This window comes from Arthrobacter castelli DSM 16402 (assembly GCF_000430705.1).
GTDB classification, from domain to species: domain Bacteria; phylum Actinomycetota; class Actinomycetes; order Actinomycetales; family Micrococcaceae; genus Arthrobacter_C; species Arthrobacter_C castelli.
Genome location: NZ_AUMN01000015.1, coordinates 1 through 114016 on the forward strand (window position 1 = coordinate 1; position 114016 = coordinate 114016).

The 114016-nt window shown below is 61.1% G+C and carries 112 protein-coding genes, 1 other RNA gene and 2 pseudogenes; 43 read left to right on the top strand and 72 right to left on the bottom strand.

Features of this window, described 5'->3' with window-relative positions; translation table 11 throughout:
• Positions 1–300 (bottom strand): helix-turn-helix domain-containing protein (locus H535_RS25900; RefSeq protein ID WP_155838722.1); only part of this gene is annotated, 300 nt, incomplete at its 3' end.
• Between the two features lie 59 nt (positions 301–359).
• Between H535_RS25900 and H535_RS0115515 the strand changes: the two genes are divergently transcribed.
• Positions 360–974, top strand: coding sequence for a hypothetical protein (locus H535_RS0115515; RefSeq protein ID WP_155838723.1), 615 nt, complete (start codon positions 360–362; stop codon positions 972–974).
• A gap of 352 nt (positions 975–1326) precedes the next feature.
• Positions 1327–1536, top strand: coding sequence for a hypothetical protein (locus H535_RS0115520; protein ID WP_026820273.1), 210 nt, complete (start codon positions 1327–1329; stop codon positions 1534–1536).
• A 1078-nt stretch (positions 1537–2614) separates the two neighbouring features.
• Here the strand turns inward: H535_RS0115520 and H535_RS0115530 are convergent.
• The 5 genes from H535_RS0115530 to H535_RS25910 form a co-directional block, all read right to left on the bottom strand.
• Complete coding sequence (locus tag H535_RS0115530; protein WP_155838724.1) at positions 2615–2923, bottom strand: hypothetical protein; 309 nt, start codon at positions 2921–2923, stop codon at positions 2615–2617.
• A 320-nt stretch (positions 2924–3243) separates the two neighbouring features.
• A complete protein-coding gene (locus tag H535_RS0115535) occupies positions 3244–3855 on the bottom strand; it encodes a TetR/AcrR family transcriptional regulator (RefSeq protein WP_026820275.1) in 612 nt (203 codons plus the stop codon).
• Positions 3852–4061 (bottom strand): hypothetical protein, encoded by a 210-nt coding sequence (locus H535_RS30030; RefSeq protein WP_245580345.1) that lies wholly within the window; start codon positions 4059–4061, stop codon positions 3852–3854. Before H535_RS30030 ends, H535_RS0115535 begins: the two co-directional genes overlap by 4 nt.
• 75 nt (positions 4062–4136) lie before the next feature.
• Complete coding sequence (locus H535_RS25905; RefSeq protein WP_245580346.1) at positions 4137–5909, bottom strand: CocE/NonD family hydrolase; 1773 nt, start codon at positions 5907–5909, stop codon at positions 4137–4139.
• On the bottom strand, positions 5906–7468 hold the full coding sequence (locus H535_RS25910; RefSeq protein WP_051299409.1) for a BCCT family transporter: 1563 nt from the start codon (positions 7466–7468) through the stop codon (positions 5906–5908). The genes H535_RS25905 and H535_RS25910 overlap by 4 nt, the downstream gene beginning before the upstream one ends.
• 172 nt (positions 7469–7640) lie before the next feature.
• Between H535_RS25910 and H535_RS27920 the strand changes: the two genes are divergently transcribed.
• Positions 7641–8339 (top strand): AMIN-like domain-containing (lipo)protein, encoded by a 699-nt coding sequence (locus tag H535_RS27920; RefSeq protein ID WP_051299410.1) that lies wholly within the window; start codon positions 7641–7643, stop codon positions 8337–8339.
• A gap of 66 nt (positions 8340–8405) precedes the next feature.
• On the opposite strand, the gene H535_RS25920 is transcribed toward H535_RS27920, so the two are convergent.
• Genes H535_RS25920 through H535_RS0115565 form a run of 3 tightly spaced genes read right to left on the bottom strand, consistent with a single transcriptional unit; the run spans position 8406 to position 9884 of the window.
• Complete coding sequence (locus tag H535_RS25920) at positions 8406–8915, bottom strand: nucleoside deaminase (RefSeq protein ID WP_051299411.1); 510 nt, start codon at positions 8913–8915, stop codon at positions 8406–8408.
• Between the two features lie 43 nt (positions 8916–8958).
• Positions 8959–9453, bottom strand: a complete 495-nt coding sequence (locus H535_RS0115560) for a DinB family protein (protein ID WP_026820276.1) — start codon at positions 9451–9453, stop codon at positions 8959–8961.
• A 2-nt stretch (positions 9454–9455) separates the two neighbouring features.
• Positions 9456–9884 carry an HIT family protein gene (locus tag H535_RS0115565; RefSeq protein WP_026820277.1) on the bottom strand — a complete coding sequence of 143 codons (429 nt, stop codon included), beginning with the start codon at positions 9882–9884 and terminating at the stop codon, positions 9456–9458.
• A 114-nt stretch (positions 9885–9998) separates the two neighbouring features.
• Between H535_RS0115565 and cds1 the strand changes: the two genes are divergently transcribed.
• Positions 9999–11090, top strand: a complete 1092-nt coding sequence (gene cds1 / locus H535_RS0115570) for an L-cysteine desulfhydrase Cds1 (protein WP_026820278.1) — start codon at positions 9999–10001, stop codon at positions 11088–11090.
• Positions 11091–11144: 54 nt separating this feature from the next.
• Here the strand turns inward: cds1 and H535_RS0115575 are convergent, their stop codons facing one another.
• Positions 11145–11807: an MBL fold metallo-hydrolase gene (locus tag H535_RS0115575; RefSeq protein WP_026820279.1), complete on the bottom strand. Its 663-nt coding sequence runs from the start codon at positions 11805–11807 to the stop codon at positions 11145–11147.
• An 86-nt stretch (positions 11808–11893) separates the two neighbouring features.
• Here H535_RS0115575 and H535_RS0115580 point away from each other — a divergent pair, with 86 nt between their 5' ends.
• Positions 11894–12331, top strand: a complete 438-nt coding sequence (locus H535_RS0115580) for a Fur family transcriptional regulator (RefSeq protein WP_026820280.1) — start codon at positions 11894–11896, stop codon at positions 12329–12331.
• 45 nt (positions 12332–12376) lie between these two features.
• Here the strand turns inward: H535_RS0115580 and H535_RS0115585 are convergent, their stop codons facing one another.
• From H535_RS0115585 to H535_RS0115605, 5 genes are all read right to left on the bottom strand, one after another.
• Positions 12377–13273 carry a metal ABC transporter permease gene (locus H535_RS0115585; protein ID WP_026820281.1) on the bottom strand — a complete coding sequence of 299 codons (897 nt, stop codon included), beginning with the start codon at positions 13271–13273 and terminating at the stop codon, positions 12377–12379.
• 2 nt (positions 13274–13275) lie between these two features.
• Positions 13276–14142, bottom strand: coding sequence for a metal ABC transporter ATP-binding protein (locus H535_RS0115590; RefSeq protein WP_081416734.1), 867 nt, complete (start codon positions 14140–14142; stop codon positions 13276–13278).
• The gene (locus H535_RS0115595; RefSeq protein WP_245580347.1) at positions 14123–15199 is read right to left on the bottom strand and encodes a metal ABC transporter solute-binding protein, Zn/Mn family; all 1077 of its coding nucleotides are present in this window, start codon (positions 15197–15199) and stop codon (positions 14123–14125) included. The genes H535_RS0115590 and H535_RS0115595 overlap by 20 nt, the downstream gene beginning before the upstream one ends.
• A 199-nt stretch (positions 15200–15398) precedes the next feature.
• The gene (locus tag H535_RS0115600) at positions 15399–16469 is read right to left on the bottom strand and encodes a hemolysin family protein (RefSeq protein WP_026820284.1); all 1071 of its coding nucleotides are present in this window, start codon (positions 16467–16469) and stop codon (positions 15399–15401) included.
• Positions 16469–17815: a hemolysin family protein gene (locus H535_RS0115605; protein ID WP_026820285.1), complete on the bottom strand. Its 1347-nt coding sequence runs from the start codon at positions 17813–17815 to the stop codon at positions 16469–16471. Before H535_RS0115605 ends, H535_RS0115600 begins: the two co-directional genes overlap by 1 nt.
• 54 nt (positions 17816–17869) lie before the next feature.
• Between H535_RS0115605 and H535_RS29080 the strand changes: the two genes are divergently transcribed.
• Complete coding sequence (locus tag H535_RS29080; protein ID WP_155838725.1) at positions 17870–18019, top strand: hypothetical protein; 150 nt, start codon at positions 17870–17872, stop codon at positions 18017–18019.
• 98 nt (positions 18020–18117) lie between these two features.
• On the opposite strand, the gene guaB1 is transcribed toward H535_RS29080, so the two are convergent.
• Positions 18118–19569 carry a GMP reductase gene (guaB1, locus tag H535_RS0115615; protein ID WP_026820286.1) on the bottom strand — a complete coding sequence of 484 codons (1452 nt, stop codon included), beginning with the start codon at positions 19567–19569 and terminating at the stop codon, positions 18118–18120.
• A 283-nt stretch (positions 19570–19852) separates the two neighbouring features.
• Here guaB1 and H535_RS0115620 point away from each other — a divergent pair, with 283 nt between their 5' ends.
• Complete coding sequence (locus H535_RS0115620; protein WP_026820287.1) at positions 19853–23722, top strand: multifunctional oxoglutarate decarboxylase/oxoglutarate dehydrogenase thiamine pyrophosphate-binding subunit/dihydrolipoyllysine-residue succinyltransferase subunit; 3870 nt, start codon at positions 19853–19855, stop codon at positions 23720–23722.
• A 78-nt stretch (positions 23723–23800) separates the two neighbouring features.
• On the top strand, positions 23801–24400 hold the full coding sequence (locus H535_RS0115625; protein ID WP_026820288.1) for a GDSL-type esterase/lipase family protein: 600 nt from the start codon (positions 23801–23803) through the stop codon (positions 24398–24400).
• Here H535_RS0115625 and H535_RS0115630 read toward each other — a convergent pair.
• Positions 24369–26624, bottom strand: coding sequence for an ATP-binding cassette domain-containing protein (locus H535_RS0115630; RefSeq protein WP_026820289.1), 2256 nt, complete (start codon positions 26622–26624; stop codon positions 24369–24371). The two genes, H535_RS0115625 and H535_RS0115630, sit on opposite strands and share 32 nt — an antisense overlap.
• 157 nt (positions 26625–26781) lie before the next feature.
• Here H535_RS0115630 and H535_RS0115635 point away from each other — a divergent pair, with 157 nt between their 5' ends.
• Positions 26782–27630, top strand: a complete 849-nt coding sequence (locus H535_RS0115635; protein ID WP_026820290.1) for a DUF4097 family beta strand repeat-containing protein — start codon at positions 26782–26784, stop codon at positions 27628–27630.
• Entirely contained in the window at positions 27630–28250 is a 621-nt protein-coding gene (locus H535_RS0115640) for a PadR family transcriptional regulator (RefSeq protein ID WP_026820291.1), read from the top strand. Before H535_RS0115635 ends, H535_RS0115640 begins: the two co-directional genes overlap by 1 nt.
• On the opposite strand, the gene H535_RS0115645 is transcribed toward H535_RS0115640, so the two are convergent.
• The gene (locus H535_RS0115645; protein ID WP_026820292.1) at positions 28239–29219 is read right to left on the bottom strand and encodes a zinc-binding dehydrogenase; all 981 of its coding nucleotides are present in this window, start codon (positions 29217–29219) and stop codon (positions 28239–28241) included. The genes H535_RS0115640 and H535_RS0115645 overlap by 12 nt on opposite strands.
• 161 nt (positions 29220–29380) lie before the next feature.
• Here H535_RS0115645 and H535_RS30405 point away from each other — a divergent pair, with 161 nt between their 5' ends.
• Positions 29381–29455: a 50S ribosomal protein bL37 gene (locus H535_RS30405; protein WP_425387291.1), complete on the top strand. Its 75-nt coding sequence runs from the start codon at positions 29381–29383 to the stop codon at positions 29453–29455.
• Between the two features lie 105 nt (positions 29456–29560).
• Here H535_RS30405 and rsrA read toward each other — a convergent pair whose 3' ends face one another.
• Together rsrA and H535_RS25925 are read right to left on the bottom strand one after the other, a co-directional pair.
• Positions 29561–29839, bottom strand: coding sequence for a mycothiol system anti-sigma-R factor (gene rsrA, locus H535_RS0115650; RefSeq protein ID WP_026820293.1), 279 nt, complete (start codon positions 29837–29839; stop codon positions 29561–29563).
• The gene (locus H535_RS25925; protein ID WP_051299434.1) at positions 29836–30498 is read right to left on the bottom strand and encodes a sigma-70 family RNA polymerase sigma factor; all 663 of its coding nucleotides are present in this window, start codon (positions 30496–30498) and stop codon (positions 29836–29838) included. Before H535_RS25925 ends, rsrA begins: the two co-directional genes overlap by 4 nt.
• 345 nt (positions 30499–30843) lie before the next feature.
• Between H535_RS25925 and H535_RS0115660 the strand changes: the two genes are divergently transcribed.
• From H535_RS0115660 to H535_RS0115700, 9 genes are all read left to right on the top strand, one after another.
• Entirely contained in the window at positions 30844–31392 is a 549-nt protein-coding gene (locus H535_RS0115660) for a DoxX family protein (RefSeq protein WP_026820294.1), read from the top strand.
• A gap of 6 nt (positions 31393–31398) precedes the next feature.
• Positions 31399–32742 (top strand): 3-phosphoshikimate 1-carboxyvinyltransferase, encoded by a 1344-nt coding sequence (gene aroA / locus H535_RS0115665; protein WP_026820295.1) that lies wholly within the window; start codon positions 31399–31401, stop codon positions 32740–32742.
• On the top strand, positions 32732–33871 hold the full coding sequence (gene rsgA / locus H535_RS25930; protein WP_035769915.1) for a ribosome small subunit-dependent GTPase A: 1140 nt from the start codon (positions 32732–32734) through the stop codon (positions 33869–33871). The genes aroA and rsgA overlap by 11 nt, the downstream gene beginning before the upstream one ends.
• A 117-nt stretch (positions 33872–33988) precedes the next feature.
• Positions 33989–34801, top strand: coding sequence for a histidinol-phosphatase (hisN, locus tag H535_RS0115675; protein WP_026820296.1), 813 nt, complete (start codon positions 33989–33991; stop codon positions 34799–34801).
• Positions 34802–35088: 287 nt separating this feature from the next.
• On the top strand, positions 35089–36000 hold the full coding sequence (locus H535_RS0115680) for a metal ABC transporter substrate-binding protein (protein ID WP_026820297.1): 912 nt from the start codon (positions 35089–35091) through the stop codon (positions 35998–36000).
• On the top strand, positions 35993–36781 hold the full coding sequence (locus tag H535_RS0115685; RefSeq protein WP_051299413.1) for a metal ABC transporter ATP-binding protein: 789 nt from the start codon (positions 35993–35995) through the stop codon (positions 36779–36781). Before H535_RS0115680 ends, H535_RS0115685 begins: the two co-directional genes overlap by 8 nt.
• Positions 36768–37646, top strand: a complete 879-nt coding sequence (locus H535_RS0115690; RefSeq protein ID WP_026820299.1) for a metal ABC transporter permease — start codon at positions 36768–36770, stop codon at positions 37644–37646. The genes H535_RS0115685 and H535_RS0115690 overlap by 14 nt, the downstream gene beginning before the upstream one ends.
• Positions 37643–38398 carry a metal-dependent transcriptional regulator gene (locus tag H535_RS0115695; protein ID WP_051299414.1) on the top strand — a complete coding sequence of 252 codons (756 nt, stop codon included), beginning with the start codon at positions 37643–37645 and terminating at the stop codon, positions 38396–38398. Before H535_RS0115690 ends, H535_RS0115695 begins: the two co-directional genes overlap by 4 nt.
• A gap of 58 nt (positions 38399–38456) precedes the next feature.
• Positions 38457–39554 carry a carboxylate-amine ligase gene (locus H535_RS0115700; RefSeq protein WP_026820301.1) on the top strand — a complete coding sequence of 366 codons (1098 nt, stop codon included), beginning with the start codon at positions 38457–38459 and terminating at the stop codon, positions 39552–39554.
• 53 nt (positions 39555–39607) lie between these two features.
• Here H535_RS0115700 and H535_RS29085 read toward each other — a convergent pair whose 3' ends face one another.
• The 15 genes and pseudogenes from H535_RS29085 to H535_RS25935 form a co-directional block, all read right to left on the bottom strand.
• Positions 39608–39817: a hypothetical protein gene (locus H535_RS29085; protein WP_026820302.1), complete on the bottom strand. Its 210-nt coding sequence runs from the start codon at positions 39815–39817 to the stop codon at positions 39608–39610.
• Positions 39818–39938: 121 nt separating this feature from the next.
• Positions 39939–40309, bottom strand: a transfer-messenger RNA (tmRNA) gene (ssrA, locus tag H535_RS28540).
• Positions 40310–40402: 93 nt separating this feature from the next.
• Positions 40403–40765 carry a hypothetical protein gene (locus tag H535_RS0115710; RefSeq protein ID WP_026820303.1) on the bottom strand — a complete coding sequence of 121 codons (363 nt, stop codon included), beginning with the start codon at positions 40763–40765 and terminating at the stop codon, positions 40403–40405.
• Positions 40766–40774: 9 nt separating this feature from the next.
• Positions 40775–41245, bottom strand: coding sequence for an SsrA-binding protein SmpB (smpB, locus tag H535_RS0115715; RefSeq protein ID WP_026820304.1), 471 nt, complete (start codon positions 41243–41245; stop codon positions 40775–40777).
• A gap of 173 nt (positions 41246–41418) precedes the next feature.
• Positions 41419–42852, bottom strand: a complete 1434-nt coding sequence (locus tag H535_RS0115720; protein ID WP_051299415.1) for a M23 family metallopeptidase — start codon at positions 42850–42852, stop codon at positions 41419–41421.
• 4 nt (positions 42853–42856) lie between these two features.
• A complete protein-coding gene (gene ftsX / locus H535_RS0115725; protein ID WP_026820306.1) occupies positions 42857–43774 on the bottom strand; it encodes a permease-like cell division protein FtsX in 918 nt (305 codons plus the stop codon).
• Positions 43771–44472 (bottom strand): cell division ATP-binding protein FtsE, encoded by a 702-nt coding sequence (ftsE, locus tag H535_RS0115730; protein ID WP_026820307.1) that lies wholly within the window; start codon positions 44470–44472, stop codon positions 43771–43773. Before ftsE ends, ftsX begins: the two co-directional genes overlap by 4 nt.
• Before the next feature lie 194 nt (positions 44473–44666).
• Positions 44667–45782, bottom strand: coding sequence for a peptide chain release factor 2 (prfB, locus tag H535_RS0115735; protein ID WP_026820308.1), 1116 nt, complete (start codon positions 45780–45782; stop codon positions 44667–44669).
• A gap of 78 nt (positions 45783–45860) precedes the next feature.
• Positions 45861–46346 (bottom strand): pilus assembly protein TadG-related protein, encoded by a 486-nt coding sequence (locus H535_RS0115740; RefSeq protein WP_245580348.1) that lies wholly within the window; start codon positions 46344–46346, stop codon positions 45861–45863.
• Entirely contained in the window at positions 46343–46837 is a 495-nt protein-coding gene (locus tag H535_RS0115745) for a hypothetical protein (RefSeq protein ID WP_245580349.1), read from the bottom strand. The genes H535_RS0115740 and H535_RS0115745 overlap by 4 nt, the downstream gene beginning before the upstream one ends.
• Complete coding sequence (locus H535_RS0115750) at positions 46818–47195, bottom strand: TadE/TadG family type IV pilus assembly protein (RefSeq protein WP_026820311.1); 378 nt, start codon at positions 47193–47195, stop codon at positions 46818–46820. The genes H535_RS0115745 and H535_RS0115750 overlap by 20 nt, the downstream gene beginning before the upstream one ends.
• Before the next feature lie 60 nt (positions 47196–47255).
• Positions 47256–47444 (bottom strand): hypothetical protein, encoded by a 189-nt coding sequence (locus H535_RS0115755; RefSeq protein ID WP_026820312.1) that lies wholly within the window; start codon positions 47442–47444, stop codon positions 47256–47258.
• Between the two features lie 88 nt (positions 47445–47532).
• Positions 47533–48474, bottom strand: coding sequence for a type II secretion system F family protein (locus tag H535_RS0115760; RefSeq protein ID WP_026820313.1), 942 nt, complete (start codon positions 48472–48474; stop codon positions 47533–47535).
• Complete coding sequence (locus H535_RS0115765; RefSeq protein WP_026820314.1) at positions 48471–49325, bottom strand: type II secretion system F family protein; 855 nt, start codon at positions 49323–49325, stop codon at positions 48471–48473. The genes H535_RS0115760 and H535_RS0115765 overlap by 4 nt, the downstream gene beginning before the upstream one ends.
• Positions 49325–50317: pseudogene (locus H535_RS25935) on the bottom strand (TadA family conjugal transfer-associated ATPase); the annotation flags it as partial. The pseudogene H535_RS25935 and the gene H535_RS0115765, both read right to left, overlap by 1 nt.
• Before the next feature lie 5 nt (positions 50318–50322).
• Between H535_RS25935 and H535_RS27925 the strand changes: the two are divergent.
• The gene (locus tag H535_RS27925; protein ID WP_081416737.1) at positions 50323–51840 is read left to right on the top strand and encodes a recombinase family protein; all 1518 of its coding nucleotides are present in this window, start codon (positions 50323–50325) and stop codon (positions 51838–51840) included.
• 792 nt (positions 51841–52632) lie between these two features.
• On the opposite strand, the gene H535_RS25945 is transcribed toward H535_RS27925, so the two are convergent.
• A complete protein-coding gene (locus H535_RS25945; protein WP_035769917.1) occupies positions 52633–52815 on the bottom strand; it encodes a hypothetical protein in 183 nt (60 codons plus the stop codon).
• A 16-nt stretch (positions 52816–52831) separates the two neighbouring features.
• Positions 52832–53008 carry a transposase gene (locus H535_RS28545; protein ID WP_211236612.1) on the bottom strand — a complete coding sequence of 59 codons (177 nt, stop codon included), beginning with the start codon at positions 53006–53008 and terminating at the stop codon, positions 52832–52834.
• A gap of 69 nt (positions 53009–53077) precedes the next feature.
• Here H535_RS28545 and H535_RS0115790 point away from each other — a divergent pair, with 69 nt between their 5' ends.
• On the top strand, positions 53078–53359 hold the full coding sequence (locus H535_RS0115790; protein WP_026820315.1) for a hypothetical protein: 282 nt from the start codon (positions 53078–53080) through the stop codon (positions 53357–53359).
• Between the two features lie 3 nt (positions 53360–53362).
• Here the strand turns inward: H535_RS0115790 and H535_RS30410 are convergent, their stop codons facing one another.
• From H535_RS30410 to H535_RS29095, 4 genes are all read right to left on the bottom strand, one after another.
• Positions 53363–53533 (bottom strand): type II toxin-antitoxin system ParD family antitoxin, encoded by a 171-nt coding sequence (locus H535_RS30410; RefSeq protein WP_155838726.1) that lies wholly within the window; start codon positions 53531–53533, stop codon positions 53363–53365.
• Positions 53524–54348, bottom strand: a complete 825-nt coding sequence (locus H535_RS0115795; protein ID WP_026820316.1) for a hypothetical protein — start codon at positions 54346–54348, stop codon at positions 53524–53526. Before H535_RS0115795 ends, H535_RS30410 begins: the two co-directional genes overlap by 10 nt.
• 115 nt (positions 54349–54463) lie before the next feature.
• Positions 54464–54739, bottom strand: a complete 276-nt coding sequence (locus H535_RS25950; RefSeq protein ID WP_162144895.1) for a hypothetical protein — start codon at positions 54737–54739, stop codon at positions 54464–54466.
• Between the two features lie 41 nt (positions 54740–54780).
• Entirely contained in the window at positions 54781–55020 is a 240-nt protein-coding gene (locus H535_RS29095; RefSeq protein WP_035769921.1) for an addiction module protein, read from the bottom strand.
• Between the two features lie 363 nt (positions 55021–55383).
• Between H535_RS29095 and H535_RS0115810 the strand changes: the two genes are divergently transcribed.
• Entirely contained in the window at positions 55384–55584 is a 201-nt protein-coding gene (locus tag H535_RS0115810) for a hypothetical protein (protein WP_026820318.1), read from the top strand.
• A gap of 252 nt (positions 55585–55836) precedes the next feature.
• Here the strand turns inward: H535_RS0115810 and H535_RS0115815 are convergent, their stop codons facing one another.
• From H535_RS0115815 to H535_RS0115840, 6 genes are all read right to left on the bottom strand, one after another.
• Entirely contained in the window at positions 55837–56649 is an 813-nt protein-coding gene (locus H535_RS0115815; RefSeq protein ID WP_026820319.1) for a GIY-YIG nuclease family protein, read from the bottom strand.
• Between the two features lie 94 nt (positions 56650–56743).
• Complete coding sequence (locus tag H535_RS25955; RefSeq protein WP_155838727.1) at positions 56744–57439, bottom strand: hypothetical protein; 696 nt, start codon at positions 57437–57439, stop codon at positions 56744–56746.
• 103 nt (positions 57440–57542) lie between these two features.
• The gene (locus tag H535_RS0115825; protein ID WP_026820320.1) at positions 57543–60614 is read right to left on the bottom strand and encodes a type I restriction endonuclease subunit R; all 3072 of its coding nucleotides are present in this window, start codon (positions 60612–60614) and stop codon (positions 57543–57545) included.
• A gap of 1 nt (position 60615) precedes the next feature.
• Complete coding sequence (locus H535_RS0115830; RefSeq protein ID WP_162144897.1) at positions 60616–61821, bottom strand: restriction endonuclease subunit S; 1206 nt, start codon at positions 61819–61821, stop codon at positions 60616–60618.
• Positions 61814–63328: a type I restriction-modification system subunit M gene (locus tag H535_RS0115835; protein WP_026820322.1), complete on the bottom strand. Its 1515-nt coding sequence runs from the start codon at positions 63326–63328 to the stop codon at positions 61814–61816. The genes H535_RS0115830 and H535_RS0115835 overlap by 8 nt, the downstream gene beginning before the upstream one ends.
• A gap of 229 nt (positions 63329–63557) precedes the next feature.
• Positions 63558–65375: an ATP-dependent nuclease gene (locus H535_RS0115840; protein WP_026820323.1), complete on the bottom strand. Its 1818-nt coding sequence runs from the start codon at positions 65373–65375 to the stop codon at positions 63558–63560.
• 237 nt (positions 65376–65612) lie between these two features.
• Between H535_RS0115840 and H535_RS25960 the strand changes: the two genes are divergently transcribed.
• The gene (locus H535_RS25960; protein ID WP_035769924.1) at positions 65613–66401 is read left to right on the top strand and encodes a helicase associated domain-containing protein; all 789 of its coding nucleotides are present in this window, start codon (positions 65613–65615) and stop codon (positions 66399–66401) included.
• 141 nt (positions 66402–66542) lie between these two features.
• Here the strand turns inward: H535_RS25960 and H535_RS25965 are convergent, their stop codons facing one another.
• From H535_RS25965 to H535_RS0115890, 10 genes and pseudogenes are all read right to left on the bottom strand, one after another.
• Positions 66543–66962 (bottom strand): transposase, encoded by a 420-nt coding sequence (locus H535_RS25965; protein WP_081416740.1) that lies wholly within the window; start codon positions 66960–66962, stop codon positions 66543–66545.
• An 88-nt stretch (positions 66963–67050) separates the two neighbouring features.
• Positions 67051–68328, bottom strand: a complete 1278-nt coding sequence (locus H535_RS0115855) for an MFS transporter (protein WP_026820324.1) — start codon at positions 68326–68328, stop codon at positions 67051–67053.
• Positions 68329–68687: 359 nt separating this feature from the next.
• Positions 68688–70100, bottom strand: a complete 1413-nt coding sequence (locus H535_RS28555; RefSeq protein ID WP_081416742.1) for a sulfatase family protein — start codon at positions 70098–70100, stop codon at positions 68688–68690.
• Positions 70101–71026: 926 nt separating this feature from the next.
• A complete protein-coding gene (locus tag H535_RS25970) occupies positions 71027–72502 on the bottom strand; it encodes an MFS transporter (protein ID WP_081416743.1) in 1476 nt (491 codons plus the stop codon).
• A gap of 166 nt (positions 72503–72668) precedes the next feature.
• The gene (locus H535_RS25975) at positions 72669–74099 is read right to left on the bottom strand and encodes an aldehyde dehydrogenase family protein (protein ID WP_051299419.1); all 1431 of its coding nucleotides are present in this window, start codon (positions 74097–74099) and stop codon (positions 72669–72671) included.
• Entirely contained in the window at positions 74077–75300 is a 1224-nt protein-coding gene (locus tag H535_RS0115870) for a mandelate racemase/muconate lactonizing enzyme family protein (RefSeq protein ID WP_245580355.1), read from the bottom strand. Before H535_RS0115870 ends, H535_RS25975 begins: the two co-directional genes overlap by 23 nt.
• Positions 75300–76178, bottom strand: coding sequence for an NAD(P)-dependent oxidoreductase (locus tag H535_RS0115875; RefSeq protein ID WP_026820326.1), 879 nt, complete (start codon positions 76176–76178; stop codon positions 75300–75302). The genes H535_RS0115870 and H535_RS0115875 overlap by 1 nt, the downstream gene beginning before the upstream one ends.
• A complete protein-coding gene (locus H535_RS25980) occupies positions 76175–76876 on the bottom strand; it encodes a GntR family transcriptional regulator (protein ID WP_051299420.1) in 702 nt (233 codons plus the stop codon). Before H535_RS25980 ends, H535_RS0115875 begins: the two co-directional genes overlap by 4 nt.
• Before the next feature lie 125 nt (positions 76877–77001).
• A pseudogene (locus tag H535_RS30415) lies at positions 77002–77505 on the bottom strand (DDE-type integrase/transposase/recombinase); the annotation flags it as partial.
• Between the two features lie 286 nt (positions 77506–77791).
• Positions 77792–80038, bottom strand: a complete 2247-nt coding sequence (locus H535_RS0115890) for an alpha-L-rhamnosidase (protein ID WP_035769926.1) — start codon at positions 80036–80038, stop codon at positions 77792–77794.
• Between the two features lie 336 nt (positions 80039–80374).
• On the opposite strand from H535_RS0115890, the gene H535_RS0115900 reads away from it, so the two are divergent.
• Positions 80375–81379, top strand: coding sequence for a LacI family DNA-binding transcriptional regulator (locus H535_RS0115900; RefSeq protein WP_026820329.1), 1005 nt, complete (start codon positions 80375–80377; stop codon positions 81377–81379).
• A 167-nt stretch (positions 81380–81546) separates the two neighbouring features.
• Positions 81547–83004, top strand: coding sequence for a sulfatase family protein (locus H535_RS25990; RefSeq protein WP_051299422.1), 1458 nt, complete (start codon positions 81547–81549; stop codon positions 83002–83004).
• Between the two features lie 24 nt (positions 83005–83028).
• Here H535_RS25990 and H535_RS25995 read toward each other — a convergent pair whose 3' ends face one another.
• From H535_RS25995 to H535_RS26005, 4 genes are read right to left on the bottom strand one after another with little or no spacing between them, the layout of a single operon-like run.
• The gene (locus H535_RS25995) at positions 83029–83886 is read right to left on the bottom strand and encodes an ATP-binding cassette domain-containing protein (protein WP_051299423.1); all 858 of its coding nucleotides are present in this window, start codon (positions 83884–83886) and stop codon (positions 83029–83031) included.
• Positions 83883–85667 carry a dipeptide/oligopeptide/nickel ABC transporter permease/ATP-binding protein gene (locus H535_RS26000; protein ID WP_051299424.1) on the bottom strand — a complete coding sequence of 595 codons (1785 nt, stop codon included), beginning with the start codon at positions 85665–85667 and terminating at the stop codon, positions 83883–83885. The genes H535_RS25995 and H535_RS26000 overlap by 4 nt, the downstream gene beginning before the upstream one ends.
• The gene (locus H535_RS0115920) at positions 85664–86608 is read right to left on the bottom strand and encodes an ABC transporter permease (protein ID WP_026820330.1); all 945 of its coding nucleotides are present in this window, start codon (positions 86606–86608) and stop codon (positions 85664–85666) included. Before H535_RS0115920 ends, H535_RS26000 begins: the two co-directional genes overlap by 4 nt.
• Positions 86609–86652: 44 nt before the next feature.
• The gene (locus H535_RS26005; RefSeq protein WP_081416746.1) at positions 86653–88206 is read right to left on the bottom strand and encodes an ABC transporter substrate-binding protein; all 1554 of its coding nucleotides are present in this window, start codon (positions 88204–88206) and stop codon (positions 86653–86655) included.
• Positions 88207–88636: 430 nt separating this feature from the next.
• Between H535_RS26005 and H535_RS0115930 the strand changes: the two genes are divergently transcribed.
• Positions 88637–89851, top strand: a complete 1215-nt coding sequence (locus H535_RS0115930; protein ID WP_026820331.1) for a Gfo/Idh/MocA family protein — start codon at positions 88637–88639, stop codon at positions 89849–89851.
• A 73-nt stretch (positions 89852–89924) separates the two neighbouring features.
• Positions 89925–90983 carry a LacI family DNA-binding transcriptional regulator gene (locus H535_RS26010; RefSeq protein WP_051299426.1) on the top strand — a complete coding sequence of 353 codons (1059 nt, stop codon included), beginning with the start codon at positions 89925–89927 and terminating at the stop codon, positions 90981–90983.
• A 280-nt stretch (positions 90984–91263) separates the two neighbouring features.
• Here the strand turns inward: H535_RS26010 and H535_RS0115940 are convergent, their stop codons facing one another.
• From H535_RS0115940 to H535_RS29100, 5 genes are all read right to left on the bottom strand, one after another.
• Positions 91264–92556 carry an FAD-dependent oxidoreductase gene (locus tag H535_RS0115940; RefSeq protein WP_026820332.1) on the bottom strand — a complete coding sequence of 431 codons (1293 nt, stop codon included), beginning with the start codon at positions 92554–92556 and terminating at the stop codon, positions 91264–91266.
• 139 nt (positions 92557–92695) lie between these two features.
• Positions 92696–93541, bottom strand: coding sequence for an SGNH/GDSL hydrolase family protein (locus H535_RS28560; RefSeq protein ID WP_245580350.1), 846 nt, complete (start codon positions 93539–93541; stop codon positions 92696–92698).
• 220 nt (positions 93542–93761) lie between these two features.
• A complete protein-coding gene (locus tag H535_RS0115950; protein WP_026820334.1) occupies positions 93762–94049 on the bottom strand; it encodes a hypothetical protein in 288 nt (95 codons plus the stop codon).
• Complete coding sequence (locus tag H535_RS0115955; protein WP_026820335.1) at positions 94046–94291, bottom strand: addiction module protein; 246 nt, start codon at positions 94289–94291, stop codon at positions 94046–94048. The genes H535_RS0115950 and H535_RS0115955 overlap by 4 nt, the downstream gene beginning before the upstream one ends.
• A gap of 97 nt (positions 94292–94388) precedes the next feature.
• Entirely contained in the window at positions 94389–94556 is a 168-nt protein-coding gene (locus tag H535_RS29100; RefSeq protein ID WP_155838730.1) for a hypothetical protein, read from the bottom strand.
• A gap of 570 nt (positions 94557–95126) precedes the next feature.
• Between H535_RS29100 and H535_RS26015 the strand changes: the two genes are divergently transcribed.
• The 7 genes from H535_RS26015 to H535_RS29105 all read left to right on the top strand — a co-directional run bounded on the left by H535_RS26015 (position 95127) and on the right by H535_RS29105 (position 99468).
• A complete protein-coding gene (locus H535_RS26015; RefSeq protein ID WP_051299427.1) occupies positions 95127–95861 on the top strand; it encodes an IclR family transcriptional regulator in 735 nt (244 codons plus the stop codon).
• Positions 95858–96805 (top strand): formimidoylglutamase, encoded by a 948-nt coding sequence (gene hutG, locus H535_RS0115975; protein ID WP_026820337.1) that lies wholly within the window; start codon positions 95858–95860, stop codon positions 96803–96805. Before H535_RS26015 ends, hutG begins: the two co-directional genes overlap by 4 nt.
• Positions 96802–98046 (top strand): sodium/glutamate symporter, encoded by a 1245-nt coding sequence (gltS, locus tag H535_RS0115980; RefSeq protein ID WP_035769931.1) that lies wholly within the window; start codon positions 96802–96804, stop codon positions 98044–98046. Before hutG ends, gltS begins: the two co-directional genes overlap by 4 nt.
• A gap of 482 nt (positions 98047–98528) precedes the next feature.
• Positions 98529–98750 (top strand): hypothetical protein, encoded by a 222-nt coding sequence (locus H535_RS29665; RefSeq protein ID WP_026820339.1) that lies wholly within the window; start codon positions 98529–98531, stop codon positions 98748–98750.
• A gap of 15 nt (positions 98751–98765) precedes the next feature.
• Complete coding sequence (locus H535_RS29670) at positions 98766–98996, top strand: hypothetical protein (RefSeq protein ID WP_026820340.1); 231 nt, start codon at positions 98766–98768, stop codon at positions 98994–98996.
• A gap of 79 nt (positions 98997–99075) precedes the next feature.
• The gene (locus H535_RS0115995) at positions 99076–99303 is read left to right on the top strand and encodes a cupin domain-containing protein (protein WP_026820341.1); all 228 of its coding nucleotides are present in this window, start codon (positions 99076–99078) and stop codon (positions 99301–99303) included.
• Between the two features lie 3 nt (positions 99304–99306).
• The gene (locus H535_RS29105; protein ID WP_155838731.1) at positions 99307–99468 is read left to right on the top strand and encodes a cupin domain-containing protein; all 162 of its coding nucleotides are present in this window, start codon (positions 99307–99309) and stop codon (positions 99466–99468) included.
• A gap of 110 nt (positions 99469–99578) precedes the next feature.
• Here H535_RS29105 and H535_RS0116005 read toward each other — a convergent pair whose 3' ends face one another.
• Positions 99579–100172 (bottom strand): class I SAM-dependent methyltransferase, encoded by a 594-nt coding sequence (locus tag H535_RS0116005; RefSeq protein ID WP_035769933.1) that lies wholly within the window; start codon positions 100170–100172, stop codon positions 99579–99581.
• A 275-nt stretch (positions 100173–100447) separates the two neighbouring features.
• Between H535_RS0116005 and H535_RS30420 the strand changes: the two genes are divergently transcribed.
• Positions 100448–100681: a nuclear transport factor 2 family protein gene (locus H535_RS30420; protein WP_483771129.1), complete on the top strand. Its 234-nt coding sequence runs from the start codon at positions 100448–100450 to the stop codon at positions 100679–100681.
• A gap of 507 nt (positions 100682–101188) precedes the next feature.
• The gene (locus H535_RS0116015; protein WP_155838732.1) at positions 101189–101422 is read left to right on the top strand and encodes a hypothetical protein; all 234 of its coding nucleotides are present in this window, start codon (positions 101189–101191) and stop codon (positions 101420–101422) included.
• Between the two features lie 739 nt (positions 101423–102161).
• On the opposite strand, the gene H535_RS0116020 is transcribed toward H535_RS0116015, so the two are convergent.
• The gene (locus tag H535_RS0116020) at positions 102162–103232 is read right to left on the bottom strand and encodes a phospholipase D-like domain-containing protein (RefSeq protein ID WP_342667737.1); all 1071 of its coding nucleotides are present in this window, start codon (positions 103230–103232) and stop codon (positions 102162–102164) included.
• A 505-nt stretch (positions 103233–103737) separates the two neighbouring features.
• Here H535_RS0116020 and H535_RS27930 point away from each other — a divergent pair.
• The 4 genes from H535_RS27930 to H535_RS29395 all read left to right on the top strand — a co-directional run bounded on the left by H535_RS27930 (position 103738) and on the right by H535_RS29395 (position 108080).
• Positions 103738–104043 (top strand): hypothetical protein, encoded by a 306-nt coding sequence (locus tag H535_RS27930; protein WP_155838733.1) that lies wholly within the window; start codon positions 103738–103740, stop codon positions 104041–104043.
• A 1542-nt stretch (positions 104044–105585) separates the two neighbouring features.
• Positions 105586–106629, top strand: a complete 1044-nt coding sequence (locus H535_RS0116030) for an aldo/keto reductase (protein ID WP_026820346.1) — start codon at positions 105586–105588, stop codon at positions 106627–106629.
• Between the two features lie 386 nt (positions 106630–107015).
• Positions 107016–107294: a hypothetical protein gene (locus H535_RS0116035; RefSeq protein WP_026820347.1), complete on the top strand. Its 279-nt coding sequence runs from the start codon at positions 107016–107018 to the stop codon at positions 107292–107294.
• 366 nt (positions 107295–107660) lie between these two features.
• Entirely contained in the window at positions 107661–108080 is a 420-nt protein-coding gene (locus H535_RS29395; protein WP_162144900.1) for a GNAT family N-acetyltransferase, read from the top strand.
• 81 nt (positions 108081–108161) lie between these two features.
• Here H535_RS29395 and thpD read toward each other — a convergent pair whose 3' ends face one another.
• The 3 genes from thpD to H535_RS0116055 form a co-directional block, all read right to left on the bottom strand.
• Complete coding sequence (thpD, locus tag H535_RS0116045; RefSeq protein WP_026820348.1) at positions 108162–109076, bottom strand: ectoine hydroxylase; 915 nt, start codon at positions 109074–109076, stop codon at positions 108162–108164.
• A 421-nt stretch (positions 109077–109497) separates the two neighbouring features.
• Complete coding sequence (locus H535_RS26035; RefSeq protein ID WP_051299430.1) at positions 109498–110535, bottom strand: RNA polymerase sigma factor; 1038 nt, start codon at positions 110533–110535, stop codon at positions 109498–109500.
• A gap of 134 nt (positions 110536–110669) precedes the next feature.
• On the bottom strand, positions 110670–111134 hold the full coding sequence (locus H535_RS0116055) for an SRPBCC family protein (protein ID WP_026820349.1): 465 nt from the start codon (positions 111132–111134) through the stop codon (positions 110670–110672).
• 753 nt (positions 111135–111887) lie between these two features.
• On the opposite strand from H535_RS0116055, the gene H535_RS0116060 reads away from it, so the two are divergent.
• Both H535_RS0116060 and H535_RS28570 read left to right on the top strand, forming a co-directional pair.
• The gene (locus tag H535_RS0116060; protein ID WP_026820350.1) at positions 111888–112676 is read left to right on the top strand and encodes a hypothetical protein; all 789 of its coding nucleotides are present in this window, start codon (positions 111888–111890) and stop codon (positions 112674–112676) included.
• Positions 112677–112762: 86 nt separating this feature from the next.
• The gene (locus H535_RS28570) at positions 112763–112993 is read left to right on the top strand and encodes a cold-shock protein (protein WP_035769938.1); all 231 of its coding nucleotides are present in this window, start codon (positions 112763–112765) and stop codon (positions 112991–112993) included.
• 69 nt (positions 112994–113062) lie between these two features.
• Here the strand turns inward: H535_RS28570 and H535_RS26045 are convergent, their stop codons facing one another.
• Complete coding sequence (locus H535_RS26045) at positions 113063–113815, bottom strand: GAF and ANTAR domain-containing protein (RefSeq protein ID WP_245580351.1); 753 nt, start codon at positions 113813–113815, stop codon at positions 113063–113065.
• Positions 113816–114016 lie beyond the last annotated feature (201 nt).

The following is a 114016-nucleotide window of genomic DNA, read 5'->3' on the forward strand; positions in this document are numbered from 1 at the left end:
CACCCGCACGATCTCCGCGACCGTCTCGTCCGGGATGGACGGCTTACGGCCCCGCCCTTTCTTGACCTTGCCCCAGTGCTTGAGCCCATCTGCGTCGAACGCGTCCCGCCAGGCACGCACCGTCATCGCGGAGACACCGTGTTCACGGGCGATGGTGCGGTTACCGACACCCTCGGCGGCCGCAAGGAGGACTCCGGCGCGGACCACCTCGCGGTGCGCGGCCGTGCTCGATCGGGCGACCCGCGTGAGGACTTCGCGGTCGGCCGGGGACATCATCAGAGGGGTTGCTGGAGCGGACATACTCCATTCTATCAACTCACGCTCTAACTATTTGCGTGACACACCACTAGGTTTCGTACATGACGACTATGGACATCGAGTCATTCTATGTCGAGGGTAATAAGACTGGCGCGCTGATCCGCCGGCTTTCGAAGGATTCCATCCAGACAACTCTCGTCTTCAAAATTGAAGACGGTTCAATCATCCATCTGTTCCAAGAGACCTGGTTCTCAACCGGGATTCTGGATTGGACCGAGTATAAGTATGTCGATCGTCTGGAAGGCACCAATGTCGAAGTCCGAGCTTCTACTGAACCCTCGTTGCGAGATCGAACTGTGAAGCCAATACCGAGCTATGCCGCCCATTTGGTGCTGAAGGACTTCCTCACCACCACTGAACGCCAGTGGGAATTCAGCCAGTTCGACGAAGATGTTCCGCTGGTGCCACGCCCTGCTGCCTTTGTTAGTCATGGGACCGAAAATGTTGAAACACCATGGGGAACAAGGGAGGCTTCGAAGGTAGTCCTGGAGGTCGATGGCCGCGAGGGAAACACCTTTTGGTGTATCGCCGGAGCAGTCGTGAAATCCGATTGGCAAGGGGCGACATCCTACGCCACCGACGATGTCGGGTTTGTCGTAAAGGGTCTGGATACGGCAGTGCAGTCGCTCCTGAAAACGGTCCTGGCTGAACCTTAAGAGAAGCGATAAACCCAGATGACCTCGCCCCATCACATCAATGCGCCTTGTTCGGTGAAGGATCCGCTTACGGCATGGTCCTCACCGACGATTCGCGCAGGCGACTTTGGATAATACGGCTTGTTGTACAGAGGACTACAGACCAATGTCCACACTCGGCTGCACTCGAGCCGTCTTCCTGCGCGACGGTATGCGTTTCGGAAAATGACATACTCGTCGGCGCCACGGAAATCCATCAGTTTCGAGCCGCTTTGGATTCCAGCAAGAGCCGGTAAGCGTCGACGCACGGTTCAGGACCCGACTGCCGGTCAATCGGACATACATCTCGGGGTCTCCTGGATACAATGTAGTTATGACCGTTTGGAGCCGCTACCTTTTCGGGGCCTCGATAATCATGGGCATAGCCGGGATCGTATTGGCGGTGCGGCTGCCCGAATGGTGGGGGCCCGTGTCGATTCTTATCATGGTCATGGCTGCTTCCGCGTTCCTGATCTGCTCCGTCCTCGATTACCGACGCAGGCGCACAGCGATCGAATCCGGAGAGCGGCAGCTCTCCCTATAGCCCACCGAGGGCAATCGACCGCCAATCGGGCAACCGCTCCTGGCCATCTGAATCAGCCGACCGACGGCCCGAAACTCTGCGCCGAAACCAACCTCCCGTATGCCGAGTTTCGAAACGGCACGCGTTTACGGCGACCCTCCCGGCAGCGCGGTCCGCGATCCCGAAACCGATCCTCTATCGATCACTGCCTTCACTGTTGAGGCGGAACGTGACCGGGGAAGTCTTGTTCTCCGATCCCTCCAGGCTGGTAGAAGGCCTCAACGAAACCGCGCGCCTCCTCAACGAGCTGCTCGCGAGACATTCGAGCGATCGCATCGGAACCGGTGGCATGTCCCGGCAACGGTGAGACCGACCGTGAATCCATAGGTTCCGTCATTAGGGCCGTTGAGCCAAGCGAAATCGTAACTCAACATCCCGTTGGGTTGCCGTCTCTCGCTGACCCTGAACAGTTCGTTGTCAACAGAGAGCTCGAGGTCTTCCATGCGGAAAGTATAGTTTCCGATCGTTCAAATGATTTCCAACCTGGCCGTGACCTTCGTCTTCGAATGAAGAGCAACCGATCCGGCTGCCCGCTGAGGGATCGGTTTGGGGGATTCAGGATTATGAAGCCGAGCTCATGCAGGCGGGGGTTTCAAGTTTTGTGGCGTCCATTTCGCCTGCTCATGAAATGACCGGTGGCGATGACCACTGCTGCGCAGAGGCACCCGACGAAGGAAACCCAACTCGCGTTGGCTTCACCCGGTGTGATGTCAAGCAGCAGAAAACGAGGAGCATCAGCCGACCGACGGCCCGAATGAGCCGTCCGAGCATGTTCGAGGTCATAGAAAACAGATACCTCCAGGACAGATCGGGTTGCAGTATGGGGACTGTTTAGCGCTGTTGTTGTCCCGGTTCCGGGACGGGAAGCTCGAAGATTGTGCCATAGTCCTCTTCGTAGCCGTAATCGACGCTCTTGACGCGGAGTCGCTCAGGGCTGACCTCAACGATCTGGACATTGATGGGCTTCCTCGCGGTCCTCCAGCGGTCTCCCTCGGGTACGAGATAGCAGAGAAGTTCACCATCGTCCGGGTAAGGCTGGTCAGGAACCGCCGGCCAGTGTCTGGACCTGGCGGTTGTGCCGGATGTTGAGGGCCACGGCGGGGATGGCCCCGATAAAGATCAGTCCGATCGCCCAATACCCCAGAACGTCGGACCAGGCGTAAAAGGAGAGCATGAGCAGGACAAGCGCCACCGCCCGATAGAGGAAGATCTTTCCGGGGTGGCGAGTGGGATGGCCTAAAAGCAGAGGGATCCTCTCGTCACGGTTGGCCTTGCGCAACTGCTGGAACGTCACAGTGAACATCACGGTGCCGGCAAGCCACGCCAGTGATCCTGGAAGTAGCGCCATACGATTCAGTTCAGCACAGGCCGCCGGGCCCATCAAAACTCATGCCCTGTCCGTCGCTGCTCCAACCACAGGCTGACCCGCCAAGCCGGAGGATGCGGCGGGTTGCTTTACAACAGCTGACCGCAGCTGGCCTGTGAGTGATCCGCTTACGGCGACTGTGCCATTGGAACCAAGCCGGTGGCCCATGTGGACGAGCTATTCCTGATGATCCATCCACTGGTGCTCGGCTCGGGGCACCGGCCGTTTGGTCCGGATGAGGAAGCGCTCCGACTGCAGTTGATTGACTGCACGCCCACCGCGAGTGGAGTGCTGATGGCGACTCAGCCGCTGAAGTCGGTGCCAAGTTCCGCAGTGAGCAACTGGCGCATCCACTGCTTGGCAGTGACGTGGCTCAGGCCGGCGGGATTCATACTGATCTGGGTGGCGATCCCGTCGGAGAAGGCTGCCACTTTGAGGGCAACTTCGGCCGGATCCACGCCCGCGGCGAATTCGCCGTCGGCGATTCCGCGTTTGATGGTTTCCTCGAAGCAGGTCTGCCAGATCCTGAGCCTGCCATAGTCCTCCTCGGCCAGTCCCGGCCGGGTGGAACTGGCGTTCCAGTATTCCAGCCACAAACGCCAGTGCGCAGCGGTTTCCTCGGCGCCGTCAAAAAGCGGATCGATCAGCGCCAGCAATGCGGCTTTCGGGTCCGGCTCGTCCCGCACCGCTTCCACCAGCGGTGTGTAGAACAGTTCCGCCTCCTGCAGCGCCGCCGCACCAATGATCTCGTAGACACTCTTGAAGTGATAAGTCACCGTCCCGAGGGACACTTCGGCCTGGGCGGCAATGTCGCGGAGGCTGGTGTGGCGCATCCCTTCACGCATGATGGCCTTGCGGGCCGCCTCGATAATCAGTTGCCGACGGACCACCGGCGAGTGCCGCTGCTTGCTCACGCCGAGGTTCGGGGTATCACGTCGTGCCAATCTGTTGTCGCCACCAGTTCCTCCTCCGCATCCGGCCGCCGGGCGTACGCCGTGACTGTATTGGTCAGCACGAACTTCTCCGCTTCGGCCGACAAATGCGAGCGCGTCTCCACCCGCGCCGTCCATCCGTCCTTCTCCAAGGCGATCGACCAGGCCGAGGCCGCCGACGCACTCAATGGGTTGCCTTGCTGTATCCGGTAAGTCTCCCGGCTGTATTCGGTGAACAACAAACCGTCCGGATACCTGCGTGATCAACCGTATCCGGGATCGACGTCGAGCACCCACTCGCCGGTGGCCGCGTCGTTCCATGTGCTCCGCTGCGCCGGAGCGATAAAGGCCGAGCTGACCTCGCCGTTGGTTTTGGCAAGCGCGTCGATGGGCAAGGGCCGGCTCTGCTCCGGCTCACCCATCTCCACGTCAGGGGTGTCGTCAGTGGGCCGATAGGCCGGAAGCTCCATCCTGCATTCAGCGACATCCAGCGTCAGCGCCGCCTCCTCGGCGTGCGGCCAAACCCATGGCCAGTAAGCCGAGGAGGTGGCAAGGCGGAGGGTGTGTCCGGCCGGAACCGCATATCCGACCGACACCATATCGAAGATGACGTCGACGGACTCCCCCGCAGGCATCGGATCGGCACGGTGGCGGCCGTTGCGCTTGTTCAGGTTGAGCACGCCGCGGGTGACCAACGTCGAAGAACCATCGGGGGCGACATCGCACAGCCGGGCGACGACGTTGGCCTGCCGCTGGTCGGAAGCGAGCTTCAGCCGCAGTTTCACCTTGCCGAGGAGCTCGACCGGCTCGGTCAGTGGCGCGAAATCGAAACTGGCCGAACGGCCATCCTCGGAACGCTGATCTGGCGGAAGATCCGTTTCATTGCCGTACGGGAAATACCGGCCGGCGTCCATACCCGTGTGCTGCGGTGATTTCACCACCGCCTGCCCCTGATGGACTGGCACATTGCAGCCGGCATCGGCCAGCCTCAGCGTCTGCGAAGTCACCGCATCGCTGGGCCAGCCGTCGAGACCGACCCACCGGCCGGGCCGCTCTTCGTAGTAGGTCGCCGGCCGGACGGCATCGGGCATGTAGGCACGCAACTGCGGTCCGGCGTCGGCCCCGTTCCGCACCCCCTTGAGCCACCGATCCCACCAGCGGACGGTTTCCTGCAGGAAACCCATCCCCGGTCCCGGCGCCAGGCCACGGTCCGGATACTGATGCGACCAGGGTCCGATGATCCCTCGCGCCGGGGATTCGAGGTTTTCCAGCAGCCGCAGCACGGTGTCGCGGTAGGGATCATGCCAGCCACCGACCGCCAGCACCGGTGCCTTAATGCTGGAATAGTCCTCGCACACGCTGCCTTGGCGCCAGTAGTCGTCACGTTCCTGATGGGACAACCAGGTGGCGCCCATCGGCCTGGTGGACTGCAGCCGGTCCCGCCACTGCTCCACCCACCGGTCGCCAACGACATCCGGCCGGGGCGGACGGGAGTTGAACGCAAACATGGTCCCGGCCCAGGACGCCATATCGATGCCCAGCATGGCCCCGCCCATATAATGGACATCGTTGTCGTAGCGGTCATCGCTGGAACACACTGTCACTATCGCTTTGAGCGCCTCTGGTGCGTGGGACGCCAGCTGCAACGAGTTAAAGCCGCCCCAGGAGATACCGAACATCCCCAGCGATCCGTCGCACCACGGCTGGGCGGCGATCCACTCGATGACAGCCAGCCCGTCCCGCTGCTCCTGCTGCGAGTATTCGTCGTCGAAATGCCCGTCCGAACTGCCGGTGCCGCGGATATCCACCCGGATCGACGCGTAGCCGTGGCCGGCGTAGTACGGGTGGCGCTCGCTGTCACGCGGCGCCGTCCAGTCATCCAGCCGGTATGGCAGGTATTCCAGCAGTCCCGGAACCGGTGCAGCCGTTGAGTCTTCGGGCCGCCAGATCCGGGCGTGCAGGCGGACACCGTTCGGCATCGGGATCCACGCATCCTCGGTGACAATTGTCCGTGGCAGAGGGTCCAAGTACTTCATCGGGCGGCCGCCTTTTCTGGTTCTTCGAGTCCGGGCAGCTTCTGCCCGACGTACACATGCATATGGTCATTTCGTTTGATCCACTTGATCAGCGAGGCAGCCATCAGCACATACATCGCCAGCACCGGTACGGATACCAGCACGGCCGAGGTCTGCACCACGTCCAGGCCGCCCACCACCATCAGCGAGATCGCGAGGGCGGAGAGCACCAGTCCCCACAGCAGGCTGTGCCACCGCGCCGGCTCCACGCCGTCGCGCAGTCCCTTGGTGGCGACGCTGGCGATGACGTAACTGGCCGAATCGAGTGAGGTGGCCAGGAAGATGAATCCCAGCAGCACAAAGAAGATCATCACCACGGTGGACAGCGGCAGCGAGTTGAGGACCGCGACGATGACGGCGGGTCCCCCTTGGTTATTCAGGATCCCCACCAGGTTCTCATTGCCGGTCAGCTGCAGATCCATGGCGTAGCCGCCGAAGACGGCGAAATACAGCCAGCTTCCGGCCGTGCCCCAGCCCAGCACGTTGACTATCAGCTCCCGGATGCTGCGGCCCTTGGAAATCCTGGCCACGAATATCCCGATAAATGGTGCGGTGGCGGCAAACCAGGCCCAATAGAACACTGTCCACGTCTGCGGGAAACCGCCGCCGTCGATAGGGTCGGTGTTCAGGCTCATGGCCATGAAGTTATCCAGCATCAGGCCCAGGCTGTCGGTGAAATAGGAGAGGATGAACATCGTCGGGCCCACCACAATCACGAAGAGGGCCAGGCCCAACGCCATGTAGACATTCCAGTCACTGAGGCGCCGAATGCCCTTGTACAGGCCGAGGTAGGCGCTGGCCGAGTAGATTACGGTCCAGATCAGCACGATGGCGATATTCAGGAAAATGCCCTGCTGGATTCCTGTCAGGTCGCCGATGACTGCAGCAACCATTGGTACACCCAGCCCAAGGGAAGTGCCCAAGCCGCCGATCATGCTCCAGATGACCAGCACGTCGATGGCCTTGCCCAGCAGGCCGTCGGCATGCCGGCCCAGGGCGCCGGCGCAGGCTGCGCTGATGCGCAGCGACCGGTTCCGCCGCACGAAGAAGCTGTAGGCCATCACCACGGCAGGGAGAGCATAGAGCGCCCATGCCGAGATTCCCCAATGGAACAGCCCATAAGCCACCGCCTGCTCGGCCGCAGCCGTGGTTTCCGGTTCGATACCGAACGGCGGGCCGACGTAGTAGTACAGCGGTTCGACGATGGACCAGAACATGATGCTGGTGCCCATCCCGGCACAAAAGAGCATGCCGCCATAGCTGAACCTGGAGAACTCGGGTTCATCGCCGGTCCGGCCGAGTTTCACCTTCCCGTAACGGCTGAAAACCAGCCACAGCAGCATGGCGAACAGTCCAATGGTCAGGAACTCGAAGGCCCAGTCCAGTTGGAACGTCACGGCCGTCATGACATCCTGCAGTACCGGACCAGCTGTGTCCCGGAACATCACCAATAAGCCTGTGGCCACCACCACCAAGGTGATCGAAGGCCAGAAGATTGCCTTGTCAATTGTCGTCTTCATGCAGAATTGAACTCCGTTGACGTCGAGTGCTGCCGGACCGGGTGGAAGGGCTTATCGGTCAGTTGAACGGTACAGAAATGACGGAGCCATGGCCAGTTCGGGTCCATCCGGCCGTCCCCTGCCGGCCTTGGACGGACTAGATTGGAAAGGGAGGCGCCGAGAGGGGGAAGCAATGTTTCTGAACGCAGCGCGGCACATGGGTATTGCAGTTACCTTGATGCTCGCGGCGCCCCTGATGACCGGCTGCGACGCCGCCGAAGACGCCGGCACAAAAGCCGGCTCGCAGGCATCCGGCCAACCGGCCACGGAAACGGCCGGCACGCCCACGGTCACCACCCCGGATCAGCCCGCCACGGGTCCGGATCCGGCACCGTCGGTGGCCGAACTCGAAGATCCTGCTGTGCCGGAAGAAAGCACACCACAAAGCGGATCAGGAAACGCGACGGCGGCCAATCCTGCCGTCGTCGCCGATATCCGGGCCGGCCGGCATGCAACGTTCGACCGGGTGGTCATCGATTTCGAACCAGGAGCGCTGCCCTCCTACGAGGTGGCATGGGTGGATCCGGAAGACTCGTTTCACCGGCCTGGATCGGGCAAACCGGTCCGGCTGGAGGGTAACCGGGTGCTGGCAGTGACGCTCCGGCCCGCGGTCAACCGCGATCCCGCCGTCGTCACTGCCGATCTGCCGGCGGTCCGTGAAGTTAAAACCTTCGGAAGCTTCGAAGATGTTGCCTCACTGGCCATCGGGGTTTCCACCACCCATGGCACGGCTCAGGAGGTTGGCTTCCGGGTGACGACTATCGAACAGGGGCCGCCGCGGCTGGTGATCGATGTCGCGCATGCTGACGCCTATTCGACGCAACTCGAATGAACGACGTCGGCGGCGCTGAAGGGCGGGCCGCCGGCCTGTTCGATGGACGTGGTCGACTAAGTACTGTCAGGTCGTTGTGCCCGGCCCGCCGATGGGCAGGCCGCGCCGGCGCCACATCTCCATCTGCAGTTTCCGTACTTCCTCCGCCAGCTCCGGTTCCGGGCCTTCCACCGCCACCCGCGGGGCCACCTCCTGGACGGGCAACGGCCGGACCGGCGACGGCGGTGCGCCCCATTCGGCCAGCCACCCGCTCAGTTGCCGCGAGGAACTGGCATAGACAATGCGGCCCAGACCCACCCATCCGTGGGCGGCTGAACACATCGGGCAATGTTCGCCGGAGGTGTAAACGGTGGCCAGTGCCCGCGCGTCGCCGGACATGTTGTTGGCAGCCCACTGGGCCAGTGCCAGCTCCGGGTGCCGGGTATTATCCCCCGCGGCGACACGGTTCCGGTCCTGCCGCAACACCTCGTCATCGCCAGTGACCAGCACCGAGCCAAACGGCTCGTCACCCGCTTCGAGCCCTTCCCGGGCCAACTCCACGGCGGCGGCAAGATGTTTCAGGTCCTGCTCGTCCACGTTCCTCACCTCTCACGTTCCACGCAACCGTCGGCTCCGGCTGCTATTCCCCAGTCACGCCATCGAGCAATTCGCGGAGGATGTCGATATGGCCACAGTGCCGGCCGGTCTCTTCGACCATGTGCACCAGCACCCAGCGCACGTTGTGGCCATTGTCCACCGTGCATGGATCATCCAGCCAGTAACGGGCCGTGACCTCCTTGGACTCGGCACACGCAGCTTCGTAGTCGGCAATGATTTCCTGCAGGCTGTCGGCTTCACTCACCCGGAATTCGCCGTCGTGGTCTTCATCCGACCAGCGGTAGGTCACATCGTCCTGGCCGTCGACGTCTTCGCGGAACCAGCTGCGTTCGACGTCGGCAAGATGCCGGATCAGCCCGGAAACACTGGAGTCGGAGGGCAGCAGGCGGCGGGCGGCGTCGGCGTCGCTGAGCCCTGTCGCCTTGTAGACAACGGTTGCCCGCAGGAAATCGAGGAACCCCTCCAGGGTCTCTCGCTCCCCCGCCGCGTCCGGCGGTTCCGGGCGGTTGTTTCCCATCCTCAGGCTTCCGGCACAACGGCGCTATGGCCGGCGTCGCGCAGTGCTGTCCGCAACGTCTGTGCATTGGCATCGAGCCGCTGCGGATCCGGGTTATGGTCCACCTGGCTGAAGTCGAAATCTGCCATCGAATTGGTGGGCCAGACATGCATGTGCAGATGAGGAATCTCGAACCCGACAATTGTCATGCCAATCCGCTCGCACGCGAACACGCCGCGCTGTGCCTGGCCGATTGCCTGAGCCACTGACGTCATCTTCAACAACAGGTCGGTTGGCGCATCAGTCCACTGGTCGACTTCCTGGCGCGGCACCACGAGGGTGTGTCCGTCGGTGAGCGGACCGATTGTCAAAAATGCCACGAGATCGTCGTCCTTCCAGACGAAACGTCCCGGAATCCCACCTTCGATTATCTTGGTGAACAGCGTGCTCATCGCCTGTAGCCTCCCATTGCCATAGCCTTTGCTCCTCGCAGGCCACTATTCCATCCAACAGTGAATTGTCCAGCACGAACGCCGCCGCAGCGCCGACTGGCTTATGGTGGCATGGTGAGATCGGAACTGAACCACCCCATTGCCGCCCGCCAGTGGACGGACGAAGCCATCCGCCGCATAGAGGCCGATAACAACCGTTCGGCCGACACGCATCTGCACGCCGTCGAGTTGCCGGAACATTGGGGCGTGGAGCTGTACCTGAAAGATGAATCGACGCACCGCTCAGGCAGCCTCAAGCACAGACTGGCCCGGTCGTTGTTCCTTTTCGGCCTGGTGAACGGCTGGATCACAGCCGGAACCACGATCGTGGAGGCCAGCAGCGGCAGCACCGCGGTGTCCGAGGCGTACTTCGCCCACCTGTTGGGCCTGGATTTCATCGCCGTGATGACGGACAGCACCAGCAGCGAAAAGATCGCGCTGATCGAACAGTACGGCGGAACCTGCCATTACGTACGAAGTCCCACTGAGGTCTATGCCGCCGCCCAGCAGCTGGCAGCCAGCACCGGCGGACATTATTTGGATCAGTTCACCTATGCCGAGCGCGCCACGGACTGGCGCGGCAATAACAACATTGCCGAGTCCATCTTTGAGCAGCTTCGGCTGGAACCGCATCCGGTACCGGCATGGATCGTCGTCGGTGCCGGCACCGGCGGCACCAGCGCCACCATCGGCCGCTACATCCGGTACAACCGGCACCAGTCCCGTCTCGCTGTCGTCGACCCGGAGAACTCCGCCTTCTATCCCGCCTGGCGGCGCGGCGACACCACCTACGAAACCGGTCTGGCCTCACGGATCGAGGGGATCGGACGCCCGCGGGTGGAGCCAAGCTTCATCCCGTCGGTGATCGACGAAATGCTCCAGGTGCCCGACGCCGCTTCGATCGCGGCCATGCGGCACCTGAACCGGTTCGCAGGGCTGCATGCGGGCCCGTCGACCGGAACAAATCTCTGGGGTGTGTGGCAGTTAGTCAGCCGGATGGTCGCCAATGGTGAACGCGGCAGCATTGTGTCCCTGTTGTGCGATGGCGGGGAACGCTACGCGGGCAGCTATTACGACGACGGGTGGCTGGCCGAGCGGGGACTCGACCCGCCACCCTATGAAGCGGCGATTGAAGACTTCTTCGCCACCGGGCGGTTCAGCGGCTGAGGTTGGCCGGCACCCCGCTGCCCGTCCGGCGGGCACGAGCGGCGGCGAAACCAACTACAGCTCGACCGACTCCCCCGTCTCGAGATGCTCGAACCCGGTGCCGTAGTAGGAACCGATGCGCTTGACATGCTTTTCCACCGTGTTGACCCCGTCCTGGTTCAGCAGCGCGTCGTGAATCTGGTACGCCCTTGGGGCCCGGCCCGCGATGACGAAATCGATCACCTCGGCCGTCTTCGACCACGGGGCGTGCACCGGCACCAGCAGGGTCCTGGGCTGCACTCCGTGCGGGATCACGAATGAATCGCCCGGGTGGTAGACGTCGTCGTTAATCAAGTAGCCGATATTGGCGACCAAGGGTATCAGCGGATGAATCAGCGCGTGTTGACCGCCAAAGGTCTTCACGTTGAAACCGGGCAGATCCAGCGTGGTCTCAGGCATCACGTCGATGATCCGGGACTCGGCCGGTGACCCGCTGGCCCTACCGCGCAGGTCCGTGGCAACCGGCTGCGGGGCGAACACCTCCAGTGAGGTGTTGCCGTGCAGCGCCTCCAGCAACGCGTCGGCGTCCACGTGGTCGGGATGTTCGTGGGTAATAAGCACCTGGTGGGCGCCCTCGAGCGCCGCTGCGCTCTCGGAGTAAATCCCCGGGTCGATGACGAGGATGTGCGAATCCTGTTCCAGCCGGATACATGAGTGAGTGTACTTCGTCAGCAACATAGCCCCAGCGTACCCTCAAGCTGCGGCTGATAAGCTGGAATTGGCCAGTCGGCCGGCACCCGCACCATTGTTCGAAAGGCGTATCGATGCCACGCGCAGCTTCATCCGGTACGGATGCGCCCCGCCGCCCGCCTGAAACGCGGGTGACCAAGCAGCGGATCGCCGTCGGAAGCGCCCTGGACGAGCTGGACGACTTTGTCAGCACCCAGGAGCTGTACCGCTTGCTGCACAAGCGTGGCGATTCCGTCTCGCTGGCCACCGCTTACCGCATCCTGCAGTCCATGGCCGACGAAGGCGCCGTCGACGTATTGCGGAACAGCGACGGCGAGGCCGTGTACCGGCGTTGCGAGGCTTCGGCCCACCACCATCATTTGATGTGCCGCAATTGCGGGCGCGCAGTGGAGATTGAAGCGCCGACCGTGGAGAAATGGGCGGCACAAACCGCAGCCGACCATGGCTTTACCGAAGTCACCCATACGGTGGAAATCTTTGGTCTCTGCCCTGAGTGCACCGACGGGCAGTAGGCGCGCCGCAGGCAGGAGCTGCAACCAAGCGGCGAAACCCTGGAGTCAGACCACCGGGCCGCTGCGCGTCAGCGCCGGCGAACCGCGTCTTTGGTGGCCATGGTGCCTCCGCCGGGTGCCGATGAACCGGCAGAGTAGGTAAATCAGGAACGAAATAGTTGTGACATAGGGGCTGATGGGAATCCGTCCGCCTACTGCCACCAGTATCCCGCCGACGACGGCCGTCACCGCGAAGATCACGCTGAGCAGCACCACCAGCCGCGGCGACGACGTCACCCGCAGGGCCGCGGCCGCGGGCGTGATCACCAGGGCCAGCACCAGCAACGCGCCCACCACCTGGATGGACAAGGCCACGGAGACTCCGAGCAGGAACATAAAGACAATCGACAGGGCGTTGACCGGCAGGCCCCGCGCCTCGGCCATGTCAGGATCGGCACTGGCAAAGGTCAGCGGCCGCCAGATCAGCAGCAAAGCGGCGATGACGACGACGGCGCATCCGGCCAGCAGGTTCAGTTGCACCGAATCCACCGAGACAATCTGGCCGGTGAGCAACCCGAACTTGTTCGCCGAACGACCCTGGTACAGCGAAATGAACAGGATTCCCAGACCCAGCCCAAACGGCATCAGGACACCAATGATCGAATTCCGGTCCCGCGCCCTGAAGCCGAGCACCCCCAGCAGCATGGCTGCCACCACCGAGCCAACCAGGGACCCGAAGACCACGTTGGCACCGATCAGCAGGGCGAAGGCGGCTCCGGCAAAGGACAGCTCCGCAATGCCGTGAACGGCGAAGGCCATGTCACGCATCATCACGAAGGTGCCGATCAATCCGCCCACCACGCCCAGCACCGCGCCGGCGATGATGGAGTTACGCACCAGCGGCAGCAGCTCGGCATAGTTGTTGAAATTGAACGTCGCTTCGAGGAAGTCGTTGAAGTCCATGCTCAGGCCTCCCCATGCTCATGATGGTGCGTGGTGGCGTCCGGCTGGCCGACGACGACGATCCGCCCGTTGCTGCGCAGCACTTCCACGTGCGTGCCATACATCTCGGAGAGCACGTCGGTCCTCATGACCTCCTCGGGCGTGCCCACCCGGAATTGGCCGCCCGCCAGGTACAGCACCCGGTCGACATACTCGATCACGGGATTGATCTCATGGGTGACAAAGACGACGGCACTGTCGGCCGTGCGGCATTGCTCGTTGACCAGCCGGCTCACCGCCTGCTGGTGATGCAGGTCCAGGGACAACAGCGCCTCGTCACACAGCAGCACCGCCGGATCGGTGGCCAGCGCCTGGGCCACCCGGAGGCGCTGTTGTTCGCCGCCGGACAACAACCCGACCGGAACGTCCGCATACCCGGAAGCGCCCACCAGCTCCAGCAGCTCATCGACCCGCCGGGCGTACTTCCGTCCGTCCAGGCGCAGGCCCCAGCGGTGACCATCGACGCCCAGGCCCACCAGGTCCCGGGCACGCAGCGGCGTGTCGGGGGCAAATTGCTTCTGCTGCGGGATGTAGCCGATATCCCTGCTCCCCCGCCGCACCGGTTTGCCCTGCAGCTGCACGCTCCCGGAGGTGAGCCGCTGCAATCCGAGCAGCACCTTGAGGAAACTCGTCTTGCCGGAACCGTTGGGGCCGAGCACGGCCAGGAATTCGCCCGGCTGGATGTCGAGGTCCAGGTCCTTCCACAGCGTGCGGTCGCCGAAGGCGAGCGAAGCGGAATCCAGCCCTACCGCGGGGGCGGGTATCTTCGTGTCCCCGCTTCCAGCAGGCTCTTGAGCTGTATGGCCGGGATCAGGAGTCGGTCGATGCATTCAACGCCTGCTCGATGTTGTCCACGTTGGTGCCCATCCATTCAAGGTAATCGCTGGACTCCGGCAGCGTCTCGGTAAAGCTGACAACCGGTATGCCCGCTTGGACTGCGACCCGCTTGACCGTTTCTGTCTGGGCGCCGGCCGTTTGGGGGTTGTAGGCGAGGAACTGCACCTTCTCCTCCGACAGCAAGTCCCGCACCTGGCGCAGCACCGCAGGGGCGACTCCATGGCCCTCTTCAATCGCCTGGCTGAACTCCGGCGGCGTCTTATTCTCCAGTCCGGCATCGTCCAGCAGGTGAACCGGCACGGGCTCCGTAATCGCCACTGGTGCACCGTGATGGGACTGCCTGATCTGGCCCAACTGGTCCTGCAACTGACCGGCCCCGGCGGCAAAGCGGCCGGCATTGGTGTGGTACTCATCGCGGTTTGCCGGATCCAGCTCGCCCAGCTTCGCGGCAATCTGCTGACTCAGCGCGGACATGGCAGCCAGGTCATACCAGACATGCTCGTTGCCCGAACCGTGATCATGTCCGTGGCCGCCGTCGTGCGCGCCACTGTGTTCCTGATGTCCGCTGTGCGCGCCACCGTGTTCCTGATGCCCGCCGTGCGCGCCTTCGCCGGCGTCCCCGCCCGGACCGCCTTCACCAGGACCGGCGGCCTCCACTGCAGTCAGCACGTGTTCGGACGCCACTCCGGTGTCTTCGGCCAACCGGTGCAGGAAGGTGTCATAGCCGCCGCCGTTTTCCACCACCAGATCCGCCTTGGACACCTTCAACTTGTCCCGGACCGTTGCCTCGTAGGAATGCGGATCCTGGCTGACGCTGTCGATGATGGATGTCACCTCGACATTGCCGCCCGCTACGGCCTCGACAATACTGCCGTAGGCACTGGTGGAAGCGACCACGGAGATGGAGCCGTCGTCCTCTGCCTCCGGCTGCTCCGAGTCGGAACCACACCCGGCCAGCGAGACGGCGGTGGCCACGGCCAGCACCAGCCAGAGGGAGGTCAGGCTTTTCCTACGGTTGCTGGTGCCCCGCATGTGTAACCCCGGTTCCACTCACGAATGAGAATAAGAGATATGTACCGATCGGAGAGTCTACCGCAAACGCGAATCATTCGCATCAAGTGCAACCGGCGGGCCAACAGGGCGGGCGCCGGGGCCAACAGGGCGGGCGCCGTAGTCACGCCGGTGCCCGGTCATGCTGTCGGCGGCTATGCCTCGCACGCCGGCGCGGCGTTGTCTGTCCCCCGGGCGGCTACGCCTGGCGCGGGCCTCCCAGCCGCCGCAGCCCCTGGGCCTGCGTGGCGTCGCGGATCTCACCGACCAACTGCTCGATCACGTCCTCCAGGAACAGCACTCCGGTGGTGGTGCCGTCTGCGGCCATCACACGGGCCAGATGCGAGCCGGTGCGTTGCATAATCGTCAGCGCATCCTCGATTTCCTCATCGACACTGAGGTTGGCCATTGTGCGTACACGGTTCTCCTCCACCCGCGTCTTGTAGAGGGACTCATCCATGGACAACACGTCCTTCAGATGCAGATACCCGGTCATGCCCCCACTCGAATCCACCAGCACGAACCGCGAGAATCCGGTCCGTGCCACGGCGCGTTCAAACTCCGCGGGAGTGGTGCCCACGTCCAAGGTGACGATGTCCCGGACAGGGACCATGATCCGTCCCGCGGTGTACGCGGAGAATTCCAGGGCCCCGTTGAGCAGTCCGGTGTCGTCGTCGAGCAGGCCTTCGCGGGTGGATTCCTCCACGGCCACGCGGACTTCTTCCAGGGTGAAGGTGGAGGAGACTTCGTCCTTCGGCTCGATCCGCAGCAACCGCAGCACATGGTTGGCTGACCAGTTCAACGTGGCAATCACCGGGCGCACCACCTTGGACACCATGACCAGCGGCGGGGCAAGGAACAAGGCCGCCTTGTCGGCGACGGACACGGAGAGGTTCTTCGGAACCATCTCCCCGAACGTCACGTGCAGGAACGTCACCAGCAACAGGGCAATGCCGAAAGCGGTGCCATCGGCGATCCCCGCGGGCAGCCCCGCAGCTTCCATCGGCACCACCAGCAGATGGTGGATCGCAGGCTCGGAAATATTGAGCAGCAGCAGCGAACACACGGTGATGCCCAGCTGTGCACAGGCGAGCATCAGGGACACGTTTTCCATCGCCCACAGAGTGGTTTTGGCGCGTTTGTTGCCTTCCTCTGCCAGCGGCTCGATCTGGCTCCGTCGTGCCGACATCACCGCGAACTCGGATCCGACAAAGAAGGCGTTGCCCAGCAGCAGGATCACCAGCCAGAACAAACCGGCCCAGTCACTCATCAGGCACCATCCGTTGCGTCGGCTTCGTTATCGTCCTGCGTCTCTGCCGTCTCCGGACGGTATTCGAAACGCACCCGGTCGATGCGTCGCTCGTCCATCCGATCAACCTCGAGGACGCCGCCGGGAAGTTCCACCATGTCGCCGACTTCCGGGATCCGGCCCAACTCGGCCAGGATGAACCCGCCCACAGTTTCGTATCCGGATTCGTCCGGCACGGACAGCTCCGGAATCTGGTCGCTGACTTCATCCGGGCGCATGATGCCCGGGAAATACCAGTCGCCCGCGGGGCTCTGCAGCACACCGGGTTTCACCTTGTCGTGCTCGTCAGATACCTCGCCGACAATTTCCTCCACCAGGTCTTCCAGGGTGGCGACGCCGGCCGTGCCGCCGTACTCGTCGAGCACGACGGCGAGCTGCAGATTCGCCTCCCGCAGTTCCTGGATGAGGTCGTCCAGGTGCACTGTTTCAGGCACCCGGAGCACATCGGTCATCAGGGCCGCCGCTGCCAGCCCGCTGCGGCGGTCGGCCGGCACGGCCACTGCCTTCTTCACGTGTACGACGCCGCGGATGTCATCGGGAGATTCGCCCAGCACGGGAAACCGGGAGTATCCGGTGCGCCGGGCGGCATCGATAATGTCGGTCACCGGCTGGTCCGACTCCAGAGTCTCCAGCCGGGTGCGCGGCGTCATCACGTCGTTGGCGGTCCGGTCGGTGAACCTGAGCGTCTTGGCCACGAAGTTCGCGGTGCCTTCGTCAAGGGTGCCCATCTGCGCAGAGCGCCTGACCATCGAGGACAGTTCGGCCGGTGTCCGTGCTCCCGAAATCTCTTCCTGGGCCTCAATGCCGAAAATGTTCAAAACCTTGTTGGAGAAACCGTTCAACAGCACGACGCCCGGCTTGAACACGGCGGTGAACGCCAATTGGGGACGTGCCAGCGCCTTGCCCACCGCCAACGGCAAGGCAATGGACATGTTCTTCGGCACCAGTTCGCCCAGCAGCATCGAGAACAAGGTGGCCAGCGTCATCCCCACCACTGCGCCAATAGGCGTCACCGCACTGCCGGGAAGGCCGAGCGCTGTCAGGGGTTCGCGGAGCAACGCACTGATGGCCGGTTCCAGCACGAAACCGGTCAGCAAGGTTGTCAGGGTAATACCCAACTGGCAGCTCGACAGCTGGGTGGAGAGCGATTTGAGGCACTTCAGCAGCGGCTCCGCGCGCCGGTCTCCATCGGAAACAGCACGGCGGACTGTGTTCTGGTCCAAGGCGACCAGGGAAAACTCAACGGCGACGAAAAAACCGGTTCCGAGTATGAGCAGCAAGCCTGCTGCGACTTGGATCCATTCCACTAACGCCGCACCGCCTTACCTGCGGCCCGGTGGAAAGGCTCGGGAGCCTGCGCCGTGCATCCGGTATCAGCCGGACTGGAAGGCTCCAATCGTGATGGTCGGGAGCGGCGGGCACGAGCGCTGGGTCGGCCGGCGCTGCGGGACGACGGCGTGCTGCCCGCCGACCCGCACCGGCACCTGGATGAGCTTTCCATAGAGATTTAAGAATACAGGACGAGCGCGGCATCAAAAGCAGCCGTGCACAAGACCGGACAAGATCGGCAATGACCGGCAAAGACCGGAACTGCACCGCCCGTCGGGCACTACCAGCTTTCCTGCAGGGGCCGGCCTTCCTCGTAGCCGGCTGCGGACTGCACACCCACCAGGGCACGTTCCCGGAATGCAGCCAAGTCGGCCGCTCCGGCGTACGTCATCGAGCTGCGCAGCCCGGCGGTAATCATATCGAGCAGGTCCTCCACACCGGGCCGGGCCGGGTCCAAATACATCCGCGAAGAGGAGATACCCTCCTCGAACAGTCCCTTCCGCGCCCGGTCGAATGATCCTTCACGCTGGGTACGGTTCTGCACCGCACGGGCCGAGGCCATGCCGAAACTTTCCTTGTACTGCCGACCGCTGCTGTCGGTCTGCAAATCCCCCGGGCTCTCGTAGGTTCCGGCGAACCACGATCCGACCATCACCTGGCTGGCTCCGGCCGCCAATGCCAAAGCGACGTCGCGGGGATAACGCACCCCGCCGTCGGCCCATACGGAGGCGCCGAGCTCAGCGGCTGCCTCGGAGCATTCCAGCACGGCCGAAAACTGCGGCCGCCCAACAGCTGTCATCATCCGCGTCGTACACATCGCTCCCGGGCCGACACCGACCTTGACAATGCTGGCTCCGGCCGAGACAAGGTCTTTCACCCCGTCGGCGCTGACCACGTTCCCGGCCACCACCGGCACCTCGGGATCCAGCGACCGCACCGCTTCGAGCGCGTCGAACATCTTCCGCTGATGCCCATGGGCGGTGTCCACCACCAGCACGTCCACCCCGCCATCGAGCAGGGTTTTGGCCTTGGTCTTCACGTCCCCGTTAATGCCGACGGCGGCGGCGACCTTCAACGCCCCGCGGGAGTCGACAGCGGGCCGGTAGATCGTGGAACGGAGCGCACCGGTGCGGGTCAGCGCTCCTGCCAGCCTGCCATTGCGGGTCACGGGAGCGAAGCTGGTCCCGGCCGAGTCCATAGTGTTAAAGGCTTCCTTGAGCGCCTCGTCCCGGTCGCCGTCGAACAGCGCCGCGTCAATGACCGGCGCGTTGGTGCGCATGACCGACTCAAGGGACGAAAACCGGTCCACGGATTCACAGTCCGAAGGCCGGACCACGCCCGCCACCTGCATGTCCGGGCCGACGATCACGACGGCACCATGCGAACGCTTATGCATCAGGTGCAACGCGTCAATCACCGTGTCGGAAGGCTTCAGGTGAAGGGCGGTTTCGAATGTGTCGTGCCGGCCTTTGATCCAGCCGGTGACTTCAGTGAGCACATCCAAAGGAATATCCTGCGGCAACACCGCAAGACCTCCGCGCCGGGCCACCGTTTCGACCATCCGGCGTCCGGTCACCGCCGTCATATTGGAGACCACCAGCGGGATGGATGTACCGGTGCCGTCGTCGCTGGCCAGATCCACGTCGAGCCGGGAGACAACCTCGGACCGGGACGGAACAAGGAAGGCATCCGAATATGTCAGGTCGGTCGATGGGGTGTTGATGAAACGCACGAGGCACTCCTGTCTTGGTTGCCCAACTAGTCTAATAGCCCCCGGTGACAGTTTTGTCACGCCTTTTGGCGCCCACTTTCCACCCCGCCTCCAGCCCGTGACGACTCGCCCGCGGGAATTCCTGCACTAATTGGCTTGCATGCTGAAAACATCACTAGACTGGCATCAGGCCAAGACTGTTGTTTAACCGCTGGCACGGAAGCCACAGAAGCCACATCGGCAAGGTTGACAACTGCTTGACATCAGGGCAGGGCAAGCAACCCACGGAAGAGGCGTATTAGAAGTGCCAGATCAACCCAACCACCGTATACCTGAAGAGTTCAGTGGGAACGAGTGGCTCGTTGACGAACTGTATGAGGAATACAAGAAGGACAAGAATTCCGTCGATAAGAAATGGTGGGAAATCTTCGAGTCCTTCGAGGCCAGCGATTCGTCCAATGGCCGGCACGCCAGCGCAACATCCGATGGCGGCAAGCGGGATTCAGGGCAGCAGCGCGCCGAATCCGGTGGCGGTTCCTCGCCTTCCACCAGGGAGATGCCCGCCGTTAATGCCGACGCCAAGCCCGCCGGGGACAAGTCCGCCGCCGGGAACAAGCCGGAGACCGGGGGCAAAGACACGTCCGCCACCGCCTCCGGCGCAAGGCCCGCGTCCCAAGAAGCATCCCGGGACACCTCCGGGGACAAGAAGCGTGCCGCCAAAGACGGCAGCACGGGTGATGCGCCGATCCCGGCCCAACTGCCCCGCTCGGCACCGGACCAGGGGGAAGCCGAAGAGGACAAGAAGACAACTCTGCGCGGGCCCGCCAAAGCTATCGCCACCAATATGGACGCCAGCCTCAGCGTCCCGACGGCGACCAGCGTCCGTGCGGTGCCGGCAAAATTGCTGATCGACAACAGGGTTGTGATCAACAGCAACCTGGCCCGTGCCCGGGGCGGCAAGGTTTCCTACACGCACCTGATCGGCTACGCGATCATCCGTGCGCTGGCCCAGTTCCCGTCGCAGAACGTCCATTATGAGGAGATCGACGGCAAGCCGACGGCGGTTCAGCCTGCACATGTGAACTTCGGACTGGCCATCGACATGCCCAAGCCGGACGGCACCCGGTCGCTGGTGGTGCCGAACATCAAGAAGGCCGAGGCAATGAACTTCTCGGAATTCTGGAATGCGTACGAAGCCCTGGTCAAAAAGGCACGCGACAACAAGCTCACCGCCGACGATTACGCCGGCACCACTATCTCGCTGACCAATCCGGGCGGTATCGGAACAGTTCATTCCGTCCCCCGCCTCAGCAAGGGCCAGGCGTGCATCATTGGCGTCGGAGCCCTCGAATACCCGGCTGAATTCCAGGGTTCGAGCGAAAAGAAGCTGGCAGACCAGGCCATCAGCAAGACCATCACGCTGACCTCCACCTACGACCACCGGGTCATCCAAGGGGCCGGCTCCGGCGAGTTCCTCCGGATCGTCCACCAGCTGCTGCTGGGGGAACAAGGCTTCTATGACGAGATCTTCGAGGCACTGAGGATCCCGTATGAGCCGGTGCGCTGGAGCGCCGACATCCAGGTCGAGCCGATGGACGAAATCAACAAGGTCGCACGGATCCAGCAGCTGATTCACGCCTACCGGGTCCGCGGCCATCTGATGGCCGACACCAATCCGCTGGAATATGTTCAGCGCCGGCACGCTGACCTGGATATCCGCACCCATGGGCTGACGCTGTGGGATCTCGACCGGGAATGGCCCACCGGCGGATTCGGCGGCAAGCCGTCGTTGAAGTTCCGCAATATCCTCGGCGTGCTGCGCGACGCGTACTGCCGCACCACCGGCATCGAGTACATGCACATCCAGGATCCGGAGGAACGTCAGTGGTTCCAGGACGAGCTGGAACATCCCTACTCGAAGCCCAGCCGTGAAGAACAGCTGCGCGTCCTCAGCAAGCTCAACGCTGCCGAAGCCTTCGAAACCTTCCTGCAGACCAAGTTCGTCGGCCAGAAGCGCTTCAGCCTCGAAGGCGGGGAATCGCTGATTCCGATGCTCGACTGGATTATCTCCAATGCCGCCGATGAAGGCATGGACGAGGTCGCCATCGGCATGGCCCACCGCGGACGCTTGAACGTGTTGACCAACATTGCCGGCAAGACCTATTCCCAGATCTTCCGCGAGTTCGAAGGGACGCAGGATCCGCGCAGCGTGCAGGGGTCCGGCGACGTGAAGTACCACTTGGGCACCGAAGGCACATTCACCTCGGACAACGGCAATGAGACGAAGGTCTACCTGGCCGCCAACCCGTCCCACCTCGAGGCGGTCGACCCGGTGATGGAAGGTATTGTCCGCGCCAAGCAGGACCGGCTCAACCAGGGCAGCGACAACTTCCCGGTGCTGCCGATCATGGTTCACGGCGATGCCGCGTTCGCAGGACAGGGGGTGGTTGCCGAAACCCTCAACCTCTCCCAGCTGCGCGGATACCGTACCGGCGGCACCGTGCACGTCATCGTGAACAACCAGGTCGGCTTCACCACCGCCCCGACGGCTTCCCGGTCAACTGTCTACTCCACCGACGTGGCCAAGATGGTCCAAGCACCGATCTTCCACGTCAACGGCGATGATCCCGAGGCCGTGGTCCGGGTGGCCCAGCTGGCCTTCGAGTTCCGGCAGAAATTCCGCAAGGACGTCGTCATCGACCTGATCTGCTACCGTCGCCGCGGGCACAATGAGGGCGACGACCCGTCGATGACCCAGCCGATGATGTACAACCTGATCGAGGCCAAGCGCTCGGTGCGCAAGCTGTACACCGAGGCGCTGATCGGCCGCGGGGACATCAGCCAGGAAGAAGCCGAGCAGGCGTTGAAGGACTACCAGGAACGGCTGGAGCGCGTCTTCGCCGAAACGCACGCCGCCCAGACTTCCCCGGTGCCCGTGGTCACCAGCGACGACGACGCGATCGCCGGCATCGAACGTCCCATCGCGCAGCAGGCGGACAACAAGGTGGCATTTCCGTCCAGCACGGCCGTGTCGGCCGACGTCGTCAAGGCCATCGGCGCGGCACACACCAATGTCCCCGAGGGCTTCACGGTCCACCCCAAGCTCAAGGCACTGCTGGAGAAGCGCGAGCAGATGTCCCGCGAGGGCGCCATCGACTGGGGCTTCGGCGAAATGCTGGCATTCGGCTCGCTGCTGACCGAAGGCATTCCCGTCCGGCTCGCCGGCCAGGATTCCCGCCGCGGCACCTTCGTGCAGCGCCACGCGGTGTTCCATGACCGGTCCACCGGCAAGGAATGGATGCCGTTGAGCCACCTGGACGAGGAACAGGCCAAGTTCTGGATCTACGACTCGCTGCTGTCCGAATACGCCGCCATGGGCTTCGAGTATGGCTACTCGGTCGAGCGGCCGGATGCCATGGTGATGTGGGAAGCGCAGTTCGGCGACTTCGTCAACGGCGCACAGCTGGTCATTGATGAGTTCATCTCCTCGGCCGAACAGAAGTGGGGACAGCGTTCCTCGCTGGTGCTGCTGCTCCCCCATGGTTACGAAGGACAGGGCCCGGACCACTCGTCGGCACGCATTGAACGCTTCCTGCAGATGTGCGCCGAAGACAACATGGTGGTGGCCAATCCGACCACACCGGCGTCGTACTTCCACCTGTTGCGCCGCCAGGCCTACAGCCACCCGCGCCGGCCGATGATTGTCTTCACGCCGAAGCAGCTGCTGCGGCTCAAGGCCGCAGCCTCCTCGGTGGAGGACTTCACGCAGGGCACCTTCGAGCCTGTCATTGACGACGTCGAGGCGCGCGATCCGCAGCAAGTGGACCGGGTGCTGTTCGTCTCCGGCCGACTCTATTACGACCTGCTGGCCCAACGGCAGAAGTCGGACGACGAGAAGACGGCCATCGTCCGGGTCGAGCGGCTGTACCCGCTGCCTGTGGAAGAGCTCAAGGACGCGGTGACGAAGTATCCCAACGCCGAGCTGGTCTGGGCCCAGGACGAACCGGCCAACCAGGGACCATGGCCGTTCATCGGCCTGAATCTGCCGCCGGCGCTGGACCGCGACCTGCGCCTCGTCTCCCGGCCGGCCTCGGCCGCCACGGCCAGCGGTTCGGCAAAGCGGCACGCAGCGGAGCAGGAAATTCTGGTCAAACAGGCTTTCGATCGGGAGTAGGATGTACCGGTTGGCTGATCCGCCTGAGCCGGGCAGCCAATCCGTGCCGCCGTCCGCCCCAACTGAAGAAGGTGCCTTTTGGAGCAACGTAGAATCCGCATCGCCGCCGTTGGCGACGAACTGCTGGCCGGAGTCGGCGACCCGCGCGCTATGGGTTGGTTCGGCCGGGTCATTTCCCAGACGTCGAATCAGGCCGCATTCCTGGAGTCCTTCCCCATGGCGGCACCGGATGAAGGAACCGAGGCGCTGGCGTCCCGGTGGCAGCAGGAAGCCGACCGCCGGTTCGGCGAGTCCCGCGAAAACCGCTTGGTCATCGGGCTGTCGGACCGTGACCTGGATCTGGAAATCTCCCCTGCCCGCAGCAGGCTCAACCTGGCGAACATCCTCGACGGGGCCGCCCAACTCGGCGTCAAGGCCTTCGTAGTGGGGCCACCCCCGGGACTGGACGCGGCGCGGAACAAGAGAGTCGGAGAACTCTCCGCCGCCTATGGCGACGTGACAAGCCGGCGGAAGCATACCTACGTGGACACCTTCACCCCGCTGCTCAACCACGAGCAGTGGCGGACCGACCTGGCCTCAAACGAGGGCATGCCCGGACAGGCCGGACATGGCCTGATCGCCTGGCTGGTGCTGCACCGCGGCTGGTTCAACTGGCTGGATCTGCCCGAGCCTGCCTGAGGGCGCGGGATGTGGGCGTCGCGTGCCGGAGATAATGGGCGGCGTGCCCTTCAAAGAGGATCATACCGCCGTGCCGCCCCGGCCCGGGTCCAAGGTCGATCAGCCAGTCGGCCTGGCGAATGACATCAATGTTGTGCTCGATCACCACCACCGTATGGCCCTGTTCGACCAGGGTGTCGAGCACCTGCAGCAGGGTTCCAATATCGTTCATATGCAGGCCGGTCGTCGGCTCGTCGAGTACGTATATGGCGGGCCGCTGTTCCTGACGTAGCTCTCTTGCGATTTTGACCCGCTGGCATTCGCCGCCTGACAAGGTGCTCAAGGACTGTCCGAGGCTCAGGTACCCTAGACCGACCGCGGAGAGCTGGCCCAGTGCACGGGCGATACGTTGGTCGGGCAGCCGGGCGATGGCCTGATCGATGGGAAGACCGCCGACGTCGGCTATCGACAGTCCGTTGACGGTGTGCGCCAGCACCTCCGGAGCGAATCGGCGGCCGTGGCAGGTTTCGCAGACCACTTCCTGCCCGTCCATGAAGGCAAGATCTGTATAGATCACACCGAGCCCTTTGCAGCCGGGGCATGCCCCTTCCGAATTGGGGCTGAACCAGCTGGCCGGAACCCCGTTGTTCCTGGCGAACAGCTGGCGGATCGCCGGTGCGATTCCGGTGTACGTGACAGGGGTGGAGCGCCGGTTCGCGCTGACCGGCTTCTGGTCAATCACGGTCGCCTGATGCCGGGTCACCATCTCGGCGGCAAGGCTCGATTTGCCGGAACCGGCGACCCCGGTCAGCACCGTCATCACACCGGCGGGAATCCGCACCGAGACATCCTGCAGGTTGTTACGCGTCGCGCCGGCTACGGTGAGGGTGCCAACGGCCGGACGCGGCGTGGACTTGAACGCCCGGTTCCGCCCAAGCGCCCGCCCCGTGGGAGTTTCGGCGCGGCGAAGCTGGGACCACGTGCCTTGAAAGACGACCTTTCCGCCGCTGCCTCCACCGCCGGGACCAACCTCGATAATGTGGTCGGCGTGAGCCATCACAGCGGGGTCATGTTCGACGACGAGCACGTTGTTTCCGGTGTCACGAAGCCGCTCCAGGAGCGTGATCATGGAGTCCACATCGGCCGAATGCAGCCCCACGGTCGGCTCATCCACCACATACGTCATTGCGGTGAGGCTGGAGCCCAGGTGCTTGACCGTCTTGATGCGTTGCGATTCCCCGCCCGAGAGGGTCGTGGTGGCCCGGGAGAGAGCCAGGTAACCGAGTCCGATCGTCACCATTGCCTCGAGTCGCGCCGTTAGCGCCGAGGCCACGGGAGCGACCCGGGCCGAATCGACTGTACGAATCAGGTTCAGCAGTTCAGTCGTTTCCAGCCGCGACATCGCGCCGATCGTGTAATCGCACACTGTCGCAGACCGGGCGGCTTCGTTGAGCCGGTCGCCGTTGCAGTCCGGGCAGGCCTGCGACCGGGTGAACCGGCGGATGGTGTCCTGCTTGCGCTCTGAGAGGTTGTCCGAGGTACGCAGGTGGATCCGCTCAAACCGCTCGACGATTCCCTCATAATCCTTGGGCAGTCTGCGGCCCAGCCTGGCCGCTGCTTCGCCGCCATACAACAACGCATTACGTTCGGCCGGGCTCCACTGCCGCAGCGGGGTTTCAGGGTCGAAGGACCCGATGTCGGCGTACTGGGCGTACCAGTAGCCGCCGTTCCCGAATCCCGGTAGCCGGATACCGCCGCCGGCCAGGGACTTGTCCAAGTCCAAAAACTGCTCGACGGCGCTGACCACCACTTCCCCCAGGCCGGAGCAGGTCCGGCACATACCGGCCGGATCGTTGAAGGAGAAGTGGTTGGATTCGCCCACGTACGGTTCGCTGAGCCGGGAGAACAAGAGTCTCAGGTACGTCCACGTGTCGGTGATCGTACCGACCGTCGAACGGGCGTTGCCTGAGATCCGCCGCTGATCGATGACTATCACCGGGGTGAGACCGGCGACGTGTTCCACATCGGGACGAGTCCATGTGGGCAGCCTGTTCCGGGCGAACGGAGGAAACGTCTCGTTGAGTTGGTAGCCGGCTTCGGCGGCGATCGTGTCGAACACCAGGGAGGACTTCCCCGAACCCGATACTCCGGCAAAGACGACGAGTTGATGGTGCGGCACATCGAGATCCACGTCGGCCAAATTGTTCGTTCGGGCACCGCGAAGGGTGATGTTTTGCTGCATCATCTTCTTCACGCTATAAGCTATTGCGGTCGGATGATGGCCGCAATGACCCTGCGCAAAGCCGGAAACGAAGAAATGTCCCCCCTGCATCTATTGCCTTTCGGCAACTCGCGATATATCGTAATTTCATACAACGCGATATAACGCATTTGGAGGGATCATGAAAACGTCAGAGTGGACGATCAGTGAACCGGAGACGTTCGACGTCGACGAGGTGACCGAGCTGAAGGCAGGCATCGTCGACGGGCGCATCGATATCCTGGTCCACGACTCGCCTCAGACCCGGGTCGAAGTATCAGAAGTGAGCGGCGAGCCGATCGAGGTCAGTTTCGAGGGCGGCACGCTGAAGCTCAAGCACCGCCCTCCGCTATCCAAGGGACTCGGCCGGCTCGGCATAAAAGGAATCCGGACCGGTTCGGCGGATGAGTACGCCGTCGTCAGTATTGCCGTGCCGGAGGGAACAGCTGTCTCGATGGATACGGTGAACGGCGACGGACTGGTCTGCGGCACCTCCCGCACCTCACTGGACACCGTCACCGGCTCAATCATGGCGGACGACACGTCGGGACACCTCACCGTCAATACGGTCAGCGGCGAGGCAATCGTGAGGCATCATACCGGGACCTTGGCCTCGAAGAGCGTCTCCGGTGAGGTCACCGCTTCCGGGTTCCTGGACAATATCCGCATCAACACCGTCAGCGGAGACATCAGTCTGGACGTGCTCGGCACCGCCCGCGACCTGGGCGCGAAGAGCGTATCGGGCGACCTCACTGTCCGGCTTCCCGAAGAGCTCGGAATCGATCTGTCCGCCGCCACCGCCTCCGGCACGGCGATGGTCGATGACCTTAAATTCTCCAGCCTGGGCAAGATCACCCATACCGAACCCGGCACCGGTCCGCACACCTTTACCGTGCGCACCAACTCAGTTTCCGGCAACATCGCTCTCTTCCACGCTCCCGGCGCCGGCCACCGACAGCCGGGGGAAGGGCACCGCGGAGGCGCACGCTAATGGCTGCGGTATTTGCCCATGGTGCCCTGCGCCTCTACCTGCTGGCGCTGCTCAAGGACGGCCCGCGGCACGGTTATGAGATCATCAAGGCACTCAGCGACCGCTTCGGCGGCACCTACTCCCCCAGCGCGGGTACGGTGTATCCGCGGTTGGCCAAGCTGGAGGCCGAGGGCCTGGTCGCCACCGGCACTGAGGGCAGGCGCACGGTGTACCGGCTGACCGAAGCGGGCCTGGCGGAGCTGACCGGACGTCAGGCGGAATTGGCCGGCATCGAGCAGGACATTTCCGCCTCGGTGAAGCGTCTCGCCGACGATCTGCGCGCCGACATCCGCCGCAATATGCAAGGGGTGCGCGCCGACCTCGCCGCTTCCGCCGAAAACGTCCGGCACACGGCAGGGCCGCGCCACGGCGACGTACTCGGAGACCGTGCGCTGAAGGAGCTGGAACACCAGATCAACCAGTTCCGCACTGAACTGAGGGCCGACCTGCGCCGCCATGCGGCCGGGCAGGACGGAAACGGCGGCATCAGCGAAATCACCGCCGAGACCATCCGGACCGTTCTCGATCAGGCCAAGGCCTCCATCCGGGCCACGCTGGGCGAGAGCAACCTAAAGCGCTGACCGCCCGTTGTGGAATACGATCTTGCCAAACACGTCGCCGTCCAGCATCCGGGCGAATCCTTGTTCCGCCTCGGACATGTGCAGCTCGGAATCGATGTGGGGGCGCACGCCGGTGACCGCCAGGAATTGCGTCAACCGCTCGAGCTCCTGCCGCGTCCCCATGGTCGAACCAAGCACCCGCAGCTGACGGAAAAAGACCCGGTTCAGGTCCGACGGCGGCTGCGGCCCGCTGGTTGCGCCGCACGTGACTATGGCGCCGCCGGGCTTGAGGGACTTCAGCGAGTGGCTCCAGGTGGCCTCCCCGACTGAATCGAAGACCACATCGACACGTTCGGGCAGCCGCGCGCCGGCGTCGAACGCCTCCGTTGCCCCCACCTCGATGGCCCGGCGCCGCTTATCCTCGCTCCGGCTGGTCGCCCACACCCGCAACCCGGCTGCATTGCCCAGGGCGATCAGCGCCGTCGCGACCCCGCCCCCGGCCCCTTGAACCAGCACCGTCGACCCTGGCGAAGCATCCGAGACGGTGAACAGCATCCGGTAGGCAGTCAACCACGACGTCGGCAGGCAGGCCGCCTGCTGAAAATTCAGTTCGGGCGGTTTGGGAACCAGATTCCGCTCGGGCACCCACACTGTATCGGCCATGGTGCCGGGGTACTTTTCCGACAGCAACGTCCGGTGCGGGTCCAATGTCTCGTCGCCGCGCCACTGGGGCGAGGAGATCACCGAATGGACCAGCACCTCGTTACCCGCCTCATCAATGCCCGCAGCGTCACACCCAAGGACCATCGGCAGGTGTTCGGCCGCCAGGCCGACTCCCCGCAACGACCACAGGTCATGGTGGTTCAGCGCTGCTGCCTTGACCACCACCTTCTTGAAGCCAGGCGGAGGTTCGGTATCTGCCAGTTCCCCCACCTTCAACCCGGCCAGCGGGTCCCGGGCAGAGAGAGAATCTACGTAGACCGCGTGCATGGAAACAGCTCCTTCATTCGGCTCTGCTTCCATCCTAAACACCCGCCGGGACAAGGGGGTGCACGACGGCGGTTTCACCGCGCCTCAGGCGCACATTTTTCGGGTGCGGGGCACGATGTGTCAGACTATGTGCGGATCGTTGCCAAACAAAGGAGGCAATTATGAGCAAGCGTGCACGTAAGAAGCGCGACCGTAAGCGTAATAACGCCAACCACGGTAAGCGCCCCCTGAGCTAAAAGTGCTGAACTGCACTCAACCGAAGTAACCAGTAAAAACGGAACAGTCCCCGTCCGATGATCCGGACGGGGACTGTTACGTGCGCGGGCGGCTTTTTACCGATTCTATGTCGATGCCGAACTGGTCTGCCCGCCGGTCTTAATCTCATTGATCCGCGACAGGATTCCGGCCTTGAGATTTTCCGGAGCGGCTTCCGCGCACGAACGCTTCACCACCGACCTGATCAGCCGTTCCAGGTCGTACTCCTCGGTACAGACGGTGCAATTGTCCATGTGGACTTTAATGTCCTCGATGTCCTGGTGCGACAGCGCCCCGTCCAGGTATTCGTACAGTTTCTCGACCCTGGCGTCCGGGCAGTTGCCCAGGTCCTCGCAGTCGCTCATTTTCCACTCCCCTGATATTCGCTACCCTGCTGGCTGCCCTTCGCCGCGGCAGACAGACCGCGTTCGTGGGCATAGTCGGTCAGCATTTCCCGCAACAACTTGCGGCCACGGTGCAGACGCGACATCACTGTGCCAATCGGGGTGTCCATAATTTCCGATATTTCCTTGTATGCGAAGCCTTCAACGTCCGAGAAGTAGACGGCCAGCCGGAACTCCTCCGGAATCGCCTGCAGCGCACGCTTGACGTCCGAATCCGGAAGCCGGTCCAGCGCCTCCACCTCGGCGGAACGAAGACCGGAGGAGGTGTGCCGCTCGGCCCGGGCCAGCTGCCAGTCCTCCACCTGGTCCGAATTCGACTGCTGTGGCTCCCGCTGGCGCTTCCGGTACAGATTGATGTACGTATTGGTCAGGATCCGGTACAACCATGCCTTCAGATTCGTCCCCGGCTTGTACTGGTGGAAAGCCGAAAACGCCTTGGTATAGGCCTCCTGCACGAGATCTTCGGCGTCACTGGGATTACGCGCCATCCGCATGGCCGCCGAATACAACTGGTCAACGTACTGCATCGCGTCGCGTTCGAAGCGTGCCTTGCGCTCAGCAGTGGTCTCGCTCTCGCGATCCTCTGGGATCTCGGCGCTGTCCGGGGATTGATTACTCATCACCGTCCACTTTACGTGCTCCCCACGCTCCGGGGCGGCGACCTGCAGTTGCTGGCACGTCTGAGAATCGGACACGCCGCTCCGCTCGGGTCGTTCGGCCATCTTTAGCGCTGCCGACATCGCTGCCTTTCTGCTCGCCGATCCATCTGCGTACCGGACGGCACCAGCCATCGGACTGTCCGGCCAGCCCCTTCGGGCTGTACTAGTAGACAGAACGTGACCAACGGCGTCGTTATTCCGCCACAATAAGCGTGCTGCGGGCTGAAGGTGTGCGAAGCGGCAAAAAAGTGCCAAACTATGATGGAGTTCGTACAGGGACATGAACCCACCGACCGGGAGGCATATATGACCATCGTCCGTTTCGTTGCCCGACCAATGCTGGCCAGCAGCCTCATCGCATCCGGCGTGGCCCGGCTGAAGAACTCGGCCAATACAGCAGAACAGCTTCGCCCGGTGCTCGACCGTGCCGGCAAGACCGTTCCGTCAGTTAAGCCGGCAACGAGCAACGCCCCGATGGTCGCCAAAGTTGTCTCCGGCACGCAGATCGGAGCCGCTTCACTGCTGGCCATTGGCAAACTCTCCCGGGTTGCCGCCGCACTGCTGGTTGGCACATCGGCGCTGAACGCCATCGTTGAATACCGCTCCGCAGCCCACAGCACCAAGGAAGAGAAGGCCCAGCGGCGGGACCAGTTGTTGAAGAATATTTCGCTCATCGGTGCCGTGCTCCTCGCCTCCGTCGACACCAACGGCCGTCCGGGCCTGGCCTGGCGGGCCGAGCACTTCGCCCAGGACACCCGGAAGAACGCCAAGTCATTGAGCAAGGACGCACGCAAGCAGTTGGAGAAGGCGGATAAGGGCGTTCGCAGCACCGCTTCCGACGTCTTCAGCTCCTGAACGAGGATGGGTCCCTCCGCTGGGTCAGGCCGGTTGTGGCAGGCGCCCGTGGCCGCAGAGCCGGTTTCGGCCACCGTGGCAGTGCCCGGCTCAAAGTCCCTGACCAACCGGTACCTGTTGCTGGGCGCCTTGGCCGAAGCCCCCTCGCGCTTGCGCGCACCGCTTCACTCACGCGACTCATCGCTGATGATGTCCGCCTTGCAACAGTTGGGCGCCGGGTTCGAGGAGGAACCCGGGGGCGGCCCGTTCGGGCCTGACCTGACGGTAATTCCGATCCCATTCGGGCCTGCCGCCGGCAGCCGGCGGCACCTGCAGGTCGATTGCGGTCTGGCCGGGACAGTGATGCGTTTTGTCCCGCCGGTGGCCGCCCTGGTCGCCGCGGACGTCACATTCGACGGCGACCCGCATGCCCGCAAACGCCCCATGGGCCCCACCATCGATGGCCTGCGGGGACTGGGAATCGACGTCGACGACGACGGCTCGTCCAGCCTGCCCTTCACCGTCCACGGCGCTGGAAACGTCGACGGCGGTGAGCTGACGGTGGATGCCAGCGCCTCCTCGCAGTTCGTCTCGGCGCTGCTGCTGGCCGCCGCCCGGTTCGGCAAGGGACTCATGCTGCACCACGACGGCCCCCCGGTGCCCAGCCTTCCGCACGTGGAAATGACACTGTCGGTGCTGCGCGAGGCGGGCGTCGACGCCTCGATGCCGGCAAAGGACTCATGGCTGGTCCAACCCGGCCCTATCCGCGGATTCGATGTCCCCGTTGAACCTGACCTGTCCAATGCCGGGCCCTTCCTGGCTGCCGCCGTCGTCACCGGAGGATCCATCACCGTCCCCGGATGGCCGGAAACCACCACTCAGGGCGGCAATCAGTGGCGGGAAATCCTGTCCGCCTTCGGCGCGCAGGTGGAGTACGACGACGGCCGGCTGCGGGTGTCCGGTCCCGGCACTATCTCAGGCGTGGACCTCGACATGTCCGCCGCCGGTGAACTGGCACCAACTGCAGCCGCGCTGGCTTCGCTGGCCTCCGCCCCGTCCCGGCTGCGCGGCATCGGACACCTCCGCGGGCACGAGACCGACCGGCTGGCCGCACTCGTGACGGAAATCAACCGACTCGGTGGCGACGCTGCCGAAACCGGTGATGGAATCACGATAACCCCGGCGAGGCTGCACGGAGGCGTCTTCCATACCTACGACGACCACCGAATGGCAACCGCCGGCGCCATCATTGGGCTGGCCGTCGACGGGGTCGAAGTGGAAAACATCGCCACCACCGCCAAAACCATGCCGGACTTTCCCGGCATGTGGCAGCGGATGCTCGATCCCGAGGGTTCGACAGGTGGCGCGTAGCAGCCGGAGCTGGGACGAGTCCGACGTCCGCATCCGCCCCAACAAGAAGGGCTCGCGGCCGCGGACCAAGGACCGCCCCGCCCACGCCGACGCAATTACCGGCCGGGTGGTGACCGTAGACCGGGGACGCTACACCACCGTGGTTGCCGAAAACACCGCCGATGAACGGGTGGTCATCGCCGCCCGCGCCCGCGAGCTGCGGCGCACCGCGGTGGTCGCGGGCGACATGGTCTCGCTGGTGGGAGACGTTTCCGGAAAAGCCGACACCTTGGCCCGGCTCGTCCGGATTGAGGAGCGGGCCACGGTGTTGCGGCGCAGTGCCGACGACACCGATCCGGTGGAGCGGGTGGTCGTCGCCAATGCCGAGCAGCTGGTGATAGTGGTGGCCGCGGCCGACCCCGAGCCCAGGACCGGCTTCATCGACCGCGCCCTGGTGGCCGCCTACGACGCCGGTATCGACCCGTTACTGTGCGTCACCAAGACCGATCTCAAAGAGCCGGCCGGATTACTTGCCAACTACGACCATCTGGACCTGAAAATCATTACCAGCGGCACCGTCGCAGAGACGCCGGCGGCCGGCGGCCCGGAGCGCCCTGCCGACGCTGGAGCCGAATCTGCCGACGCTGGAGCGGAACCGGCTGCACCGCAACTGGATGCGGCCGCCGTCGAACGCCTCCGCACTGAACTCGCCGGCAAGGTCAGTGTGCTGCTGGGCCAATCCGGAGTCGGTAAATCAAGGATGGTCAATGCCTTGACCGGTGCGGACCGCGCCACCGGCGGGGTCAATGCCGTCACCGGCAGGGGCCGGCACACCTCCTCGTCGGCGCTGGCACTGCAGCTGGAGCGGGCGCCGGCCGGCAGCTGGATCATCGACACCCCGGGGATCCGTTCCTTTGGGCTGGCCCATGTCGATCCCGACCGCATCCTGCAGGCCTTCCCGGATCTTGAGCCCGGTACCGCCGAGTGCAACCGTGGCTGCCGGCACACCGGCGATGCCGTCGACTGCGGGCTGGACTCCTGGGTGGCTGCCGGCAAGGCCGGACAGGCCGGTGAAGCCCGGCTGACGTCGCTGCGAAGGCTGCTGGGGACCGGGTTCACGACCACGGCGAAGGAACTGGGCGAATATTAGCCGGTGCTGGTCCCATACCAGCCAATACCCGGCACGGCCCCGACGGCGAGCGCGCCACTGACGCGGCCCGAACAGCACGTCCCATCAGCAGAGGGGAACTAACGGTAGCGTGAAAACATGAACCACGCCCCCCAAACGTACAATGACGATCTGCGGCTCGCCCATGTGATGGCCGATTCCGTCGATGCCCAAACGATGGACCGCTTCAAGGCCCAGGATCTGAAGGTGGAGTCGAAGGCCGACCTGACTCCCGTCACGGACGCTGATCGGACCGCCGAAGAAGTCATCCGCGGCCAGCTGTCCAGGACCCGCCCCCGCGACGCCGTGCTGGGAGAAGAGTTCGGCAGCAGCGGAGCGGGATCCCGCCGGTGGATCATCGATCCCATTGACGGCACTAAGAACTTCATGCGGGGCGTTCCGGTCTGGGCATCGTTGATCGCGCTGGTCGATGAAGGGCAACCGGTGGTCGGCCTGGTCAGTGCCCCCGCCCTGGGCAAACGCTGGTGGGCCGCCAAAGGAACCGGCGCGTTCACCGGCAAGTCGCTGGCCGCAGCCAGCAAACTGCGGGTTTCCAATATCGGCAGTCTCTCGGACGCTTCCATGTCCTACTCCAGCCTCAGCGGCTGGAAACAGCGCGGCAACTTTGACGAATTCATCTCGCTGACCGACGACGTATGGCGCACCCGCGCATTCGGCGATTTCTGGTCGTACTGCCTGGTGGCCGAGGGCGTCGTCGACATCGCCTGCGAACCGGAACTAAACCTCTACGATATGGCCGCGCTGGTGCCCATCGTCACCGAAGCCGGCGGCCGCTTCACCTCGCTGGACGGGGCAGACGGCCCCTTTGGCGGAAATGCCCTGGCCACCAACTCGATTCTGCACACCGAGGTGTTGCACCGGCTCAACCCCGAGGTCGATGACCTGTTTTAGCCGGTCCGGCCCGCCCGGGCGGCACAGGGCAAAATTCCCAGTTCGTCCCAAGGTTCTATCAGGTTCGTTTTCACCTTCGCCTCTTAGAGTAGTTAATACCTCATAAAGGTGCGAGTGATTAGGCCGGTCTTCCCCCGGATCGGCCTAAGGTGCCGGTGAGCGATGAGTGGGCCCCCAACCGCTCTTCGCCACCGGCACCATTCATTTAACGGGCGCCTTTCGCTGAGGTCCCGGGCCTTCCAGGGGCCGCTCTGTAAATTAAGCATCCCTATGTTATAGATTTAGGTATGCCGAAATTTCGCAGCGCCGTGGCCTTGGTGGCTGCACTGTGCCTTGCAGCCACCGGTTGTTCGGCTGCCCCGGGCGTCACCGGCGGGCCGGCTGAGAACCGGGAGAAGCCACTGGTGCTGACCACGTTCACCGTGCTGGCCGATATAGCCCGCCAGGTCGGCGGCCAGCACATCCGCGTGGACTCCATTACCAAGATCGGCCAGGAAATCCACGGCTACGAGCCCACTCCTTCCGACTTGAAGAGCGCTGCAGACGCCGACCTCATTCTGGACAATGGGCTGGGGCTGGAGCGATGGTTCAAGCGGTTCGTCGCAGCCGTGGATGCGCCGCACGCGGTATTGTCCAAGGGCATCGATCCGATTCCGATCACCGTGGGCGAATACGCCGGCGAGGCCAATCCGCACGCCTGGATGTCACCGAAGGCGGGCCAAGTATACGTGGACAACATCGTCGAAGCGCTGAGCAAACTGCTCCCAGACCATGCCGAGGACTTCGAGGCCAACGGCCGGCGTTACAAAGCCAAATTGCAGCGGCTGATGGACGACCTGGCAGGCTCATTCCAAACACCGGCGGTGCTGGTCACCTGTGAGGGCGCCTTCTCCTATCTGGCCCGCGACGCCGGACTCAAGGAGGGGTACTTGTGGCCGGTCAATTCCGACACCCAGGGAACACCGGGCCAGATCGTGGATTTGATCGGCCTCATCGAAGAGCAGGACGTACCCACCGTATTCTGTGAAACCACGGTCAGCGCCGACGCACAGCAGCAGGTGGCGGAGGAAACCGGCGCCGAGCTGATCCCCGGGCTGTATGTGGATTCGTTGTCGACACCCCGGGGACCGGTGTCCAGCTATCTGGAACTGCTGCGTTATGACATCAACCTGATCAAGAAAGGCCTCGCAGATGCGTAAACCCGCCCCCGCACAGCACCGGCGGCCGGCCCGGGAAGCGGGCGCGGCCGCGCCGGCGTTGAATATCGCTTCGCTGACCGTGAGATACGCCGACATCCTTGCCCTCGACAGGGTCAGCCTGGGGCTGGAACAAGGCAACATTTGCGCACTGGTCGGGGTCAACGGGTCGGGGAAATCGACACTCTTCAAGGCCATTATGGGCCTGGTGTCCGCCGGAACCGGAACGGTGCGGATCTTCGGTGCCGGTTCCAAGGCAGCCCGGAAGAATAATCTGCTGACATACGTGCCACAGTCCGAGGACGTCGACTGGACCTTCCCCGTCTCGGTGCACGACGTCGTCATGATGGGCCGCTATGGCCGCCTCGGACCAACCCGGCGCCCGCACTCCGCCGACCGTGAGGCGGTTGACCACGCGCTGGAACAGGTCGGATTGACCTCGTTGGCCTCGCGGCAGATCGGCGAGCTGTCCGGCGGTCAGCGCAAGCGCGCCTTCGTCGCCCGCGGAATCGCCCAGCAGGCCCGGCTGATGCTGCTCGACGAGCCGTTTGCCGGCGTCGACAAGGGATCGGAAGCGACCTTGACTTCACTGCTGCAACGCTTGCGGGCCGATGGCAAAACCATTCTCATCTCCACCCATGATCTGGCAGGCATTCCACGGTTCTGCGATGAGGCCGTGCTGCTCCATCGAAGCGTGCTGGCCCACGGGGACCCGGCAGAGGTGCTGACCACGGAGAACCTGGCCCGCGCGTTCGGGGAAGGAGCCACCAGTGGAGCTGCTTAATTGGCTGGCCGAGCCCATGTTGTACGGATTCATGACGCGGGCATTGATCGTCACCATCGCCGCTGCCCTGGTCTGCTCTGTGCTGTCCTGCTGGCTGATCCTGATGGGGTGGTCGCTGATGGGCGACGCCGTCTCCCATGCCGTGCTGCCCGGCGTCGCACTGGCTTACATCGCCGGCGTCCCCTTCTCCTTCGGCGCCTTTGTTTTCGGAGCAGGCGCCGTCGCCCTGATCGGCGTCATCCGCTCCACCACCAATCTCAAGTCCGACACGGTGATTGGGGTCGTCTTCACCACGTTGTTCGCTGTCGGACTGGCGATCATTTCCAAGACTCCCAGCCAGACCGACCTGTCCCACATCCTCTTCGGCAACGTTCTGGGGGTCACTGACGGCGAGTTCGTCCAGGTACTGGTACTGGGTGTGATCACTCTGGCCGCCGTGCTGTTCAAACGCCGGGACCTGACTCTCTTCGCATTTGACCGGACCCACGCCCATGCGCTCGGGCTGAACACGCACTGGCTGTCCACTCTGCTGCTCGGGCTGCTGGCGCTGACCGTTGTCGTCGCTCTGCAGGCAGTGGGTATCATTCTGGTGGTGGCTATGTTGATAACTCCCGGCGCGACGGCATTCCTGCTCACCCGCCGGTTCCCAGTGATGCTGACCGCAGCAGCGGGTATCTCGGTGCTGACCGCCGTCGTCGGTATTTACGCCAGCTACTACTGGGATGCCTCCACCGGCGCATCGGTGGTGCTGGCGCAGTCCGCGGTGTTCACTCTGGCCTACGTATTCGCTCCCCGACGGGGCATAATCGCCCGGGCTCGTGTCCGCCACGCCCACCGGCCGGCTGCTGCAGGAGCAGTCCAATGAGCCCGACGAGCCAACCCAGTGGTCCCGGCGCCCCCGGCAGTCCCGGCAGTCCCGGCAGCGACTCCACCACCGTGCAGGACTATGTGAAAGTCATCTACTCGGCCACCGAGTGGCAGGATAAACCCGTCACCATGTCTGCCCTGGCCGCGCGGTTGCAGGTTGCCAACTCCTCTGTCACGGAGATGGTGCGGAAACTCGTTGGCCTCGGGTTGGCGCGTCATGAACCGTACAGCCCCGTGGAACTGACGCCGTCAGGGTTGCGCCTGGCCTTGTCGATGGTCCGGCGCCACCGGCTGCTGGAGACCTATCTGGTGTGGGAGCTCGGGTACGGCTGGGACGAAGTCCACGACGAGGCCGAACTGCTCGAACACACAGTCTCCGATATGCTGATCGAGCGGATGTCACAGCGGCTCGGCCACCCGGTGCGGGACCCCCACGGCGACCCGATTCCTGCCGCGGACGGGACCGTCCAGCAACCCGACGCGCATCTCATTGGATTACTCGACGACGGCCACCGCGGCACGGTCGCACGCATCAGTGATGCCAATCCGGACCTGCTGCGATATCTGGACTCCGAACAGCTGAAGCTCGACACTGCAGTTGAAGTGGTGGGGCACAAGCCGTTTGGCGGCGCGCTGACGGTGCGGGTCGGGTCGGATCCGGGGCGGGAAATCGACCTGGGCGACGAATCGGCCGCTGCCGTGTGGGTCAGCACCGTGGGCAGCCACCCGGGGTGCAATCTGGAACAGTAAGGACGACGGCGGCACCGCACGGTGACCGCGAACGGCCTCGGTCAGGAACGGAGATACGATGGCGACCATCGGTATTGAGGAAGAGTACCTGTTGCTCGACCCGGCATCCCTCAATCCGGCCATGGTCAGTGCCGACGTCTCGGGCTTTCTCCATGGCACAGACCAGGTGCGCGACGAAGACGTGCAACGCGAAATGCTCAGTTGCCAGCTCGAAACTTCGACGCCGGTGTGCAACACGCTGGATGAGGCCGAAGAAGCCCTGCGCCGCTTCCGCAAGGAACTGTCTGCGGCCGCTATCAAGGCCGGGGCACGCGCATCGAGTTCTTCGACCGCCCCGCGTACCGAACGCGGCAATCCGGAACTCACCGACAAGCAGCGGTATTACGACCTGAAGGAAGACGCGCAGGAGATCGTCACCGACCAGTATGTCAACGGGCTGCATGTGCATGTCAGCATCCCGGACCGCGAAACGGGCGTACTGGCGATGAACCGGATCCGGCCCTGGCTGCCGGTCCTCATCGCGATGAGCGCCAACTCACCGTTATGGCATGACCACGATACCGGTTTCGCCAGCTGGCGCAGCATCCATTTCCGCCGCTGGCCGCTGCAGGGTTGTCCCCCGGAGTTCGCTGATGCAGCGGACTATGACCGCAGGGTCCGGCGCATGGTGGGCATCGGGTCAATCATCGATACCGGTCTGGTGACCTGGCTGGCGCGGCTGTCGGAGACTTACCCCACCATTGAAGTGCGGGCCGCTGATTCGCAATTGGAAGTCCGGGACACCATGGTGCTTGCGGGAGTTATCCGTGCGTTGATTGTCACGGCAGTCGACGAAGTCCAGACGCACCAGCCCTGCGGGAGCGTGGAACCCGAGCTGCTGGAAGGGGCAGTGTGGCACTCGGCACGTTACGGCCTGAGCGGCAACCTCGTGCTGGTCCGCGAGGGCACCCTGCAGCCGGCCCGGATGGTGGTCGAGTCCCTGCTCGAGCACATCGGTCCGGCCCTGGACGAATCCGGAGACGCGCATACTGTTAAGTCCGGCGTCGAGCGGCTCTTCGCCTCGGGAACGGGATCAGTGCGCCAGCTTGAGGCGATGAACCGGGGAGGTTTGCCGGCGCTGCTGGACCTCTATACGACGTCGCTCACCGTTGATTAACTCCAAGCACTCCCCCGACAACAGGAACCAACGAACGGCAGCCAGACGATGGGTCAATCAGGGCTTCGTTTAGCCAGCCCGACCATGAGCAGGGGCAGTCCGATGAGCAGCGGAACCAGAGGCAAAAGCGTGAGGGTGCCACCGATCACGGCCACCCACATCATAAAGCCGAACGTTCCGACCACAAGCACCAGCCCGGTCAGCGCCATCCCGTTGCCCTTACGGGGCGGCTTATGCGTCCACGCACCCATCCGGCGGCCCATGAGCCCAGCTTAGTCCCCGCGCGGGGCTCAGCGCCCTTCTGGCGGCGGGCCTGACACGGCAAACGCCCCGGTCCGAAAACCGGGGCGTCGTCTGCGCAGTGACTTGATTGCCACCGCGAATCTGTGGAGATGGGGGGAATTGAACCCCCGTCCGATGTCGTGTTGTCAGGCCTTCTCCGGGCGCAGTTTGCTTCGGATTTTCTCGGCCCCAGCCATCTTGCAAACGAGTGGCTGATCCGGGCCCAGCCGTCTGAATGTCCCGGCAACCTCAACGGCGAAGGGTTGCCGGCAGTGGCTCTCTAATCGACGCCAGACACCGGGGCGAGAGCGAACCCGGGCTGACGGACTACTCCGGCTGCTTAGGCAGCGAGAGCGAAGTCAGTGCGCTTAGAATTGGCACTTATTATTTTGCAGAGAGCGTTTACGAGATAACTCTGCGTCCTCGGCCCGCTTCTCCTGTCGCGACTACCATCGTCGAAACCTGTCATCCCCATATTGAATTACCAAACCGCCGGCCCCGAGGGCTTGCCGTCATCGACCGGACATCCAGCATAACGCATTAGCGCCGGGAATGATTCCAGCGGCTTAGAAACCGATTCCGAGAATCACGACCTGTGCCTGCCATGCCAGCACAATGAGGAACGAGGCTGCGGTGATGAATATTCCAACGATGGCCAGGGTCACTGTCCCCGCCTGCCTGCGCCGCAGCCCCCATATGAACATCAGCGCGTTGATGACCACCAGCACCGGTGAAACAAACACGAGCCACCCGGCCAGCATCACGTAGAAGAGGAAGAAGAACGGAAACAGCACCATCAACGCCGCCGGCAGCACGGCCAGCAGGATGATCCAGTCGATGACCGCCGTCGCAATGACCCACCAGGGGCGGCGGTACCGGACCTCTTCCTCCTCGGGTTCGGACTGCTCGTCCCAGAAAATATCCGTCACGAAAGCCGGTCAGCCCAGGTTCCTCTGGCGCATGGCGCGCTGTGCCTCGCGCTTGTCCTGGGCCTCTTTGAGCGCGTGCCGCTTATCGTAATCCCTCTTGCCCTTGGCAACCGCGACCTCAACTTTGGCCCGTCCGTCCGAAAAGTAGAGCTGCAGCGGCACGATGGTGAACCCTGATTCGCGGGTCTTCACCGCGATCTTCTCGATTTCGCTGCGGTGCAGCAGCAGCTTGCGACGCCGGCGGGCACTGTGGTTGGTCCAGGACCCGTTGAGGTACTCGGGAATGTAGACCCGTTCGAGCCACAACTCGTCGTCCGTCAGGGTGGCAAACCCTTCGGCCAATGAGGCACGGCCTTCACGCAACGACTTCACCTCAGTACCCATCAGGACGATGCCTGCCTCATACGTGTCGAGGATGTTGTAGTTATGCCGGGCCTTTCGGTTGGTGGCCACCACCTTCCGGCCACTTTCTTTGGGCACGGCGAATCTCCTTAGAAACGATGACTGTGTATCCAGTCTACGGCACCGAACCCGGCCATCGTCGGCCTTGGCCGGCGGGCGGCTGCAACACCGCCTGCGCTACAACACTGGGCGGACCGCTGCACCATCGACCCCGCTGCGACACTGTGCTGGCTACAGCACCGACTGCCCCGCTACAGCACCGACAGCGGGTTCACCGCGTCACCGTTGAGGACCGTCTCAAAATGCAGGTGGCATCCGGTGGAATTGCCGGTGTTGCCGGCGTAGGCGATGAGTTCACCCTTCGACACCCGCTGGCCGGGCGAAACCACTGAACGCTGCAGATGATAGTAGATGGTGCTTAATGCGTCCCCGTTGACGACGCCGTGAGTGAGCACCACCCTGTTGCCGCCGGAGGGAATCGCCGAATCGGCGTACCAGACCTTGCCATCGGCAGGCGCATACACCGGGACGCCACAAGGAGTGCCGAAATCCAGGCCCGTGTGCATGTAACCGCCCCGGCCCATGAAGTCGATTGTCCCTGCCGGCGTCTTCCGCCAGCCAAAGCCTGAGGTCATCGAGATACCGGAACCCACCGGCAGCCGCAGCCCAAAACCGGAGTCCGACGACGACGGCGGCGCCTGCGCCGGTGCCGGGCGGCTCTGGGCCTCGGCCTGGGCCTGCCGGCGGGCTTCGGCCTGCTTGCGCAACCGCTCCTGCTTGCGCTCCCAAGCCAGCCGCTGCTGGCGCTGCTTCTCGGCGATATCATCCTGCACCTGCTGGCGCTCTTTCTCGATCCGGCTCAGCTTCGCCTTGACCTTGGGCTTCTTCGCCTTTAGTTGCTCAGACAGCTCACTGGTCTGGGCAATCAGTTTGTCGACTTTTTCCTTCTCGGCGGCGGCCTTGTCCCGGGCATCCTTTTCGCGGACCAACGCCGCTTCGGCCTTCTTCTTCAGACTCTTGATTTCCGCTTCGACGTCGGCCAGCCGCGCCCGCGTGTTTACTCTGGTGGCGTGTTGTTGGGACAACCGGTCCAGCACAGCGTTCTGGCTGCGCAGTGCCTGGCCTGCCATTCCAATAGAGTCGGCAAGGTTTCCGCCTTCAGAGCTGAAGAACAGGCTCAGGTTCGATGGCATGCCTCCGTTTTTGTACGCCGCCGTCGCGATCTGGCCAATCAGTTGTTCGGTCTTGGCCATTTCGGCCTTGTCCAGTTTCAGCTTCTCGTTGATTTTCGCCTTGGTCTGCTCGGCCAGTTCCACCCGCGCAGTCAGCTCTTCGACTTCGCGGGCCGCTTCTGCCACGCTCGCCTGCGCCTTGGCCAACCGCTTCTTCGCTCCCGGAAGCTTCTCCTTGTGTTCCTTCAGCTGCGCCAGCGTCTCCACGATGTCGGCGTCCAAATGCGCCAGGTTTTCCTGCACCTGGTCGATGCGCTGTTCCAGCTGCGCCTTGTGGTCCTTCATATCGTCGAGCTGGTCCGCCCCTGCGGGCAGGCCATTGAGCAGCCCGAGGGCCAGCACGGCTGCCGCGGCCGTGCTGACTGCAGCGGTGCCGTACAGCCGCACCCTGCCGGAGGGCAGATGCAGCCGGCCGGTTGGTCCGTGCTCAGAAGGATCTTTCTGGTTGAACATCGCCTCAGACTTTCAAGTAACGGCGCAGGGTCAGCAGGGAGGAAACGCCGGCCAGCACCACGCCGAGCAATACCAAGCCGGGCGCGAGCAGCACGGCTTGTGTGGAAGAGATAAAGGCCGTATTCGGATACTCGGTCGCCAGCCACTCACCAATGAAGAAATGGGACACTGCCCACAGGGTGCCGGAAGCCAGCACCGCCCCGATGACGGCGGCAATCACCCCTTCGAGCACAAAGGGCAGCTGGATCACAGTTTTCGAGGCCCCGACCAAACGCATAATTCCGGTCTCCCGCCGTCGGCTGAAGGCCGACAGCCGGATGGTGGTGGCGATCAGCAGCACCGCGCAGACAATCATCACCACCGCGATCCCGATGGCCACCAGCGAGGCCACGTTCATCACCGAGAACACCTGCTCCAGCAATTCACGCTGATCAATCACCACATCGACACCGGGGACGGAAGAGAAGATCTCGTTGATCACTTCGTATTTCTCCGGGTTTTCCAAGTTCACCCGGAAGGATTCCGGAAGCTGTCCGGCGGTGACGGAATCCACGATCGGCGAATTGGCGAACTGATCCTTGAAGTGACCGAGTGCTTCCTGCTGCGATTCGTGGATCGGCTCCCCTGCGATGTACGGATCAACCGACGGCGATGCCAGCAGGTCCCTGATGTTCTGCCGCTGCTGGTCGGTGACCGGCCCGGCCGCACAGCTGGGTGAGGCGGAGCTGTCCACGCACAGGAAGATCGCAACCTGGACCTTGTCGTACCAGAACCCCTTCATCTGGGAGATTTGCATTTGCAGCAGGCCCGCCGCTCCGACGAACGTTAACGACACGAACGTCACCAGGATGACGGATACCAGCATGGACAGGTTGCGGCGCAGCCCGGAGCCGATTTCAGAGAGTATGAAGGCCAGCCTCACAGCACTGCCTCGCCGGCGCCGGCATAGATCCCCTGCACATCGTCGCGCACCACCACACCCTCGGAGAGTTCAATGACGCGCTTGCGCATTTCGTCCACGATGCCGTCGTCGTGGGTGGCCATCACCACGGTGGTGCCATTCTGGTTGATCCGGTCGAGCACCTTCATGATGCCCTGGGAGGTGGTCGGATCCAGATTTCCGGTGGGCTCGTCGGCCAGCAAAATACCGGGCTTATTGACGACGGCGCGGGCGATGGCCACACGTTGTTGCTCTCCGCCGGACAGTTCGTGCGGCATCCGGTGGTCTTTGCCTTCCAATCCGACGGTCCTCAGCACCTCGGGGACCGTTTCGCGGATGATGGCCCGCTTCCTGCCGATGACTTGCATGGCGAAGGCGACGTTGGCGAAGACAGTCTTGTTGGGCAGCAGCCGGAAATCCTGGAATACGACGCCGATGCCCCGACGCAGCTTGGGCACGCGCCAGTTGGGGATGTTCGCTACGTTCCGGCCCGCCACATAGACCGCCCCCCGGGTGGCCCGGTCTTCTTTCAACACCAAGCGGATAAAAGTGGATTTACCGGATCCCGACGGCCCCACCAGGAAGACGAAGTCGCCGCGATCCACTTCCAGGTTCACCGAGTCCAGGGCAGGACGCGATTTCCGGTCGTACACCTTGGTGACATTGTCGAATCGGATCATGGCTGCTTTTTGGGCCCACTTCATGCCGGTGCGGGGCCACGGTTCGGGGGAAGAAACCACCGGCTCCTCGACTATAGACACGCCGGTTGCCAGTTAAGACACAACCGGCGCCGGTGTGTCGGCCCCTGAACAGCGGCGGCCAACCACGCGGGCAGCGGGCTTAAGGCGCGTACGGACGGCCGCCGGCAGCCGGATTACTCGGTGACGCCGCGCTGTTCCGCGCGCCAGCGGATCCCCGAATCAATGAAGCCGTCGATCTCGCCGTCGAGCACGGACGATGTATTGCCCACTTCGTAGTTAGTGCGCAGATCCTTGACCATTTGATAAGGGTGCAGCACGTAGGAACGCATCTGGTCACCCCACGAGGCCTTCACATCGCCCGCAATCGCCTTTTTCTCCGCGTCTTCTTCTTCCTGCTTGAGCAGCAGCAGCCGTGATTGCAGCACCCGCATCGCCGCGGCCCGGTTCTGGATTTGCGACTTCTCGTTCTGCATGGAGACGACGACGCCGGTGGGCAAGTGGGTCAACCTCACCGCCGAGTCGGTGGTGTTCACCGACTGCCCGCCCGGGCCGGATGAGCGGAAGACATCGATTCGGATGTCGTTTTCGGGAATTTCGATATGGTCGGTGGGCACGATCAGCGGCACCACCTCCACGGCTGCGAATGAAGTCTGCCGGCGGCCCTGGTTATCAAACGGGCTGAGCCTCACCAACCTGTGGGTGCCTGCCTCCACCGAAAGTGTGCCGAATGCGTAGGGCGCTTTCACCTCGAAGGTGGCCGATTTTAGGCCGGCTTCCTCCGCGTAGGACGTGTCGAGGACCTGGACCGGGTAGCCGCGGCGTTCGGCCCACCGCGTGTACATCCGCAGCAGCATTTCGGCGAAATCGGCGGCGTCCACTCCCCCGGCGCCCGACCGGATGGACACCACGGCTTCGCGCTCGTCGTAGGGCCCGGACAGCAGGGTCACGACTTCCAGGTCATCGAGCGATTTCCGCAGTGACTTGAGTTCCTGCGCCGCTTCGTTCAGCGAGTCCGGGTCGCCTTCGGAGTGGGCCAGTTCCACCAGCGTTTCCATGTCGTCGATCCGCTGCTGCAGATTGTTGAGCCGGTCGAGCTCGCTTTGGCGATGCGACAACCTGGAAGTGACATATTGTGCCTGCTCCTGGTCGTCCCAAAGGCCCGGGGCGGCGGCCCGCTCACTGAGGTCGGCGACATCGGTCTTGAGGCCCTCCACATCAGAGACCTGTTCGATGGAAGCGAATTTGGCGCGGAGCGCGCGGATTTCTGCGGGAAAGTCGATCTCAGCCATGGTCTTCCAAGACTACGTCATCACCGCTGCGTGCTTTCAACGGGAGTCGACACCATGGGCTGTCCGGGGCCGCCGTTTTCACTGTTGCAGCTGCGATCTCGCATCACTGACCACCGAAATGGGGATCCCCTCCGGGACGAAGATGTTGACAACCGGCGGATGCACTACTGCGCTGAGCACCACGTGGGCCGTCCTGTTGTCGGTGGTGCCAGTGGCCGGGTCGACGCGCAGGGAATGGAATTGTCCCGATGCCGCCGTCCTGTTGAGGTAGGAAGCGACAGCATCGGCGACTGCCCCGTCGCTTAACACCGTCACTGGGGCGGAGCCGGACCTTTCAACCTGGCCAAGGGAGAACGTGTCCGCCGCCGCCACAGCGGCGCTGTCCGCCACGGAAAGCAGGCGCTTGTGTTCGATGTATACAGCGGAAACGGCCATTACAACCGTGACTACGAGCAAGGACAACAAGACGTAGCCGATGATCAGCACCATCACTTGCCCGTCGTCGTTCCGCCAGCGGGCCCCGGCCTGCCGGATCATCCGTTTGAGAGCATCAGGCAATTTCATCCGAACCGTTCAACGATTTCTGTGGCACTGGCCTCAACAGTGGCGGCAGACAGATCCAAGCCAGGCATAGCGGGAATCAACGGCATCGGCACCGCGACCGCCACGTGGGCGGTGACTATGGAACCTGGTTCCAGGCACTGCCCTTCGGTGCACACGATTTCCAAAGTGACATCAGAGCCGCTGAATCCATGGTCCGTCACGGCCAGCATCGCTGCCTGCGCTGCACGTTGATGGCCTTCCTGGGCAGTCTCCGCCGCAGCAAAGACTTTCGCCGCCTGGTCGGCTGCACCAACACTGGCGAACGAGCCGGCCTGCAGGCTCCCGACCGCCAGCACCAGATAGACCACCGGAATCAGCAACAAGGTGCCAAGGAATGTGAATTCCACGACGGCGCTGCCGGTCTCGGCACGATGCAGTGCCGTCGTGCCGAAGCGGCGCCGCCACGTGGACTTGAGCCGGAGATATGCTGAGCTAATCGGGTACCGCGGCATGGCCGGACACCTCCACCACTCCCGTAGGGCCGATGAGCCCGATCACTGGCAACGGGGCCACGACATTGACCTCGACTGTTTCCGTGCCGCGGTGTGTGGTGCGATCGACCGAAACATTCCGGGCATAACGTTCACTCAGCGCCATCGAGATGAGTGCCTCTGTCCGGGATCTGGCGTCAGCGGGGCCCCTGTCAGCGAGGCTGGCGTACCGTGCACCCGACCCTGCTGCGTCAATGAGGGTGTTGCGCACGTGCAGCACCAAAGCCAGCTGAATGATCGCGATGAAGATAACTGTGAGCAGACTGCCCACCAGTACGAAGTCCACCACCGCCGATCCCCGCTCACGTTCGTCTGTCAATCGTTGCGGGTCGCCCGGAGAAGAAGCCTTCCACGATAACGGATGGAAAGGCCGGCTCATCTACTGTCGGACTTGGTTAATGGCCGATTGGAACAGGCCTTCCAATGCGGGCCCGGCTAATGCCAGCAGTCCCGCGACCAGCACGGCTGACATCAGAGTGATCATGACCCATCCCGGCACATCTCCACGTTCAACGTGATCGTCTCCGGCAGGGTCGAATCTGCTCAAGGCGGTCATTTGCAGCAGCATCCAGGCCTTGGCCGCGGCCGGTATGAACTTCGCCAGCTTCCCCATCTTCATGATGTTCCCTTCATCTTTTCCATCGTTATTCGTCCGCCTAAAAGCCCAGGTTGATGGCAGCCAGTCCCGGATACACGGCAAAGAGCACTGTCAAGGGCAAAACTCCAAAGACAAGGGGCACCATCATGCCAATTTCTTTGCGTCCGGCGGCTTCCATCAGGTCCCGCTTGGCCATATCCCGTACATCCTGTGCCTGTGCGCGCAACACGTCCGCGAGCGGAGTACCGCGTTCGACGGCAACGGTGATGCCGTCCACGAACCGCGCAAGTGGCGCCAACTGTGTGCGGCTTGAGAACTCCTGGAGTGCGGAAATCAGCGGTGCTCCCGCCCGCGTCTCCGCCAGCACCACCGAGAACTCCCGGGCCAGGTCGCCGTGGGCGCTCTGGCAGATGCGCTCCAATGCGCCCGAGGCGCTCTCCCCGGCTCCCACGGCTAATGCCATAAGTTCGGCGAGGCTGGGGAATTCGGCCAGCATCCTCATTTCCCGCTGCTTAATCTGTGCAGAGAGAACATAGTCCCGCAGCAAAAAGCCGCCCACTGCGCAGCCGAAACAAATGATGGTCGCGAACAAGCCATTGATATTGCCGGCCGAAGCGGCCAGCAACGCCCCTGCTGTTCCCAGGGCAAGACCACCGGCGGCCCACAGGAGTTGTTGGACCCGGAAATCCAGCGGGCTCTGCTGTTTACCGGCCTGAGCCAGTCGTTTCGCGAGTTGGCCAGTGCCCGGGTTGAATCTGCCGAACCACCTCACCACGTCGGACAACACCGGTTTAATGATCCTTTCCAGTGCCCCGAAAGGTGTTTGATCGACACTGCCGGGATGGAGTAACCGCGACTGAACATCGACGGACTTCAGTTGCGGAGCGATCCTGTCGACGAAGCGCCTGCGGCGCATGACCGGTAGCCCGTAGAGTGTCAGCCACAAGCCAATCCCCAGCGTGAGACCGCCCCCTGCGGCCAATGACAGCACAGGAGTCATCGAAGCACCCTCGCGTCCTTGGGCAGGGCACCGATCCGCAGCATCACCCGATAGCAAACGAGTGAGACAATTAATCCGCCGGCCAGGACCAGTGCTCCACCGGTGGTGTTATAGGCTGCTATGGCTTCAGGCCGGGTTGCCAGCAGCATCAACACCACCCACGGGGCCGCGATGGCCAGCCGCGCCGCGTTGACTGTCCACGACTGGCGCGCTTCAAGCTCGCTGCGTGTACGGGCATCCTCCCGCAGGAAACCGGCCAAGGTTCCAAGCAACTTGCCCAGATCCGATCCGCCTACTTCCCTGGTCATCCGCAGCGCCTCCACCAGGCGGTCTGCTACGGGGTCAGCCAATCTGGCTTTCAACCGCGTCAGCGCCGCGTCAAATTGGCCTCCAGCCCGGTAATCCGCTCCAAAGCCTGCAAATGCCGGCCGCAATTCGTCTGGTCCCTTCTCGGACAGTTGAATCAGGGCCTCGGGCAAGGACAGCCCCGCCCGGATAGCGGACCGCAGGTGATCAACGACATCTGGCCATAACTCGCGGAGCGCCGCGCTGCGGCGTCGCGCCCGCCACCGGACCAAGGCCATCGGAGCCCACCCGCCGAACAGGCCAAAACAGCCGGCAATGGGCAAAGAGCCCGTCACAATGACGACGATAGCCAGCGTGAACAGGCCCGCACCCACGCATGTGAAGACGAGCCCTGACACTGACACCCTCTCGATGCCGGCCCGCGTGATCAACTCGTCTATCCTTGCTGTACGTTTGGATGGTTTGCGCCGCGCCGGGGTATCCCACAGGGACCACCAGATCAACAACAGGCCTATTCCACCCGTCAGGCCCACCGCCGCGGTCATCAGCGCTCTTCCACCAGCGAGGCGGGGCTGTATCCGGCGCGGGCAAACTTGTCCGACGTTGGAATCGCCGATGGATTCGCCGTCAATATCCCGTCAATACGCTGAAATACGTTGGATGTTTCTATGATTCCGTTTTCGACCCGGTTGCCCAGCGAGAGGATCTCCGTTACCTCGCGTTGCCCATGTGCAGTGCGATTGCAGTGAACTACGAGGTCGACGCACGAGGCCACCGTGGGAACCACGAAGTGGGACGAGATGTTCTCGCCGGCCAATAATGGCAAGGTGCAAATCTTGGTGACGGCGTCGCGGGCGCTGTTGGCATGAACGCTGCACATTCCGGGAAGCCCGGAGTTGAGCGCAATCAGCATGTCCAGGCTTTCGGCTTCCCTGACCTCTCCGACGATGAGGCGGTCGGGACGCATCCGAAGCGCTTCTTTGACGAGACGCCGCAGGGGAATTTCCCCGTGACCTTCAAGGTTGGGCTGCCGGCATTGCAGGCCCACCACGTCACGCAGGGGGAGTTTGAGCTCGAAAATCTCCTCGACCGTAATAACGCGTTCCCGGGAGCCTATGCCCGCCCCCAAACAATTCAGCAACGTCGTCTTCCCGGCCTGTGTGGCGCCGGAAACCAGGATGTTCAAGCCGCTTGCCACTGCGGCAGATAGGAATCGGGAGGCCTGAGGCGAAATAGTTCCAAGCTCCACCAGATGCTCCAAGCGGGTTGCCCGGGCGATGAACTTTCGAATATTAACTGCCCAATGTCGTCGCGTAATATCGGGAATGACCACGTGCAGCCGCGAGCCATCGGGCAAGGCAGCATCCACAAACGGTGAGGAGAGGTCCAGCCGCCGGCCGGATGATTTGAGCATTCTTTCAACCAAATCGCGAACCTGTTGCTCTGTCAGTGTCAACGAGGTCAATTCGCTGTCACCGCCGCGGGCCACGTAGATCTCAGAGGGGTCGTTTACTAAATGACTTCTCCTAGTAGGATCGATACATGGCAAACGCGATCGAGGCAGCGGTTTACGTCCGAATCTCTCGGGACTCCGAGGCGGACGGACTGGGCGTTAAGCGGCAGGAGAGCGACTGTCATGCGCTGGCGAAGAAGCTCGGCTGGACCGTGATTGACGTCTACACTGACAACGACGTCTCAGCATCGAAGAAGAAGCCGCGGCCGGCGTACGAACAGATGATGCGCGCCGTCGAGTCACGTCGCATCCAAGCCGTGGTGGTGTGGGACGTCGACCGCCTGACCAGGAAGCCGCGCGAGCTTGAGGACTGGATTGATCATGCTGATGCTCTCGGCCTCCAGCTGGCCAGTGTCGGTGGCGAGATCGACCTGGCCAACGAGCAGGGCCGGGCGATGGCCCGCATGAAGGGCGTCTTCGCGCGACTGGAGGCCGAGACGACCGCGCGTCGCCAGCGAGCCAAGCACAAGGAGATGGCCGAGGCGGGGCGCTACGTCGGACGCAGGCCATTCGGGTACCGGTTCGCCACAGACGAGAAGGGTGTTGTCCTCACCGGAACACAACAGCGCCTCGTGATCGACCCCGCCGAGGCGGCCGTCATTAAGGAATGCGTGCGGCGCGTCTTGGACGGTGAGTCACTTTGGTCGATGACGAAGGACCTGAACGCACGCGAAATCCGCACCGCTGCTGGGGGAGAATGGCAACCTCAACCGTTGCGCAGGACGCTGCTGAGGTGGACGCAGGCCGGGTATAGGAAGCATCAGGAGTTTAAAGACGGTCACTGGACAGGGCCGGTGCAGCTCTTCGCCGCCGGCTGGGACGCGATCATCGACCGGGAGACCCACGAGCGGGTTGTGGCGAGGCTGACAGATCCGTCGCGGACGACGAACAAGGGCGACACGGAGCTCAAGTACCTGCTGACGTGGCTCGTGAGGTGCGGCGAGTGTGACCGGCCGATGGCTGGCGCGAAGAGCTACACCTACACCGTGAAGGGCTACAAGAGAGTCGATGGCACACGGTCTCCGAGCAAGCAGCGCGTGTATCCCGCGAAATACGCCTGCCCCCACTCGGGGTGCCATGGTGTCAACCGTCGGATGGATGTCGTCGACGGCTATATCGAGCGTCACGTTGTGGCGCTCCTCGAAGTCGAGGGGGTACGCGTGCTCGGTGGCGACCAGGAGGTAGCTGCAGAGGCGCGCGAACGAATCGAGGCGGTCGAGGCGAAGATGGCGCTGATCTCGGACACGTGGATCGATGGCGGGTTGACGCAGGAACAGTTCCATCGTCAGAACGCGCGCTTGATGGCGCGGCTCGAAGGTGAACAGGCCAGGCTTCGCGCTGCCCAGCCAGCTGATGGGTTAGACGACTTCGCCGGCGTGGAGGCAGGGGTTGCGTGGCTCACTGCGGGCGTCGAGCGCAAGCGCATGGTGCTACGGGCGTTGATCGATCTGGCCGGTCTACGCATCACGATCGACAAGATCGGCCCGGGCGCGTTCTCGGCGACTGATTCGGATCCATACAAAGGGATCCGTGTCGAGTGGAGTTGATCTGCGGATCAAAGCTTTTGCTGTCAACTCACGCGTAGTCGGCCACTCGATAGCTCTATCATAAGTTACTAGACGTCATGTTATGAACTATGTAGACTGAATCTAAATAATCATTTGGATTCATTTCAACTAGCCATTCATATTCATTCGGAGTCTTTGTACAAGAGCAGCCATGAGCATTAACTCGACGACCGCACACCAGGCTTCAGCTGCCGCTGAGCGGCACATTGAGGCGTCTGTGGCTGCGTTTGTGGAGTCGAGGCCGACGTTCTCTCAAGCGCTGAACGACCGTGTCACAGCTGCACTCTCAGGCCCCGGAAACTTGTCCGATCATGACTCGTCGAAAGGCATCGCCAGCTCTGCGTCGCCCGAGTCTTCATGGTAGACGACGGTCGACACGCCGCTATTGTATGCGCGGGCGAGGCCAGTGCGCTAGGGCCCGACAATGCTCCTCCCAATCGGAGTCCCATGGAACCATTCTTATCCCTGGGTCAATGGCCCGGCAGCAGGCCCTGGCAGTCGCACCACTCGGGATCGGCATCTGCTCGCAGATGCCGTGGCCAGCCGGCGCATGCCGGGTGAAGTCGATTCTGCCCCATTAGCGCTGGCAAACTTGTTGAGCGCGTTCACGAGCACGTCATAGTGCTAGGCCGATGAGATCGAGAGGCCCGTAAGCTGGTCCCGGAGAAGGCAGAGAATCCCCGGCGGCGTGCCCAAAAATGGGTCTTTCGCCACAGACCCGGCGGATACAGTTCTCTGGAAGACACCGGGCAGGGTACGAGGTTTGTGTATTCAGATACCGACGATGAAGATACTCCCACTCAGCGGGACGATCTTCTCGTCGCCGGGGTCGACCGGCGGGCCCGGGGCTGCCCTGGGGTGGTCCTGGTATAGCGCGTCGGAGGCGCTATCTTCATAGGCATCGGCGATCTCATCCCCCTCGGCGTCGAGGACCTGTTCCCAGTTGAATCCCATGGTGGCGATCCTATCCTCATTCGTCGAGGATCGCGGCGATCCGGGCATTGTGGAGTACGGTGCCGCCGCAGTAGGTCAGGGCGAGAATATCGTAGCGGTTAGCCAAGCCGCGCCATTGTTTGTGGACGTTGAAAGACCGTTCGACGACGTTGCGGCGTGTGTAGTCTTCGGCCCTGGACAGTATCCGGGGCATCGTGAATGGAAATAGACTTTGAGGGAGCAATAGATCATTCGAGAGAGGATTTGAGGTGCTCTCAGAGCGATGTCGACATCAGTACAGACACACGAGCTGCTTGATGTGGCCACCGTTGCAAAGATCGTAGTAGGTCATCAGTCGTCGATCCTCCGTTGCGTCCACAAAGGTCGGATTCCGACGCATGTGATTGACCATCAGTATTGGACTCACCGGGACGACGTTGCGAACATCCGGTTTCACGACGCCGAGCGCCAAGCAGCAGTCGACAAAGCCCACGCGAACATTCCTCCCCTGACGCAGGAGCAGCGCCGTTACATTGGCGGCGTGCTTTCCGGACTCGGCCGCTGAGGCTTAGCGCTGCCGGCTCACGACTTGTTCGCAGCGGTGAACGGACTGTTGTGTTTCCTGCTCTTCCAACCGTCGTAGCCCGGCATGTATGACCTCGCTGGCCGACTGCTGTGGCCGAGGATGTTCGCTCCTCCCCCAGTCCGGCGCAGCCTGTGGATAAGGCTTTATCCACACTCGTCCAGTATCCCGGCGATCCGGGCATTGAGCTCGTCAGCCCGGTTCAGGATCACCGTTTCTTCTTCGGCGGTGATGTGCCGCACCGGCCGCCTTGGCACGGCGTCGCAAAGGTTCGGGACGACAGGGTCGGTGACCATGGTCGCGATCGCGCCGATCATGATCGACAGCGACGACGGGTGCATGGAAGCGTAGAGGTCTATATACCCCCAGCGGTCGATAGCCGACAGTACGCCGGTGCAGTTGAGCCAGTCCGGGTCCGGGTCATCACTGACGTGCCGGTGTTCGGTGCCGGGTGCGTCGCGTCTGTGCCCCAGCTCGCGGACGGACGCGTGGGACCAGACGTTGTTCGTGCCAAGGACGTGGCACCACGACCACACTGCACAGGCCGGACAGGCGGCTTCGTTGCCGGCATGCCCGAGCTCCGGACGCAGCTTCTGCAACTTCTGGGGTGTCAGGTCGAGAGCCTGTCTGCGCGTGAGCGCCAGTCCTCCTTGTTCGGCCGGCGCGATCAGCACTGCGGCGAATAGCAGCCGGCGTAGCCGCAGTCGTGCAACCCAGCCGGTGTCCGGGTCGTTGATGCGGGCCGAGCCGATGCTGATGAGCCGCTCGAGTGCCGTGGCGTCCTGATGATGCGCTGCCGGCCATGCCGGTGCTGTGCTGATTGGATGCTCGGGGCGCAGTCTTTTCAGCAGTGTGCGCGGCGGACACGCTTGACGAGCGAATCGCGCGAGTATCGCCTCGTCCCGGTGATCGATGTCGGTGTTGGTGATCTGACACCAATCGATCCACAGCTCAGGCAGAGTATTTATCATCGTCCCAGCGTGCGCGTTGTAGGCGGGGGTGACAACTGACTCTGACCTGTCAGTGGGTTGGTCGAGGACACGACCCTTCGGCGTTTGGCGTGGTTCGCGTCGTTGTGATGACAGGTCAGTCCCTCAGGCGATGTGACCAGTAGCCTGGCCGGCGCGCCTCGTGAGCGTAGGCAAGGACAAAAATCTCTTCTTCATGGACAACGTAGACGAGCCGGTAGGGAAACTTGTCGAGGTGCCATGTGCGGATCATCGGCTTGCCCCGACGCCCGCGGTACGGCGGCGGTGCGTCCGGCCATTGGAGGATCAGTTCCGCTGCGGATTCGGCCGCGTCGGCGAACTCGTCACCAAGCCTGCCGTCCTCGATCCCCAGGTAGCGTTCGTGGGCGTCCAAGAACTCCTCACGAGCCTCAGGGTGTTCGTTCCAGTCGAGGGTCACTTGCGTCGGGCGGCCGACCGCGCCCGTGCGATGGCGATGGTCTCACGGCCGCTGACCGGCGTGACTGTGCCACTCTTCAGCTCGTCGAGCCGACGATCAATTGTCTCGGCCCAAGCGGCATCGATCTCGGCCTGTTCCGTCTCATCGACCTGTTGGAGCGCGAGTGCGGCAATCTCGCGTTCGTCGGCGTCGAGGGCCTTGCCTGCCTCGATGTAGTCAGCCAGCTTCGAAGTCATGACTCCAGTATACGACCGGGACGCGGACGTCGGCCAGGATCGGCAGCGTTTTTTGCTGCCGGGAGTCAGGATTTGTACGCTCGCAGCCGGGGGCTCGTCCTGGTGAGAGGTGCAGCGCTTGTCGGGTAACGCGGCGGCGTTACTTGGGTGTTCAGATCCCATCGAAGGGGTGGGCTACCTTTGTCATCGCCGGGATCGGTCGGCATACCGGGCGGCACGGATCGCGGGTGGTCCTGATAGAGAGCGTCGGAGGATTGTTCGTCGTAGGAGTCTGTGAGGTCGACGCCACCGGTCCCGATGACCTGTTCCCAATTGAATCGCATGGTTACGACCCTGTCCGCACTCTGCGCGTAAGCTTGAGTTGTGGACTATGAGCGTATCGACGGACCGGACGGCCTCGAGATACGTGTGCCCCGGAACGAGGACTACCGGACCTGCTCCGTCTGCAGGGGCGACTGCGAGCCCGAGCCGAGTGCTGAGGAAGACCTCGGTGTGCGATTCATGTTCGTCTGCCCCGAGCACGGCGCGCAGTCTATCGTGGACCCCTTCAGCGACCTGCGGTGACAGGATCCGAAGGGCGAAGGCAAGAGGGAAGGCGATGTATCAAGATCAACCCACCGCTCAGTCTATCCACATCAACTCAAAGTGTTCCCCCGTACGGCAGGATCGCTGCGTCAGCTCGCACGGGACGTCAGCACTCGGTAAGACTGAACCATGATGACTGGTTCCGCCTGTTCACCAGACCGGTCTTCGTCCGTTTCCAGGGGCCCTCGCACATGATGCCTTCACGCGCGGCGCAGTCAATGGCGTCGGGAATTAGTTTCGGTTCAACCCGTGCTGGCGTGTGTCCAATGCTAGCTTGAAGTGGCTCTCCGCCTCGTCGATTTCACGGGTGGGGGTCGCCGGGTCGAACACCCGCAGCAGCGAGTAACGGAAGGTCATCGGGTCGAGGCCGCGCAGCTCGACGTTGCCGCCGTGGCCGTTGGTCGCGTAAGCGCTCCAGCGCTGGCTGATGCTCTCCGCGCCGTCGGCCTTGCCAACATACTGGTGTCCGTCGCGGGTGTCGGTGATGAGGTAGATGCCGCCTACTGACGAGAGCGCAGTGCGCCACGCCGCGTACCGGTGCTCGCGCATCACTGCCTGTAGCTGCGCATGGTCCAGCACGAGCCGATCGAACCCGGGAAACGGCTCCGGCTCCGGGTCGGCGATCTCTTTAATCGGATAGCCGGCCGCCGTGGTGCTCTTGAGCCACCATGCGCGCGGCGCTCTCCAGCCGATCACTAGCCGGTTCCTGAGGTCCGCCATCTGCCCCGACTTGGCGAGGTCGAAGGATCGGCGAAGTCCATCGTTCGACGTCTCGCCGCGGCTTTCCACCACGGACCAGAAGCGGGCGCGATCGCCGCCCTCGCGAACGAAGACGACCCAGATCCGGGGTGGAACGACAGGGAAGACCTTCGGCTTCGCGGATTGCTCTCGCGTGTACTCAAGGATCTCATCGTCGGTGGAGTCGGCGTGGAGACCCTGCATGCCGGTGTCCTCGTGCTCGCGCACGAATGCATGGCGGATCACGATGGCATCGCCGAGGTCGATGTCTGCGCTGTGCAGGATTGGTTCGAGCGTCAACGTCATCGGTTGGTCGCCTCCTCCCCTGGTCTCGCGGTGTTCAGCTTGTCTTCGGTACCATCTTTGCAGTCGGGGCGATCTCTCCGCCCAGGCCTCCGCATTATGCTAATGCCAAGGCTCCGAACTCGTCGCGGAACCTCTCCGCATCGTACTCTACTTCACTTCCCGGTCCGTACTGGTAGCTGACCATGCGAACACTGGTCCCTTCAGTGCGGTTGTAGAAGTAGCTCGTGTACTGAGCATTGTGCGGGGCCGCACGGAGCTGGACGAACTGGCCAAGGCGCAGCGGAGACTGCGACCTGTCTCGCACTAGGTACAGTTCGCCGTCGAGCATGGCATCCCCCACCCGGAAGTCCCTGGTGACAAACGGTGAGCGGGTACCGACGGCAACCTCTGCGGCCTGGACGTACCCGTCGCGCACCCGCCTGGCGCTTCCGGCGCGAACGAGGAGCAGCTGCGCCCACACGTTACCTAAAAGCCAGCGAAGCTCCCGTAGGTCCGAGACGAGGGAATCGACTTGTACTCTCCGTTCCTCCCCGGACGTGTGGCCCCCGTGTCCGCGCCAGCTGTTGCGCTTGCCGTTCAGCTCCTTGAACTTCTTCACGACGTCTTTCGATATCAGACGCTCGATCGCGGATTCACTGAGGTCACCAAACACTGCGCGAATGCGTGCATCCTCGTCTGAGTCACCGCTTTCGAGAGCACGACGAAGATTATTGGAGGTCCTCTCCAGGATGACCACGCTGGATGCTGAATTCTCATGACAGTGGTGGTTCCTCGTAACTGTAATATGCACTGGATGCATCGTTATGGGTCACTTCAGAATCAGAGACTGAGCGATGTTGGCGATGGTCATGGCCCTCGTTATCCCGTTCGCTCCGACCGACTGCCGCGGACACCTAGTAGTTCTCCCGCACATACTGATAGATCCGTTCGAACAGTTCGCCCTTAACCGGAAGCTCGAAATCCCTCAATACTGTGCGAAGTTTACGGCGAACTGCTTTGTCACCGTTATCATTTTCGGCCCACCCGCTGTACGCGACATTGCTTACGATGGCGTCGATCCGATCAACGAGGCCGGGGACGATCTTGTGCAATCCAGGTGGCATGTTTTGTTCAACTATTTGAGTGAGGGCTCCGCGCTTTGGATCGGCCAGACGCTCCAGGGTGTCCTCGTCCCCGATTTCGGCTGCCCTGTCGGCGACGACGACGTCGTGGGCGACCTTTAGCGCTTCCTCGAAGAATGCAAGCGAATCTTCGACGTTTTCAATGGTCTTGGTGCGCAGTTTCTCGATCCGCTCCGCCAGCGATTTGTACACGGGGCTTTCGGTGGCAGTGAATCGCCGCTTCAGGCGGGATTCGATTGAGTCGATTACTGCTTGGTAGACGTCAGCCGTCGCCTCCATGTCTCGTTCCGGAAGTTTCAGCTGTTCGGCGATCTTTTTCACCAACGCCAGTCCCGCGGCGTCGAGGGTGACCGACTTCGAGCCCATTTGTCGAACCGTCACGTCGGACATATGTCCGTGGATCAGCTCGGTGGTCTTCGCACCGAGGCGCTGCCACAAAAATGCCTTGGACACGTCCTTGGGTCGGATCGACTCGTAGACTTTCGCCAGCCAGAGGTACTGCTGCTTGAACGGGGTGAGCATGGGATGTGGGTCGAGGAACTCCCAGACAGTCTGCAGCGCCACGTAGGTTTCGACGAACTCGGTCCGCTGCGAGCTGTCTTCGGGGATCCGCTCGTGGGCTTCGGCGAGGGCCTCGAACGACGAATCGGTCGTGTTGATGCCGTCGAAAATAGCCATGAGACGGGTGAGGTCGGTGACGAACTTGCCGGCCAGCTTGGAGGCGTCCGTGACGTTCAGCTGGTCTTCTTCTTCGCCCGCCTTCGTCTTGGGCCCGGCGATTGCCTTGCCGATCGCCTTCGACAGGCCGATGTAGTCGACAACGCGGCCGTAGTCCTTGCGTTGGCCCGTGATGGGGTTTTTCCACGGCCGGTTGGGGCGCGTGATGGTCTGGAACAGGTTCGCTTCCTTGGCGGGCTTGTCGAGGTACAGGACGCCTTCGATGGGAGCATTGAATCCGGTCATCCACTTTGCGGTAACGACGACGAATGACATGGGATCGTCGACCTTCTTGAACCGGCGTTTCAGGGTCTCCTCCTGCTCCGGTGTGAGCAGGTACTTCTTGTACTCCTTCGGGGTGTCCTTGGAGTCGGCGACGTGCATCACGACGCCGACCTCGCGCGGCTGGCCGTCGGGCATGGCGGCTTCGCGTCGCTCCAGCTCGGTTTGAATCGCTTGGGCGTAGGCGACTACGAGGTTCTGTTTATAGGCCACCACCTGAGCCTTCTGTCCCAGCGGTGCGACGAACGTCAGGAAGTGGTCCACGATGTCGGAGCATACAGCGGCAACCCGCTCGGGGTTCGCCAGGATGGTCTCGATGTGCGAGGCCTTTCCGGAGAGGTAGACCTTCTCTTCCTCGTCCAGATCTTCCTCGGCGGCCAGCTCGTCGAATGCCTCATCGAGATTGTCTTTGTCGAGGGTGAAGCCGACCGAGCGCCCCTCCACCATGACGGGCTTGGTGAACCCGTCGGCGATGGACTGCTCCGGGGTATACCGCGACATCACGAAATCGGGGTCGTCCGGATCACCGAACAGCTTGAACGTCGAGCGGTCTTTGTCCTCGATGGCGGTGCCGGTCGCTCCGAAGAACTTCGCGTTCGGAACCGCCGTGCGCCATGCCTTCCCGAGTGAGCCTTCCTGCGAGCGGTGCGCCTCGTCTACGAGCACGATGATGTTCGACCGGTCGTTGAGGTGGCCGGCTTCGGCGAACTTGTGCACGGTCGTGATGACCACGCCGGGATCACCGCTGCGCAGCAGCGCGTGCAGCTCGTCCTTGTTGTGCGGCACCGTGATGCGCGGCATGCCAGCGGTCTCGAACATCTCCGCGGTCTGTCTCACCAGATCCGTCCGGTCGGCGATCACGATCACCGTCGGTGCACCGCCGAATTTGTCGATCACCGCGTCATCGCGCAGCAGCCTCGCCGCGGTGAATGCCATGAGCTCGGTCTTGCCGGAGCCCTGGTGGTGCCAGAGCAGGCCGCCGGGCCGGTCGGCCAGTACTTTGTCGTGGATCGCCAGGGCTGCCTCGAACTGCGGATAGCGAGGCAGGAATTTCAGGTCGACCTCGGAGGCGTCCCGGGCGTGCCGGTACATCACCAGGTCTTTGAGGATCGGCAGGATCGTTTCAGGTCTGAGCAGAAGCCGTGCCGCACGCTCCACCCGGGCGGGACCACTCACCTTCTGCGGGTCGTCTTCCGTGGAGCCCCACGGAGCCCAGATTTCCGAGTCAGGGTCCGGGTAGGCCCGGATCGGAGCCATGCGGAGCTCGAGTCCCTCGGTGGCGACGTTGAAGACGTTGGTGGCGAAGAAGTTCGGATACTCCTCCTCATAGACGTCGTAGATATCTTTCGCAGCATTGACCCACGAAACCTGCTGCTTCACCGGCGTCTTCGTCTCGGCGACAACCAATGGAAATCCGTTGACGTAGTAGACGACATCGAATCTTCGCGGCTTGACGGCTCCGGATATGGTGACCTCGTCGGCGACGACGAAGCGGTTGTTCTCCGGGTCTTCGAAGTCGATGAGTCGGCGCGGCACATGCTTCCCGTCGATGGTCGGGAACGAGTGATCGCCGCGCAGCACCACGGTCAGCAGCTCATTGGCCGCCACGAGTCCGTTGTGAGCGTCCAAGACAGCCTGGTTGATCTCGTGCAGCACCAGATCGGCCGACTCCGGATCCTCGACGAGCTCCGGATTCAGAGCAAGCAGGGCTTCCCGTGCCCAGGGCTCGATGACGACATCGTGACTGTCACGGGGCAGCGCATCACCGTCCAGGCGCTCCCATCCGGCCTCCTCAGCCCACTCGAGAAGGGACCGTTGGATGGTGCTCGTCTCGGTCCAGCCCATATCAGGCCTCCTCCAGCACGGCGTCGTACGATTCGGGGATCTCGATCTCCTGGTTCAGGAGCGAGGTTAGGAATGAGGAGCGAAATGCGCGGAGGTGAGCAAGTTCTGCTTCCGTCGCGCGGATGACAGAGTCGATGCCGTCCGCGACAGAAACGAGAGCGTCCTGCTCATCATCACCAGGGATCGAAATCTCACGAGATATATAATCCTTGACTGACAAGTTCGTGATCCCGGTTGTGCGACGACTGAATGCACGCGTCAGCCCAGTATTCCAGTCGTGTTGCAGCCGCCAGAAGAGATAACGAGGCCGCACACGGTCGACATCGGGTCGCATCAGCCGCTGGAAGTCGGTGGGGATGCACGGTGCCAGTCCCTCGCCGGCTATAACTACCCGACCAACCGGTTGTTCTGGTGAACCGCCTGACCGCTCAAGGATGATGTCGTTCGGCTGAACGAGACGTGACTTGGCCTGCTTCGCAGTGACCGATCGAATTGGTGAACCGTCAGTCACGAAGTCTGACGTGCCAGAGGCGTAGATGCGCGGACCAAGGGCCAGAACATCAACCTCCGCTTGGCCCTCCGCCGCGCCCCAGACCCCTCCGATGACGTGTGAACAAAGGTCGACAATTCGGGTCTCGCACGACGATATCGCCTCGAAATGGTCGGACAGCGTTCGTCGCAGTACAGCACGTGACTTCGATAACTCGTCAGTCAGTGCCTCGATCTGCGCTTCGACCGCGGCCATGACGTCGACGATGCGGCGCTGTTCGTCCGGCGGAGGTAGTGCGATTGGGAACGCCGAGAGATCGGCCGCCGAAGTGCGTGGCATCCGACTCCCTGCGCTCATAGCAACTGCGTAATCAATACAAGCCTCAGACGAGCTGAGAAGATACAGGAAACCGGGTTCAACGACAGCGTGGCGAGACCTGAGGATAAGTACTTCAGTAGAGGAAGCACCATCATGCTCGGCGATCGCAACCTTCCGAAGGTAGGCACGTAGTCGGCCGAACAGGACGTCGTCCCGCTTGAAGAGGCCGACTTGGCTATTGATGGCACCGACCGTTCCCGTGGCTGTTATCTTCGGCGTGTTTGGCCTTATATGCTCCATCCCAACGTACGGGTATCGTGAATCGAGTGTCTCGGGATGAACCTTATTCCTTACCAGGTCGAAACAGTTGCCCAACGTGGTCTGCTTCCATTCATTCATCAGACACCCCAAACATGTTGAGGTCGATCCCGGTCGCCCGGAGTCGTTCAAACATGGAAGTCTCGGCATCGATGCGACGTTGCCGAGTTTCAGCATACGCGGCCAGCACAGTTCCGAGATCAGCACTTTCCTCTGCGACGGTCTTGATGTACCGGCCGATGTTGAGATCGAAGTCGTTCTTTTTGACCTCGTCGAACGGTACTAGACGGACGTTCCCCCCATCCTCGCCATCCGGATCCTGGCCGGTCCGATAGGCGTCTACCAGCCCTTTCACATCGCGCTCGGACATCTGGTTCCGGTTGGTTGCCTTCTTGAACCTGCCAGAGCCGTCAACAAACTGGATGTGATTCTTGCGATCAGCACTCTTCTGATCACGGAAGATCAGCAGGCACGCAGGAATTGAGGTTGAGTAGAAGAGATTCGGCGGAAGCCCAATGACGGCCTCAAGCAGGTCTTCTTCGATCAGGCACTGCCGGATCCTCGCCTCGGCTGCCCCGCGGAAGAGGACACCGTGAGGCATGACAACGCCGACGCGGCCAGTGCCGGGATTCATGGACGAGACCATGTGCTGGACGAAGGCGAAGTCGCCGCTGCTTGCCGGCGGCACCCCACAGATCGCACGCGGGTCAGCTGCCCACCGATCTGCTCCCCAATCCGATAGTGAGAACGGCGGGTTGGCGATGACGGCATCAAACCTACGCACAGCTCCGCGGGTGTCCTTGAACGCCGGCGCGCGGAGGGTGTCGCCGCGTTTGATATCGAAGTCCTCGATCTCGTGCAGAAACAGGTTCATGCGTGCGATCGAGGCGGTCGTCAGGTTGATCTCCTGACCGTACGCACGCAGCGTCCGGTGCTCCTTTCCGGCCTCGCGTAGCTGGTTGATCGTCGCGACCAGCATGCCGCCGGATCCGCAGGCGGGGTCGTATACGGACTCACCAGGCTCAGGATGCAAGATACCGACGAGCAGGTTCACGACTTCGCGGGGCGTGAAGAACTCCCCTGCCTTCTTTCCTGACTCATCCGCGAAGTTCTTCAGCAGGTACTCGTAGCCGGCTCCAAGCACATCGTGGGAGACCGTGGACGGGTCGAGCAGGATCTGATTGAACGACTTGATCAACCCAAGCAGAGCTGACTCCGGCATACGGTCTTTGTTGCCCCACGAGGCATCGCCGAACACGCCGGCCAGGGACCGGGGATTGGCCTTTTCTATCCGCTGGAAGGTCTTCGCGATCTCCGCGCCGAGGTTCTTGACCGTCCCGGTAACTTCGGACCACAGCGTACCCTCGGGCATCTCGAACCTGTGGAAGTCGGCCTCGATCTCATCGTCGAGGTCGTCATCGTACTCGTCGACTGCTTCGTCGTGCTCGTAGACCCAGGTATCGGAGATCCACTTCCAGAACAACATCGGAAAGACATAGGTCTTGAAGTCGGCCGGGTCGACCGGTCCGCGCAGTGCGTTCGCCGCATCCCATAGACGGGACTCGAGTTCTTGCTGGGTGATCGTCACGAAGTTGATGTCCTTTGTAGTGAATCTGTACCTCAGTTATATCTGACGGCACCGACACTCCTCGAATATCGGCGCACACCCAGTGCTTGGATCCGCCATGATCATGGATGCCGGCCAACCGCGGGGATGCGCGTGGGCAGCCGAAGCCCTGCTCGCGATAAAGACTTGCGGACACTGGGTGGTGCGAGTTGGCGCGCACGGACCTGAGGGCGATCGAGGACTCGAGCGTTCAGAGCGGGGACCGCTGGTGCTCCGTCACGATCGCGCTGAGCCATTCATGCAGCGGACGGATAGCCCGTGTGAGACTGGCCTGTGACAGGTGCTCCCTCAGAAGCGCAGAGGGAAGATGGGGCTTCGCTTTACCGGTCTTCTTCCGGTCGGAATTCCACCCCTTCGACCCGAGCCAGGACGCCATTGCTTCTCGTCCCTGTGGCCCGTTCGAGAACTTCTCGACCTCAGTCTTTGCCACCTGGTCGGACTCGCCTGGACCAAGCAGTTCGGCCAGCCGCTCTTGTTTGACGGTGTCCAGAAGCAGCCCTTCGAGATCGGAACTCAGTACGAACGCATCCCACGGCAGGAGCTTGGCGTTGATCGCAGTCTGTTGCTCGAGCGCAGCCGTCAGATTCTGCACAACGACATCTGCGAGCTCATGCAGTTCATGTAGTTCGTGCTGCGACGGCCGCAGGTTCTTCGCTTTCAGGATCTGCACCAGGGCGCGCTTGCCGTCGCCGTTCTTGTGCACGCCGTCCTTGTCGGTAGCGACGTAGGCTCGGACGCCGAAGAGCTGGGCGAGCCGGAGCAGGTGTGAGATGGTGTCGATTCCGGACGCCTCGATGACGGCGATGCCCAATGCGTAATGACCGCCCGCGCCGCCGGTAATCTTCTCGAGGAGGTAGTCGATCAGCAGCTTGTCACCGTGCCCTTCGACCAGGATCACGGCGTTCGCGAACACGAGCTCGCTGTTGGTCGCATCGCAGTACCTCGTCAGCCGCCCCTCCTCGGTCACTGAGAGTTCCTGACGTCGGGCGCTGTAGGTCATCCCGTCCGGGCTGAGGGGAAGCCTCACGATACGGCTGACGGAGAAAGAATCCACCAGGACAGGACTGTGGGTGGTCACCAGCAGCTGCGCTTCTTTTGAGATGTCCCGGAGGATCTTTGCCATGGCTCTCTGGGTCTGCGGGTGGAGGAACGCCTCGGGTTCCTCAATGGCGAACACGACATTCGCGCCGGACTGTCTGCTTCGCGAGGAGACGTATCGGAGAATCCCGAGCACCATCGCGGACTGGAATCCGGTCCCCCGCTCCGCGATAGGGACCTCGACGTCGTCGTGGCTCGTAATCACCGCTTCTTGGAGCATTCCGCGAAGTGCGTGCCGAGGATCCGGGAGGTCGAGACCGAGATTGGGCTCTTGGAACGGAAGCTCATTGGCCACAGCAGCGACTGACTCACTCAGCACCTTGCGGACCAAGCCCTCCACTGGTGCGATCGCTTCGGCGAACTCCTTCTGCAGCTGCGTGGCGCGCGAGCTGCCGGAGCGCACCAGCACGCCCTCCAGCGTCTCGTGCAGCCGGGCCAACGATTGGTCGTTGCCGGTCTGCTCCGCGCCGCTTACCCGCACAGATGGAATCTTGACGAAGCTGAAGGACTGCAGCACCCGCTCGTAGGCTTCGCGGGACCGGGATGAGTCTCCGCCACGAGTGCGGTAGCTGAGCTTTCCGTTCCGGGTGCATGCGATCTCGACCCAGAAGGACCCGTCGCGCGACGAAAGGTCTTCGAACTCCTCGACCTCCGCAGAGGTCAAGGCACCAAACTGCACCTTGATGCTCGACATCATCCGCGGGCCCCCGCGAAGGTAATAGTCATGCAACGGCTTCAGCTGCTGCATGTCGTCCGACGCTGGGTCGGCGAAGAAGGTCTCGAGGACGCGCACGAGCGACGACTTCCCAGCGTTGTTCGGCCCTGCGATGAGCTGAAGGTCTGGGTCCACATCGATGCGAAGGCGCTTGAACCCTAGGATCCGTTCTACATCGACGTGTTCTATGTGCATGCCGTCATCCTACGTGGGTCGAGGCCCCATGCGGGGAAGGCGGGGTGCGCCACCGAACGCGCGAAACGGCAGCCCGCTGCAAGCGCGGGGTATAAATCCCGTAAACAGGATCCGATTCTGGGAACAGTCAACACAATACAGCGGCACGAGTCAGCGGCTCGGCCCGGCGTGGCGTCACCAGTATGGCTTTCACACCTACATTCCTGTGGAACCAGCTGCCGATTATACTCTGCGGTGATGGTGGATACGCGCTGGGATGACACGTTTGAAGCATTGACGGCTTTTGTGACTGCCAATGGAAGGCTCCCCGCCCGTAACAGCGGTATCCACCGCGAGGAACGGCTGGTCCAATGGTTGTATTACCAGCGCCGGCTGGAGTGGAACGGTCGCCTTGACAGCGAACGCGCCCGCCGTCTCGACGGCCTGTGGGACTGGCGGCAGGCCCCGCGCGCGGATAAACAGTCAGCCCAGTGGGCAGAGACGCTGGAGAAACTGCGCGGCTTCGTGGAACAACATGGCCGCTTCCCCTCGCGTTCACAGGCAGCAGGCAGTCAAGAGCGAACACTGGCCATATATCTGAATCGCCAGCGGCGGTCTGCACGTGAACGAACACTCTCCTCTGAGCGTGCGAAGCAGCTGGAGCAGGCAATCCCAGAATGGAATCCCGGGAAAGATCCAGAGCAGCCTCCATGGCAGCAGCGTCAGCTCGAGGAACACCGTGCGGCTGCGCGTGTAAAGCTGCAGGATCATCAACAAGTCATCCTGGTCGGGCTTGCTTCGGGCCGTTCAGTGGTGGAGATGTCCAGGATGACGGGAGTGCCGCATCAGCTGATGTTTGGCGTGGCCCGGTACGACCAGAGCTGGTCACAGCAGCTGGAGGAAGCGTTGCTTCAGGGCCGGCCCCAGTGGCTGGACCATGGGACGCCAACGGCGTACAGGTATGGATGCCGATGCCGGCCCTGCCGGGAGTTCGCGCGTGCACATCACAAACCGCGGAGAAGCCGCGCCACAACGGGTGGTTCGTGATACTGCCGACATGGATGTGTCTTCTTGGAGGATGCCGGCAACGCAGATGGCACCCGGTTCCGGGCTCGTGTAGACAAGGAGTATGGAAACGGAAGCACGAGGATTTACTGAGGGGCGCTGGCAACGTCTGCTAGTGTCTCGTCAAGCGGCTTTGGGTAGGTAATTCGGTTTACGGATCTTGGAGCCGATGGCGAAGTTCGTCTTGGGCAGCGCCTGCTTGTTGTGCCAGCGGATGTAGCCGCCGATCGTTTTCTCCTGAGCGGTGTGACTGGGAGAGTCACTGCCATTGAGAGTGAAGTACCGCAGTGCTGCGAATTCGCATTCGATCCAGTTCAACCAGGACGCGTTCGATGGGGTGAACACCAGTTCCACGTTATTGCGTTCGCACCAGGCCGTGACTTCTGCTTTCTTATGAGGGGAGAAGTTGTCACAGATGACGCAGAGCTTTCCGGCGTGGCGGCGGCGCAGTTGACGCAGGAAGTCGAGGAACTCGCACCAGCGTTTACGGTTCCGGAACCGGTAGAGCATCTGCCCGCTGGCCAGAGGAACCAACTGTGACATAAGAGTTCCCAAACTTTCTTGGAAGCCTGTCGTCGCCGTAGCACATGCATGCAGCGATTCGGGACTTGAGAGGCGCTGGCATGGCTTTCTACCTGGATTCGCTGTGATTCATGCCGGTGCTCCGACCGATCTCTATGTCTTCAATCGACTCTGGCCGCTTCGGCATCCAAATAACACCAATCAGTACACTCGCTACGATTGTTGCGAAAAGTATCCAAACGAATGCGTCAAAGCTGGCCGCTAGAACTACAGGGACGAAGGCGCTCCAAATAGCGAGAGCAATTTTTTGACTGAAGATGATGAGCCCTTGTGCCGTTGTGCGCATGCGGGTCGGGAAGAGTTCCTGGCACCACACCCGATACAGTTGCTCCTGTCCGCACGAGCTGGAGAGCGCGAATAGTACGACAAAGCAGAATACTACCAATGTGTTCGAAAGCGGAAAGAATATTATGAGTAATACTGAGGCCGCATTCACAAGCCCGGCGACGCCGTAGAGCAAACGACGATTGATTCGATCGACCAGTGGCATGAAGAGGAAAGCGACGCCGACGGCGATCAGACCAAAGTACAGGGCGTTGAATCCCACGCTCGCTGCCTGCGACTGGTTCCCGATTGCGCTGAGTATATAAGGCAGAAAGAATCCGAATGTGCCGAGTGCGATTGCTCCGAGCGAGTGAACAATGAATACAAAGAATAGGCGTCCCCCGTAGAGGCCAAAGAGCTCTTTGGCCCGGAATACCGAGAGTCCGGACTTGCTCTGTGCGGCCACCCAAACTTCCGACTCGTTCATCTTCCGTCGAAGAAACCAAGTGACGAACGCGACGACTGCCAAGTGAGCAAAGACAATTTGAATCCCGAGGATTCCCAAGTCGGCGAGTACAAACGCGAGCAGGAGAACCACGACCGGGCCCAGGCTCCAGAAGACAGAGGTCATCCCCATCAGGCTGCCGCGTTTCTTATGCGGTGCGATTTCGCCGATCAGCGCCCACGAAGTAGGCACGTCGGCACCAACAGCAAGACCCAGGATGATCAGCCCCGCAAAAATCATCCAACCTTGGCCGGCAAACACCACAAGCAGAGCGCCCGCAACATAAACCAAAAGGTCGTACTGGTAAATACGTTTCCTGCCGAAGCGGTCCCCGAGGCGCCCCCCGATAAGAGCCCCGAACGCATAAGAGCCAGCATTGACGCCTACGGCTGCGAGAATACCGAGGGCTGTTGGACTGAAGCCGAAGGCCTCCGTCCACAACACGAGTCCGGCTGACGCCGCCACAATGGCGCCGGCGTCAAGGTAGTCCGCCATGCAGGCTAGGAGAACCCTCCTCCAATCCACCCGCGTGGGTACTGAGTCGCTGCTGACCGCCATAGTGCATCTCCTTTTGACCCGAGGTTGACGCCCTCCGCACCGTGCAAACATGTATTTTACGTCACAAAAAACGTTTCAATTAAAGCTAGAAAGCCCTTCTGGCATTGTCAACAGCACTTGAAGGTCTTAGCTCTGTTGGTCCACATGTTGGACGGTTGCGGCGGGCTTCCGATTTACCGCCTGGGACGGGCATGTGAGGGCATGTGCCCGGGTGCACGATCTGTGTTTACTGCTCGTTAACGCCTTACGTGCACGGCCACGATCGGGCCCGTTCCTGGATGCAGAGAGAGTGTCAACTGCACTTAGTTTCTGACCGGTGGCTGCAGTTTCCGTTGATCGCTGGCTCAGGGAGTTCGCCTCTAACTGGTAGGTGGCAAAGTAGACTCCCAGTCATCCCACGGGCTGCGCACATAACCGACCGGCGTATTGCATTCGGCGTAGTGTGTTAGCGAGTCGCGCGCCAGGTATTCGCTGGCTTTGAGGAAATCGTCGCCTAGCTTCTCAAGCCAGGACACCAATTCAGTTTCCAATCGTTGTTGCACATTTTGAGTTTCTGGTCGCCCACATAGATTGTGCATCTGATAGGGATCGTTTTCGTTGTCGTACAACAGCCACGGCCCCTGTATGGAGCGTACATAGGTATACTTGCCGTTTCGAACACCGCGGTACTCTGCTATGCCATGCGAGAGGGCCTTCGTTACAGGCACCGGCATACTGACAAACGCTGAGCTCTTTGGCAGGTCAGTTCTCGAGGATTCTCGGAAGTAGTTTTCACCCTGGACGCTTTCTGGAATTGGGAGGCCGCACAGACCAAGCAACGTCGGCATAATGTCGGGGGTGTTGATGAGATCGGGAGATCGCCCTGGCCTGAGTCTTGGAGGGTGCCTCATGAGCAACGGCACTCGGACGGACTCTTCCCATGGGTAGAGCTTCTGCTCCGAGTGCATCCCTTGCGACCCCATCATGTCACCATGATCAGAGGTAAACACCACAACAGTCTCTTCCCTTATTCCAGATGCGTCAATAGCAGACAACAACCGGTCCAGACAGTCGTCAAGAGCCGAAATATGGGAATAGTACCCCCGCAAATCCTTGGCAGCCTCGTGCGCATTTTCCTGAGGTACGTTGGGCCGCAGATTTATTTCCCTTTCACTGTACTTTCGACGATGTTGTGCCGGTGCCGTGTCTAGAGGAAAGTGTGGTGGTCCATACGAAAGCACCAGAAAAAACGGCCTCTTCGAGTAGGCGCTGTCTCTCATAAAACGGCATGCATCTTCCGTTTGTGCTTCTGCATCATACCCGTTCCAATACTTCTTCGTAGGGTTGTTTCCCTCATAGTAAAAGGAGCGATTATAGTCGTGAGTGCACTCTCCTACTTTCCAGTATTGAAAACCAAACCTATATTCGGGTGGGATGTACTCCTCTCTGCGTCCGTAGTGGCCGTCGGGGCTCCCGTATAGATGCCATTTTCCGATGTATCCGGTTTGGTAACCTGCGTCTTGAAATACCTCACCCACGGTAGGGCCGGCAGGTTCGAGTGGGACATCATTTATATAGACGCCGTGTGTAAGTGGATATTGGCCGGTTAAAAGGCTGGCACGCGCAGGCGCACATATGGGATGGCCTGAGATGGCCTCCTCAAAATTGATGCTTTCGGATGCAAGCCTGTCGATTGCAGGCGTTGAGGCATTTGTGTCCCCGGCGTAGCCACAGGCTTGAGCCCGCCACTCGTCTGCCAACACAAAGAGTACGTTTGGTGCGCGTCTACTCATGTGACTAGCCTCTTTCCGCTTGCTGGGACGGATCACTTACATAGATGGTTTAATCTGTTGACTCTGAAGGGGTTTTAAGTGTTGGTTCCGGCTCGAGCGTGTTACCAACGTGGTTTTGATTTGTAGGGATACCTGCTTTCGTTTCAGATATTCGTTGGAGACATGGCCAGCCGGTAACTTGATAGTGGGATGGAGCGACCGTTTCGCTGGCCGGGTGAGAGCACCTGTGACTCTCAGCTTTGCTGAAAGACATCAGGCGTGAATTTGATGAGCTACCATACAGGATGAGTCCGACAACGAGAAGTACGGCATAGCAGATCAGTATTCCCGCCACGATTAGCATTCCCGATCGCTTGCGTCGCTGAGAAGGGTCTTCAGCGCGTTTTGCGTTGTTGCTTTTCATCGTTGTGTTTTCCTCGGGTCCACTGCGTATCCAGCGGTAGGGATAGGACACGGAGGCGCTCGCTCTCCTGCATGATTTTGGCTTGGCTGCTCCGTGCCTAGCGGGCAATTGAAACTGTCTGTTCCTCAGTGAATTCGTTCAGTCCGCTGAGTTCCCTTCGCGGACCATGCCTGCCAGCCCGATACCGCCAAAAGGAACTTCAGGTGTGTTGGGAGCGCCGTTATTAACGCCCGGTGATGCCGACGCGAGGGTTGGATGCCTAGCGTAGCGGGTGTTCACGGTTCTGCGACATCACATAGCCGCCAAGACGGGTTCGCCAACTGTTGACTTCTCTCACTACAGCGTCTTCGTCGGTGAAAGGGCTCACGGTGCAGGCTGGTCCGAAGACCCCTCACATTATAGATCGTCGCCACTGGCGGGTACCTCTCGGATGAATCCGCCAGCTGTACAGCCAGATGGTCGTCCTTCGCCAGCATGTCCATCGAGAACGTGGGTTCGTCATCGCCGCTGATCATCTTTGGTGCTAGTTTTTTGAAGAGGTTTGAAACGGTGGCCGCCTCGACTCGGAGATAGCACTAACAACGCCGCTCCGTTCGATCTCCTTTATCACATCATCATGTTCCGCTTCGATCTCCGGTCCCTTGTTTGTGGGGTCCCATTTGATGATGAGTGCGGCTACGAGTCCGACGGCAGGAGCAAGGATCAGGAAGAGCATGGTCCCGTCCAGTCCGAACGCGGCCAGCAGTACTGGGAAAAAGAAGGTCCCAAACATGCCACCCACCCGACTCGCGGCTTCGACGGCTCCGGTTCCATAACCACGAAGTATTGTCGGGTACGACAGCGCCCCAATCGATTTTCCTTGCGGTCCTGGTCCGGATGAATGGCCGAAGATAAACAATCCGATGACTCCGGCAATAAGCCAAATCGACACCGCTCCGGATAATAGCCCAATGAAGGCCATTGAAAATATCACGATAATGTAGCCCATAATAGCGAGCCGGCGCATCCCGAATCTGGCGCTCAAATGCGCACCGGCGAGACCTCCGAGGATGCCGAACACATTAATTACGGCCGTTCCACCTAATGTCTCTAATCGGCCGCCGTTGAGGATAGTGGTGAGAAGAACTGGAATGTAGAGGCCGATGGCGTAGTACTCCATTCCCTGAGTCGCGGCGATCACCATCGCTAATATGGTTCGACGACCATAGCGTTTATTAAATATGATTCCCAGTGGTAACTTCGTGGGATTCTGTGCTTCTTCGGGACGGTCAGATCCTCCATCATCCTCGATCCGGACTGAAATATTATACGTCTTTTCGAGTGTTTTGGCTGCGTCGTTCAGCGACGAATTCTTCGCGGCCCACATCGGACTTTCTTTTAGGTACATGAATCGCAAAATCAGGATGATCACGGCGAATACGGCACCCAGACCGACGCTCCACCGCCAGGCGTCATCGCCAGCGCCCAGGGCGTATACGGCAATCACGATAAATGCCGTCGTAACGGTTGCTATGTACCAGAAGACTTGCCAGTAATTGACGTTCCTGCCTTTGGTTTTCGTGTTGCTAAGCTCAGAGATGAAGCTCAGGGCGACCGGCATGTCTAGCCCTATTCCGATTCCCATTAGGAAGCGGAATATCAATAATACCGTTGCATTGGGCGCAAGAGCTGCGCCTATCGTCGCGACAACGAGTAATATTAGGTCGATCGTAAAGAGCAATTTTCGACCGAATTTGTCAGTATAGATTCCGCCGACCAACGCACCGATCAGCGCGCCGAAAGGCATCGCCGTCATTATCATTGAAAGATGAAACGGCGACAAACCGAATTGTTCGGTCAGTTGTTCAGTTGCCGTGCCTAGAACCACTAGGTCGTAGGCGTCGATAAATATTCCGCCCAAGGCGATCGTCACCAGAAGCAGAATCTTTGGTTGTGACGGACGAGCATTTACGTAATCAATGATGTCGTCGCGAGTGCGGACTACGATGTGTGAATCCATGAAATTTCGCTCCCCAATGAGCTGTGATGATCCCTGAACAATTAGTTGTCTAGGTGCAGCATCACTTACAACTTGAAACGCTGTCGTTTCCCAAAGTAATGCCACCCCGCATTTAGCGGTACCCTACGATGATTCTGACGGTTGTGTCGTATATTCGACGGTGGAGTTAATGGGCTATTGAGATTGTCTGTTCTTCGGTGAACTCGAACATGCCGGTTAGGCTTCCTTCGCGCCCGATTCCGCTGTCCCCGAACCCGCCGAACGGCACTTCTGGAGTATTGGGAGTCCCGTTGTTGATGCCGATAATCCCTATTCGTAGGCGTTCGGCCAATTTAGTCGCATGTCCTGATTCCCCACTGCAGACGTAGCCCGCCAGGCCGACACCCCATCCATTGATTTCTTCCACGAGACCATCTTCGTCCGTGTACGACCGAACCGGGCATACCGGGCCGAACACTTCTTGGTTCCACAGGTCGTCATCTTCGGTCGATTCAACCATTGTCGGCTCGAGGTAGGCGGGATTTTCCTGGTCGCGCCGGCCGGACCATATCCGATTTCCGTTTGTCCTGGCTTGGTTCACGAGGTTCCTTAGCCGGTCAGCTGCCGCCACAGAAATGAGGGGTCCGAGGTCGGTGGCTTCGTCGAACTGGTCGCCGCACCGTATCGTCTGTAGTCGGTCCGCGAATTCCTGGAGAAATTGTTCGTACAAGGAATCATGTATAAAGACGTTGTTGGCCGCGATACAGGACTCGCCATTATTGCGAAACTTGGCGATCATTAGTGTATCGACGGCGGAAGCGACGTCCGCGTCGTGGCGGACGATAAATGGTGCCCGGCCGCCGAGTTCCAGTGTCGCTCGGGTGAAGTTTCCAGCCGCACGGATGCCGACTTCGCGGCCAACTTTGGTCGACCCCGTGAACGATACAGCGGCGACATCAGCATGATCAATTAGCTCGTTGCTCAAGGCTTTGCTATCCCCGATGACGTAATTTAGTGTACCTGAGGGCAGTTCCGGGTCGGCAAGCTTCACGATTTCGTAGCCCGATAGCGGAGTCACCTCCGAGGGCTTCAGGATGACCGGGCAACCAGCCGCTAAAGCGGCCGCGATTTTCCGGGCCGGGATCGATAGAGGAAAGTTCCATGTGCCAAGTGCGGCAACGACGCCGACGGCATGACGGTTGATCAGGAACCGTCTGGCGCTTGTTGTGCGCTGTTGACCTTCTTCCATGGCTATAGCCGCCTCGGAGAACCAGTCAAAATACTTGGCCGACAACTCGACTTCGCCGTGTGCCTCCGCAATTCGTTTGCCACTTTCGCCGGCTATCAAGGGAGCGAGACGATCGGCCGACGAGCGCAATTTGGCGGCAATCGCTCGGAGAGCGTCCCCGCGATTGCGGGCGGGCGTATTCGACCATTCGTTTCGAACCGCTGCGGCGGCGCGTACGGCCGACTCCACATTCGCGGGGGTCGACCATGATGTGGTGGCTACCACTTCACCATTGCCCGGATTAGTCACCGCTTGAACGTCACCTTCCGAGGCGAAGTCTTCCCGGGATATACGAGCAGCCGGATAATTAACGGGATCTGCTGACATCATGCAAAGTCCTTTCTGCTTCTTTGATCTGGAAAGCGTCACGTACTTCTTCGTTGAGTTCACCCATGAGGCCGGGATACTGCGGAACGACGAGTGATCCGTTCTCCAGCGACCATGGCCGAGCGGGGATCTCGGTACGCAGTGGGTTGTCGCGGATATCCAATTCAATCCAGTCCACATTCGAATATGCCGCACCGAGTTGAACGGCTGCGGCAAGCCCGAGGGCACCTCCGTACCAGTGTGGAGCCACAGCGCACGATGTTCCTTGGGCCACCTGGGCGATTCTGACCGCAGCGGTGAGACCACCACATTTCGCAGGATCCGGCTGGATATAGCGGACAGCCGGTGACCGTACGTAATTCAGAAACTCGTCGTATCCGTAGTTGTTTTCGCCGGTCGCCACGGGTAGCGACGTCGCTTCATGGAACCTTTCGAGATCGCCGAGGTGATTTCCTGCGATCGGCTCTTCTAGCCATTCGACCCCGCAGCTGGCCATAAGGTGTGACATCTCGATTGCCTCGTGGAGGTCCCATGCCTGATTCGCATCGGCGAAAATGCGCATTTCGCCTCCGCAGACTTTGTTAATGGTGTCGAGCGTAGTTTGGTCAGTCTCACGACCAAATCCGACCTTTGCTTTGACAGCGCGAAATCCGCGCTCAATAGCCCGTTCGCAAAGTTCCACGATGTCTGTAGGCCCGACCCCGGACGCGTATGCGGGTACGGAATCGCGAACCGCTCCCTCTGTAAGCATGCGGTGAACCGGCTGACCGCTCCGCTTGGCCACAAGGTCCCAAAGGGCGAGATCAATGCCGCTAATGGCCTGCGAGATGGGTCCCGGAGCGCCCCATTGCCGGCCGACGCCGCTCAACCGGGACGCGATCCGGTTGGTGACTGCTTCCGGGTCGGACACATCCGCGCCCAATACCATATCCGCGGCCCCTTGCAGCACGGTTGCGATACGTTCTTCGGCCGCCCAATCGGGGTAGTTGATCCAACTTTCGCCGATGCCCGTGAGGCCATCCGCGTGGACCTCGACGAGACACATACGGCGTGCCGTAAGCGCAGAAAACGACATCGGAACTATCGAGGTGATCGGCACTTCGAGAATTCGAACTCGCACCCGTTCGGCAATCAAAACGCCCGTCCGCGCATTCTCATTTTCGATCGTCGATGGAGCACATTGTTGCTTGCTTGCGTTATCCATCACTCGTCGGCCGTGCGCGAGAGTGTACGGTAGAGTTCCTGGACCGAGCCAGTGTCCTGTCGACCATATCCTTGGTTCATCGTCAGAGAATTGATGTGATCGATCGAACCAGCAACAAATGACGGTGACCCGACCGCGCCTTCCAAATCGAGTGCCAGCTTGTTATCTTTTGCTAGCAACGCCAACGAAAAAGCAGGTTCGTAATCATTGGCTATCAGTTTCGGGGCCAACTCGCGGAATAAATTGGAGACTGTAGCCGCTCCGGATTCAGCCACTGTATTAACGAAGACGTCCGTATCGACCCCCGCGAGCCGACACGTGTTCAATGCTTCGGCGGTGACTGCGTTTATAGCACCGAACATAAGATTGTTCAGGATCTTCACAACGGAGCCGGCACCTACGTCGCCGACTCGGACGACTCTTTTGGCTACGACGCCTTCGAGGAACGCCGCTACCGTATCGATCGCGCCCTCCGCTCCTCCAGCGGGAAGCGTCCAGTGACCACAGCCTTCTGGCCGGCCGAGAACGGGCGCATCGACGTAGTCGACATCATACGAGACAAGATGCTCGCTTGCGGTCTTTGCCGATGCAGCATCGATCGTCGACAGATCGACGACAACGCTACCCGCTTGTGCGTGAGAAAGTGGACCACGGGCGGCCTCGATGACGTCATCAGGCCGCGGAAGGGATAAAACGATCAGCTCCGCGTCGGCGATCGCGGGAGCCTGTTCGGTGTGAGTCTGAATTCCGTGGGCGGCTGCGGCGTCGCGAGCCCCCGCCACGGGATCATAACCCGAAACACTTCGCCCCGCTTCCGTCAGCTTACTGGCCACTCGACCACCCATCGTGCCGAGTCCAATGACAGCAATTTCAGTCATGAGTTCCTTCCTTGTCGTGCCACGTTTTGTGCTTCTTCGGCAACTGCAGCTTCCAGACTGCGACGAAGGCGTTCGATGTGTTTTCGAGCCGTTTCTTCGGCCGCCTCCGGATCGCCGCTGCGCAGCGAATCGATAATTAGTCGATGCTCAGCGAGGGCCTCCTCCATACCACCACCGAACAAATGTGTGGTCGCCATGGCGAGGCGAACTTCCCCCTGCAAACGGTCAAGCGATTCCATAAGACGCGCATTGCCCGATATCTCTCGGATTGAGCGGTGGAAATCCGCATCGAGCGCCATATGGGCGTCCACGTCGTGTGCCTGGACGGCAGCAGAGTGCGACTCCCAGATCTCCTCCAGACGAACGAGCCGGTCCGCGTCAATACGAGACGCTGCCAGTCTGCCAGCGAGCCCCTCGAGCACTTCGCGGAGTTCATATATATGGACCAGATCATCGGCACCTATGGACGCAACAATGGCTCCCCTGTTGGGGACGGAATGAGCCAGACCCTCGGATACGATCCGAGCAATCGCCTCCCGTGCCGGACTGCGACTGATATTCAGACGCCGCGCGACTCCAGGGGCAGACAGCCTCGACCCCGGCAGCAATTGATGGCCTAAGATTTCGTCCCGCAATACGCGATACGCCTGCTCGACAAGTGCATCGCCACGGGCAACCGCGACTTCTGTCTCTACCACTGCGGCAACCTCCCTTCCTCCATGTAGCACGCTACATGCAATCTTGGATTGTGCGCAAGATCATAGAAGCACTGCTTTGATGGGCATCTTCCATCCTTGTAACAGGGCTGCCATTAGTCACGGGCTCACATGGGTGGACGCGAACGACTCATAGGCGTTGAAATCGACTTCAGTGGATCTGCTCGACTTGCGGGGGCCAGGTCGACAAATGGATCCATGTGGCCGTTCGTGGTTGACCAGCGCCCCCAGTCCAGGGTGGCCGCTTCTACGTCATTTGGCCCTTCCAAAGGGCCAAATGCGTTGATCAACCCCGTTTTATAGAGGCCCTTCTGCGACTCGGTCAGCACATTGTCATAAGCGTCGCCGACAGAATCGACAGACCCGACAGAGGCGTCGTGAGCGCCGGCTTCGACGAGTCGCTCGGTCAACGCGACGGAAGTGTACTTACTTTCCGCATCGTTGGGATGGGTCAAGCCGTTCAGGTCGGTGATGCCTTCTTTGCTGCGGGCATCTATAGCCATTTCGAGGGCGTCCAACACCAGGCGGGTGCCCATCTGTGTGTCGGCCATCCATCCGATGATGCGGCGGGAGAACACGTCAATGATGAACGCCGTTGCCTCGGTCTTAACGTACGTGAAGTCGGGCGTACCACGGCCGGTTCGGTGCCGGAGCTCAGAAGCGGCAGGCCACCCGGTCGGCGGTGCGGGCCGCGGCCTCTTCGCCGATGATGGTGCACACCCTCTCCCGACCCAATACTCCGCCCCGCCCTAGGGCTGACCCCAACAGCGCTCGGGGTACTTGCAACCGTGGGCGTCGCTGGAAAACAGCAAGCCTGTCAATGGTTGAATGCAGGGCCAATTGTTGCAATGATGAATCGTTACAATTGGTTGCATTGGCGTTGGCGCTGCTTCAGCCTCAAGCCGCAAACGTATGCACACCACCGACGACGTCGTGCACTTCGCCGTTGGGGAGCACGCAGTGGGCCTCGGTTCCATGGGGGATCTCCACGATGAAATCCGTGTGACCAGTCGCTTTATGCCAGGAAGACCGGACGTGCCCATGTGGCGTTTGGAGGGAAGCGTCGACCCAGTCAACTCCTTCACCCGGGACCGGCTCGATTCTGATTTTGCTGTATCCAGGGGCGGCCGGACGGATGCCAGCCATCACCTTGTAGACCCAGTCGGCAATCGCTCCGAACGCGTAGTGATTGAAACTGGTCATCTCGCCGGGATTGATGGCCCCATCGGGCAGCATTGAGTCCCATCTTTCCCAGATCGTGGTTGCCCCCATCGTGACAGGGTACATCCATGAGGGGCAGGATTCTTCGAGGAGCAAATTGTACGCATCGGCCGGATAACCGCTCTCCGAGAGTGCCCACGTAATGTAAGGTGTTCCGGCAAAGCCGGTGGAGACACGATAGTCGTTGTCACGGACGAGCTTTACGAGCCGTTCAGCTGCCGCTGGAATGCATTGCTCCGGCAGTATTCCAAAGGTAATGGCCAAGGCGTAAACGGTGGTGCAATCGGAAGTGATGACACCGTCTTTCTGCACGTAATTGTCATTGAATGCTTCCTTGACCCGCTGGGCCAGTCGTTCGTAATGGGCTTGGTCGTCGCGCTTACCGAGGATTCCAGCAGCCTCGGCGCAGAAAGTCGCTGATCTGTACAGGCAGGCGGTCGCCACGACGCCACTGTCAGCCTTGGCTGCCCCCGGCTTTTCTGGTGGGGCATCAGGGTCGAGCCAATCGCCGAATTGGAAGCCCGCCGTCCAGAGCGAATTTCTATCGAGCATTCGTTCGACCGACCGGATATGCATTTGCATGCCGGGGTACTGCTCAGCCAGCCGCTCCACGTCACCATAGGCGTACCAGAGCGCTTCCGGTACCCAGACAGCCGCGTCGCCCCAGATCGCGGTAGCTGCCAGTCCCTCAAACGGTGTGAAGCCTCTGCGGAATTGGGCATATTTCAGGATGTCGGGGACGACTATCGGCACGATATTGTTATTTGCCCGCGTCTCCTCCGCCAAATCCAGTAGCCACTTGTGGAGGAAGTCCGCGACGTCGTATAGGAATGAAGCGGTCGGCGCGAAGACCGCTATGTCCCCGGTCCAGCCAAGTCTTTCGTCCCGCTGAGGGCAGTCGGTGGGGATGTCCAGGAAATTGCCTTTCTGGCTCCAGACGACGTTGTCGATCAGTTGGTTCAGCTTCTCGTTAGACGATTTGAAGTGACCGGTCCGCCGCATCTGAGAATGAATGACGACAGCTTCGAGAGAATCAACGCTTAGCTCGCCAGGCCATCCGGATACTTCCGCGTAACGGAACCCGTGAAAGGTGAACCGCGGCTCAAAATGGCTCACACCCTCGCCGAGGACGAGTGTGTCGGTGGCCTCCGCTCCTCTAAGAGGCCGTGTCCCCAATTCATCGTATTCGAGGACTTCGGCGTGCCGGAGCGTGATTACATCTCCCCTTTGGCCCCGCGCCGAAAAGCGAATCCAGCCTACGAGATTCTGCCCAAAATCGACCAGCGTCTTGCCTGCCGGTGATTGCCACACCCGGACCGGTTTCAGAATTTCGTGGCGGACAACCGGCGGGCCGGCCTGTTCTACGAGGATTGACCGGTCCACCGTCTGGCACCGTACGGTCCGAGGCACACCCTTGCCGTGCGACATCACGACATCTTCACCGTCATAGATGCTGTTTGCGGCCACCGTCGAATCAGTGACCAGCCACGAATCGTCGGTTGCTATCTCGGTGACCGTCCCATCCTGGTACTCGATACGGAGCGACAGCATCAGACCGATCTCGTCCCCGTAATTTACATCTGCACCTTCGAACCCAAGCTCCCCACGCCACCAGCCATTTCCAACCGTCACGGTCAGTTCATTCCGGCCCGGGGACACGAGAGAGGCGACGTCGAACACCTGGTATTGCAGCCGCCATTCGTATGAAGTCCATCCAGGATTCAACACCGACTCGGTGACCGGCTTATCGTTCAGGCGGGCTATATAGATGCCGCGGGCGGTCGCGGCCAGCTGCGCCGAGACGACTTTGCCGCACTGTTCTTCCACGTCAAAGATCCGGACAAACTCCGGTGCCCAGCCCGTGTCCTCCGTGGGGCAAATCAGTTCGGCACGCTCCAACGGAGGGGGCGTTCTTTCGGCCATGGCGGTTTCCGTCCTATTCCGGCTGCATCAGCGGTCAGTGTGGTCCAACCACCCGGAAATTCCGGTATGCAACATCGACGACGAAACAATGCGCAGTGGCGTCGGTCCGTTGTTCTTTAGCGACAAATATGGTTCGCATCACTTGGTGGGTAGACTACGCGCCGTATTGATTCGTTTCAATATCGAATAATTGAATGCCTGAAAAAGCACGTGCCTGAGTCGGCTACGACAGCGTACGCGATCAAGGCCCCTATATCGAAGCTGGTTGTGATGTCATGGTGACTGTAGAAGAGTTCAGCCGTATAGCTGGGGCTCGGGTATGGGTGGTGAGTTCGCATGGCTTCAGTGAGCGTTCGGGATGTGGCGGCTCTGGCTGGTGTCTCGATGGGAACGGTCTCAAATGTGCTTAATCACCCCGATAAGGTCTCGTCAGCGACAGTCGCACGCGTGCAGTCTGCCGTCGAGAAATTGGGGTTTGTTCCCAACGGGGTTGCACGGCAGCTCAGGGCCGGAATCAGCAACAGTATCGGACTCGTCGTACTGGATGCCGCGAATCCGTTTTTCACTGATTTGGCCAGTGGGGCTGAGGCTCGGGCGGCGGAGCGACATCACACAGTGTTGGTGGGCAACAGCAGCCAGGACCCTGCAAGGGAAACGGCCTATCTGGACCTGTTCGAGCAACAGCGTGTGCGCGGCGTCTTGCTATCGCCGGTCGGCGACGTCCTGCCGCGGTTGGAGCGGCTCCATCACCGGGGCATCCCCTCCGTGCTGGTGGATCGTCAAGCCGGAGACCCTGGATTTTCGTCCGTCTCAGTTGACGATGTGGCAGGCGGACGCCTCGCCACCACACACCTTGTTTCACTCGGGCACAGGCGAATCGTCTTCGTGGGAGGGCCGTTTCGGCTCCGCCAGGTTAGCGACCGTCTGGCCGGTGCCCGCTCAGCAACGAAGCACCGGCCTGATACCAGTATCGAATTCGTGGAAACTGAATCGTTAACTGTGGAAGCCGGACATACCGCCGGCCAAGAGATCCGTGCCCGGACCACCAACGACCGCCCTGATGCTGTCTTTGCCGCCAATGATCTCGTAGCTCTCGGTTTGCTCCAAGCGTTCATGCACCAGGGATCGATCAAGGTGCCGGAAGAGATTGCTCTCATCGGTTATGACGACATCACCTTCGCGTCGGCGGCGGTAGTTCCGCTATCGTCGGTGCGACAACCAAGTCATCGCATCGGCTCGACATCCGTGGAACTCTTGCTGCGCGAGGCGGACGGTGGGAAAGAGCCTCGGCACATCGTTTTTCAACCTGAACTCGTGGTGCGTGCCTCGACCGGGCGCTGACCGGGTTGGCTTCGGCTCTTGACGACCGCTGGATCGGCTACTTGTATTGCATTATGAATCGTTTTAAGCTTCAGACTTAGTAATAAGGGCATGCCTCGGTCACTGCGAGTCAAGTGAGCCGACGCTCGACCATACACACACCTTGACCGATTCGAACGGAAGAACCGATGACGGCACCGAATTTTCTTGTGCTCTTCTGCGATCAGTTGCGTGCCGACGCACTCGGTGCTTACGGCAATCCTGTGGTGAAGACGCCGAACATTGACCGACTCGCCGCAAACAGTGCCATTTACAGCTCGGCATACACTCCCTCGCCCGTCTGTGTCCCGGCACGTGCCAGCTTCGTAACCGGAAACGAACCGCAGACCAATCATTGCTTTGCCAACGGCGATCCAATGCCAGACTCAGCTACTTTCATGGATGAACTATCCGGTGCCGGATACAGGACCCATGGCGTTGGCAAAATGCATTTCACACCTGATGCCCAAGCCAAGCGGGGTTTCCAATCCCGCGATCGTGGCGAAGAGTTTCTCGACCCCGGCGGTGACGATTACCTGGAATTCGTCGCCCGGAACGGCTATGGATATGTCGAGTATCCGCACGGGTTGCGGGACGAAATGTACTATGTTCCGCAACTCTCTCCTGTTCCCGAGGAACTGCACTACTCGCGCTGGGTAGCGGACAGATCCATCGATTTTTTGAGCGCCGCCGACCAGGACACACCGTTTCTGTTGTGGTCGAGCTTCATTGCGCCCCATCCACCATTCGCTCCCCCCTCCCCCTGGCATCGCATGTATGAGCCTTCCCTGATGCCGGACCCTCATGATCCGCCCGGTGCCCCCGGCCTGATGACGGCTTACAACCGGCTTCAGAACAGGTACAAGTTCCGTGACGGGGGTCAAGACCGTCGCTTATGGCAGTTGCTGCGGGCCTATTACTATGCCTCAATCAGTTACGTTGACTTCCAAATTGGAAGAATCCTCGAAGCGCTCGAGACCACGGGGAGAAGGCAGGACACGGTGGTCATACTGACAGCGGATCATGGTGAGATGCTCGGCGACTACGCGAGCTTCGGCAAACGGTCGTTTCTGGATGCGGCCGCACGAATCCCGCTGATCTGCAACGGCCCGGGGTTCGAATCAACAGAAGTGACGAATCCGGTCAGCCTCATTGACATCAGGCCCACCATTGCCCAACTGGCAGGACTACCCGCGCCGGACGTGGATGGGTCGTCTCTCCTCAGTATTGACCCGCCCCGGACGGTCTTCGGACAATACCAGCGGGAAGACTTGGGTCTGTATGCAACAATAACCAATGAATGGAAATACATTTGGTCGGCACCGGATCAGCGGGAATTTCTGATCGACCGCCAACGCGATCCGGCGGAGACACGGAACCTTGCATACAACGTGCGAACCGGCACAGCCTTGGACGGATGCCGGCAGCTGGCCACCGATCATTTTCACGATTTGCACGAGCTTGACTTTGCCGCTGCTTCATCGAACGTCAGGCTGCCCCTCGATGCACCGCCCAGCCGTGATAGTCACTTGGCCATACGGGCTCTCGATATCGACGACGACGCATCAACGCTGGTAGTTCAGGCGGATCGCAACGAAAAGAATTAGTCGCAGGTGGTCGGTAGCCTCTGCTCAAGCGTCCTTCACTAAACGGTCGCTTGGAGAATCTAATGCTGTTAGACGGCTACGACGTTCACGGCGCTCCTTTTGTGCGATGGGGTCGGCGACGGGTGAGGCCAGCAACAGTTGTTTGGTATACGCATGTTCGGGTTCGGACGTCACTTGCCGCGCGCTGCCGGTCTCGACGATATGCCCGCCACGCAACACAGCCACCCGGTGGCTGATGTGACGCACTACTGCCAGGTCATGCGATATGAAGAGGTACGCAACTCCGGTTCGCTCTTGAATCTCAATCAGCAGGTCCAGGACCTTTCCCTGGGTCGACAAGTCCAACGAGGATACTGGCTCGTCGCAGACGATCAGCTTGGGGTCAAGAGCCAATGCACGGGCAATCGCAATTCGTTGACGCTGCCCTCCGCTGAATTCCCGCGGCAGGCGGCGGGCTGAATCACTCGGCAATCCAACTTTATCCAGCAAGTCTGCAATAACCGTACGGGCTTCGCTGCTCCCGCTACCTTGAGCTATTAACGGTTCACTTAGTACGTCGGATATGGTCAACGCTGGGTTCAGCGAGGTATATGGGTCTTGGAAAACGGCCTGAAGATTCTTGGCCAGCTTCCGCCGCTGTGCCATATTGAGATGGCTAATCTGCTGGCCATCAAAAACAATGCGACCGCCCGATGCAGCAGTCAGTCCCAGTACAGCGCGGCCTATCGTAGTCTTGCCCGATCCCGATTCACCCACGAGTCCCAATGTCTCTCCGGCTTCAATTGACATTGATATTCCGTGCAATACCTCCTTGGCATGACGACGCCCAAGTCCGCTTCCAAAAGACACGCGCAGATCTTCGATGGCTAATAGCGGATTCATGTCGATACCTTTCCGCCTGTTCGTAGCTCCGTTCGTAGTTGATCCTGGTCGAGGATTGAATCCAACAGCATTTTCGTATAGTCGTGTTTAGGATCAGCGAACACGTCGCTGGTGCTGCCAGTCTCAACCAGCTTCCCGTTCTGCATGACTGCTACCCTGTCGCAGAGATCGGCGACCACTCCGAAATTATGCGTGACGAGCATCACACCCATGCCGCGTTCGGATTGTAGTTCACGGAGTAAGTCGAGGATTTCTGCTTGGACGGTTACGTCGAGCGCAGTTGTCGGTTCGTCTGCGATGAGCAACTCTGGTTTGCTGGCGACGGCACCCGCAATCAGGACCCGTTGAGCCATTCCGCCCGAGATTTCGTGTGGATATGCGGCAAAAGTTGCCTGCGGATCGGAGATTCCTACTCGGTCCAGCAGCTTCAGCAGTCGTGTTTTTGCCTCTGCCTTGCTCTGCCCTGTGGCAGCCCGCAGACCGTAGATGAGTTGTTGACCGACGCGGAAGCATGGATCCAGGTTGTTCATGGGCTCTTGTGGAACGTAGCCAATCACTTTTCCACGCATTTTAGCCATTTGCTTCTCGTTCTGAGCGACGAGCCTGGTTCCCCGGAAGGAGACTGTTCCGGACATGCTCGCGTCAGGAGGCAACAACCCCAATGTGGTGAAGGCTGTCTGCGATTTGCCGGAGCCAGTCTCTCCCACCAGGCCAAGCACCTCCCCCGTATGCACTCGCAAAGTGACGCCGTGAACGACCTCTTTGCTTTGGCCCCCCGACATCGGATACGCAATCTTGAGATCTTCCAGCGACAAGAGAACATTATTATCGTGCTTAGAAGACACAGCCAGGGCATTCGATGTATCACCATCACTACTGGACGGGATCACTGAAGTTGGGCGTTTTTGGCGAACGTTGCGTGATCCTTCCAGCTCATCCCTGAGCGCGTTGCCAAGCAGAACCAGAGCGGAAACGGTGATACCGAGCATCAAGCCGGGCCAGACCAGTTGCAAGGGTGCCACGTACAGGTTGTCAAAGGCTTCTTTCAGCATCCCTCCCCAACTTGGCTGCCCTTGATTGCCGAGACCTATGAATTCCAGGCCGGCTTGCATGGAAATAGCGACGCCCGCCACGAAGGATGCTTGAATAATGATCGGTGCCCGGACGACGTAGAGCACGTGACGGCTGAGAATACGGAGGTTGGATAGACCTGATACACGGGCGGCATCGACATACAGTTCGTTTTTCACCCCTACGACAAGGGTGCGCACCAGTCGAAAGAACGAAGGAGCAACGAGAACGCCGAATGCGATCATCGAAATACTCGTAGAAGCGCCTGTGACCGCATACAGGGCGATCAGGACGACGATGGCCGGCAGCGCCATGAGCATGTTAGCGACCCATGACGAAGTGGCGTCCACCGCGCCTCCAAGGTATCCGGCCAGCAAGCCGGCACTAACTCCCAGGATCATCGCAGTTCCGGTGGCTAAAATCGAGGCCACGACCGTGACCCTGGTCGCCGCGATGAGACGGGATAAAATATCCCGCCCTGACCCGTCTCCCCCCAGCAAGTACGCTCCCCCTGGTGGAGTGTTTGTCCGCTGCAAATTGGTTGCTTCGGGGTCAAACGGAACGATCCATGGGGCGAAGACGCCCACTACCAGAATCAGCGCAAGCACAACGCACGAGACGAGTCCCATGGGGTTTCTGAGCAGGCCGCTGCCAAGCTTGTCACGCCCGGTCGGCGGACCCGCGATATCCCGCGGCGTATCAGCGGTCATTCGATTCTCGCTTTCGGGTTGAGCCAGCCGTTGGCAAAATCTATGACTAAGTTGACGATGACGATGACTGCCACCATGTAAGTGACGACACCCATGACGATGGGTATATCACCTTGCAAACTCGCAGTTGTCACTAATGAACCTAAGCCGGGCAACGCAAAGATTTGCTCGATAATCACCGCACCGCCCAGCATGGCAATGAACTGTAACGATAGGACTGTCATGGCTGGTGAAGCAGCGTTGCGCAGCGCGTGCCTGTAAAGTATCGCGTTCCTACTGACCCCGCGGCTACGCAGTGTTCGGATGAAGTCCCGGCGCAATGTGTCCAGCATTGAACCGCGCACCTGTTGGGCGACCGAAGAAACTCCGCCAATGCTTACTGCCAGAGCGGGAAGTGTGATCGTGGAAAGCCAACCGGTGAATGACTCACTAAGCGGCACATAACCTGTGGCGGCGAAAATGCCTTGTAACGGCAAGGCAACCAGCAGAACCAGGACCAATGCGATCCAGTAGTTCGGCAGAGCAAATCCCGCGACTGACAGGAATTGGACTAAACGGTCCACGGCTCCCCCGCGGCTGGCGGCCCAAGTCCCGAGTATTACGCTTACCACCGCTGTGATAGCGATGGAGAGAAATATGAGAGACAGGGTAACGGGAAGGCGGGTGTTCATTGCCGACGCGACGGACTGGCTGGAGAAGTATGAATTTCCCCAGTCGCCCGACAGTACACCCGACAGCCAGTTCCAATACTGCGTCAGCAGGGGACGGTCGAGGCCCAGTTCTGCAGCCTTTGCTTTGACCTCTTCGATGGTTGCATCATCCCCGAGAATATTGCGGGCGATGTTGCCGCCACTCATATGGATGAGGAGAAACGTGGCACCGGTAACTACGAATATGAGAGTAACCCCATTGAGCAGGTTCCGCATCACGAATGTAAACATGTATTAGTTCACCCCCTTTAGGATGCCAGGGCGCACACCGAAGATTATTCGCTGGCGGGGCTATAGTTCCGGACATATGGGTCGGGTGAACCGACCTGGACTTTCACGTCGGTCTCAGCGTTCGTTGCCGTGAGTATTTCAGGTCGGAGGATAGGAGCGAACCATGCGTTCTCGGTCAAGAAGCGGCCGATCTGCTGGTACGCCGCGTTGGCCTCTTTCTCGGTGGTTGCCGTCTTCGCCTTGTTGATCAACTCGTTGAGTCGGGGGTCTTCGGCACCCATAGTGTTCCAAATCGCGCCTGGGGCCACCTGGCGACTGATGTCGTACCACGGGAACCGGGAGGGGTGCGAGGCCCAAAACATTGGATACTCCCCGCTGAGCAGCTTCGGAAGCACCTGATCGGTCGGCACGCTTTCGAAGTTCACTTTGATACCGATAGCGGCCAAAGAATCCTTAATCGTTGGCTCATACACCTGGGAAAATGGCGCTGACGCAAGGGTGATTTCGAATCCATCCTCGTAGCCGGCTTCAGCCATCAACTTCTTAGCCTTGTCCACATTGTAATCGTATATACCTTCCAACTCTGATACGTGAGCTGCACTGGATGGTTTGAAGATCTGCTGTGTCGGCTCCGCATAACCCAACGCCAGGTTTTCCACAATTGCATCACGGTTGAAAGCCATATTGATCGCCTTGCGCACACGTACGTCACCGAGGGCTTCGATTTTTTGTCCGCTGCGGTCTACGATCATGAAACCAGCCCAATGCAAAGCCTGGGTTGTGATATCCATGCCGCTGGCTTTTGCTTCTGCGGCCATTGAAGCTTCTATCGGAGCTGAGTCGACTTGGCCGGACTTCAGCGCGTTCAATCGGGCTGTTGCATTGGTCAGAGGTTTGACTACAACCTTTTCGTAGGGATAGTCGGAAGCGTCCCAATAGGAATCATCTTTTGTGAACGTGTAACTGGCACCCGTAGTTGTTTGATTTGGGTTGAGGTTATAAGGACCGGACCCCGCCGGTGATCCGCCGATCGACTCGTCGTCGAGCTTTTTCGGATTGGCGACCACGCCCGCTGATGCGGCCAACGAATCGAGAAGTCCAGGATCCGGCTCTGAGAGACGCAGCACTAGTGTCCTCTCATTCGGAGCCTGGAAATTCTCGATGGCTTTAAGCAATCCCGCGTTAGTGCCGGTACCGTTTTTGATGTGCTTCAGTGTGGCAATTGCTGCCTGCGAGTTAACCGGTGAGCCATCATCAAAAGTCATCCCCTCTCTCAGGGTCAGAGTCAGGACCGTATTGTCCTCGTTGTAACTCCACTCTGTGGCAGCTCCAGGGCGGAATTCTCCACTGGGCGCGCGCTGAAGCAACGTGTCATACACGCTGGCCCAGAACACTTCGAAACCCCCTTGCAATTGCGAGGGATCGAATGAATTGTGGCCCGCCACGCGCACACCGATGCGCAGCGTCTGGTCGTTGTTGCCGGTCCCGCTCGTTTCATCTTGAGTGCCCCCACCGCCGCCTGGCACACACGCTGTCAGAGCTAGAGCGCCTGAGCACAAGGCAGCGCCCATACCTGTTAGCTTCCGCTTTGTAGCCATCGATATCTCCTCCTGAGCAACTTTTAGGCTGGGTCCCTCATCGACACCCGGCGGTGCGCAGCGAACTTCGCTTCCAGTACTGGGACCTACGTCGCCAGCCTCATAACGGAGCCCGCCAGAGGTCGCGTCCGGGTTCTGTCTTCAGTTTGTTCGAACGCCGAAGCGATCGTCAGCCAAACCATGGGAAGCGTCGTCGCGCTGTGATCCAACCAACAGTGGAAGTAAATTTACACGTGCAACTTGACGTAGGCAAGAGGTTTGATGCTTGAATTTGCGTCGTCCATCGGAACTGTTCGAATCCGTTGTAAGTCTCGTGTTTCTCGAGTAAATTGTGTAGTTATGGACTGAACCAATGGAAGCCAAGGTATGCTCGCCGTCTAGCGGTGAGTCGCGGAACCGGCTCCCATACCAAAGCAGAGAGGAACACATCATGGCCGTGTCTATCGGCATACTCGGAGCGGGCCAGTTCGCCGGCACGTTCGTGAAGTTGTTCAGGCTGCACCCCGGCGTGGGGAAAATGCTGGTCAGTGATATCGAAGCCGGCCGGGCGGCAGAATTATGTGAGCGTCAAGGACTCGACGGGACAGTGGAGGACTTCAACGCCCTGCTGGCCAGCGACGTGGACGCCGTCGCCATCTTCACCCAGCGTTGGACTCACGGACCGTTGGTGGTGCAGGCGCTCCGGGCCGGCAAGCACGTCTACTCAGCAGTGCCGATGGCGGTGACCGAGACGGAAATTGCCGATATCATCACTGCCGTCAAAGAGACCGGCCTAATTTACATGATGGGTGAGACCAGTTACTACAACCCGGCCACCGTTTACGCCCGGAAGAAGCTCAACACGGGCGAGTTTGGCCGGGTGTTCTATTCCGAGGGCGATTATGTCCACGACATGGACCTGGGCTTCTACGCCGCGTACCAGTACAGCGGCGGGGAGAACTGGAAGCAGACAGCCAGCTACCCACCCATGCTCTATCCCACCCATTCGATCGGCGGTGTGCTCGGCGCGCTGGACGCGCATGCTGTCAGCGTCAGCTGCATCGGCGTCAAGGATGAGCATGACGACGGGGTCTTTGACAAGAACGTCAGCATATTCCACAACGACTTCTCCAATGCCACCGCCATGTTTGAGTTATCCGACGGCGGCGTGATGCGCACTAACGAGATGCGGCGGGTGGGATATCCCTCCCATATGCGTGAATCCCGGTTCCGTTACTTCGGTACGGAAGGGAGTTTCGAGCAACTGGCACGGGTATCGGTCTGGCAGGACAAGGAGAAAGTCTACGACGTGTCTGCCGAAGTGGATACCTCTTCGACGATGTCCGCCGATGATCCAGCGCTGGCTAATGTCGCCCTCGAACTGCGTGACGCCTTCACCTCGGGCCACGCGCCAGTCCATGACGTGAAGCGCCTCCCGGCCGAACTCCACGGAGCTCCCAACGGGCACGAAGGCAGCCACCACTTCCTGGTCGATGACTTCGTCACCGCGGTGGAAACCGAGACACTTCCGCCGGTCAACGCCTGGGTCGCAGCCCGGTTCACTTTGCCGGGCATCATCGCGCACCAGTCAGCCAACCAGAGCGGCCAACGCCTCCCCATTCCCGACTTTGGCGACCCACCGGTCATGCTGAATACTGATTCATGATGAACCGCAGTTCCGTGTACCCGGCTCGGGGGTCAAATCCCGAAAGGGTCGCACGAGAGGCAGAGGCCCCAAGATGTTGAACTCAGGGGTCCGTCAGGCCGTCACGCGCAAGGATGTTGCCCGTTACGCAGGTGTGAGTACGGCTGTTGTCAGCTACGTTGTCAATGCCCGCCCTAAGAAAGTGGCACCGGCGACGGAGGCGCGGGTCCGGGAAGCAATCAAGTTGCTGGGATACCAACCAAACGGCGCTGCCCGCGCATTGAAACTTGGCTCCACAGAGATGCTTGGACTGGTCATTCCGGACAGCAGTAATCCGTTCTTCGCCGAGCTGTCCCACGCGCTGGAAAATTCAGCCAACGAGCTCGGCTACGCCGTGCTGCTAACCAACTCGAACGGTTCCATTGACAAGGAACGCAAACACGTTCAAAGTCTCTCCTCCCGCGGGGTCGATGGCCTCCTCCTGGCCAGCATAGAGCCGCAACCGGACCTGGAGCGGTTTAAGGAGTCCGGGGTTCCAACCGTTCTCTTGAACCGTCACGAACCGTTGCCCGGCCTCGCGTCTATCGGAGTCGACCTAGTCCAAGGCGCTCGCACGGCCGTGGATCATCTCATCAGTCATGACCACACGGATATCGATCTGGTCATGGGAACCAGTCCTGTAGCCTCTGTCGATGGCCGGGAGAAAGGTTGGCGGCAGGCATTGACAGAAGCTCGGCTCACGGAGGGAACTGTGCATCGGGCCGCTTTCAGCCGGAGAGGTGGCTATGAAGCGGGGCAGCGCCTGATCACCGCCCGGAAACCACCCACCGCGGTCTTTGCCAGTTCGGACACACAGGCCGCCGGCGTCCTGCGTGCCCTGCACGAAGCAGGTCTGCAGGTGCCGCAGGATATCGCGCTGATTTCGTTCGACGCGTCGTCAGAATCCGAATACACGTGGCCGGCACTCACCGCCGTGCGTCAGCCAATCCATGCCATGGCTGCGGCTGCCATTGAAACATTGCTCCGGCGGGAATCAGCTGGAGAGAACGAACACACAGTTTTCCCCACTGATCTTTTGATCCGCCGCTCATGCGGTTGTGCGCCTTCGGCGAGCAACGATGTATTTCTTCCAACATCAGCCACAAAAACCTAGATCAGGTTCGAGCCTTGCATGGCGCTGGCGCGACACCAGTGACCGCGCTGTCCTGGTTAATGTTCTTTCCACTCGCCGGGGCGCGCCCAGCGCGCTTCACTTGGATTGGCGAAGCATTAGCTCTCGCTCGGTTATGCGGCATCCATCGTGAGTGGTACGGGCGTAGCTGCCGGGCACTCGACTGGATGGTTGGGTCCATTGATCAGTTTCCCAGCAGTAAGTTAAGGGGCAGGTGCGCAAAAGCTCCGACCTCCGTGTGCTTCAGAGCCAGGACACCTATCTACCGGCTTGCGGTGTTGATCGCCGACTTGGGATCTGGAACGATGGCTCCGCTGCTTTGAAGCACTTCCCGAATATGGTCAATAGGTACCTCTTGAAGCTCGGCCCCGGTGCGTGCAGCGAGGGTTGCCATCACACCGGCCGCTTGACCCATTGCCATGCAGGAGGCTTGTACGCGGTAGGCGGAATTGGCCTGTTGGTCACCGGCTACTGCACGGCCCGCCACAGCTATATGACCGTTATCCCGCGGGATCATAGCTCCACGAGGTATGGTGGGGAAGGTTCCGAATGCAAGGGGGCGTATGTCAATTCCGTCTCCATCCGGCTGATGAACATCGATCGGATAAAAGGAATAGCACACTGCATCGGGCCACAGCTTCCCGGCTGTGTATTCTTTTGCGGTGATGTGGGCGAGCGCATCAATGGTGTGTGTCTCCCGCACACCGGTCTCAATAGCCCATTGGTCGATGCTCAGACGCTCCAGACCTGGCTGAGCCACCAAAAATCTATAGATGCGCCTCAGTGTGCGGCGTCCCGAAACTTCGGTCTTCGTTTTACCGGCACTCGTCGCTTCTCCAACATCAAGAACGTGAATGGCGTTTTGTCCGCGTTTCCGTAGAAAAGATCGCATCGGGCTTTCTGACGAGCCCAGGTCACTTTCCAGCAGCGTCTCGTCCAAAATAGCTCGGTCGTAGGCCGCGTCAAGTACTCCGTAGTCAAGATCAGCACTGTCGTAGCCACCTAACCGAACCATTAAGGTCCCCGGCTGAGTCTCTCGATTGGAAACGCGGGCGAGTCCAGCGAGCCCGGCGGCATCAGCGTCCCCGGTCGCGTCAATAATCCGCGATGAAGTAACCCTCTTCAATCCTTCTTTCGTGCACAGAGTAACCCGCCAATGATCATCTTCGAACGAGAGGTCGGCCAGCATCGTGTGCAACAGCAGCTGCGCCCCGGAGGCGAGAACGGTATCGTCCACGACAGATGCGTAGATGGCAGGGCTGACAGGTACCTGGAGCTTGAAGTGTGGTAGCTGCCACTGCGTGAAATCTGGCAACTGCCAGCCCGCCACCTCGACTGACCGGCGAACCATATCCCATCCGATGCCTGCGATGATCTGTTGGCCCCACGCATGAAACAATCCTGGAAGCGCGACGCCCGCAACGGTAGTGGTTCCGCCCAACGCGCCATTCTTTTCCACTAACAGAGTACGGGCACCCAGACGAGCGGCCTGAATTGCAGCGGGGCTGCCGGCGGGGCCGCCACCAACGACGACGACGTCGTAATCGCAAATCATAAGATTCTCCTCATCTGCACCTACCGTCTGAGAAATTCTTTGGTGGCCTTCGTAGCAGCGTTTGCACACTGGCATCGTCAGGCAGCGCACGCCGGAAGACCTATGATGCGCCCGACCCGTAGTACACCCAAGGAGCTCCTTATGACTGTCCGGCAGAAGGACATCGGGCTCGACCTGTTACCGTCTTGCCGCCGAACGGCCCGGAGTCGGAGAAGGCGTGAGCGGCAAATCGTTCAGCAATGAGACTATGCGTCAGCGTATCCGGATGTAAAGCGTCTGGCAGCGGATGCTCCGCAGCATCCGCCTGACCGTATAACTGAAGGCCGTCGAGGTGGTGCAAGTTCGGATCCGCAGATCGCCGTTCCGCAAGCAACGCAAGGGCAGCCCTGATAGTGCGCAAGGTCAGACGCCCCTGCTTTGATTCCTCCCGATTTCCTGTTGCAATCACTTTAGTGCGACCTGACTTGAACGTGTCCGGATCGAGGGCTCCGGGACCGGGCGTATCTTCATGAATACCGCAGAATATGGGCGAGACAAGGACGAGGGGTGTGTCTGGATGACCATCTCTAATCGTGTCAAGAAATCCGTGGACTGCCGACTCGAAAGCCCGCATACGCATCAGATCCAGATTTACAAGATTGATGCCAAGCTTGACGCTAATGAGGTCACCTGGGGTGTCACGGATGACTGGGGCAAGAAAGGGATCGACAAGAGCCCCTCCCCCAAGACTGAGGTTGTGTAATTGGACGCCGATGTGCGCTGCAATCGCCGGCCACGTCCGGGCAGGCATACTCGAATTCGCGCCTTGGCTAATAGAGCTGCCGTGATGAGCCCCAATCCGTCCTGCAGTCGGAGCAGCGTTCACGGGTGCGTCTGTCCGTAGTTCGAGCAGTTCGACCGACTCATTATGGGGTAACCATAACTCAACAAGCTTGTCGCCTGCGGGTAGGCCAGTGAACACCGACACATGGGGTTCGCCGGGCATGAAAGTCGATGTTCCCTTCTGCAGATCGATTCCCGCTCGTCCCCTCCGAGAGGATGTCACTCCCAAAATGGACACCATCGACAGTCAGGTCGATATGTCGTCGTGGAAGATCGCATCCGGAATGGACACACCGTGTGGGGTGAATGAGAAGTTCCAACCCATTCGATGACGTCCTCCCAACTACCCTGACGCCGGAAGATTGTGCTTCTTGCGCTCATTTTCAGCCACCACGTGTGCACTTTGGGTCAATGACCCGGAGGCCGTCCCGGACAACGTAGAGGAGCCGATGGGGAAACTTGTCGAGGTGCCACGTGCGGATCATCGGATCGCGCCGCTGGCCACCGTACGGCGGCGGGGCCTCTGGCCACCGGAGGATCAACTCCGCTGCGGCTTCAGCCGCGTCGACAAACTCGTCACCGAGTCTGCCGTCCCCTACTCCCAGGTAGCGCTCGTGGGCATCCAGGAACTCTTCACGTGCCTCGGGGTGCTCGTTCCGGTCGAGGGTCACGCGCGCCGGGCCGCCGACCGCGCCCGCGCCCGCGCCATGGCGATGGTCTCACGACCGCTGACCGGCACGACCTTGCCGCTCGTCAGTTCATCGAACCGACGACCGATCTCCTTGTCCCAGGCGGCATCGACCTCGGCCTGCTCCGTTTCGTCGACCTGCTGGAGCGCGAGTGCGGCGATCTCGCGTTCGTCGGCATCGAGGGCCTTGCCTGCCTCGATGTAGTCAGTCAACTTCGAAGTCATACATCCAGTGTACGACCGTTGCACGGACGTGAGCCATGGGATTGGCGGTGTTCCCGATGCAGCATTCGATACGGATGCTACTGCTGTCGCGGGATTCTCAGAAAGCGTCGGGACGCGGCTCAGGAGAGGAAGTCAGCGGGGGCAGGGGCCCGTAGTCGTCGAGATCCTCGATCGGCTCGTCGAAGTAGATGACCTCGGCGACGGTGTCTTCGTAGGTCTCGACCAGGCCTTCGCCGGAGGTGCCGTTCTCGAAGTCGAATCCCATGGTTCAAGGCTAGTCGAGCTCGGCGAGGAGGTCAGGCACGTGCGCCGGCACGGCGTCTGCGCGAGCATGGATCGCCGCCTCCTCTTCAGGGCTGATCGTCCGCACCGGCGGCCGGGGCATCGGCTCGACCGGCGGAACGGGCGGCGGATCTTCGCCGCTGGGCGAACCGACCGCCAGGAGCGGCGGGAATGTGGCCAAAGCACGATGACATCGCGCCTGACTATGCGGGGTCCTCCTGCGGCACGTGGCAGACCGATTCCCCGCGCAGCAGTCGCCGGACGCGTTGTCCTTGCCTCGCCTGTGGGGGTACGGGTCAGCACCGCCAGCGACGACGGGTGCAACGGAGTGCACTGATTGACGCACCCACCACCCTCCAGCCTTGCACCAATGAATACGTCTCGAACAAGGCGCTGACCGACCTCACGCGTGAAACGCCGCCGTAGCCCGATGCCGTCTGCACCACAGAATTCTCAACATTTGAGAAATCTGCATTGCGTACTCTCCCCAACGGGCTTTTAGATGTACCAGCGGTTCTTTTTTGCCGCGACTTACGAGTGAAAGGCGGATGCGATGGACCACGAGTCTGCACAGGGGCAGTCTGTCGTACGTTCGCTGTCAATCCTACGAGCGTTGGCCACTGTTCCGGATGCCTCGGTTGAGGAGATCGTCGACCGAACCGGAATCCCCTTGAGCTCCGTGTATCGGCTTTTGGGCCCCTTGGTCGACTCGGGTTTTCTGCACAAGAGCACCGTCGGCCGCTACGGAGCCGGGCCGACCTCGGTCAAACTCGCCGCACGCTATCGAGACGAGACCTTGGAGAAGGGCGCGATCACCAGTCGGTTGACGCAGTTGTCCAACTCTTCCGGTGAACTCGTGGCCTTCGTCGTACCACAGGAGACCGAAGCGCTATGTGTTCAGGCCGTTGAGTCGCGGAATACTCTGCGGTGCTGCTTTTCGGTAGGCGCATCTCAGCCACTGGTTCGTGGAGCTACGGCGATCTCCATACTCTCCCGACTTTGCGAGGAGTCCAGATCCGCTGTCTTCAAGACGTATCGGCTCGACGACAGCGACATTCTGCGCATCCGTGAGTCCTGCGATCGGGCGGCGCGAGACGGGTTCGCCATCAGCCTGGGCGAACTCGATCAGGGAGTCTGGGGAGTTAGCTCGCCGGTCACCGACGCTGATGATCGGATACGGGGCACTGTCACGCTCATGGCACCGGCAAACCGCATCCATCACCGTCAACAACAACTGGTGCGGCAGGTAAGAGAGGCCGCCTTGAACCTGAGTGGAGGACACCTATGACGTCGTGCAGATCGGACAGTTGGAAAGGTCGTGACGACGGGCCAGGCTTGGAACACGCTCGATGGCACAATTCCATTTCGCCCTATGTTCCGAATGCCGTACCCGGCAGTGTCATCGTCGGGTTCGCCAGTGACGAGGGAGTTAGGCGCAACCAAGGGCGCGTGGGGGCGACCGAGGGCCCCAACGCGTTGCGGGAAGCCTTAGCCTCACTGGCCCGGCATGATTCGGCCCCGCTCTATGACGCCGGCGACGCGGTCGTGTCGGGTGACGATCTTGAGTCGGGACAACGGGACTTCGCGAACCTGATCACGAGGGCGCTCTCCGACGGTCATTTTACGTTCGGGCTGGGAGGCGGTCACGAGATCGCCTATGCGAGCTATTCAGGCATCGCGCGTGCCCTCGACAACGACCCCAGCAGGAAGCTGGGAATCCTCAACATCGATGCGCATTTCGACCTGCGCGTGGACGAGAGAGCGACATCGGGGACGGGATTTTCCCAGATAGCGCAGGACGAAGCAGCCGCGGGCCGGGACTTCTGCTACGCGGCGGTCGGCATCAGCCCCACGTCGAACACACGGTTCCTCTTCGATCGAGCGGGTGAGTTGGGCGTGACTTACATGCTCGACGAGCAGTGCCGGCTGGACCGGTTGGCTGAGGTCATTTCCTTCGTGCGACGATTCATTGACGACGTCGATCATCTGTATCTGACACTCGACCTCGATGCCCTCCCCGCCGCCGTCGCTCCCGGGGTCAGCGCACCGGCAGCATACGGCGTGTCCATGGATGTCATCTGCGATGTTCTCCGCGTCGCCGCCGAGTCCGGAAAGCTACTCCACTCTGACATCGCCGAACTGAACCCTTCGTTCGACGTCGATGGCCGCACCGCGAGATCCGCGGCGCGCCTCATAAACCACACCATCACCACCAAGGACGCCTCATCATGAATTTCGAACTGGATCTCGTCCAATCTTCTGCGTTGGCACTTATCCTGCTCCTGCTGGGTGAAATAGCACGAAACCGCATCGGATTCCTCAGCCGCTTCTCCATCCCTGGGCCGGTAATCGGCGGCTTCTTCTTTGCTCTGCTAGCACTGCTCCTCCGGCAGACCGGTGTCGCGGAGATCGAGTTCGACACCACCTTGCAGACTCCTGCAATGGTGGCCTTTTTCTCAACGATCGGTCTAGGCGGCAGCCTCGCGATGATGAAGAAAGGTGGGAAGCTCCTAGTCGTCTATCTGATCGCCTGCTGGACAGTGGCGATCATGCAGAACCTAATCGGCATTGGGATGGCCAACGCCGTAGGCGTCGACCCGATGCTGGGGATCATGGCCGGTGCAACCAGCCTGGAAGGTGGCCATGGAGCCGCGGCTGCGTTCGGCCCGACAGCTGAACAGATGGGTACAACCGGTGCGACGGAGGTCGCAATCGCCGCCGCGACATTCGGCCTCGTCGCCGGCAGTCTACTGGGCGGACCGATCGCCGGGTGGCTCATGAAACGGCGCAGAGTCACTGTTCCCAGCGAAGACAAGCTGAAGGTCGGTGTGCTCTCCGGCGGCGGCTCGGCCGGTGCCGACATCGCTGAGGACCAAGGCTCGACCGACGAGCCCGAGCATGCCGCTGGGTATCGCGACATGCTCGCCATCGCCGTGATGATCGGCGTGATCATGGTCATGGGCATACTGCTCGGCGACTGGTTCACGGATGTGACCGGCTTTGCGCTCCCCGCCTACGTCGGAGCAATGGTGATCGCCGTGATCTTCCGCAATATCAACGACAAGCTGGGCTGGTTCAAAATCGACGACCGTTCCGTCGACCTGATCTCCAAATTCACCCTTGGGTTCTTCCTCACTCAGGCTATGATGAGCCTGAAGATCTGGGAACTGGCAAACTTGGCACTTCCGCTGATCATCATTTTAGTGGTCCAAGTCGTCTTCCTGATCCTGTTCGCCGTGTTCGTCGTTTTCCGAATGATGGGCCGGAACTACGATTCCGTGACGATGGTCAGCGGCCTCATCGGGCATGGCCTTGGTGCCACTCCGAACGCACTCGCCAACATGGATGCATTCAATAGCCGCTTCGGCGTCCGTTCTGAGAAGGCCTTCCTCATCGTGCCACTGGCAGGGGCGATGCTGATTGACATGGTCGCGTTGCCGTGGATCGTCTGGTGCATGAACTGGGTTGCATAGACGGCATAGAGCGATCCCATCGGCATGACGGGCAGCGGGTAGATGCCCCATCACGCACATTCATGAATTGCCAGGCAAGACGCCTCATGGTGTTCTCGTAGGTCTCGGCCAAACCTGCGCCGGAGGTGCCGAGGATATTCTCGAAGTCGAATCCGATGATCCAAGGCTAGGTAGCACGACACAGTATGTACGAACTGTTTTCAGCTGGGATGCTCTGCTGTCTACCGTGCCATCGAGCGGGCACATCAGGAAAAGGTCGCTGCAAGCAACACCTGAAACGCTGCGCAGTCGGCGTTTCAGTTCATTGAAACTGGAACACCAAACAGTCCCCATTTTGTCATAACTCAGAAACCGCCTGCCCCTGGTCGGCTGAATGACGGCTCATGCGTTAAGTGGGCATCCGTCTGCGGGATACGACGATACGGTGGGCGGATCATTCTTGATCCGATTACGTCCTGACTATCCATTGGCATACCGGGGAGATGTTTGACGGCTTTGCTGAAGAGATGATTGACGCGGACGGCATGAAGCTGCTTATCCTTCACGGCGGTTCCGGCCCGGCCGTCCTCCTGCTGCGCATCCGGGTGATCACCGCCGACCCGGATGCCTGGTACCGCGGCGACCCCAACTCACTGGGTGCGGAGAATTACGATGAGTTCCGGGTCGCAGTCCACGACCCAGATGTCGTGCGCGGCATGTTATAGGACTACCGCGCCGGATTGACCATCGATGCTGACCACGAGCGGGCCGATCGGGCAGCCGGACGCCGGATTCAGCAGCCGTTGTTGGTGCTGTGGTCTCTCCACGACGACCTGGAGGACCTCTACGGCGACCCCCTGGCGATATGGAAGGACTGGGCCGAAAACGTTACCCGACACGGCATCGACTCCGGCCACCACGTCGCTGAACAAGCCCCAAACGCCTTGTGCGGGAGCTCGGTAACTTCCTGACCACCCCATTCCCGCCAAGGGATCGTCAACTCGAATGAGTGTCGACCTCACGAAACGGTATTCTGGGCGTCTTTGTAGTATGACTTCACGAACCCAAAACACTCGGCGCACCGCTTTCGCCACGACCATCGATAACATCCTCTGGGACCAGACCAACCGTGACGGCACCCGTTCAGCCACTCTGGTTGGCGCTCGCCAGCCCGGCATAATATTCACGTACGCCTTCTTCATCCCTTCCGGTGTCCGGGACGAACCCCACTCCCACATTGCCGGCGCACACCTGGTTGTGGCCAGCGGTGAACTTTGACTCGTGTATGGCAGCTCACTCAACCGCGATGCAGCCACCTGCTATCCGGCGGGAAGTTTCCTGTACATTCCCGGTGACGCCGTGCACTTCGACGGCACAGAGAAGGACACTGTCTTACTCGGCACCGCTGTCGGCCCCTGGTCGACCGACCATCTGAACCCCTGAACAAGGATCGAAGCGCACCGGCCGTTCCGCTGACTGATCCTTCAGCGGAACGGCAGAGACCATTCGGTGTTGTCTTGTTGGTTACCTGCCGGCAATGGTGTGCGGTCAGGTTACTGGCGTGCATGTAGTTGGACTGCAGTTGTTGCGCCGCGGCCCGGTGGTTCCCAAGTCCATGTCCGGATGTCGTCGAAGCCGGCGCGCTTCACTGCGGCAGCCAGTGCGGTGAGGCCGCCCGGCAACCATTTCTCATGGGAAGAGATGAGAAGGCTCCCGCCGGGACGCGTTACTCGATGCAGTTCATTGAAGCCTGCCCGCCAATCGGGCCAGAACTGAACGTTATTGACCGTCATGACAATGTCGGCCGAGGCGTCGGGTTGCCTGGTGTCCTGGGCGGTGCCCCGGCTCAGCCTGACCGCCCCACGATCGTAGAGATTCTCGCAGCGCCGGCGACAGGCTGCGAGCATCGTTTCTGATGGATCAACGGCGATCACCATGCCGGCCACGCGGGCTGCATATTCGACTCCGACACCGGGGCCACAGCCTATCGCCAGCACGATGTCGCCGTCTGATATGCCAGCCAGCTCCACCATGCGCCGTTCAGTGGCCGCGTTCGCCCGTGCCATCATCGCCCCGCCGAGTCGGCCAAGCCTGCCCTGCGGATGGCCGAATGCCCGGTCGAGTATCCGCTCACCGAAGGTCGCCATATTGATACCTCAACACTTCACAACCAGCACCGCAAGAGGATCCGCTTGCGCACACCACGTGGACAGCTGGTCGTTGCGATGCTCGATCAGCCCGCATGGCCAAAGGACCTGGCTGGTGCCTTGCTCCGACGGACACCAAGGACGAACTAGTAGCCGTCCTCGTACTCCTTCATGAAGGAGTACGAGTCTCGAACGAACGCGCGCGACATGGCGCGATGGCGTGAAACTATCGCCGAAGATGCGACGTACTGGATACCGATAGTTCCTACGAGAGCATAGACAACATCGTTGCCGCCGTTTATGGCGCGCTCGCAGCGATTCAGGACGAGGTCTACACCATCGACAACGCGCATTGGGTCGTTGCGACGCCCGAAGCGGCGGCGCGCTACCAGTTCCGCTGGGTTGGGAATATCGATGGTCAGAAGCGAGAGTGCCAGGGGCGGGGCACGAGCACATTGGTTAAGCGAGATAGGAAATGGCCTCATGCACACGAGCACCTAAGCGCCTAGAAGCCCGTGCAGCCGCCCTTCGGGGACTTACCCATTTTGTTTGGGCGAGAACTTGTCGGTTCCAATAGTCGACCCCTAGCGCAAATAGCCTTCATCATTGTTGACTGATTACATGCCGACCGTTGAAATCCGCCGAGCCACCGACAATGACACACAGGATCTTTGCCGACCGTGGTGCGGCTGATTCCCTAGCGCTGACCGATCTCGACGCAATTCATATCCATCACGTACAGCTGCATTCATTCGGCGCACCAGGCGTGCACGGGCACAGAGCGCATCAGGTCGGCCCCTGCGTTTCCGCCCACGCCTCCGTGAGCAGGTTTGGCAGCTGCAATGAATCTCTGCCAAAAACGTTGCCGGTCACGGAGCCGGAACAACAACAGCGCATTTCAACAGCTGGCCCCACCCAAGCTCTCGTCGATGGCCTGCCTGGGGCCTCGGGTCAGTTGGTCCGCCGCCAGGATGGTGGGCTTCAAATCCGGTAAGTTTCGGGCCATACTTTTCAGTATGGCCATTGGAGAATCAGACCAGCAGCACGAGATCCGTGAGCAACGGGCAGACCGGAAGGCGCTGGGTCAGGGGCTCCGACTTGAGAAGTCACCGCTGCGCGACCCTCGGACCGTCGGCTACGGAAGATATCAGCTTGTGAGCATCGCGACGGACGCCGTCATGGCCGGGGACTTGGGCGCTGAAGGCCTGACCCTGGACGAGGTCGAGGCGGTCTTGGATGGGCAAGGATGAAGTCCTGGGATTTGCGTACGTTGCTGGCGAACGGCGGTCCCGTCTCCAGAGTGATCCGGCCGACGTCGGCTGTTGAAATCAGGCGTTCCATCGTCTCCGCCGAACCAGTACCGTTTCGTTCCATAAGGGTACCGGCCGAGACCTGAATATTGCTTCGTACCTGCAGGGCAGCGGCTCTGGATCATACGAGGCCAGCAGCGATACGACCATTGGCCACGATTCCATCGTGCTGTTTGTGCAGTCCACGGGTGACAAAACGCCGGAATGTGCAAGGCACTTTTAACGGTCGCTAACACGATATGCCCGGTTTGACCCCGAATGGTTGATCCTTGCCGCTCCCGGTTGCATGGTGGGGTCCGGCCGTGGCCGACAGGAGAATACGATGAAGGCGGCGATGACGAACGGAGGCCCATGGAATACATCCGACTCGGCAAGTCTGGTCTGTATGTTTGCACGACTGGCTCTGGGAACGTTTCCCTTCGCTCCGGCCAGCGGATCCACACCCTGACCCGGTAACCGGACCACCGAACCCCCAATGGTCGGGTGCCGACAGGACGGTGTGAGGCTCTACCGCCCCGCCGGCGGTGAGGCTGAAGGCGTCAGTGCAGCCTCGTGTACAACTCTACGCCACGATATCCCGGGAACCGACGGGTCGATATGGCGCCCTTACGCGGATGTGAACATATAGATGGTGTTCGGGCCTAAGCGCATTTAAGGCTCGAGGGTCCATCGGTGACGCTCAAAGCCATGGCCGCAGGGGCACCAGAGCGGCCTCCGCCACCCGCACCATAGGGTGTCGGTCGTGCCACGCAGAGCTGAGCTGTTCACAATGCTCGGCGTCACTTCTGAAGACTTTCTCCAGCTCCGCGGCAAACTTGGGATCTATGATCTCAACATTGGTCTCGTAGTTGAAGGTCAGCGACAGCCGGTCGATGTTGGCAGTGCCGACCGTGGACCATTGCCCATCAACCGTGGCCGTCTTTGCATGCATCATGCTGGAGGTGTACCGCAGAATGGAGACTCCAGCCTCAAGCAGCTCCCCGAAAAAGCCGCGGGACACCCAGTCGCCCAGAACATGGTTGGAGTCTCTCGGCACCATAACGCGCACATCGACTCCCCGCTCAGCCGCCGCAACCAGCGCTTCAAGAATCTGCTGGTCCGGGATGAAATACGGTGTGGTGAGCCAAATGCGGTCCCGCGCCTTTTCGAACGCCATCAGATACATGTGGCGGATGGGGTAGACCAGCTGTATCGGCAGATTGGCCGCCACGTTCAGTTCCGGCTTCCAGCTGTGTGGAGGAATCCATGGAATCTGCTCGCCAGGCTCATGGGCCTCATTCCATAAGCGTGTAATCGACTGGCGTAGTCCCCACAAACCGGGACCGATCCCGCGCAGGTGGGTATCGCGCCACTGCCGAGCATAAAGGGAGCCTATGTTGTACCCGCCCACGAACCCGATGGCATCATCAACGACCAGGATCTTGGAGTGGTTGACCCCGGTATAGCGCAATGGCCCCTTCCAGAACTTTCTGCCGACGACGGGCAGGCGGTAGACATGGATCTGCTCCGAGAGTTGACGGTAGAAGGAGCGGGGCACGAGCATATTGGCGAACCCGTCGTAGATCAGGTAAGTATCCACCCCACGCCCGGCGGCTGCATTGAAGGTATCGACGAATCGCTGGCCGACCTCATCGTTCTTCCAAATAAAGGCTTCCATCAGAACCGAATGCCGGGCGGAGTTGATGGCGTCGATCATGTCGTCGTAAACGGCGGCGCCATCTGTATAGATGCTCAGCTCGGACTCTTCCACCCCCGAGTGGAAAGTACCCGGCCGTGGAGCCGCACGTTCCCTGCGACCGCGTTGCTTGACCAAGTCCAGGGCCACCACGGAAGCAGCCACAACGAACGGAGCCGCGAAGGCGGCCCCGGCGATGGCGAGAGGGACCGTCGTGAGCCAACGCCTGCGACCCTGACGAAATTTCGGCCGGGAAGTCCACATGGGGTCACTCTAACCGCCGCTGGTCGTGATATGGCGACGAACACCTCGACCAATCGAATACCCCCGCTGCGACCTACCCTCGGCCCAAGCAGACCGTGCATTGGAGAGCGCCTCGCGACGGTCTGCTAGTAACCGTGCATATTCAAATCGGTATCGAGGGGCGACCTACAACGGGTCGGCAACGGTTGGGGACTTTTTGGCCTCCTTCCAAACGGGTAGGCTGAACAGACCGGGTTAAGCAGCGGCCCATGGAATCCTGTAAAGCGATCGACGAGCGTTGCGGACTGTTCGTGGTCGCTGGAGCGAGGTAATGACCATGAACCCCATCGACCTTAAAGCCAAGACAAACGTCCCGAGCCACGGCGCAGCTCAGGTCGCCGATACAGCTTCAGCTGTCCTCCCCACCGATCGGCGGATGAACCACAAGCTGGCCGCGGTCCCAGCATGTGGCAACTGCAAAACAGAAACCTATCTGTACATTGAAGAGTTCACTCCAGCATCGGTCGGCGATGAAGGAGAGCTGATCCAACTCGCAGAGGCGAGCTACTTTTGCACCCGCTGTCTCGAATACGCTGCCCACGCAGTCCCGCCCCTGTGGACACCGGAGAACCGCGGCCGATGAAGAAAGCAAACGTGAATTCACAGTGGCAGCAGAGTTGGACGGCACTTCGCCCGGGACAACCCGTGAGATTGCGTCAAGGCCAAGCTGAAAGCATTACCGGTGTGCTCGATACGCGCACCGATGACTGTTCAGTAGTATGGATCTATCTCAGCGATGGAGCCGGACGCCGGTTAATTCACCGCGACGACGGATACTCCATCGTGCGAGCGGGCGAATAACTCCCAGTCATTAAGTGAGACAAGGGGCTGGTCCGGTAAACATCACGGAAAACATTCCCCCGAGCTTCTCGAACTTGCTTGTCGCTTGCTAAAGACAGTTGTGTACTGCTGCGCTGCAAGATCCTGGACTAAAGATGTTGCCCAATCGAGTACACGGGCTTCTCCGGCCCGCCACTGCTGATCCGGCCTTCCAACTCTTTGTTGCCCGCGTTTCTAAAAGCCACCCGGGCAATGCGGGTAAATAGTAGGTAAGAATACAAACACAGACTGAAGGATTTGTGGACGGTATGCTCAGTTCCAGCATGAATTGTATTGGGGGCGCTGATGAGTGAGTTATTGCACGTAAAAGCCGAACCTGGATTGACTGCTTGGCTCCTGCGATGCGTTGAATATCCCGAGGCCATGGACGAGGCCGATGACCTGTCACAGCCCTTCACTCTCCGGGAATCGATCGCCTCCGTTGCCAACATACCGGAGAGCAGCTTCTCCCTCCGGTTCACCGCTGAAACGGATTTTCTCACCTTGTTCGCCTTTCAGCCCCCTGACAGTGGAGCTTCTTTCTATGATGGCTCGCTTCGAGGGAACAGGAAACGCTACGGCCGTCGCGCCTTGGCAGATTGGGGGTTGGCGGTGCTCAGCGGACACGCTCCCGTCAGAAACCTGCACTCACCAACAGGCGTTCGTTTCGGGATCTGCCTTGCCGGCTCCGGGCACACCATCTCCATTCCCCGCGCTGGTCAGGAAAATGTCTCATCGCTACTCAGAACGGTTTCTGACGGACCGGAGCTCATGAAGTGGATGCGCGAACAGCATACTCGCCGGCCGGCACCGCGCGGACACCGGCTCGCTTCCTTATCGCTGGCTATTAGTCCACTGCCTCTCCGACCGTACTGGCAGGTATAACGTTGCCAGGAGCATTATTCAGTCACATGGAACGCACCTGCGTGATCGAGCGCGCAACCCACGCCCGCGCCGTGGCCACCAGCAAAGGTAAGAGTCAACAGGCCATCCGTCTCTCCAGATTGGGTCCCACGGTGAGCGCTCCACTACTGGAATCGCCGCCCTCAGCTCTTCGTCGTGATACGCACCGAGAGAAGCTTTGCTCAACAGTTTGCCGAAATCGCCAGCGAAGCTTTCGGAGCATCTCAGTTCGTGCTTCGTTGAGGTTCGATGCTGCGATTCCGGGGCGCATACGCGGTGAAATAGATCAGCACCGTGGCGCGGCTCGAAATCCATGACCCCACGCTACGGAGCCGGAGGTGAGGCCGTCACCGTCAATTGCCGGGACCCGGGTGTGCTGTCCTCCGGGCGTAGTGTGGGGTATATGTCTGAGAAAAACACTGCACAACCCACGACGTATCTTGGCCGCACCGGAGTGGAGGTCAGCCGCTTATGCCTGGGCACGATGATGTTCGGCGACTGGGGTAACAAGAGCCATGAGGACTCGGTCCGCATTATTCGGCGGGCGATCGATTCCGGCATTAACTTCATCGACAGCGCGGACATTTACGCGTACGGCGAGTCGGAGGAGATCGTCGGTAAGGCCATCGCCGAATACGGCCGCCGTGAGGATCTGGTCATCGGCACGAAGTTCTTCAACGGCATGAAGCAGCAGCCGAATTACCGTGGCGGCTCCCGCCGGTGGATCATGCGCGCGGTCGAAGACTCCCTGCGGCGGCTGGGCACAGATTATATTGACCTGTATCAGATGCACCGTCCCGACGAGCACACCGATATTGAGGAAACGCTGGGCGCGCTGGATGACTTGGTCCGCCAGGGCAAGATTCGCTACATTGGCTCGTCGACGTTCCAGCCCTCCCAGGTGGTCGAGGCACAGTGGGCGGCCCGGCGGAACCATACTGCGCGATTCGTCACTGAGCAGCCGCCCTACTCCATGCTGGTGCGCGGGGTCGAAGCTGACCTGCTGCCGACCACCGGCCGGCACAACATGGGAACGCTGGTCTGGAGCCCGCTGGCCGGCGGCTGGTTATCGGGCAAGTACCGCAAGGGCCAGGAACTGCCAACCACCCGCCGCGGCTCCGAGCGCGAGCAGTTCGACCTCAACGACCCGAAACTCGCGGCCAAACTCGATGCCGCGGATCAGCTCGGTCAGCTGGCCGACGACCTGGGGGTTTCGCTGGTGAACCTGGCCCTGGCCTTCGTGCTCCGCCATCCATCGGTGAGCAGCGCCATCATCGGACCCCGGACAATGGAGCAGCTGGAATCGCAACTGAGCGCCGCTTCACTGAAACTCGATGAGGCGACACTGGACCGAATTGACCAAATCGTGCCGCCGGGCACCAACGTCAACCCCGACGATTCCGGATTCAGCAACTACTGGCTCGACCCGCAACGCCGCCGACGCTGACATGCCACAACCGCTCCCGGTCCCCTGCCGCGCATACACACAGCCACAGGCAGGGGCCCGGCCTTCAGCCGGGTCGGCGTAGGCGGTTCCCATGTGGGATAGAGAGCCGGGGGATTTGTCTCTCCGCCAAGCCCAAACCAGCCGTGGGCCCATGGTACGTAATACCTGTTTCAGTGCGGGCCGATTACCGACGGTGTCCTATATCTGCTGGAAACGCCTCCACCCTGCAGCGGATCCTGAACCATAGGTCTGCAGCAGTCGGGCTGAGGCGTCAGCCGGTGCTGGAGAGACTAAGCCGTATCCGCCCCCTGCCTCCTTGTGACAGGGGCGGGGGAACGACAATAATAGGCAGTACACTTATTAATTGTTCGTGTGAGGAGAGAGCCATGAATCCGGAACCACAGCAGCCCGTCACTGACGACAGCATCAAGGTGCGTCAGGTCAGTCACTACCAGTTCAGTTGGGTCGCCGGACAACCGGCAGAGGAAGGGACCTGGACTTTGCAGCTGGTGCTGGACCAGGGTGCATGGGAAGAAGTGCTCACGGTCGATTCCGACGACACCGAACCGCTGCAGAACCTGCTGTCGCATACCAAGACCGTCTATTACGACGTCGGCCGCCGCACGCTGCTCTTTGGCACCGTACCGACGGGGAACCGCAGATAGCAGCCGAGGCCGGTTTACCCCGCAGACCTGGGTTCCGGCAACATGTGCGGCCCGATCGATTGGTGGGAACACCGGCCGTTGCCGGTTGTGGTGGGCAGGACGACCCGACAAAAATGCACCACGTCCGGCCTGAGTCAGGATCAGGTAAAAGGGTGCTGGCGGGTTGGCAGTGAGGCACGCCATCCCGCCAGCAGTGGAGACTGCAGGAGTCAATGTACAGCCTCCCGGCAAGTCTACCGGCCCGACGGCGCTGCCAGCACACCCCCGGCACGGTTTCCCCCAAGCACTCCCCCGTCGGTCGCCAGAGACTCTGCCTGCTGTGGCCGGCTGAACCGGACAATCACAGTATGGCAACGATCAGTATGCTTGGTATTCATTCTGCGTGTGAGCCATGGCAAAGTGTTTTCTACAGATGCTGAAAAACTCAAGACGCCGAAGAGGGGTGATCCCGTGTCGGTCTCGACGCTGCATCACGATTACGAGAAGTCCCGTTTTGAACTATATGAGAACGGGGTAATGGCGGGTTTCCTCCAGTACGACACCGGCCGCGACACTTTGTTCCTCAAGCACACCTTCATCATCCCGGCCCACCGCGGCCACGGGTTGGCGTTCGCGCTGATCGAGCGGGTGCTCGATGATATGCACCGCCGCCGGCTGTCCATACAACCCGAATGTCCCATTGTCGCCGAATTCCTGCGCACTCACCAGCAGTACCTCGGCCTCGTGGTCACCGGCCGCGCTGCAACCGGTCGTCATCTGCCGGCCCATGAACACCGGACCGCCTGAAACCTGGAGAGGCAACTGAGTCCGCGTCACCGGGCAACGAAAACCGGCTTCCCGGCCCCGTCCACCCGGCTTGCTCAGGTTTTAGATGTCTGATGACCCGCCGGCGGGGGTGCCGTCGTGGGAGGCGATGAATTCGGGCCGGGGTGAGGCGGCGCCGAATGGTTCCTGGAGGGTGTTGTCCACGCTGTTGAACACGATGAAGATGTTCGACCGGGCGTATGGTGTGACGTTGCTGTTGGAGGCGTGCATGCAGTTGGAGTCAAACATGACCGCTCCGCCTGCCTTGCCGACCAGCACGTCGATTCCGTAGGTGTCGGCGAAGCGGGTCAGCGTATGTTTGTCAGGGGTGCCGGCCCCCTGCATCACCAGCGACGACTTGTAGTTCTCCTGAGGCGTTTCGCCCACGCAGCTGATGTACTTGGTGTGTGAGCCGGCCATGATCATCAACGGGCCGTTGAACGAGTAGTTATCGGTCATGGAGATCGAGATACTCACCGCCCGCATGCGCGGCATGCCGTCTTCGGCGTGCCAAGTCTCAAAGTCCGAATGCCAGGAGAATTCCTTGCCCTCGAATCCGGGCTTGAAGTTCACCCGGCTCTGATGAATGTAGACCTCCGAGCCGAGAATCTGACGGGCCCGGCCGACCACCCGCGGGTCGTTGGCGATCTTGTCGAACACCGCGCTGATCTTGTGCACCTCGAAGATGGAGCGCACTTGCTGTGAGGTCGCCTCGATGACGGTGCGTTCGTCCGCCCGCACCGTGGGATCCTCCGAGAGCCGGGCCAGTTCGGCGTGGAAGGATCCGACTTCCTCCTGGGTGACCAGGTCCTCGATGGCTAGGTAACCCTTCCGACTATAACCCGCCAACTCATCTGCCGAGAACGGGCCGGAGTCCGCGCTGCCCCACACCGTGGGATCGTCCCGGTCCAGCACTTTCGGCTCTGCATTGACCCGGGTCGGGTATATATCGATGCGACTTTCAACTGATTCACTCATGGCGTTCCCTCCCGGCTGCATACAACTGAACATTTCGCATTGTCAGCAGCGTGCATCCCCGCGGCTCGAACCCCAGTGCCGGTCGACACACCACTGAAGGAAACGAACCCCGGGCACTCACGCCTACTGCATATACCCCAAAACTAAGCATGCTTTGGGTCTTACGCAACCGGCGCACTCGCCGAACCCGGTTCTCTGGAGTGCCTGCCACCGTGCCATTGCTGCGCATACTGCGCCTGGCTGAAGCGAAGAGGGCGCGGCTCTGCTGGCTCAGCTACCTGTTCCGGCAGGCACGCCTGCATCGATCCTGTTGGGCCCGCAACGCCCGGTGCCAGGCTTAAAAGGCACGCAGCGCCTGGTGCCCCCCTTCCCAGGCTCGGCACGCAAAACTTCTACAGCTTGACAAGACCGCCTTCTGCCTTCAGTGCAGGTAGTCCTGCAGTGCCTGTTTGAAAGAGGGATGGCGGAGTTTGGCCATGGTGTCTTTCTCGATCTGGCGGATCCGTTCGCGGCTGATGCCGTAGACATCGCTGATTTCGGCGAAGGTTGCCGGTTTTCCGTCAGTCAGTCCGTATCGCATCGAGACCACTCCGGCGGCGCGTTCGTCCAGTGTGGCGAGGACGGCCGCGAGGTGTTCACGCAGCAGCGCCGCCTCGGCGGCCTCGGTCGGGGCGATGGTTTCGGCGTCTTCGACCATGTCGCCGATACTGGAATTCTCGTTATCGCCGATGGGAGTGTCCAGCGAGACGGGCTCGCGGCCGAATCCCTGCAGTTCAACCACCTTTTCGACTGCCATGTCGAGTTCATCGGCCACCTCGGCAGGTTCCGGTTCCCGCCCCAGCTCGTCGGCCAGCTGCCGCTGGACACGGTTGACTTTGTTGATGATCTCAACCGTGTGGACGGGGATACGAATGGTGCGTGACTGATCCGCCAACGCACGCGTGACGGACTGGCGGATCCACCACGTCGCGTAGGTGGAGAACTTGAACCCACGGGTGTGGTCGAACTTCTCCACCGCCCGGATCAGGCCCATGTTGCCTTCCTGGATCAGGTCCAAAAAGGCCAGGCCCCGGCCGGTGAACCGCTTGGCTACAGAGACCACCAGACGCAGGTTCGCCTCCACCAAGTGCTCCTTGGCCCGGACACCGTCATGGGCCACCCACTGCAGTTCGCGCGCCCGCTTGCCACCCGGCTGGGCGAGTATGTGGACAGCGTAGAGGCCCGCTTCAATCCGAACTGCCAGGTCGGCCTCCTCGGACCTGGTCAGCAGAGGGCTCTTGCCGATCTGGCGCAGGTAATCCTTCACCGGATCCTCCGACGCCGATGCCGAGATCAGCTGCGGGTGCGGGGTATCTTCATCGGCGGTATCCGCGCCGACAAAGGGCCCACCCTCTGTGCTCCCAGTCCCGCCGTCATCGGTGGTCACGACCGCTGACGCTGACGTGGAGGCAACAGTCATCGAACGGTCCTTCCCTGCCGTGCCGCCGCGCTCTCCGGGCCCGGGCCTAAGAGGCTCGGCGGCCCGGAGGTGGTGGCTGTCGTGGTGTGCATCAGCAGCTATCCCGTCGGAGAGCTATGCCCGCGTGTTACAGGTTAGTTCCGGGAGACCATAGCGGCGAGGTTGTCCAGTGACGATTCGAGATCTTCCTGCGGAATGGCAGGGAAGCCCACTTTGTTCAACACGTCTTTATCGGTGACGTGGCTCCAGTCATAGGTGACAGTCACTTCCGTCGTCGTCGATCCCTGTGATTGCAGAGACCAGATCCACTGCCAGCCCGGAGGTTCCTCGCCTGCCGGCGCTGTGGTCCAGGCCAGTAGCTTGTTCTCGTCGTATCCCACCACGTGGTTCTCTGTCTTATAGGCACCGCCCATTTTCTCCCACTCCATGTTCATGGTGAAGGTCTGGCCAGTGCCGGTGATGCGGTTCGACTTTTCATCCGATTGAACCAGACCCGATCCATCGATCCGGGCATGCCGTTCGGGGTTGGACAACACGTTAAACACCTCATCGGAGGCCGCATCAACCGTCCTGGTCGCACTGATCTGCTGCTCTGTCATGATCGTTTCCTCCCTATTCACACCGGCCAGCTTCACCGGCCGTCAAACACGTATGGTTGCTTTCTACCATGTCAGCGCACATATCATCTGGTGTATTCCGTCACCCGGTACCGGCAACCTGTCGTGGCGGCACGAACACCAGACTGCTCACAGTCGCGGCCGCGCCCGCCCAACACGCGAACTCTAGCCCCCAGCCGCCGACACCAGCCAATGACCGCAAGGCAGAGAAAAATCGAGGACGAGCTCCAGCCTCCGAAGCGCATCAGCAAAGTGCCGGCAGAGGCGGGAAGTCAGATGAAAACCTTCTTCCTCTTATCAGCCGGTTACTTCAGGCTCTGAGCCTCAATGCAGGCCCCTTGTGCAAGGTGCGGGGTTTCGATGTGGTGCTGTGCCGCCAGCCCGCGCATTCGTCCGCCTCGAACGGCGCCATGGACGCAGCGGACATGGCACCGATGTGAATGCCGGTCATAGGGCACCACTGACACGGCCGTCGGTCACGAGTGTCCTGCCAGGCGCTGTCGGTGCCCACATGCGGGTCCCGGTCCACCGGTGAGGGAACGGGACCATCACCATCAGCGGGCTTGGCCTCTGCGGCGTATCAGTGGGTGCCGGTCGCGCAGTGTCACCACCGGTGATACCCATATGACATAAATTCTGCTCTCCGGGACCCATCCGTGATGTTCCTCATATCGAATCACCTGTGTGCGGAGTCAAAGTCTGGCCCCGCTCCTTTTCGCTCATGAGGAGGCTGTGATGCAGAAGATGAAGAAGGCGATGTTATTGGCTCCGGCGGTGGCACTGGGGTTGACGGCGATGGGAGCCGCCCCGGCCATGGCCGAGCAGGCTGAGCAGGCCGAGACCACGTATTCGACAACACTGGGCGAGGTCAACAACAGTGCCGCTACCGGCCTGGCCTGGGTGGAAGTCGATGGCAGCCAGGCCACGGTCACCATCCAGACGAAGGGCCTGGCTGAGACGTTCAAGGATGCCGCTTACCCGCATGTGCAGCACATCCACATCGGCGCGCAGGGCACCTGCCCGACGATGGCCGATGACGCCAACGGCGACGGCATCATCAGCACGGTCGAGGGCAAACCGGCCTACGGCAAGATCGGCACCACCCTGTCGGTCGGAAACGCCGCCAAGGACGCCTCGACGGCCACGGACGTCACGGTTGCACCCTCAGGGGCCTCCTACACCTATAAGGAAACGTTCAAGCTGAACGAGAAGACCCAGGACGCGCTGGCCGGTGGCACCGGCGTGGTGGTTGTGCACGGGCTGGATCCGGCCAACCAGCCGGCCGCGGCGGCGGAAACCAAGAGCAACCTCGCCCCCAAGCTGCCGCTGGCCGCGACGGCACCGGCGCTGTGTGGCTCGTTGGAGATGATGCCCGCCGGCGGCGCCGACACCGGCGTCACACAGACCGAGCAGGGCAGCGGCACCGGCAACGAGATGGGGATGATGGCTCTCGGTGGCGGCCTGATCGCCGCAGCCGGCGCGGGCTACGTCATCCGCCGCAACCGCGCCAGCGCCCGGAACTGACCACCCGTGCATCAAGCACCGGCGGGGATCCCGCCACCCTGGACGCAAGGGTGGCGGGGGCCGCCGGTCGTGTATCAAGCCGTCTCATGCTGACCGGGACGGTGAAATGGTTCAACCGCCGCAGAGGGTACGGGGTGATCAGGCCCGATCAGGGCGGTGAGGACGTGTTCGCACACTATTCAGCGATTACAGGGCACGGATACCGTTTCCTCTACCCCGGCCAAAGAGTCCAATTCGAGACAGCACAGGCAACCAAGGACCCACATGCCGTGCGGATCCAACGCCTCGGCCCCGGCCCGGGCCGAAAGAACAGATGAATCCTCTACGCCGCTGGCGCAGGAGCGGATGACCGGGCCTTCCAACATGGTCAAAAAGTATCGACTTTTTCAGTTGGCTTTCGGGCCGGGAAGTTCGCCGGTGGAGGCAAGGACGTCTGCTATGGCAGCGAGTTTGGTGTTCGTGCCCTGGCTGACCTGCGCCAACAGCATGAAGGCCTGTTGGTCAGTGATTTTGTACCGTTCCATCAGGATGCCTTTGGCCTGGCCAATCCGGTCACGGGTGGACACAGATTCGGTCAGCTGCTCGACTTCGTTCGCTTCGGCGTAGGCCAATGCCGCGTGAGCGGCCACCATGAGGCCGATGTGTTCAGATTCGTCGGTGAATGCGTTCGCGTGGCGAGAGTACAGATTCAGGGCGCCCAGATTCTTTTTGTCCACGAACAGCTGGAAGGCGAGCATGCTGCCGACCCCGGCTTCGCTGGCTTGTGCGGCGAAAACCGGCCAGCGTTGTTCGGTGCTCATATCGGGCACCCGGACCGTTCGTTCCTCATACGCAGCTTCCAGACAAGGCCCCTGTCCGATCCGTGTCTGCAGCCCGTCGACGATTGCGGGCAATTCTCCCGACGGTGCACGTGAGGCCACGGTCTTGCGGTCGAAGACCACGCTGATCGAGCCTTCGTCAACGCCGGGGATCAGCTCGAGGGCCGCCAGCACCACATTCTTCAGGACTTCGTCCGAGTCTCGTTCCTCATGCAGAGTACGCGCCAGTTCCGTCAGTTGAAGGGAAATTTCATCCCGATTGAAGTGCTTGCCTCCATAATGCCTGGAAGGCTGCCCTCGCGAGTCGTCGTCACCGGCCACCACTTGCCTCCTTATTGCTGAACCTGCACATCGAGCTAAAGCCTAATACATGCCCATACACACCTGCGAGCCGGAAAAAGCGGACTAACAGGGCACAACGAAACATCCGGGGTTTGGCGGCACCGCTGTGCTCATACTGCTCGTAGTGCAACATGCGGCCATTCCACAGGGGAAGCCTGTTGGCCGGAGTTATGCCGCGGC

What these genes read in the sequence shown, in the direction of transcription:
- H535_RS0115515 (WP_155838723.1), top strand. Translation starts at nt 360, where the DNA reads ATGACGACTATGGACATCGAGTCATTCTATGTCGAGGGTAATAAGACT.
- H535_RS0115520 (WP_026820273.1), top strand. Translation starts at nt 1,327, where the DNA reads ATGACCGTTTGGAGCCGCTACCTTTTCGGGGCCTCGATAATCATGGGC.
- H535_RS0115530 (WP_155838724.1), bottom strand. Translation starts at nt 2,923, where the DNA reads ATGGCGCTACTTCCAGGATCACTGGCGTGGCTTGCCGGCACCGTGATG.
- H535_RS25905 (WP_245580346.1), bottom strand. Translation starts at nt 5,909, where the DNA reads ATGAAGTACTTGGACCCTCTGCCACGGACAATTGTCACCGAGGATGCG.
- H535_RS25910 (WP_051299409.1), bottom strand. Translation starts at nt 7,468, where the DNA reads ATGAAGACGACAATTGACAAGGCAATCTTCTGGCCTTCGATCACCTTG.
- H535_RS27920 (WP_051299410.1), top strand. Translation starts at nt 7,641, where the DNA reads ATGTTTCTGAACGCAGCGCGGCACATGGGTATTGCAGTTACCTTGATG.
- H535_RS0115560 (WP_026820276.1), bottom strand. Translation starts at nt 9,453, where the DNA reads ATGGGAAACAACCGCCCGGAACCGCCGGACGCGGCGGGGGAGCGAGAG.
- H535_RS0115565 (WP_026820277.1), bottom strand. Translation starts at nt 9,884, where the DNA reads ATGAGCACGCTGTTCACCAAGATAATCGAAGGTGGGATTCCGGGACGT.
- H535_RS0115575 (WP_026820279.1), bottom strand. Translation starts at nt 11,807, where the DNA reads ATGTTGCTGACGAAGTACACTCACTCATGTATCCGGCTGGAACAGGAT.
- H535_RS0115580 (WP_026820280.1), top strand. Translation starts at nt 11,894, where the DNA reads ATGCCACGCGCAGCTTCATCCGGTACGGATGCGCCCCGCCGCCCGCCT.
- H535_RS0115585 (WP_026820281.1), bottom strand. Translation starts at nt 13,273, where the DNA reads ATGGACTTCAACGACTTCCTCGAAGCGACGTTCAATTTCAACAACTAT.
- H535_RS0115590 (WP_081416734.1), bottom strand. Translation starts at nt 14,142, where the DNA reads ATGCATCGACCGACTCCTGATCCCGGCCATACAGCTCAAGAGCCTGCT.
- H535_RS0115600 (WP_026820284.1), bottom strand. Translation starts at nt 16,469, where the DNA reads ATGAGTGACTGGGCCGGTTTGTTCTGGCTGGTGATCCTGCTGCTGGGC.
- H535_RS0115630 (WP_026820289.1), bottom strand. Translation starts at nt 26,624, where the DNA reads ATGATGCAGCAAAACATCACCCTTCGCGGTGCCCGAACGAACAATTTG.
- H535_RS0115635 (WP_026820290.1), top strand. Translation starts at nt 26,782, where the DNA reads ATGAAAACGTCAGAGTGGACGATCAGTGAACCGGAGACGTTCGACGTC.
- H535_RS0115640 (WP_026820291.1), top strand. Translation starts at nt 27,630, where the DNA reads ATGGCTGCGGTATTTGCCCATGGTGCCCTGCGCCTCTACCTGCTGGCG.
- H535_RS0115645 (WP_026820292.1), bottom strand. Translation starts at nt 29,219, where the DNA reads ATGCACGCGGTCTACGTAGATTCTCTCTCTGCCCGGGACCCGCTGGCC.
- rsrA (WP_026820293.1), bottom strand. Translation starts at nt 29,839, where the DNA reads ATGAGCGACTGCGAGGACCTGGGCAACTGCCCGGACGCCAGGGTCGAG.
- H535_RS25925 (WP_051299434.1), bottom strand. Translation starts at nt 30,498, where the DNA reads ATGAGTAATCAATCCCCGGACAGCGCCGAGATCCCAGAGGATCGCGAG.
- H535_RS0115660 (WP_026820294.1), top strand. Translation starts at nt 30,844, where the DNA reads ATGACCATCGTCCGTTTCGTTGCCCGACCAATGCTGGCCAGCAGCCTC.
- aroA (WP_026820295.1), top strand. Translation starts at nt 31,399, where the DNA reads ATGGGTCCCTCCGCTGGGTCAGGCCGGTTGTGGCAGGCGCCCGTGGCC.
- hisN (WP_026820296.1), top strand. Translation starts at nt 33,989, where the DNA reads ATGAACCACGCCCCCCAAACGTACAATGACGATCTGCGGCTCGCCCAT.
- H535_RS0115680 (WP_026820297.1), top strand. Translation starts at nt 35,089, where the DNA reads ATGCCGAAATTTCGCAGCGCCGTGGCCTTGGTGGCTGCACTGTGCCTT.
- H535_RS0115685 (WP_051299413.1), top strand. Translation starts at nt 35,993, where the DNA reads ATGCGTAAACCCGCCCCCGCACAGCACCGGCGGCCGGCCCGGGAAGCG.
- H535_RS0115695 (WP_051299414.1), top strand. Translation starts at nt 37,643, where the DNA reads ATGAGCCCGACGAGCCAACCCAGTGGTCCCGGCGCCCCCGGCAGTCCC.
- H535_RS0115700 (WP_026820301.1), top strand. Translation starts at nt 38,457, where the DNA reads ATGGCGACCATCGGTATTGAGGAAGAGTACCTGTTGCTCGACCCGGCA.
- H535_RS29085 (WP_026820302.1), bottom strand. Translation starts at nt 39,817, where the DNA reads ATGGGCCGCCGGATGGGTGCGTGGACGCATAAGCCGCCCCGTAAGGGC.
- H535_RS0115720 (WP_051299415.1), bottom strand. Translation starts at nt 42,852, where the DNA reads ATGTTCAACCAGAAAGATCCTTCTGAGCACGGACCAACCGGCCGGCTG.
- ftsE (WP_026820307.1), bottom strand. Translation starts at nt 44,472, where the DNA reads ATGATCCGATTCGACAATGTCACCAAGGTGTACGACCGGAAATCGCGT.
- prfB (WP_026820308.1), bottom strand. Translation starts at nt 45,782, where the DNA reads ATGGCTGAGATCGACTTTCCCGCAGAAATCCGCGCGCTCCGCGCCAAA.
- H535_RS0115740 (WP_245580348.1), bottom strand. Translation starts at nt 46,346, where the DNA reads ATGAAATTGCCTGATGCTCTCAAACGGATGATCCGGCAGGCCGGGGCC.
- H535_RS0115745 (WP_245580349.1), bottom strand. Translation starts at nt 46,837, where the DNA reads ATGCCGCGGTACCCGATTAGCTCAGCATATCTCCGGCTCAAGTCCACG.
- H535_RS0115755 (WP_026820312.1), bottom strand. Translation starts at nt 47,444, where the DNA reads ATGCTGCTGCAAATGACCGCCTTGAGCAGATTCGACCCTGCCGGAGAC.
- H535_RS0115760 (WP_026820313.1), bottom strand. Translation starts at nt 48,474, where the DNA reads ATGACTCCTGTGCTGTCATTGGCCGCAGGGGGCGGTCTCACGCTGGGG.
- H535_RS0115765 (WP_026820314.1), bottom strand. Translation starts at nt 49,325, where the DNA reads ATGACCGCGGCGGTGGGCCTGACGGGTGGAATAGGCCTGTTGTTGATC.
- H535_RS27925 (WP_081416737.1), top strand. Translation starts at nt 50,323, where the DNA reads ATGGCAAACGCGATCGAGGCAGCGGTTTACGTCCGAATCTCTCGGGAC.
- H535_RS25945 (WP_035769917.1), bottom strand. Translation starts at nt 52,815, where the DNA reads ATGGGATTCAACTGGGAACAGGTCCTCGACGCCGAGGGGGATGAGATC.
- H535_RS28545 (WP_211236612.1), bottom strand. Translation starts at nt 53,008, where the DNA reads ATGCCCCGGATACTGTCCAGGGCCGAAGACTACACACGCCGCAACGTC.
- H535_RS0115790 (WP_026820315.1), top strand. Translation starts at nt 53,078, where the DNA reads ATGTCGACATCAGTACAGACACACGAGCTGCTTGATGTGGCCACCGTT.
- H535_RS0115795 (WP_026820316.1), bottom strand. Translation starts at nt 54,348, where the DNA reads ATGATAAATACTCTGCCTGAGCTGTGGATCGATTGGTGTCAGATCACC.
- H535_RS29095 (WP_035769921.1), bottom strand. Translation starts at nt 55,020, where the DNA reads ATGACTTCGAAGCTGGCTGACTACATCGAGGCAGGCAAGGCCCTCGAC.
- H535_RS0115815 (WP_026820319.1), bottom strand. Translation starts at nt 56,649, where the DNA reads ATGACGTTGACGCTCGAACCAATCCTGCACAGCGCAGACATCGACCTC.
- H535_RS0115825 (WP_026820320.1), bottom strand. Translation starts at nt 60,614, where the DNA reads ATGGGCTGGACCGAGACGAGCACCATCCAACGGTCCCTTCTCGAGTGG.
- H535_RS0115830 (WP_162144897.1), bottom strand. Translation starts at nt 61,821, where the DNA reads ATGAATGAATGGAAGCAGACCACGTTGGGCAACTGTTTCGACCTGGTA.
- H535_RS0115840 (WP_026820323.1), bottom strand. Translation starts at nt 65,375, where the DNA reads ATGCACATAGAACACGTCGATGTAGAACGGATCCTAGGGTTCAAGCGC.
- H535_RS25960 (WP_035769924.1), top strand. Translation starts at nt 65,613, where the DNA reads ATGGTGGATACGCGCTGGGATGACACGTTTGAAGCATTGACGGCTTTT.
- H535_RS25965 (WP_081416740.1), bottom strand. Translation starts at nt 66,962, where the DNA reads ATGTCACAGTTGGTTCCTCTGGCCAGCGGGCAGATGCTCTACCGGTTC.
- H535_RS0115855 (WP_026820324.1), bottom strand. Translation starts at nt 68,328, where the DNA reads ATGGCGGTCAGCAGCGACTCAGTACCCACGCGGGTGGATTGGAGGAGG.
- H535_RS28555 (WP_081416742.1), bottom strand. Translation starts at nt 70,100, where the DNA reads ATGAGTAGACGCGCACCAAACGTACTCTTTGTGTTGGCAGACGAGTGG.
- H535_RS25970 (WP_081416743.1), bottom strand. Translation starts at nt 72,502, where the DNA reads ATGGATTCACACATCGTAGTCCGCACTCGCGACGACATCATTGATTAC.
- H535_RS25975 (WP_051299419.1), bottom strand. Translation starts at nt 74,099, where the DNA reads ATGATGTCAGCAGATCCCGTTAATTATCCGGCTGCTCGTATATCCCGG.
- H535_RS0115870 (WP_245580355.1), bottom strand. Translation starts at nt 75,300, where the DNA reads ATGGATAACGCAAGCAAGCAACAATGTGCTCCATCGACGATCGAAAAT.
- H535_RS0115875 (WP_026820326.1), bottom strand. Translation starts at nt 76,178, where the DNA reads ATGACTGAAATTGCTGTCATTGGACTCGGCACGATGGGTGGTCGAGTG.
- H535_RS0115890 (WP_035769926.1), bottom strand. Translation starts at nt 80,038, where the DNA reads ATGGCCGAAAGAACGCCCCCTCCGTTGGAGCGTGCCGAACTGATTTGC.
- H535_RS0115900 (WP_026820329.1), top strand. Translation starts at nt 80,375, where the DNA reads ATGGCTTCAGTGAGCGTTCGGGATGTGGCGGCTCTGGCTGGTGTCTCG.
- H535_RS25990 (WP_051299422.1), top strand. Translation starts at nt 81,547, where the DNA reads ATGACGGCACCGAATTTTCTTGTGCTCTTCTGCGATCAGTTGCGTGCC.
- H535_RS25995 (WP_051299423.1), bottom strand. Translation starts at nt 83,886, where the DNA reads ATGAATCCGCTATTAGCCATCGAAGATCTGCGCGTGTCTTTTGGAAGC.
- H535_RS26000 (WP_051299424.1), bottom strand. Translation starts at nt 85,667, where the DNA reads ATGACCGCTGATACGCCGCGGGATATCGCGGGTCCGCCGACCGGGCGT.
- H535_RS0115920 (WP_026820330.1), bottom strand. Translation starts at nt 86,608, where the DNA reads ATGTTTACATTCGTGATGCGGAACCTGCTCAATGGGGTTACTCTCATA.
- H535_RS26005 (WP_081416746.1), bottom strand. Translation starts at nt 88,206, where the DNA reads ATGGCTACAAAGCGGAAGCTAACAGGTATGGGCGCTGCCTTGTGCTCA.
- H535_RS0115930 (WP_026820331.1), top strand. Translation starts at nt 88,637, where the DNA reads ATGGCCGTGTCTATCGGCATACTCGGAGCGGGCCAGTTCGCCGGCACG.
- H535_RS26010 (WP_051299426.1), top strand. Translation starts at nt 89,925, where the DNA reads ATGTTGAACTCAGGGGTCCGTCAGGCCGTCACGCGCAAGGATGTTGCC.
- H535_RS0115940 (WP_026820332.1), bottom strand. Translation starts at nt 92,556, where the DNA reads ATGATTTGCGATTACGACGTCGTCGTCGTTGGTGGCGGCCCCGCCGGC.
- H535_RS28560 (WP_245580350.1), bottom strand. Translation starts at nt 93,541, where the DNA reads ATGCCCGGCGAACCCCATGTGTCGGTGTTCACTGGCCTACCCGCAGGC.
- H535_RS0115955 (WP_026820335.1), bottom strand. Translation starts at nt 94,291, where the DNA reads ATGACTTCGAAGTTGACTGACTACATCGAGGCAGGCAAGGCCCTCGAT.
- H535_RS29100 (WP_155838730.1), bottom strand. Translation starts at nt 94,556, where the DNA reads ATGGGATTCGACTTCGAGAACGGCACCTCCGGCGAAGGCCTGGTCGAG.
- H535_RS26015 (WP_051299427.1), top strand. Translation starts at nt 95,127, where the DNA reads ATGGACCACGAGTCTGCACAGGGGCAGTCTGTCGTACGTTCGCTGTCA.
- hutG (WP_026820337.1), top strand. Translation starts at nt 95,858, where the DNA reads ATGACGTCGTGCAGATCGGACAGTTGGAAAGGTCGTGACGACGGGCCA.
- gltS (WP_035769931.1), top strand. Translation starts at nt 96,802, where the DNA reads ATGAATTTCGAACTGGATCTCGTCCAATCTTCTGCGTTGGCACTTATC.
- H535_RS29665 (WP_026820339.1), top strand. Translation starts at nt 98,529, where the DNA reads ATGTTTGACGGCTTTGCTGAAGAGATGATTGACGCGGACGGCATGAAG.
- H535_RS0115995 (WP_026820341.1), top strand. Translation starts at nt 99,076, where the DNA reads ATGACTTCACGAACCCAAAACACTCGGCGCACCGCTTTCGCCACGACC.
- H535_RS0116005 (WP_035769933.1), bottom strand. Translation starts at nt 100,172, where the DNA reads ATGGCGACCTTCGGTGAGCGGATACTCGACCGGGCATTCGGCCATCCG.
- H535_RS0116015 (WP_155838732.1), top strand. Translation starts at nt 101,189, where the DNA reads ATGGCCATTGGAGAATCAGACCAGCAGCACGAGATCCGTGAGCAACGG.
- H535_RS27930 (WP_155838733.1), top strand. Translation starts at nt 103,738, where the DNA reads ATGAACCCCATCGACCTTAAAGCCAAGACAAACGTCCCGAGCCACGGC.
- H535_RS0116030 (WP_026820346.1), top strand. Translation starts at nt 105,586, where the DNA reads ATGTCTGAGAAAAACACTGCACAACCCACGACGTATCTTGGCCGCACC.
- H535_RS0116035 (WP_026820347.1), top strand. Translation starts at nt 107,016, where the DNA reads ATGAATCCGGAACCACAGCAGCCCGTCACTGACGACAGCATCAAGGTG.
- thpD (WP_026820348.1), bottom strand. Translation starts at nt 109,076, where the DNA reads ATGAGTGAATCAGTTGAAAGTCGCATCGATATATACCCGACCCGGGTC.
- H535_RS26035 (WP_051299430.1), bottom strand. Translation starts at nt 110,535, where the DNA reads ATGACTGTTGCCTCCACGTCAGCGTCAGCGGTCGTGACCACCGATGAC.
- H535_RS0116055 (WP_026820349.1), bottom strand. Translation starts at nt 111,134, where the DNA reads ATGACAGAGCAGCAGATCAGTGCGACCAGGACGGTTGATGCGGCCTCC.
- H535_RS0116060 (WP_026820350.1), top strand. Translation starts at nt 111,888, where the DNA reads ATGCAGAAGATGAAGAAGGCGATGTTATTGGCTCCGGCGGTGGCACTG.
- H535_RS28570 (WP_035769938.1), top strand. Translation starts at nt 112,763, where the DNA reads ATGCTGACCGGGACGGTGAAATGGTTCAACCGCCGCAGAGGGTACGGG.